Annotated in this window: 107 protein-coding genes and 1 other RNA gene (2 of these 108 running past the window's edge); 55 read left to right on the top strand and 53 right to left on the bottom strand. The window is 63.5% G+C overall.

Features of this window, described 5'->3' with window-relative positions:
• The 3 genes in view from ABIE49_RS10600 to ligA are tightly spaced (at most 15 nt apart) and all read left to right on the top strand, a layout consistent with a single transcriptional unit that may run on beyond the window.
• On the top strand, positions 1-805 hold the 3' portion of the coding sequence (locus ABIE49_RS10600; RefSeq protein WP_192738059.1) for an outer membrane protein assembly factor BamD. The gene continues 104 nt to the left of window position 1, outside the view; 805 of the gene's 909 nt are visible here — the last part of the coding sequence; its start codon lies beyond the left edge, outside the window; it ends in the stop codon at positions 803-805.
• Positions 806-818: 13 nt separating this feature from the next.
• On the top strand, positions 819-2,492 hold the full coding sequence (gene recN, locus ABIE49_RS10595) for a DNA repair protein RecN (RefSeq protein WP_192738058.1): 1,674 nt from the start codon (positions 819-821) through the stop codon (positions 2,490-2,492).
• A gap of 15 nt (positions 2,493-2,507) precedes the next feature.
• Entirely contained in the window at positions 2,508-4,661 is a 2,154-nt protein-coding gene (gene ligA, locus ABIE49_RS10590) for an NAD-dependent DNA ligase LigA (RefSeq protein WP_192738057.1), read from the top strand.
• Between the two features lie 823 nt (positions 4,662-5,484).
• On the opposite strand, the gene ABIE49_RS10585 is transcribed toward ligA, so the two are convergent.
• Positions 5,485-6,768, bottom strand: a complete 1,284-nt coding sequence (locus ABIE49_RS10585; protein ID WP_192738056.1) for a multidrug effflux MFS transporter — start codon at positions 6,766-6,768, stop codon at positions 5,485-5,487.
• 256 nt (positions 6,769-7,024) lie between these two features.
• Positions 7,025-8,860 (bottom strand): aminopeptidase P family protein, encoded by a 1,836-nt coding sequence (locus ABIE49_RS10580; RefSeq protein ID WP_192738055.1) that lies wholly within the window; start codon positions 8,858-8,860, stop codon positions 7,025-7,027.
• A 296-nt stretch (positions 8,861-9,156) separates the two neighbouring features.
• On the opposite strand from ABIE49_RS10580, the gene ABIE49_RS10575 reads away from it, so the two are divergent.
• Positions 9,157-9,339 carry a hypothetical protein gene (locus tag ABIE49_RS10575; protein ID WP_502915881.1) on the top strand — a complete coding sequence of 61 codons (183 nt, stop codon included), beginning with the start codon at positions 9,157-9,159 and terminating at the stop codon, positions 9,337-9,339.
• 4 nt (positions 9,340-9,343) lie between these two features.
• On the opposite strand, the gene ABIE49_RS10570 is transcribed toward ABIE49_RS10575, so the two are convergent.
• Complete coding sequence (locus ABIE49_RS10570; RefSeq protein WP_192738053.1) at positions 9,344-10,234, bottom strand: 50S ribosomal protein L11 methyltransferase; 891 nt, start codon at positions 10,232-10,234, stop codon at positions 9,344-9,346.
• Positions 10,235-10,408: 174 nt separating this feature from the next.
• Between ABIE49_RS10570 and ABIE49_RS10565 the strand changes: the two genes are divergently transcribed.
• Both ABIE49_RS10565 and ABIE49_RS10560 read left to right on the top strand, forming a co-directional pair.
• Complete coding sequence (locus ABIE49_RS10565) at positions 10,409-10,573, top strand: Flp family type IVb pilin (RefSeq protein ID WP_192738052.1); 165 nt, start codon at positions 10,409-10,411, stop codon at positions 10,571-10,573.
• A gap of 399 nt (positions 10,574-10,972) precedes the next feature.
• Positions 10,973-11,137, top strand: a complete 165-nt coding sequence (locus ABIE49_RS10560) for a hypothetical protein (RefSeq protein ID WP_192738051.1) — start codon at positions 10,973-10,975, stop codon at positions 11,135-11,137.
• A 41-nt stretch (positions 11,138-11,178) separates the two neighbouring features.
• Here ABIE49_RS10560 and ABIE49_RS10555 read toward each other — a convergent pair whose 3' ends face one another.
• On the bottom strand, positions 11,179-12,780 hold the full coding sequence (locus tag ABIE49_RS10555; RefSeq protein WP_192738050.1) for a phytoene desaturase family protein: 1,602 nt from the start codon (positions 12,778-12,780) through the stop codon (positions 11,179-11,181).
• Between the two features lie 175 nt (positions 12,781-12,955).
• Here ABIE49_RS10555 and ABIE49_RS10550 point away from each other — a divergent pair, with 175 nt between their 5' ends.
• The 3 genes from ABIE49_RS10550 to ABIE49_RS10540 all read left to right on the top strand — a co-directional run bounded on the left by ABIE49_RS10550 (position 12,956) and on the right by ABIE49_RS10540 (position 16,200).
• A complete protein-coding gene (locus ABIE49_RS10550; RefSeq protein WP_502915880.1) occupies positions 12,956-15,241 on the top strand; it encodes a spermidine synthase in 2,286 nt (761 codons plus the stop codon).
• Between the two features lie 65 nt (positions 15,242-15,306).
• Positions 15,307-15,732: a YeeE/YedE family protein gene (locus ABIE49_RS10545; RefSeq protein WP_192738049.1), complete on the top strand. Its 426-nt coding sequence runs from the start codon at positions 15,307-15,309 to the stop codon at positions 15,730-15,732.
• Between the two features lie 3 nt (positions 15,733-15,735).
• Complete coding sequence (locus tag ABIE49_RS10540; protein WP_192738048.1) at positions 15,736-16,200, top strand: DUF6691 family protein; 465 nt, start codon at positions 15,736-15,738, stop codon at positions 16,198-16,200.
• Here ABIE49_RS10540 and ABIE49_RS10535 read toward each other — a convergent pair.
• The 4 genes from ABIE49_RS10535 to ABIE49_RS10520 form a co-directional block, all read right to left on the bottom strand.
• Positions 16,184-16,987, bottom strand: coding sequence for a L,D-transpeptidase (locus ABIE49_RS10535; RefSeq protein WP_354067452.1), 804 nt, complete (start codon positions 16,985-16,987; stop codon positions 16,184-16,186). The genes ABIE49_RS10540 and ABIE49_RS10535 overlap by 17 nt on opposite strands.
• Positions 16,988-17,198: 211 nt before the next feature.
• Positions 17,199-17,960, bottom strand: a complete 762-nt coding sequence (locus tag ABIE49_RS10530) for an ABC transporter permease (RefSeq protein ID WP_192738047.1) — start codon at positions 17,958-17,960, stop codon at positions 17,199-17,201.
• Entirely contained in the window at positions 17,957-18,880 is a 924-nt protein-coding gene (locus ABIE49_RS10525; RefSeq protein ID WP_192738151.1) for an ABC transporter ATP-binding protein, read from the bottom strand. Before ABIE49_RS10525 ends, ABIE49_RS10530 begins: the two co-directional genes overlap by 4 nt.
• A 137-nt stretch (positions 18,881-19,017) precedes the next feature.
• Positions 19,018-19,647: an OmpA family protein gene (locus ABIE49_RS10520; protein WP_354067449.1), complete on the bottom strand. Its 630-nt coding sequence runs from the start codon at positions 19,645-19,647 to the stop codon at positions 19,018-19,020.
• Between the two features lie 1,307 nt (positions 19,648-20,954).
• On the opposite strand from ABIE49_RS10520, the gene ABIE49_RS10515 reads away from it, so the two are divergent.
• Complete coding sequence (locus tag ABIE49_RS10515) at positions 20,955-22,169, top strand: NAD(P)/FAD-dependent oxidoreductase (RefSeq protein ID WP_192738046.1); 1,215 nt, start codon at positions 20,955-20,957, stop codon at positions 22,167-22,169.
• A gap of 180 nt (positions 22,170-22,349) precedes the next feature.
• Here the strand turns inward: ABIE49_RS10515 and ABIE49_RS10510 are convergent, their stop codons facing one another.
• Entirely contained in the window at positions 22,350-24,014 is a 1,665-nt protein-coding gene (locus ABIE49_RS10510; protein ID WP_192738045.1) for a thiamine pyrophosphate-binding protein, read from the bottom strand.
• A 149-nt stretch (positions 24,015-24,163) separates the two neighbouring features.
• Between ABIE49_RS10510 and ABIE49_RS10505 the strand changes: the two genes are divergently transcribed.
• Positions 24,164-24,418 carry a hypothetical protein gene (locus ABIE49_RS10505; protein ID WP_192738044.1) on the top strand — a complete coding sequence of 85 codons (255 nt, stop codon included), beginning with the start codon at positions 24,164-24,166 and terminating at the stop codon, positions 24,416-24,418.
• 197 nt (positions 24,419-24,615) lie between these two features.
• On the opposite strand, the gene ABIE49_RS10500 is transcribed toward ABIE49_RS10505, so the two are convergent.
• The 9 genes from ABIE49_RS10500 to ABIE49_RS10460 form a co-directional block, all read right to left on the bottom strand.
• Positions 24,616-24,951 carry a nuclear transport factor 2 family protein gene (locus ABIE49_RS10500; protein ID WP_354066748.1) on the bottom strand — a complete coding sequence of 112 codons (336 nt, stop codon included), beginning with the start codon at positions 24,949-24,951 and terminating at the stop codon, positions 24,616-24,618.
• 42 nt (positions 24,952-24,993) lie between these two features.
• Positions 24,994-25,551 (bottom strand): hypothetical protein, encoded by a 558-nt coding sequence (locus ABIE49_RS10495; protein ID WP_192738043.1) that lies wholly within the window; start codon positions 25,549-25,551, stop codon positions 24,994-24,996.
• 19 nt (positions 25,552-25,570) lie between these two features.
• Positions 25,571-27,160 carry a tetratricopeptide repeat protein gene (locus ABIE49_RS10490; RefSeq protein WP_192738042.1) on the bottom strand — a complete coding sequence of 530 codons (1,590 nt, stop codon included), beginning with the start codon at positions 27,158-27,160 and terminating at the stop codon, positions 25,571-25,573.
• Positions 27,161-27,312: 152 nt separating this feature from the next.
• Entirely contained in the window at positions 27,313-28,299 is a 987-nt protein-coding gene (locus tag ABIE49_RS10485) for an ABC transporter substrate-binding protein (protein ID WP_192738041.1), read from the bottom strand.
• A gap of 171 nt (positions 28,300-28,470) precedes the next feature.
• Entirely contained in the window at positions 28,471-28,944 is a 474-nt protein-coding gene (locus tag ABIE49_RS10480; RefSeq protein WP_354066747.1) for a lytic transglycosylase domain-containing protein, read from the bottom strand.
• Between the two features lie 272 nt (positions 28,945-29,216).
• Positions 29,217-29,702: a hypothetical protein gene (locus ABIE49_RS10475; RefSeq protein WP_192738039.1), complete on the bottom strand. Its 486-nt coding sequence runs from the start codon at positions 29,700-29,702 to the stop codon at positions 29,217-29,219.
• Between the two features lie 204 nt (positions 29,703-29,906).
• Positions 29,907-30,494, bottom strand: coding sequence for a hypothetical protein (locus ABIE49_RS10470; RefSeq protein WP_210337409.1), 588 nt, complete (start codon positions 30,492-30,494; stop codon positions 29,907-29,909).
• A 367-nt stretch (positions 30,495-30,861) separates the two neighbouring features.
• Positions 30,862-31,281, bottom strand: a complete 420-nt coding sequence (locus ABIE49_RS10465; RefSeq protein ID WP_249133168.1) for a hypothetical protein — start codon at positions 31,279-31,281, stop codon at positions 30,862-30,864.
• Positions 31,282-31,287: 6 nt separating this feature from the next.
• Positions 31,288-31,509, bottom strand: a complete 222-nt coding sequence (locus ABIE49_RS10460) for a hypothetical protein (protein WP_192738037.1) — start codon at positions 31,507-31,509, stop codon at positions 31,288-31,290.
• Positions 31,510-31,880: 371 nt separating this feature from the next.
• On the opposite strand from ABIE49_RS10460, the gene ABIE49_RS10455 reads away from it, so the two are divergent.
• Complete coding sequence (locus ABIE49_RS10455; RefSeq protein ID WP_192738036.1) at positions 31,881-32,513, top strand: LysE family translocator; 633 nt, start codon at positions 31,881-31,883, stop codon at positions 32,511-32,513.
• Positions 32,514-32,604: 91 nt separating this feature from the next.
• Here ABIE49_RS10455 and ABIE49_RS10450 read toward each other — a convergent pair whose 3' ends face one another.
• Positions 32,605-33,204: an NADPH-dependent F420 reductase gene (locus ABIE49_RS10450; RefSeq protein WP_192738035.1), complete on the bottom strand. Its 600-nt coding sequence runs from the start codon at positions 33,202-33,204 to the stop codon at positions 32,605-32,607.
• A 55-nt stretch (positions 33,205-33,259) separates the two neighbouring features.
• Positions 33,260-33,706, bottom strand: coding sequence for an ester cyclase (locus ABIE49_RS10445; RefSeq protein WP_192738034.1), 447 nt, complete (start codon positions 33,704-33,706; stop codon positions 33,260-33,262).
• 105 nt (positions 33,707-33,811) lie between these two features.
• Between ABIE49_RS10445 and ABIE49_RS10440 the strand changes: the two genes are divergently transcribed.
• A complete protein-coding gene (locus tag ABIE49_RS10440; protein ID WP_192738033.1) occupies positions 33,812-34,762 on the top strand; it encodes a LysR family transcriptional regulator in 951 nt (316 codons plus the stop codon).
• A 31-nt stretch (positions 34,763-34,793) separates the two neighbouring features.
• Here ABIE49_RS10440 and ABIE49_RS10435 read toward each other — a convergent pair whose 3' ends face one another.
• From ABIE49_RS10435 to ABIE49_RS10420, 4 genes are all read right to left on the bottom strand, one after another.
• Entirely contained in the window at positions 34,794-35,270 is a 477-nt protein-coding gene (locus ABIE49_RS10435) for a VOC family protein (protein WP_192738148.1), read from the bottom strand.
• 205 nt (positions 35,271-35,475) lie between these two features.
• Positions 35,476-36,969 (bottom strand): UbiA family prenyltransferase, encoded by a 1,494-nt coding sequence (locus ABIE49_RS10430; RefSeq protein WP_192738032.1) that lies wholly within the window; start codon positions 36,967-36,969, stop codon positions 35,476-35,478.
• 10 nt (positions 36,970-36,979) lie between these two features.
• The gene (locus ABIE49_RS10425; RefSeq protein WP_192738031.1) at positions 36,980-38,659 is read right to left on the bottom strand and encodes a hypothetical protein; all 1,680 of its coding nucleotides are present in this window, start codon (positions 38,657-38,659) and stop codon (positions 36,980-36,982) included.
• Between the two features lie 189 nt (positions 38,660-38,848).
• The gene (locus ABIE49_RS10420; RefSeq protein WP_354066746.1) at positions 38,849-40,603 is read right to left on the bottom strand and encodes a Spy/CpxP family protein refolding chaperone; all 1,755 of its coding nucleotides are present in this window, start codon (positions 40,601-40,603) and stop codon (positions 38,849-38,851) included.
• Between the two features lie 431 nt (positions 40,604-41,034).
• On the opposite strand from ABIE49_RS10420, the gene ABIE49_RS10415 reads away from it, so the two are divergent.
• Positions 41,035-41,262, top strand: a complete 228-nt coding sequence (locus ABIE49_RS10415) for a cysteine rich repeat-containing protein (protein ID WP_192738030.1) — start codon at positions 41,035-41,037, stop codon at positions 41,260-41,262.
• A gap of 71 nt (positions 41,263-41,333) precedes the next feature.
• Here ABIE49_RS10415 and ABIE49_RS10410 read toward each other — a convergent pair whose 3' ends face one another.
• Positions 41,334-41,753, bottom strand: coding sequence for a hypothetical protein (locus ABIE49_RS10410; RefSeq protein ID WP_192738029.1), 420 nt, complete (start codon positions 41,751-41,753; stop codon positions 41,334-41,336).
• Positions 41,754-42,353: 600 nt separating this feature from the next.
• On the opposite strand from ABIE49_RS10410, the gene ABIE49_RS10405 reads away from it, so the two are divergent.
• Positions 42,354-43,259: a transglutaminase family protein gene (locus ABIE49_RS10405; protein ID WP_192738028.1), complete on the top strand. Its 906-nt coding sequence runs from the start codon at positions 42,354-42,356 to the stop codon at positions 43,257-43,259.
• A gap of 6 nt (positions 43,260-43,265) precedes the next feature.
• Here the strand turns inward: ABIE49_RS10405 and ABIE49_RS10400 are convergent, their stop codons facing one another.
• The 6 genes from ABIE49_RS10400 to ABIE49_RS10375 all read right to left on the bottom strand — a co-directional run bounded on the left by ABIE49_RS10400 (position 43,266) and on the right by ABIE49_RS10375 (position 51,708).
• Entirely contained in the window at positions 43,266-44,294 is a 1,029-nt protein-coding gene (locus ABIE49_RS10400) for an ABC transporter ATP-binding protein (RefSeq protein WP_192738027.1), read from the bottom strand.
• On the bottom strand, positions 44,287-45,267 hold the full coding sequence (locus tag ABIE49_RS10395; RefSeq protein ID WP_192738026.1) for an ABC transporter ATP-binding protein: 981 nt from the start codon (positions 45,265-45,267) through the stop codon (positions 44,287-44,289). Before ABIE49_RS10395 ends, ABIE49_RS10400 begins: the two co-directional genes overlap by 8 nt.
• The gene (locus ABIE49_RS10390) at positions 45,264-46,085 is read right to left on the bottom strand and encodes an ABC transporter permease (protein ID WP_192738025.1); all 822 of its coding nucleotides are present in this window, start codon (positions 46,083-46,085) and stop codon (positions 45,264-45,266) included. Before ABIE49_RS10390 ends, ABIE49_RS10395 begins: the two co-directional genes overlap by 4 nt.
• Entirely contained in the window at positions 46,082-47,017 is a 936-nt protein-coding gene (locus ABIE49_RS10385; protein ID WP_192738024.1) for an ABC transporter permease, read from the bottom strand. The genes ABIE49_RS10390 and ABIE49_RS10385 overlap by 4 nt, the downstream gene beginning before the upstream one ends.
• Before the next feature lie 79 nt (positions 47,018-47,096).
• Positions 47,097-48,686: an ABC transporter substrate-binding protein gene (locus tag ABIE49_RS10380; RefSeq protein WP_192738023.1), complete on the bottom strand. Its 1,590-nt coding sequence runs from the start codon at positions 48,684-48,686 to the stop codon at positions 47,097-47,099.
• Between the two features lie 385 nt (positions 48,687-49,071).
• Positions 49,072-51,708, bottom strand: coding sequence for an ATP-dependent helicase (locus ABIE49_RS10375; RefSeq protein WP_192738022.1), 2,637 nt, complete (start codon positions 51,706-51,708; stop codon positions 49,072-49,074).
• Positions 51,709-51,988: 280 nt separating this feature from the next.
• On the opposite strand from ABIE49_RS10375, the gene ABIE49_RS10370 reads away from it, so the two are divergent.
• A complete protein-coding gene (locus ABIE49_RS10370; RefSeq protein WP_192738021.1) occupies positions 51,989-52,162 on the top strand; it encodes a DUF1328 domain-containing protein in 174 nt (57 codons plus the stop codon).
• A 44-nt stretch (positions 52,163-52,206) separates the two neighbouring features.
• Here the strand turns inward: ABIE49_RS10370 and ABIE49_RS10365 are convergent, their stop codons facing one another.
• Positions 52,207-52,692, bottom strand: a complete 486-nt coding sequence (locus ABIE49_RS10365; protein ID WP_192738146.1) for a thioesterase family protein — start codon at positions 52,690-52,692, stop codon at positions 52,207-52,209.
• A gap of 127 nt (positions 52,693-52,819) precedes the next feature.
• Between ABIE49_RS10365 and ABIE49_RS10360 the strand changes: the two genes are divergently transcribed.
• Positions 52,820-54,232, top strand: coding sequence for an FAD-linked oxidase C-terminal domain-containing protein (locus ABIE49_RS10360; RefSeq protein ID WP_210337417.1), 1,413 nt, complete (start codon positions 52,820-52,822; stop codon positions 54,230-54,232).
• A 105-nt stretch (positions 54,233-54,337) separates the two neighbouring features.
• Here the strand turns inward: ABIE49_RS10360 and ABIE49_RS10355 are convergent, their stop codons facing one another.
• On the bottom strand, positions 54,338-54,700 hold the full coding sequence (locus ABIE49_RS10355; RefSeq protein WP_354066745.1) for a hypothetical protein: 363 nt from the start codon (positions 54,698-54,700) through the stop codon (positions 54,338-54,340).
• Between the two features lie 3 nt (positions 54,701-54,703).
• Between ABIE49_RS10355 and ABIE49_RS10350 the strand changes: the two genes are divergently transcribed.
• Positions 54,704-55,765, top strand: coding sequence for a Spy/CpxP family protein refolding chaperone (locus ABIE49_RS10350; RefSeq protein ID WP_354066744.1), 1,062 nt, complete (start codon positions 54,704-54,706; stop codon positions 55,763-55,765).
• A gap of 107 nt (positions 55,766-55,872) precedes the next feature.
• Entirely contained in the window at positions 55,873-56,313 is a 441-nt protein-coding gene (locus ABIE49_RS10345; protein ID WP_354066743.1) for a hypothetical protein, read from the top strand.
• Between the two features lie 8 nt (positions 56,314-56,321).
• On the opposite strand, the gene ABIE49_RS10340 is transcribed toward ABIE49_RS10345, so the two are convergent.
• The 10 genes from ABIE49_RS10340 to ABIE49_RS10295 all read right to left on the bottom strand — a co-directional run bounded on the left by ABIE49_RS10340 (position 56,322) and on the right by ABIE49_RS10295 (position 65,888).
• On the bottom strand, positions 56,322-57,311 hold the full coding sequence (locus ABIE49_RS10340) for a gluzincin family metallopeptidase (protein ID WP_354066742.1): 990 nt from the start codon (positions 57,309-57,311) through the stop codon (positions 56,322-56,324).
• A gap of 64 nt (positions 57,312-57,375) precedes the next feature.
• Complete coding sequence (locus tag ABIE49_RS10335) at positions 57,376-58,155, bottom strand: HvfC/BufC family peptide modification chaperone (RefSeq protein WP_192738018.1); 780 nt, start codon at positions 58,153-58,155, stop codon at positions 57,376-57,378.
• Positions 58,152-59,057, bottom strand: coding sequence for an MNIO family bufferin maturase (gene bufB / locus ABIE49_RS10330; protein ID WP_192738017.1), 906 nt, complete (start codon positions 59,055-59,057; stop codon positions 58,152-58,154). The genes ABIE49_RS10335 and bufB overlap by 4 nt, the downstream gene beginning before the upstream one ends.
• 141 nt (positions 59,058-59,198) lie before the next feature.
• Complete coding sequence (gene bufA2, locus ABIE49_RS10325) at positions 59,199-59,456, bottom strand: BufA2 family periplasmic bufferin-type metallophore (RefSeq protein ID WP_192738016.1); 258 nt, start codon at positions 59,454-59,456, stop codon at positions 59,199-59,201.
• Between the two features lie 205 nt (positions 59,457-59,661).
• On the bottom strand, positions 59,662-59,925 hold the full coding sequence (bufA2, locus tag ABIE49_RS10320; RefSeq protein ID WP_192738015.1) for a BufA2 family periplasmic bufferin-type metallophore: 264 nt from the start codon (positions 59,923-59,925) through the stop codon (positions 59,662-59,664).
• 426 nt (positions 59,926-60,351) lie between these two features.
• Positions 60,352-61,230, bottom strand: coding sequence for a tetratricopeptide repeat protein (locus ABIE49_RS10315; RefSeq protein WP_192738014.1), 879 nt, complete (start codon positions 61,228-61,230; stop codon positions 60,352-60,354).
• A gap of 61 nt (positions 61,231-61,291) precedes the next feature.
• Positions 61,292-62,353: a hypothetical protein gene (locus ABIE49_RS10310; protein WP_354066741.1), complete on the bottom strand. Its 1,062-nt coding sequence runs from the start codon at positions 62,351-62,353 to the stop codon at positions 61,292-61,294.
• A gap of 290 nt (positions 62,354-62,643) precedes the next feature.
• Positions 62,644-64,437, bottom strand: a complete 1,794-nt coding sequence (locus tag ABIE49_RS10305) for a thioredoxin domain-containing protein (protein ID WP_192738012.1) — start codon at positions 64,435-64,437, stop codon at positions 62,644-62,646.
• Positions 64,438-64,545: 108 nt separating this feature from the next.
• The gene (locus tag ABIE49_RS10300) at positions 64,546-65,010 is read right to left on the bottom strand and encodes a DoxX family protein (RefSeq protein ID WP_192738011.1); all 465 of its coding nucleotides are present in this window, start codon (positions 65,008-65,010) and stop codon (positions 64,546-64,548) included.
• Between the two features lie 146 nt (positions 65,011-65,156).
• Positions 65,157-65,888, bottom strand: coding sequence for a cytochrome c biogenesis CcdA family protein (locus ABIE49_RS10295; protein ID WP_192738010.1), 732 nt, complete (start codon positions 65,886-65,888; stop codon positions 65,157-65,159).
• A 207-nt stretch (positions 65,889-66,095) separates the two neighbouring features.
• Between ABIE49_RS10295 and ABIE49_RS10290 the strand changes: the two genes are divergently transcribed.
• The 3 genes from ABIE49_RS10290 (at position 66,096) to ABIE49_RS10280 (ending at position 70,506) form a co-directional block, all read left to right on the top strand.
• Positions 66,096-68,138 (top strand): adenylate/guanylate cyclase domain-containing protein, encoded by a 2,043-nt coding sequence (locus ABIE49_RS10290; RefSeq protein ID WP_192738009.1) that lies wholly within the window; start codon positions 66,096-66,098, stop codon positions 68,136-68,138.
• Between the two features lie 24 nt (positions 68,139-68,162).
• Entirely contained in the window at positions 68,163-69,140 is a 978-nt protein-coding gene (locus ABIE49_RS10285; RefSeq protein ID WP_192738008.1) for an NAD(P)-dependent oxidoreductase, read from the top strand.
• A gap of 73 nt (positions 69,141-69,213) precedes the next feature.
• Positions 69,214-70,506: an MFS transporter gene (locus ABIE49_RS10280; RefSeq protein WP_192738007.1), complete on the top strand. Its 1,293-nt coding sequence runs from the start codon at positions 69,214-69,216 to the stop codon at positions 70,504-70,506.
• Positions 70,507-70,510: 4 nt separating this feature from the next.
• On the opposite strand, the gene ABIE49_RS10275 is transcribed toward ABIE49_RS10280, so the two are convergent.
• Positions 70,511-71,122, bottom strand: coding sequence for a TetR/AcrR family transcriptional regulator (locus ABIE49_RS10275; protein WP_192738006.1), 612 nt, complete (start codon positions 71,120-71,122; stop codon positions 70,511-70,513).
• A 141-nt stretch (positions 71,123-71,263) separates the two neighbouring features.
• Between ABIE49_RS10275 and ABIE49_RS10270 the strand changes: the two genes are divergently transcribed.
• Both ABIE49_RS10270 and ABIE49_RS10265 read left to right on the top strand, forming a co-directional pair.
• On the top strand, positions 71,264-72,496 hold the full coding sequence (locus tag ABIE49_RS10270; protein ID WP_192738005.1) for a cytochrome P450: 1,233 nt from the start codon (positions 71,264-71,266) through the stop codon (positions 72,494-72,496).
• A 170-nt stretch (positions 72,497-72,666) separates the two neighbouring features.
• A complete protein-coding gene (locus tag ABIE49_RS10265) occupies positions 72,667-76,389 on the top strand; it encodes an AsmA family protein (protein ID WP_192738004.1) in 3,723 nt (1,240 codons plus the stop codon).
• Here ABIE49_RS10265 and ABIE49_RS10260 read toward each other — a convergent pair.
• On the bottom strand, positions 76,386-77,960 hold the full coding sequence (locus ABIE49_RS10260) for an ABC-F family ATP-binding cassette domain-containing protein (protein ID WP_192738003.1): 1,575 nt from the start codon (positions 77,958-77,960) through the stop codon (positions 76,386-76,388). The two genes, ABIE49_RS10265 and ABIE49_RS10260, sit on opposite strands and share 4 nt — an antisense overlap.
• Before the next feature lie 245 nt (positions 77,961-78,205).
• Here ABIE49_RS10260 and ABIE49_RS10255 point away from each other — a divergent pair, with 245 nt between their 5' ends.
• Positions 78,206-78,799, top strand: coding sequence for a tetratricopeptide repeat protein (locus ABIE49_RS10255; protein ID WP_354066740.1), 594 nt, complete (start codon positions 78,206-78,208; stop codon positions 78,797-78,799).
• Positions 78,800-78,877: 78 nt separating this feature from the next.
• Here the strand turns inward: ABIE49_RS10255 and ABIE49_RS10250 are convergent, their stop codons facing one another.
• The 5 genes from ABIE49_RS10250 to ssrA form a co-directional block, all read right to left on the bottom strand.
• A complete protein-coding gene (locus tag ABIE49_RS10250; RefSeq protein ID WP_192738002.1) occupies positions 78,878-79,138 on the bottom strand; it encodes a ribbon-helix-helix domain-containing protein in 261 nt (86 codons plus the stop codon).
• Positions 79,135-79,323 (bottom strand): DUF4169 family protein, encoded by a 189-nt coding sequence (locus ABIE49_RS10245; protein ID WP_192738001.1) that lies wholly within the window; start codon positions 79,321-79,323, stop codon positions 79,135-79,137. The genes ABIE49_RS10250 and ABIE49_RS10245 overlap by 4 nt, the downstream gene beginning before the upstream one ends.
• A gap of 275 nt (positions 79,324-79,598) precedes the next feature.
• Positions 79,599-81,017 carry a class II fumarate hydratase gene (gene fumC, locus ABIE49_RS10240; protein ID WP_192738000.1) on the bottom strand — a complete coding sequence of 473 codons (1,419 nt, stop codon included), beginning with the start codon at positions 81,015-81,017 and terminating at the stop codon, positions 79,599-79,601.
• 79 nt (positions 81,018-81,096) lie between these two features.
• Positions 81,097-81,624, bottom strand: a complete 528-nt coding sequence (locus tag ABIE49_RS10235; RefSeq protein WP_192737999.1) for an SspB family protein — start codon at positions 81,622-81,624, stop codon at positions 81,097-81,099.
• A gap of 224 nt (positions 81,625-81,848) precedes the next feature.
• Positions 81,849-82,206, bottom strand: a transfer-messenger RNA (tmRNA) gene (gene ssrA, locus ABIE49_RS10230).
• 78 nt (positions 82,207-82,284) lie between these two features.
• On the opposite strand from ssrA, the gene ABIE49_RS10225 reads away from it, so the two are divergent.
• From ABIE49_RS10225 to ABIE49_RS10120, 22 genes are all read left to right on the top strand, one after another.
• Positions 82,285-82,905, top strand: coding sequence for a chromate transporter (locus tag ABIE49_RS10225; protein WP_192737998.1), 621 nt, complete (start codon positions 82,285-82,287; stop codon positions 82,903-82,905).
• Positions 82,902-83,435: a chromate transporter gene (locus tag ABIE49_RS10220; protein WP_192737997.1), complete on the top strand. Its 534-nt coding sequence runs from the start codon at positions 82,902-82,904 to the stop codon at positions 83,433-83,435. Before ABIE49_RS10225 ends, ABIE49_RS10220 begins: the two co-directional genes overlap by 4 nt.
• Positions 83,436-83,540: 105 nt before the next feature.
• The gene (locus ABIE49_RS10215) at positions 83,541-84,041 is read left to right on the top strand and encodes a tripartite tricarboxylate transporter TctB family protein (protein ID WP_192737996.1); all 501 of its coding nucleotides are present in this window, start codon (positions 83,541-83,543) and stop codon (positions 84,039-84,041) included.
• Positions 84,042-84,048: 7 nt separating this feature from the next.
• Positions 84,049-85,614 (top strand): tripartite tricarboxylate transporter permease, encoded by a 1,566-nt coding sequence (locus tag ABIE49_RS10210; RefSeq protein WP_192737995.1) that lies wholly within the window; start codon positions 84,049-84,051, stop codon positions 85,612-85,614.
• A 128-nt stretch (positions 85,615-85,742) separates the two neighbouring features.
• Positions 85,743-86,729, top strand: coding sequence for a tripartite tricarboxylate transporter substrate binding protein BugD (locus ABIE49_RS10205; protein ID WP_192737994.1), 987 nt, complete (start codon positions 85,743-85,745; stop codon positions 86,727-86,729).
• Positions 86,730-86,930: 201 nt separating this feature from the next.
• Positions 86,931-87,725: a thymidylate synthase gene (locus ABIE49_RS10200; RefSeq protein WP_192737993.1), complete on the top strand. Its 795-nt coding sequence runs from the start codon at positions 86,931-86,933 to the stop codon at positions 87,723-87,725.
• Positions 87,726-87,733: 8 nt separating this feature from the next.
• Complete coding sequence (locus ABIE49_RS10195; RefSeq protein WP_192737992.1) at positions 87,734-88,219, top strand: GNAT family N-acetyltransferase; 486 nt, start codon at positions 87,734-87,736, stop codon at positions 88,217-88,219.
• Positions 88,219-88,746 carry a dihydrofolate reductase gene (locus ABIE49_RS10190; RefSeq protein ID WP_192737991.1) on the top strand — a complete coding sequence of 176 codons (528 nt, stop codon included), beginning with the start codon at positions 88,219-88,221 and terminating at the stop codon, positions 88,744-88,746. Before ABIE49_RS10195 ends, ABIE49_RS10190 begins: the two co-directional genes overlap by 1 nt.
• 169 nt (positions 88,747-88,915) lie before the next feature.
• Entirely contained in the window at positions 88,916-90,067 is a 1,152-nt protein-coding gene (gene hflK / locus ABIE49_RS10185; RefSeq protein ID WP_192737990.1) for an FtsH protease activity modulator HflK, read from the top strand.
• A complete protein-coding gene (gene hflC / locus ABIE49_RS10180; protein ID WP_192737989.1) occupies positions 90,064-90,963 on the top strand; it encodes a protease modulator HflC in 900 nt (299 codons plus the stop codon). Before hflK ends, hflC begins: the two co-directional genes overlap by 4 nt.
• 91 nt (positions 90,964-91,054) lie before the next feature.
• Complete coding sequence (locus tag ABIE49_RS10175; RefSeq protein WP_192737988.1) at positions 91,055-91,255, top strand: DUF2065 domain-containing protein; 201 nt, start codon at positions 91,055-91,057, stop codon at positions 91,253-91,255.
• A gap of 229 nt (positions 91,256-91,484) precedes the next feature.
• Positions 91,485-92,993 carry a Do family serine endopeptidase gene (locus ABIE49_RS10170; RefSeq protein ID WP_192737987.1) on the top strand — a complete coding sequence of 503 codons (1,509 nt, stop codon included), beginning with the start codon at positions 91,485-91,487 and terminating at the stop codon, positions 92,991-92,993.
• Positions 92,994-93,392: 399 nt separating this feature from the next.
• A complete protein-coding gene (locus tag ABIE49_RS10165) occupies positions 93,393-94,394 on the top strand; it encodes an NrtA/SsuA/CpmA family ABC transporter substrate-binding protein (protein ID WP_192737986.1) in 1,002 nt (333 codons plus the stop codon).
• Between the two features lie 3 nt (positions 94,395-94,397).
• Positions 94,398-95,144 carry an ABC transporter permease gene (locus ABIE49_RS10160; protein ID WP_192737985.1) on the top strand — a complete coding sequence of 249 codons (747 nt, stop codon included), beginning with the start codon at positions 94,398-94,400 and terminating at the stop codon, positions 95,142-95,144.
• A complete protein-coding gene (locus ABIE49_RS10155; protein WP_354066739.1) occupies positions 95,141-96,007 on the top strand; it encodes an ABC transporter ATP-binding protein in 867 nt (288 codons plus the stop codon). The genes ABIE49_RS10160 and ABIE49_RS10155 overlap by 4 nt, the downstream gene beginning before the upstream one ends.
• Positions 96,008-96,176: 169 nt before the next feature.
• A complete protein-coding gene (locus ABIE49_RS10150; protein WP_192737984.1) occupies positions 96,177-96,902 on the top strand; it encodes a Crp/Fnr family transcriptional regulator in 726 nt (241 codons plus the stop codon).
• Positions 96,903-96,938: 36 nt separating this feature from the next.
• The gene (locus ABIE49_RS10145) at positions 96,939-97,250 is read left to right on the top strand and encodes a hypothetical protein (RefSeq protein ID WP_192737983.1); all 312 of its coding nucleotides are present in this window, start codon (positions 96,939-96,941) and stop codon (positions 97,248-97,250) included.
• Between the two features lie 301 nt (positions 97,251-97,551).
• Entirely contained in the window at positions 97,552-98,364 is an 813-nt protein-coding gene (locus ABIE49_RS10140; protein WP_210337408.1) for an efflux RND transporter periplasmic adaptor subunit, read from the top strand.
• 34 nt (positions 98,365-98,398) lie between these two features.
• The gene (locus tag ABIE49_RS10135) at positions 98,399-98,611 is read left to right on the top strand and encodes a hypothetical protein (protein WP_502915877.1); all 213 of its coding nucleotides are present in this window, start codon (positions 98,399-98,401) and stop codon (positions 98,609-98,611) included.
• A 50-nt stretch (positions 98,612-98,661) separates the two neighbouring features.
• Positions 98,662-99,342: an ABC transporter ATP-binding protein gene (locus tag ABIE49_RS10130; protein ID WP_192738141.1), complete on the top strand. Its 681-nt coding sequence runs from the start codon at positions 98,662-98,664 to the stop codon at positions 99,340-99,342.
• Positions 99,339-100,499 carry an ABC transporter permease gene (locus ABIE49_RS10125; RefSeq protein WP_192737982.1) on the top strand — a complete coding sequence of 387 codons (1,161 nt, stop codon included), beginning with the start codon at positions 99,339-99,341 and terminating at the stop codon, positions 100,497-100,499. Before ABIE49_RS10130 ends, ABIE49_RS10125 begins: the two co-directional genes overlap by 4 nt.
• 2 nt (positions 100,500-100,501) lie before the next feature.
• Positions 100,502-101,692, top strand: coding sequence for an ABC transporter permease (locus tag ABIE49_RS10120; RefSeq protein WP_192737981.1), 1,191 nt, complete (start codon positions 100,502-100,504; stop codon positions 101,690-101,692).
• Between the two features lie 116 nt (positions 101,693-101,808).
• Here ABIE49_RS10120 and atzF read toward each other — a convergent pair whose 3' ends face one another.
• On the bottom strand, positions 101,809-103,167 hold the full coding sequence (atzF, locus tag ABIE49_RS10115; protein WP_192737980.1) for an allophanate hydrolase: 1,359 nt from the start codon (positions 103,165-103,167) through the stop codon (positions 101,809-101,811).
• Between the two features lie 97 nt (positions 103,168-103,264).
• Complete coding sequence (gene serB / locus ABIE49_RS10110; RefSeq protein ID WP_192737979.1) at positions 103,265-104,158, bottom strand: phosphoserine phosphatase SerB; 894 nt, start codon at positions 104,156-104,158, stop codon at positions 103,265-103,267.
• Here serB and miaA point away from each other — a divergent pair.
• From miaA to ilvC, 7 genes are all read left to right on the top strand, one after another.
• Positions 104,157-105,086, top strand: a complete 930-nt coding sequence (gene miaA / locus ABIE49_RS10105; protein ID WP_192738140.1) for a tRNA (adenosine(37)-N6)-dimethylallyltransferase MiaA — start codon at positions 104,157-104,159, stop codon at positions 105,084-105,086. The two genes, serB and miaA, sit on opposite strands and share 2 nt — an antisense overlap.
• Before the next feature lie 417 nt (positions 105,087-105,503).
• Complete coding sequence (locus ABIE49_RS10100; protein WP_192737978.1) at positions 105,504-107,279, top strand: acetolactate synthase 3 large subunit; 1,776 nt, start codon at positions 105,504-105,506, stop codon at positions 107,277-107,279.
• A gap of 5 nt (positions 107,280-107,284) precedes the next feature.
• Positions 107,285-108,271 (top strand): threonine dehydratase, encoded by a 987-nt coding sequence (locus ABIE49_RS10095; protein WP_192738139.1) that lies wholly within the window; start codon positions 107,285-107,287, stop codon positions 108,269-108,271.
• A 19-nt stretch (positions 108,272-108,290) separates the two neighbouring features.
• Positions 108,291-108,833, top strand: a complete 543-nt coding sequence (ilvN, locus tag ABIE49_RS10090) for an acetolactate synthase small subunit (protein ID WP_192737977.1) — start codon at positions 108,291-108,293, stop codon at positions 108,831-108,833.
• Between the two features lie 3 nt (positions 108,834-108,836).
• Complete coding sequence (locus tag ABIE49_RS10085) at positions 108,837-109,535, top strand: class I SAM-dependent methyltransferase (protein WP_192737976.1); 699 nt, start codon at positions 108,837-108,839, stop codon at positions 109,533-109,535.
• Positions 109,536-109,638: 103 nt separating this feature from the next.
• Complete coding sequence (locus ABIE49_RS10080) at positions 109,639-110,241, top strand: LysE family translocator (RefSeq protein ID WP_192737975.1); 603 nt, start codon at positions 109,639-109,641, stop codon at positions 110,239-110,241.
• 146 nt (positions 110,242-110,387) lie between these two features.
• Positions 110,388-111,407: a ketol-acid reductoisomerase gene (ilvC, locus tag ABIE49_RS10075; protein ID WP_192737974.1), complete on the top strand. Its 1,020-nt coding sequence runs from the start codon at positions 110,388-110,390 to the stop codon at positions 111,405-111,407.
• Between the two features lie 109 nt (positions 111,408-111,516).
• Here ilvC and ABIE49_RS10070 read toward each other — a convergent pair whose 3' ends face one another.
• Positions 111,517-112,602 (bottom strand): DUF2336 domain-containing protein, encoded by a 1,086-nt coding sequence (locus ABIE49_RS10070; RefSeq protein ID WP_192737973.1) that lies wholly within the window; start codon positions 112,600-112,602, stop codon positions 111,517-111,519.
• Between the two features lie 584 nt (positions 112,603-113,186).
• Between ABIE49_RS10070 and ABIE49_RS10065 the strand changes: the two genes are divergently transcribed.
• On the top strand, positions 113,187-113,779 hold the 5' portion of the coding sequence (locus ABIE49_RS10065) for an SDR family oxidoreductase (RefSeq protein WP_192737972.1). 259 nt of this gene lie beyond the right edge of the window; 593 of the gene's 852 nt are visible here — the first part of the coding sequence; the start codon lies at positions 113,187-113,189; its stop codon lies off the right edge, out of view.

The following is a 113,779-nucleotide window of genomic DNA, read 5'->3' as shown; positions in this document are numbered from 1 at the left end:
GGCCGTCCCCTTGAGCGGATGCGGCACCGGTTCGCTGTGGGACAAGTTCACCGCCAAGGACGACACCTTCATCGAGGAGCCCGCGGACAAGCTCTACAATGAGGGCTTGTACCTGATGAACCAGCGCAAGGATGCGAAGGCGGCGACGAAGAAATTCGAAGAGGTCGACCGGCAGCATCCTTATTCCGACTATGCGCGCAAATCGCTGCTGATGTCGGCGTACTCGTTCTACTCGGCCGGCGATTATGACGGCTGCATTGGCGCGGCGACCCGTTACGTCACGCTGCATCCGGGCAGCCCCGACGCCGCCTACGCGCAATACCTGATCGCGGCTTCGCATTATGACCAGATCCCGGATATTTCGCGCGATCAGGGGCGGACCGAAAAGGCGATCGCCGCGCTCGAAGAGGTGATTCGCAAATATCCGACCTCGGAATACGCCACCAGCGCCAAGGCCAAGCTCGAAGGCGGGCGTGACCAGCTTGCCGGCAAGGAAATGGATGTCGGCCGCTATTACATGAAAAAGCGCGACTACACCGCGGCGATCAACCGCTTCAAGACCGTGGTCACCCGCTATCAGACGACCCGCCATGTCGAGGAGGCGCTGTTTCGCCTCACCGAGGGCTACATCGCGATCGGCATCGTCGGCGAGGCGCAAACCGCCGCCGCCGTCCTTGGGCACAATTTTCCTGACAGCCGCTGGTACAAGGACGCCTATAATCTAGTAAAGTCCGGCGGTCTCGAGCCGAGCGAGAATCAGGGTTCCTATATTTCCAGGGCCTTCAAGAAGATGGGTCTCGGTTAGGAATTTACCTGGCATGCTGGCCCGTCTGTCGATCCGTGACATCGTCCTGATCGAACGGCTCGATATCGAGTTTTCCCGTGGCCTCGCGGTGCTGACCGGGGAGACCGGCGCGGGCAAATCCATCCTGCTCGATGCTTTCGCGCTGGCGCTCGGCGGCCGCGGCGACGCCGGGTTGGTCCGCCATGGCGTGGAGCAGGGACAGGTCACCGCCACCTTCGATGTGCCCAAGGGCCATCCGGCCGCAAAGATCCTTTCCGAAAACGGCCTCGACGATACCGGGGAAATGATTCTGCGCCGCGTGCAGCTCGCCGACGGGCGCACCCGCGCCTTCATCAACGACCAGTCGATCAGCGTGCAGACGCTCAAGGCCGTTGGTGCTGCATTGGTCGAGATCCACGGCCAGCACGACGAACGTGCGCTGGTGGATGCCTCGACCCACCGGCAACTGCTCGACGCCTTCGCCGGGCTCGAAAAAGACGTGACCGCGCTGGAAACGTTGTGGGATATCAGGCGCACCACCAACACGGCGCTCGACGCCCATCGCGCCGGCATGGAGCGCGCCGCCCGCGAAGCCGACTACCTCCGCCACGCCTCCGACGAATTGAAAGCGCTGCGGCCCAGGGAAGGCGAGGAAACCGAGCTCGCCGAACGCCGCACCACGATGATGCAGGGCGAAAAGATCGCCAGCGATCTGCGCGAGGCGCAGGAGGCCGTCGGCGGCAACCATTCGCCGGTCCCGGCGCTGGCGGCCGCGGTGCGGCGGCTGGAGCGCCGCGCCGCCAATTCGCCGGCGCTGGTCGAGCCCGCGGTCAAAGCGATCGATATTGCGATCAACGCGCTGGAGGAGGCCGATCAGCATCTCAGCGCCGCACTGATTGCCGCCGATTTCGATCCCGCCGAGCTGGAGCGGATCGAGGAGCGGCTGTTCGCGCTCCGCGCCGCCTCGCGCAAATATTCGACGCCGGTCGAGGGGCTGGCGGCGCTGGCCGCGAAATATGCCTCCGACGTGGCGCTGATCGATGCCGGCGCGGACCAATTGAAGAAGCTGGAAGCCGCCGCTGATGAAGCCGACAAGCGCTATGCCGCGGCAGCAACCAAACTCTCCGCCGCCCGCACCAAATCGTCGGAAAAGCTCAACAAGGCCGTCAACGCCGAACTGGCGCCGCTAAAACTCGAACGTGCAAAATTCATGGCGCAGGTCGAGACCGACGCCGCATCGCCGGGCCCGCAGGGCATCGATCGTATCGAGTTCTGGGTCCAGACCAATCCCGGCACCAAGCCCGGGCCGATGATGAAGGTCGCCTCCGGCGGCGAGCTGTCGCGCTTCTTGCTGGCGCTCAAGGTGGTGCTGTCCGACCGCGGCTCGGCGCCCACGCTGGTGTTCGACGAAATCGATACCGGCGTCGGCGGCGCGGTGGCGGACGCCATCGGCGCCCGGCTGGCGCGGCTTGCCGGCAAGGTCCAGGTGATGGCGGTGACGCACGCGCCGCAGGTCGCCGCGAGAGCCAACCATCACCTGCTGATTTCCAAGGACGCGATGGACAAGGGCAAACGCGTCGCCACCCGCGTCAACGCGCTCGCCGCCGACCACCGCCGCGAGGAAATCGCCCGCATGCTGGCAGGCGCGGAAATTACGGCGGAGGCGAGGGCCGCGGCGGACCGGCTGCTCCGCGCGGCGACGGCGTGAAGGCGGCGTGGTGCGATGGCTGTGAAAGCAAAGAAGCCGCTCGTTGACGTCGCCAAGCTGACCAAGGCCCAGGCCAAGGTCGAGCTGATGCGGCTGGCACTGGAAATCGAGGCGCATAACGAGCGCTACTATCAGAAGGATGCGCCGACCGTTTCGGATGCCGCTTATGACGCGCTGCGTCAGCGGCTGGAGGCGATCGAGGCGAAGTATCCCGATCTGGTCACGACGGATTCGCCGTCGCAAAAAGTCGGCGCCGCGCCGGCGCGCGGCTTTGCAAAAGTGCAGCACGCCGTTCCCATGCTGTCGCTCGGCAACGCCTTCAGCGACGAGGACGTCACCGAATTCGTCGATCGCGTCAGGCGCTTTCTCAAGCTCGATGCCGACCACATTCCGGCGCTGGTTGCCGAGCCGAAGATCGACGGCCTGTCGCTGTCGCTGCGCTACGAGAACGGCGAACTGGTCCGCGCCGCGACCCGTGGCGACGGTTTTACCGGCGAGGACGTCACCGCCAATGTTCGCACCATCAAGGATATTCCGCACACGTTGAAGGGCCGCAACATTCCGGCGGCCTGCGAAATGCGCGGCGAAGTCTACATGCTCAAGAAGGATTTTCTCGAGCTGAACAAGAAGCAGGCGGAAGCTGACGATACGGTGTTCGCCAATCCGCGCAATTCGGCGGCGGGCTCGCTGCGCCAGAAGGATGTTTCGATCACCGCGTCGCGGCCGCTGAAATTCTTTGCCTATACCTGGGGTGAGATGAGCGAGCGGCCGGCCGATACGCAGCACGGCATGCTGGAGTGGATGGACAAAGCCGGCTTTGTCGTCAACCCGCGGACCGAGCTTTGCAAGAACGTCGATGACGTTCTCAAATTCTACAGCAAGATCGGCGAGGAGCGCGCCACGCTCGGATATGACATCGACGGCGTGGTCTACAAGGTCGACCGGCTCGACTGGCAGGAGCGCCTCGGCTTCGTGTCGCGCAACCCGCGCTGGGCGATCGCGCACAAATTCGCGGCCGAGCAGGCCACCACGATCCTCAACGGCATCGACATCCAGGTCGGCCGCACCGGCGCGCTGACGCCGGTGGCGCGGCTCGAACCGGTCACGGTCGGCGGTGTCGTCGTTTCCAACGCGACGCTGCACAATGAGGATTACATCAAGGGCATCGGCAACGACGGCAATCCGATCCGCGACGGCGTCGACCTGCGCATTGGCGACACCGTCGTCGTTCAGCGCGCCGGCGATGTGATCCCGCAGGTCGTCAGCGTCGTCATGGACAAGCGGCCGAAGAACGCAAAGTCGTACAAATTTCCGGAGGTTTGTCCGGTGTGCGGCAGCCATGCGGTACGCGAGGAAGACGAGGCGGTGCGGCGCTGCACCGGCGCCCTGATCTGCCCGGCGCAGGCGACAGAGCGGCTGAAGCATTTCGTCTCACGGCTCGCGTTCGACATCGACGGCCTCGGCGACAAGCAGATCCAGGAATTTTACGAAGACGGCCTCGTGATGTCGCCGGTCGACATCTTCACGCTGCAGAAGCGCGATGCCCGCTCCACCAGCAAGCTGATGCAACGCGAGGGCTATGGCGAGACCTCGGTGCGCAATCTGTTCAACGCGATCGACGCCCGCCGCAGCATCGACCTGCATCGCCTGATCTTTGCGCTCGGTATCCGCCATGTCGGCGAAGGCAACGCCAAATTGCTGGCGCGGCACTATCACACGATCGATAATTTTCGCGAGGCGATGCTGGCGGCCGCCAAGGGAACGATGGATGACGAGAACACCACCGAGGCCTATCAGGACCTCAACAATATCGGCGGTATCGGCGAGATCGTGGCTGACGCCGTGGTCGAGTTCTTTGCCGAACCGCGCAATGTGAAGGCGCTCGGCGAGCTCCTGCGCGAGATCGAGGTGAAGGCGGCCGAACGGCCGCGAAAGAGCTCGCCGGTGTCAGACAAGACCGTGGTGTTCACGGGCTCGCTGACCAAGTTCACCCGCGACGAAGCCAAGGCAGTGGCGGAACGGCTCGGCGCCAAGGTCGCGGGCTCGGTGTCGAAGAAGACGGACTATGTCGTCGCCGGCGAGGATGCGGGGTCGAAGCTGACAAAGGCGCGCGAGCTTGGCGTGGCCGTGCTGACGGAAGACGAGTGGCTGACGTTGATCGGGGAGTGACAGCTTGATTTGGATGTCGTCCTCTCCGCGTCATTGCGAGCGGAGCGAAGCAATTCACATTGCCCCAAGCCGCGCTATGGATTGCTTCGCGGAGCCTGTCATCGGGGTGCGCATTCGCGCGACCCGTTGGCTCGCAATGACGGTTAAGTGCGTCAAAACGACCCGACGGGCAAATCAGTTCTGAATTACGGAAATCGCGTCAAGTAGAAAAATTCTGTAAATCAAAAATATTTCTGTTGTCGGCCAGCCCAAATCAGTGCGCATCTATCGCCATCCCGTCCTACTCAGAAGGGCGTCGGCCGTCGTCACGGACGTTGGACGGGTTGCGGCGGACGCTTGTTTACGCTGAGACGACCGCGTGGATAAGCGTACGGCAAAACCGTGTGGTCCTGGCGCCCGTTGCAGGCGTCAAGCTGTCGGAGAAGCGCAAGCGGAACCGGCAGCGACGGAGTCAACCAAGAACTCGTCTCCGGGGAGATCACGGCATAAGCCGTAAAGCCATTGCGCAGGGAAGGCCGGGTGTTCTCCGCTGCCCTGTATGCTCGTGTGCAGCCTTTTTAGTGCAAACCGCACACGGGACCGCGGGTGCAGCGCGCACCCGGTCTTCCCTGCGCCCTCATTTTCGGGGCAAGGAAATTTCTGGCAAAGCTCGGACGCAATGCGCCGCGAGAACGCTAACTCATATTCGGTGTCATCGCCCGGCTTGACCGGGCGACCCAGTATTCCAGAGACGTCAATGATAGAACCGAGAAGCCGCGGCGTACTGGGTCCCCCGCTTTCGCGGAGGACGACAGTAGCGTTCGTCGAGTCATCCCGCATCACCTCACAACATCCCCTGATCTTTCTCCTCCGCCTTCTCGATCAGTTTCTCGCTCACGATCACCTTCCTTCGCGGCACGATGAAGATCATCGTCGAGGCACAGGCGATCGAGATCGCAAAAATCGCAGCCGTCAGCGGCAGCGTCGTGGCGGAATGGCCGCCGAGATAGGCGCCGAATTGCGACACCAGCGAGCCGATCCCCATCTGCAAAAATCCCATGGCGCCGGATGCGGTGCCGGCGGCTTCGGGGCGGACGCTGAGCGCGCCGGCGGCCGAGTTCGACATCACGAAGGCGTTGGCGAACATCACGATCATCTGGGTGCCGAACAGGATGGCAGGCGCCTGGTTGGTCCCCGCAAGACTCCATGCCAGATTGAGCAGGCTGCCGCCGAGCTGCAGCGCCAGCCCGAACCAGATCAGCTTCTCCAGCTGATAGCGCGGCGCGAAGCGTACGCAGAAGAGATTGCCGACCAGATAGGCGAAGCCGGTCGTCGCAAACCAGGCGCCATATTCGGCGCTGGTGCGGCCCATTTGGGTGACCACGACATAGGGCCCGCCGCCGGCGAAGGCAAAAATGATCTGCGAGGCCAGCACCTGGCACAGGGCGTAGCCGATGAACGCCCGCGACGTGATCAGGCCGCCGACATCGCGGCGAAAGCTGCTGCCGGCGGCGCGCTCGCGGCGGGTTTCCGGCAACATGAACGCGATGCCCACCGTGATCGTCAGCGATGCTGCCGTGATCAGATAGAAGATCGCGCGCCAGCCGAACGCGGTTTCCAGCAGGCCGCCGGTCAGCGGGCTCAGCATCTGCGCGATCATCATGACCGCGATGACGAGGCTGATCATGGAGCTGATGCGCTCGCGGCTGTAGAGATCGCGGATGATGGCGCGGCTGACCACCATGCCGGTGGCGCCGCCAAGCGCCTGCAAAAAGCGCGCGGCGATCAGTTGCGGCAGGGTTTCGGCGAAGATGCAGCCCACGCTGGCTGTGACCATCAAAGCGAGCCCGCACAGCAGCACCGGGCGGCGCCCGAAGCGGTCCGACAGAGGCCCCATGATGATCTGCGAGCAGGCGATGCCGACCATGAACAGCGACACCGTCATCTGCGCGATCGAAATGTCGCGCCCGAACGTCGTCGCCAGCACGGGCAGCGCCGGCACCAGCAAGTACAGCGAGATCGGCGCGACGCCCGTCATCGCGACGAGCATCAGCAGCATGATCTTCGACGTCGCGATGCCGCCGGTGTCGCCAGCAGCGCCGGGCGGCTTGCCCATCACGCCATGCATTCAGGTCCGATCCGTTGTGTGAATTGGACTGTAGCGGGATCGCTCACGGCGAATACGGCCGTTTCGGCATGCGGCTATGCCGGGATCGGGAGGCGGTGCGTTGATGTTTCGTCTCGCGCAACAAACTCAGCTGTCATCATCCGCGAAAGCGGATGATCCAGTATTCCAGAGGCCGGAGTCATATGCGGATGAGCCGCGGCGTACTGGGTCCCCCGCTTTCGCGGAGGACGACAGTCGGAGGGCTCGGGGGCGACTATTAAAGCGGCAGCAGCGCTGCCGTCGCGTCGTCCAGCCACAGCTTGGTCGCGTTGTCATCGAGGTGCGGGCGTACCTCGCGGTTGACGCGCTCGTGGTAGTCGTTCAGCCATTTCAGTTCGGTCGGGCTCAGCATGTGCACGTCGATCAGGCGGCGGTCGATCGGGGCCAGCGTCAGCGTCTCGAACGCGTTGATCGGCTTTTCGGCGCCGGCAACGTCGGTGCCGACGACCAGTTCGAGATTTTCGATCCGGATGCCGTAAGCGTCCGTCTTGTAGTAGCCGGGTTCATTGGACAGGATCATGCCGCGCTTCAGCGGCGTGGTGCCGAGTTTGGAAATCCGCGCCGGGCCCTCATGCACCGACAGATAGCTGCCAACGCCGTGGCCGGTGCCGTGCTCGAAATCGAGACCGGCGGCCCAAAGATATTGCCGCGCGAAGCTGTCGAGCTGGGCGCCGGTGGTGCCGTCGGGGAAGACCGCGCGCGCGATCGCGATATGGCCGCGCAGCACGCGGGTGAAGCGATCGCGCATTTCGTCCGTCGGCTCGCCGATCGCGATGGTGCGGGTGACGTCGGTGGTGCCGTCTTCATATTGCGCGCCGGAATCGATCAGCAGGAGATCGCCGGACGAAATCCGCCGGTTGGTCTTGCGGGTGACGCGGTAGTGCACGATGGCGCCGTTCGGCCCGGTGCCGGCAATGGTCGGAAACGACACGTCCTTCAGGGCGCAGGTCTGGCGGCGGAAGGTCTCCAGCGCCTCCACGGTGTCGATCTCGGTCAGCGCGCCCGACGGCGCCTCGCGGTCGATCCAGGCCAGAAACCGCGTCAGCGCCACCGCGTCGCGCTGATGCGCGGTACGGGTGCCTTCGATCTCGGTGATGTTCTTCACCGCCTTGAGCAGCGCCACGGGATCGCTGCCGCGCACCGGCTTGCCGCCGGCGGAAGCGATCAGGCGGCTCAACGCATCGGCCGCGGTGGCGTTGTCGAGCGCGATCGCGGCGCCCTTGTGCGCGAGTTCGGTCAGCATCGGAGTCAGCGCGGCAGACTCCCGGACATCGGCGGATTGTTCCAGATGGTCGCGCGACAAATTCGAGAGCTTGCGGTGGTCGATGAAGATGGTGGGACGACCGTCCTTCGGCACCAGCGCGTAGGACAACGGCAGCGGCGTATGCGAGACGTCGGCGCCGCGGATGTTGAAGGTCCAGGCCACCGCGTGCGAATCCGACAGCACCAGCGCGTCGACGCCGAGTTTTGCGATCTCCAGCCGGATGCGCTTGAGCTTCTCGGCTTCGATCTCGCCGGAAAACTGCGTGCCGTGAATCGCGACCGGACCGAGCGGCGGGGCGGGGCGTTCGGTCCACACCGCGTCGAGCGGGTTGTTGTCCACCGCGACCAGCTCCGCGCCGGCCTTGGCGCAGGCCGCTGCCAGCCGCTCGGCTGCCGCCGAAGTATGCAGCCATGGGTCAAAACCGAGGCGGTCGCCGGGGCTAAGATGCTTCGCCAGCCAGTGCTCCGGCGGCGGATCGGCCAGCGGCTCGATATGCCAGGCCTTGCGGTCGACCTGCTTGGCGGCCTGCAGCGTGTAGCGGCCGTCGACGAAAACAACGGCTTCCTTGGTCAGGACGGCCGCCATGCCGGCCGACCCGGTGAAGCCGGTAAGCCAGGCCAGCCGCTCTTCCGATGCCGGCACATATTCGTTTTGCTGCTGGTCGGCACGGGGAATCACGAATCCCGTCAGCTTGCGCCGCGCCAGTTCCTCGCGGAAGGCGGCCAGCCGTGCCGTCAGGGCTATGCCGCTTTCGGGCTCTTCGAATGTCTGGAAATGGGCTTCGAACATCGCCGGCTCACTAAGGGGTTGGGTGCAGGTCCGCACAACATAGAGCGTTTTCCAGCGAAGTGGACACCGGTTCGCGTCAAGAAAACGCGTCAAACCAAGAATCTAGAGCCCCGTTCCGATTCAATCGGAACGGAGAAGGCTCTAGCCATAATTTGGCATAATCTGTGCTTCAATATCCATGTCCGCGTTAGATCGGGCGGAACGGTTTGCCAGGCAAGCCGTTCACGTGAGGCTACCAGGGGAAATTCCAGGAGTGTTTCATCTCAACGAAGAGGGGATACACGATGCCTGCTTTTATGTTTGAGAAGATCTCGCCGCCCGCCCGCCGCGGCCCGGCCCCTCCGATCGCCAACAAGAAGCAACGCGGCGTCATCGTCCAGATGCTGGACCGGTTCGTGGAGGCGCGCGTCAAACGTACCAAGCAGGAAGAAGAAAAGGGCGTCATTGCCCGCTACAAGCCCCCTGAGCCTCCTGAATGAGTTTCTAGCCCGCGTTGCGCAGCAGCAGGCTGCTCCAGCCTTCTATGCGCAGATGACGCACCGGGACCAGGCCGCGCGCACGATAGGCTGCTATCACCGAAGCCGCCTGGGGCGTCAGCAGTCCCGACAGGATAACCAGCGCCGATGGTGCCAGATGCCGCGCCATCGGCGTTGCCAATTGCCGCAACGGATTGGCCAGGATATTCGCCAGCACCAGATCGAACGGGCCGGCCTGCGCGAATTGCGGCGCCGAGAAGCCGGTGGCAGGGATCGCCTGCACCAGGTGCCCGGCTTCGTTCAGCCGGGCGTTTTCCTGCGCCACCCGCACCGAGAGCGGATCGATGTCGCTGGCCAGCACGTTCTCCTGCAGCGCCTTGGCCGCGGCGATCGCCAGCACGCCGGTGCCGGTGCCGAGGTCGAGCACGCGCCGCGGCCGGTACGCTTTGAGGACATGATCGAGCAGCAGCAGGCAGCCGCGCGTGGTGCCGTGGTGGCCGGTGCCGAACGCCAGCGCCGCCTCGATCTCGATGCCGATCTTGTTGGACGGCACGCGCGCGCGGTCGTGGTGGCCGTGCACGACGAAACGCCCGGCGGGGACCGGGACGAGGTCCTCGAGCGTGGCCTTGACCCAGTCCTTGGCCTCGACCGTGTCGAACACGATCGTTTTCGCGGCTTCCTCGCCGGCGGCGTTGGTCACGAGCTGGCGCACCAGCGCCTGATCCGGCGCGACGGCAAAATGCACGCTGACATCCCAGCGGCCGCCCGGACCCTCAAACGCGGCGATGGCGGCCTGCCCCTCAAAAAAGACTTCGGTAAGTATATCGACGACAAGTTTGGCGGCGGTCTCAGTGCCGACCGCGAAGGCCGCACGGGAGGTAGCAGGGGTGGAGGTCATTGGGGAACCACGAGAAAACAGCGGAAAGCTCAAACTTGAGCAAATTTCGGTACATAATATCGCGAAAAATTACGCCTAGGCGATTAGATCAATTTAGATTTTTACCCGTAGTTCCAAAGGCAGGAACCCGGGGGGCCCTGGTTCCGTGTTTACGACAACCGAGGTTGAACCGCCATGAAGTCTCTCATTTTGTCGTTTTTCAAGGACGAAACAGGTGCCACGGCGATCGAATACGGCCTGATCGCCGCCGGAATTGCGATTGCGATCATCACGGCTGTGCAGGGCGTTGGCACCAAGCTCAGCGGCAACTTTGATAGCATCAGCACATCGTTGAAGTAACCCGACGCAACTGCCGGCACAATCGGCAGCACGTCTACCAACTTTTCCGGACCGGGCGCTTGGCGGCGTCCGGTCTTTTTCATTCAATTCAATTGCAAGCTAGCGCAGCCCGAACTTGTCGCGCTTCGAGACGCGGCGGGCATTGGCCGTGCCTGCGCACAGCCTATCGGCCCTTAACGCAACGCCCATCCACAAGGTCATGCACCGGAACATTCACCGGTCATCCACACCTTGTCCACCGCGAGGCGATCGCAATTTTCAAGGCTTGTTAGCCAATTCACCGCCGATTCACAGCGTTTGCTGATCGACGCTGCGTCGGGGGATGCGGGAACCGGGCGTTAAATGGCGCATGCCAGGATCGCTGCCGTAAATAAGAATATTAACAAGGGAGGAATTGAAATGGCCAGGATTACGGCAGTTATTGCAGTCATGTGCGCCGTGTGCGCGTTCGTCAGCTATCCGTCGGCTGAAGAGCGACGTCAGTCCGCGATGGAGACGATCTCGCCGCTGGCGATGGCGCAGACCGCGCGGGTGCTTCCGACCGAAGCCTACGACGCCATCTAACCACCGAGCAGGGCGCGGCACCGCTAACGGAGTTGCGCCCCTCAACCAAACAGCGCGCGGTGATCGCCGAGGATCGTCTTGGCGGCGTTGTGGCCGGGGGCGCCGGTGACGCCGCCGCCGGGATGGGCGCCCGAGCCGCAATGGTAGAGGCCCTTCAGCGGCCCGCGGTAATCGGCATGGCCCAGCATCGGCCGCGCCGAGAACAGCTGGTTCAGCGTCAGCGCGCCGTGAAAGATGTCGCCGCCGAGCAGGCCGAACTGGCGCTCCAGATCGAGCGGCGACAGCACCTGTCGGCCGACGACGCTTCCCGCAAAGCCCGGCGCATATTTGTCCACCGTCGCGATCATCAGGTCGGCCACTTCCTCAGCGTAGTCATCCCACGATTTTCCGTCCGGCAATTGCGGCGCGACGTGCTGGCAGAACAGGCTCGCGACATGCTGGCCGGGCGGGCAGAGCGAATCATCGAGCGTCGAGGGGATCAGCAGCTCGACCACCGGCTCGCGGCTCCAGCCACGCTCGCGGGCGTCCTGCCAGGCGCGGTCCATGTAATCGAGACTGGGGGCGAGGATGATACCGGCCGTGAGATGATCGCCTTCGCCCGGCAGCGCCGTGAACGAGGGCAGGGCGCTCAGCGCCACATTCATCCGGAAGGTGCCGGAGCCGTTGCGCCAGTGGGTGATGCGATCGAGGAATTCCGGCGCCAGCGCTTCTCGTGGCACGAGGCGCGTGTAGAGCAATTTCGGATTGACGCCGGAGACGACGTATTTCGCGCGCACGGTTTCGCCATTGTCGAGGATGACACCAACCGCGCGGCCGCCTTCGACAATCACCTCGCGCACGCCGGCATCGAGTTCGATGTCGGCGCCATGGCCGCGCGCCGCGTGCGCCATCGCCTGCGTGATCGCGCCCATGCCGCCGATGGCGTGGCCCCACACGCCCTTTTTGCCGTTCACCTCGCCGAACGCATGGTGCAGCATCACGTAAGCGGAGCCCGCCGCGTAGGGGCTGGCGTAATTGCCGACGATGGCGTCGAAGCCGAACAGCGCTTTTACGAGGTCGCTCTCGAAGCGTTCGTCCAGCATTTCGCCGGCCGAGCGCGTGAACAGATCGAGCAGGCTGCGCTGCTGTTCCAGCGACAGCTTTTTCAGGATACTGGCGGTGCCGAGCGCGTTAAAAGTCTCGCGGATCGCGCCGATGCTGAAGCCTTCGACGATGTTCGGCGGGGCGCGTAGCACCAGTTGCCGCAATACATCCGCAATTCCCTCCAGCTCGTGCGCGAACGCATCGAAGCGATCGGCGTCGCGCGGGCTCAACCTGGTGACTGAATCCCGGGTGCGGCCTTCGCCGGTGAGGAGATAGCTGCCATCGGGCGCGGGCAGGAAATTCTGCGCGCGGCGTTCAACGATGCGCAGGCCGTGCTCGGCCAGCTTCAAATCGGCTGATATCTGCGGGTTGAGCAGGCTGACGGTGTAGGCGGCCACCGAATTGCGGAATCCCGGGTGGAATTCCTCGGTCACCGCGGCGCCGCCAACCACCTTGCGGCGCTCCACCAGCTTCACGCGCAGGCCGGCCATCGCGAGATAGGCCGCGCAGGTGAGGCCGTTATGCCCCGCACCGATGATGACGACGTCCGTTTCGTTCATGTGCGCTTCAAGAAGGTTTGATTAAGCCGTGCCGTTGCGCCGCCCCGGCGTCCCCTCAATCCACCATTTTGCGGTTCCTTGCTAGCCTTGTTGCCATATGCTCCATTACCGTCTCTGGCGCTTCCATGCCGGAATTCCGCCCTCCGGCGCCCGCCGGGTCCCTGCCGGAGCTCTGATGAGCCTTTCTGAACCGTCCGCCGCCACGGACCTGTCGTCCGATTCCCGGAACCGGATGGTTCTGGTGGTCTACACCGCGGCGATCTTCGTCAGCGCGCTGCTGCTGTTCTCGGTGCAGCCGCTGTTCACCAAGATGGTGCTGCCGCGGCTCGGCGGCTCGCCGGCGGTGTGGTCGGTGGCGATGGTGTTCTTTCAGTCGCTGCTGCTGGGCGGCTATGCCTATGCGCATTTTCTGATGCAGCTCCGCAACCGCGCCGTCCCTGTGGCCGTGCATCTGGTGCTGCTCGTCGTTGCCATGCTGACGCTGCCGCTGTCGATCTCGAGCGGCTGGGGCGAGCCGCCGAATTCGGGCTATGCGATCTGGCTACTGGGTCTGTTTGCGGTATCGATCGGGCTGCCGTTCTTTGCGCTCGCCGCCAACAACCCGCTGCTGCAGGCCTGGTTCGTCCGCACCGGCCATCCCAGCGGGCCCGATCCTTACTTTCTCTATGCGTCCTCCAACATCGGCAGTTTCCTGGCGCTGTTGTCCTATCCGGTGCTGCTGGAGCCGATGTTTACGCTCCGCGCGCAAAACCTGCTCTGGACCGGCGGCTATGGCCTGCTGATCGTGCTGATCGCAAGCTGCGCAATATTGCTGCTGCGTTCGCCGGCCAATGCGGCTGACCTGAACATGCCGGCCGACGATGCGGATGCGCCGGCGCCGTCATGGACGACGCGCGCGCGCTGGATTTTCCTCGCGGCGGTGCCGTCGGGTCTGCTGATCGCGGTGACCGCGCATATCTCCACCGACGTCGCCGCGGCTCCTCTGTTATGGGTGCTGCCGCTGTCGCTGTATCTGTTGACCTGGGTGCTGGTGTTCCAGTCGCGGCCGCTGCTGCCGCACAAATGGATGTTGCTGGCGCAGCCGCTGGCGATCGCCGGCGTCGTCGTGCTGCTTGCCTTCGGCGGCGAGCAGAATTTGCTGCTCACGCTCGGCGGGCATCAACTGTGCTTCTTCGTCATCGCGATGGCCTGCCATGGCGAACTGGCCCGGACGCGGCCGGCCGCCAAGTATCTCACCGGCTTCTATGTCGCGCTGTCGTTCGGCGGCATGGTCGGCGGCCTCTTCGCAGGCCTGATCGCCCCCTTCACCTTTTCCTGGATCGCCGAATACCCGATCCTGCTGGCACTGGCGGCGTTGTGCCGGCCGACGGGAAACGAACGGTTGCCACGCTGGAGCGCCTGGTACTGGCCGTTCCTCGCCGTACTGGCCGTGGCGTTGATCGCGCCGTCCTGGTCACCTGGCACGGTCATGCACTGGCTCGACGAGCGCCGGGTCTGGATGATCGGCGCGGTCGGCGTGCTGTCGGCATTGCTGGCGCTTGGGCTGAACGCCAGCCGCTGGAAGATCTTCGCGACCGTGGTGGTGGCGCTGGTGCTGCTGCGCGCTTATCCCTCCGACGACGGCCGGGTGGAAACCGTGCGCAGCTTCTTCGGCGTCCACAAGATCGTGGTGACGTCGAACGGCCAGTATCATGTGCTGATGCACGGCACCACGATCCACGGCGCCGAAAAATTCAAGAACGATGACGGCACGCCAGTGACCGGTCGGCCCGAGCCGATCACCTACTACCACAAGGACGGCGGCATCGGTCAGGCGATCACGGCGGTGCGCGAGCGGAAAGGGGCCGCGCTGCGGGTTGCTGTGATCGGGCTTGGCTCCGGCACGCTGACCTGCGCCTCGTTGCCGGGCGAGGACTGGAAGTTCTTCGAGATCGACCAGACGATGGTCGATACCGCGCGCGATCCGAAATATTTCACCTATATCAGCAAGTGCGAGCCGGACCTGAAGCCGGTGATCGGCGATGCGCGGCTGACCTTCGCGCGCGAGCCGAACGGTGTCTACGACCTGATCATCGTCGACGCTTATTCGTCGGATGCGATACCGATTCATCTGGCGACCGAAGAGGCGATGGAGATCTACAAGGAAAAGCTGGCGCCGCAGGGCGTGGTCGCGATGCACGTCTCCAACCGGCATCTCGAACTCTCCAGCGTCGTGGTCGGCATTGCGGATGCCAACGACCTGAAGAGCTGGGTCTACAGCGAGGATTCCGGCCGCGACGCTGAATACATCTTCTCCACCTCGGTGGTGGTGTCGGCGCGGCACGAGGCCGATGTCGGCGCGCTCGCGTCATCGGACAAATGGGCCGAGACCGAAGCCGAAGACCACCAGCGGGTCTGGACCGACGACTATTCCAACGTGCTGGGCGCCGTTTGGCGCCGGATGCGTGACGGCGACCAATAGGCCCATTGCGATAATTCGTTGCGGGTTTATGGTTCGGCGCGCTCGCAAGACCAATGGAATTCGTCATGGCCAATTTCACCCCTGTGTCGGCTGCGATCGGCGGCGCGCTGATCGGCCTTTCCGCCGTGCTGTTGATGTTGCTGACCGGCCGGATCGCCGGCATCAGCGGCATCTTCGCGGGGCTCCTGAATATCAGGAGCGAGGACAAGGCCTGGCGCATCGCCTTCATCGCGGGGCTGATGCTGGTTCCCGTTGTCGCCGGATGGATCGGCTACGGCATGGCGCCGCCCAAGCTGCCGGCCAGCTGGGCCGTCATCGTTGCGGCGGGGCTATTGGTTGGTTTCGGCACGCGGCTCGGCGGCGGCTGTACCTCAGGCCACGGCATTTGCGGGATTGGACGGCTGTCGCCGCGCTCGATCGTGGCGACCATCGTCTTCATGGTGACGGCGGTGATCACCGTGGCCGTCACCCGTCACCTGCTGGGAGGCTGAGTCATGGAAATCATATCGCGGATCATCGCGCCGTTGTTGTGTGGCCTGATCTTCGGAACCGGCTTGCTCGTCTCGGGAATGGTGCAGCCGACCAAGGTGCTCGCATTCCTCGATATCTTTGGCGGGTGGGATCCAAGCCTCGCCGTGGTGATGGCGGCGGCATTGGCTGTCGCCACTCCCGGCTTCATGCTGGCAAGACAGCGCGCGCGGCCGGTGCTGGCCGCGCAGTATTTCTGGCCGGGCAAATCCGACATCGATGCGCCGCTGGTGCTGGGCGCAGGAATGTTCGGAGCAGGATGGGGTCTCGTCGGATTGTGCCCGGGGCCGGCGCTGGAGAGCCTGGCGACGCTGTCGCCGGGCGTGGTTGTGTTCGTCGTGGCGATGGCAAGCGGGATGCTGCTTCACGACACATGGCAGGCGTCACGACCACCCTTGCAAGGACATGTCTCGGTCAATCCTGATAGGTGAACAGTCCGCGCCGCTGGTAATATGGCTGCGGCTGCGGCTGGTAATAGCCCTGCGGCGTCGGCGCGTAGCCGCGGTTGTCATAATATTGTTGCTGCGGCTGCGGATAGGCCTGTGCGCCGTAGAGCCGGCGGTCGCGCGGCGCCGGATAACGCGCCTCGCTGGAACTGCCGTCGGCCGGATAGATGTAGCCGTCGTCGGTTCGCCCCTGCTGCGCCATACCAGCCTGCGGCGCCATGCCGGGCTGCGGCGTGATCACGACTGGATCACCAGCGGCGTTGGATTGCTGCTCATATTGCTGCGGCGGAGCACGGCGCGCGACGGCGTTGGTGCGCGGCCGCGGATTGCGCGCCAAGGCGACCTGGGATGAGCCGGTCAGCGTCACCGTGGTGTTGAGCACGCCCTGCTCCTGCACCAGCGCATAGAGCTTCGCGGCGTTGTCGCGCGACAGCCGCACGCAGCCATGCGAAGCCGGAGAGCCGAGCCGGTTGACGGAATCGGTGCCGTGAATGGCGTGGCCGACCTTCGTGAAGAAGATCGAGTGCGGCATCGGCGCTTCGTCGAATTCCTTGGAATAATGATCCGCTTCCATGCGGAAGGCGCGGAAGCTGCCGTTCGGCGTTTCATAGGAGGGAAGTCCGCTCGACACCGGCCAGCGATAGCGCTCGACGCCATCGACGGCGACGGTCATCTGCTGGCTATCCTTGTCGACGGTGATGGCGACTTTGGCCTGCGCGGCGCTGGTCATGAACAGCATCAGGCCGGTGACGGCAACGAGGAAGGAACGCAATTTCACTTTGGCCTCCAGGCCGTTTTACCGCAGCGCCATGAATGCAAGCGAAGCGGCTCTCCGTCCCCCGGCATCCAATATGCCCGGAATCCGGTCGCCGTTCCAGCGGCCTGCGGACCCATCGTTAATGCGCCCCACGGCGCAAACAAGGCGGAGAGGGGGCTGAATCACGCTGATAGTGCTGACTTTTTCGCGAGCGGACGGGGGTCCGTCAATTCTTGAGCCGGTACCCCGTCCTGAAGATCCACCACACCATCACCATGCACACCGCCAGGAAGCCCAGCGTCATGCCGAGGCTCAGGGCGACGCTGACGTCGGCGATTTCGTAAAAACTCCAGCGGAAACCCGAGATCAGATAGACCACCGGATTGAGCAGCGTGATGGTGCGCCAGCCTGATGGCAGCATGCTCACCGAATAGAAGCTGCCGCCGAGGAAGGTCAGCGGCGTCACCACCAGCATCGGGATCATCTGCAGCTTTTCGAAACCGTCGGCCCAGATGCCGATGATGAAGCCGAACAGGCTGAAGGTCACCGCCGTCAGCACCAGGAAGGTCAGCATCCACCAGGGATGCATGATGTGCAGCGGCACGAACAGCGCGGCGGTGGCGAGGATGATCAGGCCGAGGATGATCGATTTGGTGGCGGCGGCGCCGACATAGCCCAGCACGATCTCGAAATACGACACCGGCGCCGACAGCAGTTCATAGATCGTGCCGACGAATTTCGGGAAGTAGATGCCGAACGAGGCGTTGGCGATGCTTTGCGTCAGGACCGACAGCATCACCAGCCCCGGCACGATGAAGGTGCCGTAGCTGACGCCGTCGACCTCGGTGATGCGTGAGCCGATCGCGGCGCCGAACACCACGAAATACAGCGAGGTGGAAACGACCGGCGAGACGATGCTCTGCAGCAGCGTGCGCCAGGTGCGCGCCATTTCGAACAGGTAGATGGCCTGAACCGCGCGCCAGTTCATGGTGCCCTCACCAGGCTGACGAAGATGTCTTCGAGCGACGATTGCGTGGTGTCGAGGTCGGAGATGCGGATGCCGGCGTTGCGGAGGTCGCTCAAGAGACTGGTGATGCCGGTGCGATCGCCCTTGGTGTCGTAATTATAGGTGATCTCGCGGCCGTCCTCGGACAGTTCGAGATGGTAGGCGGCCAGCGCCTCAGGGATCGCCTCGACCTTGCTCTGCAGATACAGCTTGAGATGCTTCTTGCCGAGTTTTTGCATCAGCCCGGCCTTGTCCTCGACCAGGATGATCTCGCCCTTGTTGATGACGCCGATGCGGTCGGCCATCTCTTCGGCCTCTTCGATGTAATGCGTGGTCAGGATGATGGTGACGCCGGCGACCTGGAGTGCGCGCACCACTTCCCACATGCCCTTGCGCAGTTCGACGTCGACACCCGCGGTCGGCTCGTCCAGGAACAGGATCTGCGGCTCGTGCGACAGCGCCTTCGCAATCATCACACGGCGCTTCATGCCGCCGGACAGCGTGATGATCTTTGAGTCCTTCTTGTCCCACAGCGACAGGTCCTTCAGCACCTTTTCGATATGGGCCGGATTCTTCGGCTTGCCGAACAGGCCTCGGCTGAAGCTGACGGTCGCCCACACGGTTTCAAAGGAGTCGGTGTGCAGTTCCTGCGGCACCAGCCCGATCAGCGAGCGCGCGGCGCGGTAATCCCTGTTGATGTCGTGGCCGTCGACGGTGACGCGGCCTTCGCTTAAGTTCGCGATGCCGCAGATGATTGATATCAGCGTGGTCTTGCCGGCGCCGTTCGGTCCCAGCAGCGCGAAAATCTCGCCGCGACGGATATCCAGGTTGATGCCGTTCAGCGCCTTGAAGCCTGAACCATAGGTCTTGGACAGGTTGGCGACGGAAATGATCGGGGACATGGAGAGCATGGTCGCAGTCTGATCTGAAATTGTGGCACGGCGCTGCGGCCGCGCTAGCGCGGGCGGGGGCAGCGGGAACTTTCAGATAGGAATGCGCTGATCGTTTCGCAATCGGCGAATAGAATTATTATCTCTTGCTACTGCTTTTTCTTGGCCGGCTTTTTCGCGGCCGCGCCTTTTGCCGCCGTGGCTGGCTCGCTTTGCTCGGGCACTTTCGCCAGCGTCATGATCTGCGTCTGCGCATTGACGGGTCCGTTGGGACGGGCGGGATCGAGCAGCTGTTCCTCGCCGAGGCCGACCGACTGCAGCCGCTTTGCCGAGATCTTGAAGGTGTTGACCAGGATGTCGCGGATCGCGTCGGCGCGGCGCTGGCTGAGGAAGACGTTGTGGTCGCGTCGGCCGGTCGATTCGACATGGCCGACGATCAGGAACGTGTAGTTCAGCAGTGCGGAATTGACCAGCGTATCGGCCAGCCGTCCGATGGTCTGATAGGATTCCGGCTTCACGATCGGGGTGTCGGTGTCGAACTGGATGTCGACATTGAAGCTCGGCAGCTTGTTCAGTTCGGGCGCAATCGGCGGCCGCTTGTTCGGCGGCGGCTCGTTCTTGCCCCGTTGTTTCGAGCGCTCGAGGACCTGCTGGCGCAGCGCGGGGATATCCAGCTCCAGCGGCGTTTCCAGCCCGCTGAGCTTGGTTGCGACGTCGTCCTGCGCCCGGTAGCCGACATCGGCGATGGACTTGGTGCATCGCGCGCTCACGGTCGGCAACGCCAGCAGGCAAGCCAGGGATTTGAAGACCTCGCGTCCCTTGCCGCCGCACTTCTTGACGACTTCGAACTCGCATTCCCGCCCGACGGTGGCGCGCGCCGCGATGCGTTTCTGGATCGCATCGAACGCCCGGGGATAATCGGTCTTGCACGCCGCCGACATCACGTCCTGGTTGCGGTAGAGGCACTCCTTCAGGCGGGTGGAGTCGATATTAACGCCGCGGCAATTGGCGGTGATGTCGGGGGCGCAGCTCTTGCCGAGGATGGCGGCCCCTTCGCCAAAGCTGATGGTCTGCGCCGACGCAAGCGACGGCGCCGTGAGCGCAAGGATCAGCAGGATGGATTTGCCCCGGAACATGGTTGCATCTCAACCGATGAATCGACCATTGGTCAAGGGCTTGGGCGACACAATGCTGTTCTGTCATATTGTTCGGTGTCGTCCCGGCCTTGACCTCAGATGCGCAATTGCGCATCGGGGGACCCATACTCCGCGGCGGTCGTTGTTTGCAGATGGTCACTAACGCCGGCGATCTCACCGATGGGCCGCGGCGTGTGGGTCCCGGCGTTCGCCGGGACGACGCGGATATAGTTTCGCGTTCTCGCGGCACATTGCGCCCGAGGTTTGCTATCAAATTCTTCACCCTCAAAAACCAGAGGGCGCAGGGAATGCCGGATGCGCGCTGCACCCGCGGTCTCATGTGCGGTTAGCACAAAGAATGCTGCACATGAGCATACAGGGCAGCGGAGAACATCCGACATTCCCTGCGCAATGGCTTTACGGCTTATGCCGTGCTCTCCCCGGAGACGAGTTCTTGGTTGACTCCGTCACTGCCGTTTCCGCTCACGCTTCTCCGACAGCTTGACGCCTGCAACGGGCGCCAGGACCACACGGTTTTGCCGTACGCTGATCCACGCCGTCGTCAGACGTGAATCAGGCGTCCACCGCGACCCGCCCCTCGTTGTGACGATGGCCAACGCCCCTCTGAGTGGGACGGGATGGCGAGAATGTGCCGGTGATTTGGGTCGAAGGAAAGGGAAATATTTTTGATTATCGGAAATTTTGTGCTTGACACGATTTCCGCAAATCAGAACTGATTTGCCCGTCGGGTTAATTTGTCGCAGTCCGTCGTCATTGCCAGCCGCCAGGCGCGCAAATGCGCGTCCGATGATAAACTCGACGTACGTACCGCCTGGTGAGCGAAGATGGTGGGTTACGCTACGCTAACCCACCCTACGCGATCTGCCTCAACACACTTGATTCCGCTTCTCTCACACGATTAGCTCCCGTTGGCCGTTCGGGAAAATCAGATGCCGCGCATTGTTGTCCTTGGTGCTGGATTTGCGGGGCTGTGGGCCGCCCTGGGTGCTGCGCGCAAGCGTGACGAGATCGGCGCGGCGGCGGCGGATGTTGAGATACTCGTCGTCGACCGCAACCCCTACCACAACATCAGGGTTCGCAATTACGAGGTCGACATCAGCGAGGCGGCGATACCGCTTGCCGAACTGCTCGACCCGGTTGGCGTCGATCACAGGGTTGCCGAGGTGAGGGCGGTCGATCCCGCCCGGCAGCAGGTGAGCGTCACCACGAATAGCGGCAGCGAGGTCATTGCATACGATCGGCTGGTGCTGACGCTCGGCAGCCAGCTCGCGCGCCCGGCGATACCGGGGCTGGCGGCCTGCGGTTTTGACGTGGATAGCTATGCGGCGGCCGTCCGGCTCGAGGCGCACCTCGCCGCATTGGGCGGGCAGGCGGATGCCGAAGGCCGCGCCACGGTGGTCATCGTCGGCGCCGGCTTTACCGGCATCGAAGTCGCGACGGAGATGCCGGGCAAGCTTGAAAAGGCAGGCCTCACCGGCGAGCGACGGATTATTCTCGTCGATCCCAACCCCGTTGTGGGCGTGACGCTCGGAGAACAAGCGCGCCCGATCGTCGGTGAAGCGCTGGCGGCGCTCGGTGTGGAAACGCGGCTCAATGCGAGGGGCACGGCGATCGATGCGAATACCGTCACGCTGAACTCCGGCGAAGTCATCCCGGCGCGGACGGTGGTGTGGTGCGGAGGGATGAGGGCAAGCCCGGTGGCGCAAACGATTGATGTCGAGCGCGATCGGCTTGGTCGCCTCCACGTGGATCAGTTCATGCGTCTCACCGGTGCGACAAACATCTTTGCCGCCGGCGATGTGGCTTCCTGCGTCGTGGACGGCGAACATGCCACCGTGATGTCCTGCCAGTTCGCACGGCCGATGGGCCGCTTTGCCGGAAACAACGTTGTCGCTGACTTGCTCGGGCAACCGATGCTTGCCCTTGACATCGATTGGTATGTCACCGTGCTCGATCTCGGCGCCTGGGGCGCGCTGCACACCGTCGGATGGGATCGCCAGCTGCATGCTTCCGGCGCCGCCGCCAAGGCGACCAAGCAAATTATCAACCGGCAGCGGATCTATCCGCCGCGGACAGGTGTGCGCGCGGATATTCTCGCTGCTGCCGCGCCGACGGTGCAGAAGCCGCCGGCCGCGCAGCGATAAGAGCTTGCCGGCCCCCTAAGTCTGACAAGGCGCTCAAGGAAATAGCGGCATATTCCGAACGTCGTCATGCCCGGCCTTGTGCCGGGCATCCACGTCTTGCTTTCCATCAAACAAGGAAGACGTGGATGGCCGGGACAAGCCCGGCCATGACGTGAATCATTTGCAGGCAGTTATGCCCCGTCACCGCTTTCCTTCGATCGCGATCTCGACGAGATAAGGCCGATTTCCCGCAATGGCACGCTCCATGACCGCGGCGATGTCGCCGGCCATTTCGACCCTGATGCCTTCGACGCCCATGCCGGCCGCCAGATGCACAAAATCGAGGTCCGGTCCCGTCAGGTCCATCTGCTGATAGGGATGCTGCGTTCCCGCCTCGAAATTCTGTCGCCAGACGTCGACGTTGTGCTTGAGGATGCGATATTGCCGGTTTGAAAGAATGACGAACACGATCGCGAGCTTGTGGTGGGCCGCGGTCCATAGCGCCTGAATGCTGTACATCGCCGAGCCGTCGCCGGAGACGGCGACCACCGGGCGATCCGGCATCGCGACCTTTACCCCGATCGCGCCGGAAAATCCCTGACCGATGCCGCCGCCGCGCCCGCCGAAATAATCACCGAAGCCGCGATAATCGAACGACCGCGCCAGGTCGAGACTGGCGGTGATGCTTTCGTCCACGATGACGACATTGTCAGGCAGCCCCCGCCGGAGCTCGGCCGTCACCCGCGCCATCGAGCTCGGCTCGCGGTTCCAGGCCTTCTCCAGCCGCGCCCGGTGCGCCTCCCGATCGCGGGCGCTCAACTCGGCGAGCGCCTGGTTGCGGCGCTCTGCGGCGAGCTTGAATTCGGCGCTTTGCCGCGCGCTCATAATCTTCGCCAGTGAGGCGATGCTGGCCGCCATGTCGCCGACGATGCCGCCATCGAGGCGGTGATTGAACGCCAGACGTTCGGGCGATTCCTCGATCTGGACGACGACGGCGGCGCCCGGGAAATGGCTGCCTTCCGCATACCAGATGTCCTCGAAAAACGGACCTCCCAGCAGCAGGACGAGATCGGTATCCGACAGGGCTTTGCGAACCTGCGCGGCGTCGGCCGGGAGCGATTGGCGATAGTTCGGATGGCTGGTGGGAAACGGCGCATGGGCGCGCAGCCCCTCGAACCAAACCGGCGCGCCGATCGCCTCCGCCAGCGCGACCAGCGCTTGAGAGGCCCCTGATCGGGCCACGTCATCGCCGGCAACGATGGTGGGCCGCTCTGATTTCAGGAGAAGCGAGGCCAGTTCCTCGATCCCTGCGGGGTCCGCTTGTGGCGAGCGCCACAATTTATCTGGTGCAATCGCCTCGATATTGGTTTCCTGCTCCAGCACGTTGATCGGAAGCGAGACGAAGACGGGTCCCCTGGGCGCATCGGTCGCGACCTTGAAGGCGCGGCGCAGCACGGGCGCGAGCTCATCGGCGCGCTCGACCTGCACGCTCCATTTGGTGACCGGTGCCGCCATGGCGACGAGGTCGTGGCCCAGCACCGGGTTGGCCAGCCGCATGCGCGTGTCCTGCTGGCCGGCGGTCACGACGAGGGGCGAATTGGCCTTGAGCGCGCCGTAGATCGCGCCGATGGCATTGCCGAGCCCGGGAGCTACGTGGAGATTGGCCACAGCCGCGCGGCCGGTGGCCTGCGCATGGAAACTCGCCGCGCCGACCGCCACGCCCTCATGGAGGGTCATGATATATTCGATCTGCGGATAGCTCACCAGACTGTCCAGCAACGGCGTTTCTGTCGTTCCGGGATTGCCGAAGATGTGGCTCACGCCGTTCGACACCAGCGAATCCATCACTACACGCCGTCCGCGCATTATCTGCTCCCTCGTTTTTTTGGACGATAACACGCAGGCAGCATCGTGAGCGAGCTCCCGGGCGCGCATGTGGGTTCCTCCTGGCGCGCTTGTTTTTGGAACTAACCTGGGTCAGGCTGGTTTCGTTTTCTCAACTGGAGAACGCACCGATGAAGCTGTTCGTGACGGCGTTCGCTGCTGCGCTTGTCAGCAGCACCTTTGCGCTTGCCGACACCCCCGTGACACCGGCCGAGGCCGAGAAGATCAAGGCTGTCCTGGAAGGCCTTGGCTGCACGGGCGGCAAGATGGAAAAGGAAACCGAGGCCAGCAGCTATTTTGAAGTCGATGACGCCAAATGCAGGGATGGGCAGTACGACATCAAGCTCGACAAGGACTTCAAGCTGATCGCAATGATCCGCGACTGAGCCAGGGCCTGTTCCGCAGCGCGTCGGATGGGTGGAGCCAACGGGTCGCGCGAACGCGCGCCCGATGACAGGCTCCGCGATACCCATCAATAGCAGCCCGCGGGTAAGTGATGGGTTTCGCTTCGCTCTACCCATCCTACGTACTGTTCGTCGCGCGTCAGCTCACTCCACGATTTTCCAGTACGAGTCCTTGCGGATCACCTTGCCATCGCGGAACGTATAGAAGTCACAACCGTGGACTTCCTTTCGCGCGCCCTCGCGGGTGGTGCCGTGAGGGTCCATTTCGAGATGCCGGTGTCGGCAGCCGCATCCACAAAATGGGCATCGTTGCCGTAATGGACATCGGGCAAGCCTTCAAAGCGCGTCGCCAGCGCTGCCCGTACATTCCGCTTGCCCTCGAAACGGGAGCCCCAGGGGCTGCTTCCCCTCGGCATCTCCAGCACGCAATCGTCAGAAAAACATGCCATGATGCGATCGAGATCGTGCGCGTTGAAGGCTTCACACAGCTCCTTCAGTGCGGCGCGAATGTCCATTTACCGTCTCCATCCCGTTTGACAGTCCTGCCTGCACACGCATCAGAGGCCAAGCGTGACCTCGGCCCAGCGCATCACCCTCTCGCCGTTGAGGAATTCGATCACGCTGGGCTCGGTCGCCGCCGGCCGGTCGTGGCCGAGCACGGCGGTTGCGGCGATCATGTCGCAGCGTTCGTTGAAGACGACCGATATCGCCGTTTTGCCGGGCGGATTGCGCGCGTTGAGCGCGTAGGCGCGGCTGCGGCCCTTCATCCACGCAATGTTGACCGGACGGCCCGCGCCGAGCGGCGCAACGTCGCCGACGAGGACAAGATCTCCCATGCGGTCCAGATCTTCGTCGTCGGCGACGCCGGTCGTGCAATTGCAGAACCCGATCTTGGCACGCAGATAGAGGCTCACCTCGGCGCCGCAGTCGGCCGCCTTGCAGCGGAACGCCTTGCCCTTTCCCCACTGATCGATCGGGAAGGGCCAGGCCACCTCGGTCCAAACAGGCGCGGTCGCAGTCGCGGCGGCGTGCCGTGGCAGACCGAACCACGCCAACGCCGCCGCGAGTACGCACCCCAGCGAGGCTGCTGCGACGGCGATAGCTACCCTTCTCATTGCACCACCGTTCTGATCGCTAGTTGCTGGCGAGATAGGTCTTTGCCGCCGCTACCTCGCGCCGCTCCGTGTCGGCGCTCGCCGCGAGCGCCATGAGTTGCTGATAGTTCTGTCGCGCCGCCGCCTTGTCACCGAGCGTGTCGGCGGCCTTGGCTGCACCGGCGTAGCCATGGAAGCGGTTCGGCTCCTTGGCCTTGGTGGCCTCGAACGCCGCAAGCGCCTCCTTGGTCATGCCGCGATCGAGCAGCATGAAGCCGTAGAGTTCGCGCGCCGGCGCCAGCGGACCCGGCGTGACCACATGCTTCTCGGTCAGGTCCTCGGCGTCCGCTGCCGCACTCATGGCCTTGAGAGCCTCGTCGTACTTGCCCTCCGCGTGCAGCACCCAGGCAACGGCGACCTGATGCTGGATGTCGACGATCTGCGACCAGTAATTATCCTTGGCGTCGCGCAATTTGTCGCGCAGTTCCGCGAGCTTCTGGACATCGGCCTTGGCCGCTTCCGGCTTGCCGGAGCGCGCCGCGCCGAGCGCGCGTGCGAAATGCGAGATCGCCATCGCGTAGTTCAGGCCGCTCGGCCTGACCGATAGTTGCGAGGCCGCGTCCCAGTCGCCGCGGTCGATCGCATAACGGGCCGGCGAGGCCGCCAGCGCGTAGTCGGCTGCCGCGACCGTCACCTTGAAGTCGGTCTCCTTGACCATGTCGTCTATGACGGCGCGCGCCTGCTGGTCCTGGGCGAGCTGAAGATGGGCATAAACCATGTAATCCTGCGCGTGCAGGTAATTGCCCACTGACTTCTCGGACTTCGCGGCTTTCACGGAGGCGGCGTTGGAGGCGATCGATTCCTTCCAATAGCCGACGCGGGTGTAGATGTGCGACGGCATGTGCTGCGCGTGCGGCGCGGCCGGCGCGATCTTGGCGTAGCGGTTGGCGGCGTCGAGGCCTTTTTGCGCAGTCGCCGGATAGTCGTAGAGGTGGATCAGGTAGTGCGTCACGCCCGGATGCTGCGGCAGCCGGACCGACATCGGCTCCAGGATCGCGGCGCCCTTGGTCTGCTGGGCGTAGGTCTTGTCCTTCAAGTCCGCCGACGTGTTGAGCGTGATGGCGTAGGCAATCTGGGCCTCGTCATCTTCAGGATATTTCGCTGCGATGTCGGCCTGTTTGTCGCGCAGCGCGCGCATGCGCTGGGCGTGGGGGATCGTTTCGTGGTCCGCGTACATCACCATCATCGCATCGATGTAGTCGCGTTCGCGCTCGGTCTTGGCTCCGATCTCCCTGGCTTTGGTGATCGCGGCGAGGCCGGGCGCAAGATTCGGCCGCGGAATTGCGGCGTGCGGATTGTCCATCATCGTGAGCGCGATGCCCCAATAGGCCATGGCGCATGACGGATCAGCCTTGATGGCCTCCTCGAAGATCTCCTTGGCATTGGTGTACCAGAACGAGTGCTGATAGCGCATCGCGCGATCGAAGCGACGCTGCGCAACATCGTTGCAGGAGGTTTTGAAGTTCACGTTACCGAGCTGCTGATCGACGTCGTCTTGCGCGGCGACCAGCGGCTGAGACGTAGAAAGCATAAGAGCCGCGACGGCGACACCGAATGGAGACTTCCGCATGGATTTCCTCCCTCTGGCTCATCTATGGATGGCATTATACGACTTTCGCTCCTTTGCCGTAACCACTTTGCCGTAACCACCGCATCATGGCAGTGCAATTGACCTTTCGGGCAATTAGCTTGGATGCGGTCTCGGAAAGACGCTTCTGGAGTTCACTCGATCAGCTGATCCGCGAGCACAAGGATTGTGGACGGGAACGCCAGCCCGAGCGTCCGCGCAACCCTGACATTGGCGATCAGCTCGAACCTCGTCGGCAACTGGATCGGCATCTCCGCCGGTTTCTGGCCCTTGAGAATGTTGTCGACATAGCCCGCCGCGCGACGGAACAGGTCGGCGAGATCGGCGCCATAGCTGAAAAGCGCGCCGGCCCGCGCGATTTCGGCATGTTCGCCGATCACGGCAATGCGCAGGTCTGCCGCGATCCGGCAGATGTCCGCCATCATGGCCACCGTCAGGAAATCGCGGATGACGATCATGGCCGTGCCGCCATCGTCGGCGAGCTTCCTGATCTGCTCGGTGAGTTGCACGGCGGACGGCGCACTGAGCCCGAGGCGTACCGGCTCGATACCGGCGCTCCTCGCATCCGCCATGGTCTGCGAGCCCCAGGCGCTGAAGGTGGGATCGGTGGCGTTGTGCATCACTCCGAGTTTCTTCAGGCCGGGCAGGATCTCCTTCAGCATTTCGATGCGCTTGGCCGAAATCTCCTCGCCGAACGCCGAGAAGCCGGTCACGGTGCCGCCGGGCCGGGCCAGACTCTGGAACAGTTCGGGATCGCTCTGCACCGCCGGCAACGCCACCGCGACCACGGGAATATTCGTCTTGCGCACGATGGCCCGCGCCGCGGCCTGGCCCGGCGAAAGAAATACGTTCACCGGCAGAGCCACCAGCTCGTCGATCATGGCGTGGCCTCGCGCGACGTCGCCGTTGGCGCTGCGCGCATTGACGATGATGGTGCGTCCTTCGACGTGGCCGAGCCCGACCAGCGCCTTGCGAAAAGCGCCGACCGTCACGTCGTCGACGTCGGCATTGGCAAATCCGACAAAGCCCACGATCGGAATGCGCTGCTGCTGTGCGCGCGCTGCCAGCGGCCAAGAGGCCGCCACGCCGCCGACCAGCCGGATGAACTCGCGTCGCTTCATGGCCGGCCCCGCGCTCGACACTATCACCCGATGGTAAGCGCTTTTCGGCAGAGGTCCAAGTGCGGCGGCCGGAGCTCCGCGTTGGCTCACAAGCTGATTTGGAGGCGAGGTCCGCACTGCGAGGCGGTCGTTCCATGACGGCGAATGGCCGGATCTCGGCAATAGGGTGATTTAGATGCCGCGCATCTTGTGATCGGCCCAGTTCTTGAGATCGCGTACCGTCAGTACCTCAAGGAACGGGTTTGCCTTGACAAGTTTTTGGCGGGTGGTTCGGCCGGTCGAGTCAGCGGCGGCCATGACGGATGCGGCGTCGGCATGTTCGGCGCCGGACAGCAGAGCGACGGCGCCGGCCGGTCCGGCAAAATAGGCCAGATAAAGCGAACCTGATGTGAGGGGCAGACCGCGTTTATTCAGTGTCCGGGCATATTGCTCCAGCAGCCGCGCAATGATCTCTCGCGTAAGTTCGGCGTCCTGCCGCAGCTCCAGCAGTTCCTTGTCGCCGCGGCCCTTGATCAGATCGCGGCGATGTTTTCGGATGGCTTCGAGCCAGGTGTCATCGAGAAATTGACCGGCGCCTGTGGCGCTGGACAGCTTGTTCTTCTTATTCGCAACTCCCGCCGATTCGACTTTGATGATGCGCTCCACCAGAGCCTTGACGTCGATTGAATCGATTGTCTGCCGGTTTGAATGAGCACTGCGATAGATGTAGGGACCTGCGATTGCGGCCAACGCAATCGCCACCGTTAACACGATGGCGACGATTGCCATGTTGAACGAATCTCGCGAACTGTCAGGCGCGCCCCGCTCGTCGGGGCGAGGCGGCCTGATTTCGGCCGCGCGCGCAACGCCCGGAGATCTACCAGCGATGTCGGCCGGTTCGGCACCGGCCAACGCGACATTGCACGAGGGCCATTGCGCTAGGTCTGGCATCGGGAGGGCAAGTTCAATGCTTGAAGCAGGCCATCGAAAGCATTCGGACGACACGGCCTGGCCTCGCCCATTGGCTTCGGCCGGGCCATCCTTGCAGCCTTGTTGGGATTTGTGGATTGCTGCCTGGGTTTGTCAGGCTCCGCGTATTTGGGTCCAGGTCGCAACTTCCCGGCAACCTGCTTGTTGCCGCCTGTACTCCCAACAGTGCCCGGATTGTTTTCTGGAGTTAAGGCCGCGGTCGCATCCTGCGGCGGTGTTGGTTCGACGGATGAGATCGGCTGAACCGGTGCTTCATGTTGCAAACGGTGGACTTCGCGCCGATCAGCCGTCTCCAGGGTGTCGCCTGATACACTGATGCCGATAGTCAATTGCTCGAACCGATCTGGCGCACTTGTCTTCGTGCGTCGCGGTGTCCCCAGCTCCATGATGGTCAGTGCGCTGAGGCCAACAACGATGAGACCTGCCCTCATCATGATCTACTCTTCTAGGACGAAGATGCTTGCCCCGAGCCGGGGGAAATAATCTGCCCAACGTCGCAGAACGATTTCTAGGATCCAATGCGGCGGGTTAGCGGCAGAACTGACTTGCGCGCAGCAGCGGTGAAGTAAGTATGACAACAGGGTTAATGCACCGCGCGCTTAACCACTCCGTCTCACTGACTGCAGACCCGCTGAGGCTCAATGAAGGTTGAACAGCTCTCTCACCAGCTGCCCGGAAATGAGGTTCGCGAACGACAATTTGGTAGGCGGTGCGACCGGCGCCGGGCTGCTACTCGCGGCCACCGGCGTGTTGGTTTGCGTATGGGGCGATGACGGATGTTTGGCTGCAGCCTCCTTCACCAGCCTCTTCGTGGCCTTTGGTTTGCTTTTTTCCGCGGCAGTAACCAACGCGTGAGAAGTTATCGGCGCGTATGATTGTGCTTGCGGGGGCGGCTCGTCCGGCATGGCATCGACGGGCGCGGGCGGCGGAACGATCGTCGGAAGGTTGGTGTCGATGACGATCCGTTCCGGCGGCTGCTGCAGAGAAGCGATCCGGATGACCGGCCTGTTAACCTCGTCACCGGCCGGCTCGGCCAAAGGTTGCGGAAAGAACCAGTTGGCCACGAACAGCAACACGAGCAACGATGCGCCGACCCAGGCTATGTATCGTCCGAGAGGCATAACCATCTCCGCCACAGAACCTGACGGAGAGCAAACGCCGTAATTCCTGACAGTCCGTAACTGAACGTGGTTACTGCCGGAATTGCTGTTGCTGAGTTCGATCACGAACTTCCGTGATCTACTCGGTGTAGATTTGATGGGAGTTCGGCAGGTCCGGGAATTGACTGCCTGCTACCGATGAACCGGCATACGCGCATACCGCGATGACGAGCGCCCTGATGATCGTGAACATTTGCTGCCTCTTGCTGTTGGAGGCAGCCTAGATCGGATTCGTTTCGGACGGCTTAGGGAAGGTGGTTTTCACGTCCTTGACCGAGTTGGTAAACAGTCTGCTTGTATCATTTTCCGTAGAGACGCCGCCGGCGCAGCCCGTGCTGCACCGCATCAGGACCGCCAGCGCTTCACCTGCCAGTTGCAGCGCAGCGGACCTCGGCCCCTTAGACGCGCCAAGTCTGTTCAATGCCAGATCTTTTTAATGCCAAGTCGGCCTGAACGATTTAGCCACCGCCAGCGCTGCCCACTCGTCGGTCTCCAAAGCAATTTTCTGTGCGAGCATGACGTCGCCGGGCACCAGCGGCTGGTTTGGCACAAAACACCAACCGGCTTTCGGGCGCCCATATTGGTCAAGTTCATGAATATTTGTCGCGGTGCCATAGCAGATCCGGTATCGCTTGCCGGTCTGGCAGCCCGTGACTTCGAAATACCCGTATTTGTTGAACTGAACCAATTGTTCAGGCGATAGCCACGCTTGCAGCAACCTTATGCCGCGCACCTCCCTTTGAGGGCAGCCCAATTCCCGATATTGAGCCCGCAGCAATTGCCAGCGGTTGGCGCTATCCGCCAGCAATTGCCTGATGTTACGGACCGCATTCCGTAGCGTTGTCTGCAACATGAGACGCTAACCGCCGACCAGCCTTGGATAAAACAGGGTTTCTTCGGCTTTCGGATCGAACCTGCGGGTTATCGTCGGATCGCCAGAGGAAGTTCTGATTGCCGCTGTGAAGCCGGCGCCTGTGAGCTGTTCGAAGCGCTTTTCCGCTTCGAGCAATGCCTTCGCGTCGTTCGCATCAAACTCATGGCGGGTATCGCCGGTGTGGTCCATCACGATTTGGGTTGCCATTGCAAACACTCCTTGGGGTTCGCACCATCAGCAAATCTGCAATGGCAGAAGTTCCGAAAAGTTCCAAAGGCTCGCCAAAATACAATTGTCGCCCGCCCGTGGCCCAAAAAAGGGCGATTCATTTTCGAAATGCGGGCAGGATGCAATTTTCCGCCACGCTGGCCGAAATTGCACACATTCCGAACGGGGGCAGGGCCGCTCAGGGTAATTCGCGTCGCTTTTGGTACAATTAAGGTCTGGGTGGGCGGCTACCCAACTGCTAATGAAATGGGCCTGCCACCATCATAGCCATCACCGGCCGGCACACCCGACAGGGTGTCGCCTAACCTCACTACGCACGATCAATCTCACCACGCATATGGATGCGAACAATGACCTTGACGACCTACTTGCTGTACCTGGCCGCCGTGGCCGTGTTGGTGCTGTCACCCGGCCCAACCATGCTCACCTGCATGACGACGGCGCTGAACGAAGGCAAGTCGGGCGCGATGGCAGCTGCGGTTGGCAGCATCAGCGCGGTTCTCGGCGTCATGGCGCTTTCGGCGCTGGGCCTCGGTGCATTGCTCGCGGCATCGGAGCTTGCCTTCACCGTGGTCAAGGTGATCGGGGCGATCTATCTCATCTGGCTCGGCATCAAGACGTTCGGCAACAACGCTGAAGCCGTCGATATCAAGAGCGCTCCAGCGGACAGCGGCCGGCGCTTGCGCACGCATTATGTCAGGGGCCTCCTGGTCGGGTCCAGCAATCCCAAGGCCATCCTGTTCTTTACCGCGTTCTTCCCGCAGTTCCTCAATCCGGCCGAACCGTTCGCGCCGCAATATGCCATCCTCGCCCTCACATTCATCGCATGCGAATTCACTGTGCTGGCGATGTGCGCCTTCGGCGTTTCCGCGATCGCCCCCGTCCTGCGCTCCAGCTGGCACATGCGCTGGATCAACAGGGTGACCGGGGGACTGTTCGCAACGATGGGCGGCCTGTTGTTGTTCAGCCGCCGTCACGCCTGACAACGGACCGGAAGGATTGCCCGCCTGGGGGCCGCCAGTTCGGCGTCGATCACCATTGGCCCGCGTTGGGGCGCTTGCGAATAGCGGACCTTCAGGCGAGCTTGATGAGATTTTGATTTGGCAATGGACCGCCTGGAAATTGCGCAAGCTTGCCACCGACGGCGAGCGAACCAAGATCGATGCCGACGAAGCCGATTCTCTCGATAAGCGCCGCCACCTCCGCCTTCGCGGCGCTGTCGTTGCCGGAATAAAACAGCACGCGCCGTCCTCCGCCCGATCGCGGATCCGCAGCAAGCATTTCAGCACGGAGATGATTGAACGCCTTGACGACGCGTGCTCCGGGTACGAGATCGGCGACGAGCTCGCTCGATACCTGGCCCTTCAGGTCTACGGGCTTGAACAACGGCGCCTCGATCGGATTGTTGGCGTCGATGAGAATGCGCCCGGACCATTCAGGCAGGCCCGTCAGCGCCGCCGACAGCTTCGTCCAGTTGACAGCGACGAAGACGATATCGGCGCGTGCGGCTTCCTCGCGCGATCCGGCCTTGATCGATGGTCCAACTTCCCGGACGAGTTCACTCAGCGACTCCGCGCCACGGCTGTTGGAGATTGTCGCCTCGATGCCTGTGCGAGCCAGCACCCGCGCAAAGGCTGCGCCGATGGCGCCTGAACCGATGATGCCAATTGACATGGAATGTTCCTTTCAGGGTCGTATGTGCAGGGTCGTATTTGATTGACGAACGGGATCAGGACCGGGCCGCCGTTGCGGGCGGCCACGCGCCGAGTTGCTGCATGAGCGAGAAGAGATTGGCTACGCCCCAGTGATCGGTGATTTTTCCGTCACGCACACGCATGACGTCTACGGTCTCGAATTGAATCTTGCGGCCCGTCGGCGCCAGGCCAAAGAATTCTCCCTGATGCGTCCCGTGATAGGTTTTGTAGGTCGTCACACGATCTCCATCGGCAATCTGCCAATGGACGTCGGCGTGAAAGTCGGGAAACGCAGCCCGGAGGATTTTGTAGAGCTGCCGCGCACCACCTTTATCGGGCGTGCGTCCCGGCTGCGGCGTGTGATCAAGGAAGTTGTCGGCGAAGAGTTCTTCGAACACTTCGAAATTCCCGCCGCCCTGTACCTCTTCGGTGTTGCGGCGGATGACGGCCTTGGCGGCTTCGCTGATGTCGTTGGTGGTCATGACTTGCTCCAATAGTTTGCGTGGAAGCCCATACCGCCACTTTTATTGGTGCGCGATTAGCTGGTAATTGCTATATTTACTTTCAATGATTACTTGAAGGTATCTATGGAAACGCTGGCAAACCTCGAATCCTTCGTCCGAAGCGCCGAAACGGGCGGGTTTTCCGCTGCCGCGCGGCGCCTGTCGCTCACCCCGGCCGCGGTAAGCCGCAACGTTGCAATGCTGGAACGGAATCTCGGAATTCGCCTTTTTCAACGCAGCACGCGCAAACTCACGCTGACCGAGGCCGGCGAGCGCTTTCTCCACGCCATCAGAAATAATCTCGACGAGCTGCAGGCGTCGATTGCGAGCGTCGCAACGGACCGCGGCGAACCGGCCGGCGTGCTCAAGGTCAGCATGGGAATAACGTTCGGCGTCGAATACATCCTGCCTTTGCTGCCGGAGTTCCTGAAACGCTATCCGCGCGTTCGCCCCGACTGGCAGTTCGAGAACCGGCAAGTCGATTTGATTGCTGAAGGCTTCGATGCTGCGATCGGCGGCGGGATCGATCTTGCGCCTGGCCTGGTATCGCGGGTCCTTGCGCCCGCTCACATCATCGCGGTGGCCTCGCCGTCATACATGAAGGGAAGAACCCAGCCCGCCGACCCGTCGGGGCTCGCCGCGTTTGATGGCATTGTCATGCGCTCTTCAAAAACCCGGCGTGTTCGTGAGCGTCCGATGCGCAACGCAGCGGGCGACGAGATGACGGTCCCTCTCAAGCCCACCATCGCGTTCGACGATCCGGAGGCGATGTGCCAGGCTGCGGTGCTCGGCATGGGCGTCACGCAGATCGTGGTGGCGCACGCGCTGCGGCATCTGGAGAGCGGCGCGCTCGTGCGGGTGGTGCCGCAATGGTATGCCGACGCGGGCGCAATCTCGATCTACTATGTCAGCCGCACCTTGATGCCGGCCAAGACGCGCCTGTTCGTCGATTTCGTAGCGGAAGCATTTCGACGTCAGCGGTTTGCCGAGCGGTTTGCTGGCAGCATTGGTCAGGTTGGCAGGCGCGACGACTGAGCCGCGCCTAGCCACTTCTATCCGGCGAACATCAGCCGCGCCGGGCGGCCTCGATCGCGGCGACGTCGATTTTCTGCATGGTCATCATGGCATCGAAGGCGCGCTTTGCTTCGGCGCCGCCGGCCGCCATCGCGTCCGTCAGCGTGCGCGGCGTGATCTGCCAGGAGACGCCCCATTTGTCCTTGCACCAGCCGCATGCACTCTCCTGGCCGCCATTGCCGACGATGGCATTCCAGTAGCGGTCGGTCTCTTCCTGGTCGTCGGTGGCGATCTGAAACGAAAACGCTTCGGTTTGCTTGAACATGGGGCCACCGTTGAGGCCGATGCAGGGAATGCCGGCGACCGTGAAGTCGACGGTCAGCACGTCGCCCTTCTTGCCCGAGGGGTAGTCACTCGGTGCGCGGTAGACGGCGTGCACGGCGCTGTCGGGAAAGACTTCGGCGTAAAAACGGGCAGCCGCCTCGGCGTCCTTGTCGTACCATACGCAAATCGTGTTCTTGGCAGTCATCTTGACCATTTCTCATCCTTTCGCTTCGCTTGGGGCCGCTTGCGGTGTCCAGGCCGGCCCGATCGGCGTGGCGAAACGACGAACGGGGTCGGCCGAATCCGACATCGTCCTGCGGTTTTTTTGGGTTGATTTACAGGGCGCCAACCTGTGTCTTCCACGTTCGACGCCGCGGAACCTCCGCGCGTCGTCGCGCAAGTGGGGCATATCAGCCAAACACGCCCGACCAAGCCAGCCCGAAGCACACCATCAGGGCGCCGCCGAGCGCCAGGCTCGGCCGATCGGTGACGGCAAAAGCCACGGGATCGTCGTGCAACTCGCTGCGTCCGCATTTCAGCCAGATCCGGCACACGAACAGGAACAGGATGGCCGGAAAAGCCCAGAGCCAGGCGGTGTTGCCATAAAAGCTCTGCCGGAAGGCGTCGTTGATGATGTAGAGCACCATGATGAGCACGGCGGCCACCCCGGTCGCCATGCCGATGCCCATGATGAGCGGCAGGTCGATGGACTTGTAGCCGCGACCACGGACTTCGGTCCCGCCGCGCTCGATGACGCGGGCGACCTCGGTGTGGCGTTTTGCGAAGCTGAGCGAGGCGAACAGGAACATCGCGAACACCAGCAGCCAGGGCGACGGCGGCGCGCCTGACGCCACGATGCCGGCGCCGAGGCGCAGCGTGAACAACCCGGCCAGCACGAAGCCGTCGAGAATGGGGATGCGCTTGAGCGCAAACGAATAGAGCAGGGTGACGGCCAGATACAGCAGCACGACGCCAACGGTCGCCGGTCCGGCCAGCGCCGCAACGGCGATGCCTGCGAACAATCCGATCGGAACGGCTGCGATCGCCGTTGCAAGCGGCAGGCGTCCGCTCGCCAGCGGCCGGTTTCGCTTCGACCAGTGGCTACGGTCGTCGGTCAGGTCCCAGATATCGTTGACGAGATAGGTGGATGAGGCAACCAGGCCGAGGGCAAGGAACGCGCATGTCGTCGCGTAGACGGCGTCGACATGAGAGACCAGTCCGGCGAGGATGAGCGGCACGAAAACCAGCGCGTTCTTCGCCCATTGGTGCGGGCGCATGCTGCGCACCAGCGCACGAATCCGGGACGTTCGCGGAAACACCTTGGCGACGGTCGCGACGCTGGCGGCGGCGTGCTCTACCGAACTCGCCGCTTCAACAACGATGGCATTGGTGGCGCGGCGCCAGATCGGAATGTCGGCGCGCGCGTCGCCGGCATAGTCGAAGCCGTCAGGGAATCGTTCAGCGAGAACCTGGGCCTTCGCTTCGCCCTTCAGGTTGCGCAAGCCGTCGCTGCCAATGACGCCGCGAATGAACGCAATTCGCCGGACGACCTTTTCCGCGACCTTGGCGTCGGCGGCGGTGGCGACATAGACCGGCCGTCCGCTCGCCGCGATATCGGCCGCGTAGGCGAGCAGTTCTTCATTGAACGGCAGAACGTCCGGCTCGATGTTGGTTTCCTCGGCGAGACGGCGCTTGAGATAGGCGCGGCCACGCAGCATCCACAGGCCGATCTCGAACATCCGCCACGGCGCGGCTCGAAGCAGTGCGAGCACGGTTTCAAGCAGCATGTCCGCGCGCACCAGCGTGCCGTCGAGATCGAGGATCAGCGGCCGCGGTTTCGGCGCCTCGCGCGGATCGGAGAGTGGCGAATCGGAGAGTGCAAGCGGCAGGGGTAAGGTGGACATGCGGGCCCTTTCAGCGGGTACGGCTGTAGAAATCCCAGCAGGGATGCAGCTTGTGGCGCGTGAACTCCCGTTCCAGCACTGTACGGAAGGTTGCGGGATTGGTGTCGGTCGCGCCGGGGAGAACACAGGTGCGGAAGAACACGCCGTCCGCGTCCGCCAGATAGGCCGAGGCTTCGGTTACGGAGAAGGCCGGCACCGTGCGGCGGAAATCCATTGCCAGCGTTGTGCCGCGCGCGGGCGTCAGGCCGAGAAGCCGCGGAAAGGATTCGGCGAAATCGATGGTCGTATAGCGCTGCGCCTCGGTCGCGTAGCCAAGCCGCTGAAAGTTCGCGCCGGCCTCGGCAACGCTGACAGCCCACGCCGCGCGCGTCGCCGGGCTGGTGCTGCCGGGATCGCCGTCGAGATCGAAGCCGTTGTTGGCGGTCTCGTCGAGGAAGGGCAGCCATTCGGATTGCAGGCGCGTCATCAGCCGGGAGCCGGCGAGGGTGGCTGGCGGCACGCGCATGCCCGGAAGGAATTTTGAAAAGCTGTGGTCGGTCGTGCCCTGCTTTTCCCTTACAAAGGTCGAAACGACTCGCTTTTCAACGACATCGGCAAGCGGCAGCACCAGCGTCGCGCCGAGTACCGCTGCAGCGATCAGGCGCCAGCCACGGGTCGTGCGCAGGCTCGGGTGGAAAAGGACGGCCGCGGCGGCAATCAATCCGACGCCGCCGGTGTTCTGGCTCTCCGCGGCCAGCGCGACCGCGACCAGCAGCGCTGCGTCCACGACGAAGGCTTCCCGCGCGATGGTATCGCGCACGAAATTGATCGGACGCCTGACCGCCGCGGTGAAATCGAGTTCGCGGGCCGCGAGCACGACGATCGTGAGCGTCACCACAAGCGGCAGCCAATTGCGCGCCGAGGAGGCGGCGAGCCGGAAAGCAGCGCCGCCCCGGTTCAACTCACTCATCGAGACGATGTCGTGCAGGTAGCCGGAGACGAGGCCTCCGGTCGCCAGTTCGACCAGTCCCGCCAACGCTGCGGCAACGAACAGCATGGCGAACAGCGCGGCGGGTCGCGCGCGTCCGAGCAGCACGGCCGCGACGACGAGGCCGAGCATTGCGATAGCGGCGGTGATCTTGATGAAGATCAGGGCGGTGAGCAGGTAACCCAGCAACACGCCGTCGCCACGCGCCTTCGGCAGCACATACCACAATGCTGCCAGGAACAGGATCGCGGTGGCGAAGCGGTTGTAGGTAGCAAAATAGCTGATTTCGGAGAGCATGGTGGAGTCGAGCGTGTAGGGCACCAGAACCACCACCGCGAGAATCGCAAAGCTTGCGGCGAAACCCCAGGGCGATTGAATGCGCGACGCGATGACGGCGAACGGCGGCACCACCATGAGCCACGCCAGCGCGTGCAGCCCGATGAACGGTTGCCCGCCGGGAAACAGGCGTTCGGCAAAATGGGTCAGGTAAAGCGTGAGCGCGCCGATCGGCGAAGAAAAGTCGACGTGCGGAACTTGGCCGTGGCCGATGCGATAGGCGCCATCGAGGATGAAGACGAAATCCCACACCGCGCGGCCGTAGGGAACGACGTGGACCAGGGCCGCAACTGCCACCACCAGGATCGTGAAGGCTGCAATCGCGGCGATCCGCCAATTGAAAGGTGCTGCCCGGGACCTGATGAGGTCATAACTTGCTTCCGACATATCGAACCCTCAGCTATCGCGCTTGGGTCGATATGGTCTTTTGGAGCGAGCGCAAACTCGTTTTAAGAAACACGGTAACTATTTAAGATGAACGTTCATCGCACTGCTTTTCGGCGTCTCAGAGTGACGCTGTTGGCACAACAATGTCGATCATTGGCACACAATTTTTCGGCGATCGGTCGCTTGCAATCAGCGGCCCGCGAACCGTCCCAGCGTGTTGAAGCGCGCCTTCTGCTCGCTGGCCAGCGTGGAATAGAACTCATCCAGCGCCGGCTGTACCAGTTTGGCCGACTGCATCATGGCCTCTAACCGCTTCTCCATCGCCTCCAGCCGCCCGACCGGCGTAAGCGGTACGTCCACCGGACAGGCAGCCTGCAGCGTCTGAACGGCCTTCTCCGTGGCCTCGCGCAGGCGGTCGAGCGCTTCCTTTTGCTTGCCCGCCGGACGTATCACCGTCTCGATCCGTTCGATCGGCAGGTTGGTCAGGCTGGGCTTTGGATCGCCGCAGCTGTCCGGCTGCGTGCTCGCTTCCTGCTGCGGCTGCGCTTGCGAACGTTCGCCGATGTCGGGGCCGAGCGCGTTGAAGCGAGCCTGTTGCTCGTCGCTGAGTGAGCTGTAGAATTTCTCCAGGGCCGGCCGCACGATCCGCACGGACTCGAGCGTGGCGCTGAGGCGGTTCATCATTGCCCGCAAGCGGCCGGGCGGCGTCATCGCAAACGAGTCGACGCAAGATTCCTTGAACGCATCGGCGGCCATTGCCGCCGCGTTCTTCAAATCGTCAAGCACTGCGCGCTGCTCGGGCGTCGGCCGCACCGCCTCCTCGATCGAAGCGATCGGCCAGGCCGTGATCCCCTTTTCAGGCTCCTTGCACAGTTGCTTGAGCGCCTGTGGGCTCATGCCCGCGCTTTCGCGCGGCCGGGCGCCGCCGATCACGCCGTCGCTCTCCGGGCGCCCGGTCGAGCCGAGCCTGGCATAGGCGGAGTACGGACTGTCCGCGCCCCAGAACACGGTATCGACGAAGTCATCGTAGGCGTAAGCCCAATAACCGACGTCGTACCCGGAGGGCCAGAAGGTGTATTCGAAAATGTCGGAATAGGCATAGGGCCAGAACACGTGGCCGGCCCATGGCACAAACGCCGCGCGCAGGCCACGCTTCCAGGCGTGGCGGGGAGCCCAGCCGTGCCGCCCGCCCTCGAGCGCCGCCTGGACCTGCGGATCGGGATTGCTGCGGAAGCGCTCGGCAAACCGCCCGCGGGCGGCCGCCTGCACCGCGGCAGCGGCGGTCTCGGCCTGCCTGCCGGAAGGCGGCAGTCCCAATTCCTGCCGGCGCGCCAGGTCGCGTTGCTGCAGGCGCTGCTCATGCTGGAGCTGTCGCTGCTCGGTTTGCAGCAATCGTTGCTGCGCGCGTTGCGCCCGCACGCCATCCGGCTGTCGCGACTGCAGCTCCTGCACGCGCCGCTGCAGCCGATCGATACGCTGCTCGCGTTGCGCGCTTTCCCGCACAAGCGTGTCGCGCTGCCGTTCCTGCGCGGTTTGCTGAAGCCGCTGCAGACGCTCTTCACGCTGGAGCTGCCGCTGTTCGGTTTGCAGCAACCGTTGCTGCGCTCGTTGTGCGTGCTGGCCTTGCGGCTGTTGCGCCTTCAAATCCTGCACGCGCTGCTGCAACCGGTCGATGCGCTCCTGGCGCTGCGCGTTTTGAGGCGAAAGCCTGTCGCGCTGCCGCTCCTGCACCGCTTGCTGCGGCGGCTGAATGCGCTCGCGCTGGCCGATCCGATCCTGCCGGGATGGGCTCGCGGCGGCCGGTGCGCTCGGGTGCGACGGTGCTGCTACTCTCGGAGCGGCAGGGCGCGGTGGTGCGGCGATCTGCGGCGCCGGACGGGGCGCCATGGCCGGGCGCTGCTGCGGCGCAGCCGGACGGAACGCCGGCGCGGCGGGCCGCGCCATAGCGGGCGGCGGTGCAGGCCGCGCCATCGCGGGAGGTGGCGCAGGCCGCGCCATGGCGGGAGGCGCTGCAGGGCGGGCCATGGCAGGAGGCGGTGCGGGATGAGCCATGCCGGGCGGCGGTCCCGCAGGCCGGCCCGCGCCCGCAGGCGGTCCGTGCCTTTTTTCCTGGGCGTCGGAGGAGCCCACGCTCGCCGCTACCATCGAAACGCCGAGAAGAATTGCTGAAAGGCGAAGGCTGGGTGCAAACATGATCGTCGCTACCTGGCAGCTCGTTAGTCGCCCGTCTCTGTCAACGCGCAAGCGCGGCAATCGATCTGCGATGGTCATTGCGGCTTTGCGACGCAGGAGGGCCAGCAGTGCATCCCAGGTGAGATCGAGGAACCGCAGACCGGGAGCAACGTTTTATTCCGGTCAACACAGGGAGCATCGTTATGCGTTCAATCGTCCTGGCTCTGGTCATTTTGCTGACCGAGACTTCGTTGTCTTTTGCACAGGGTCAGAAGGGTACACCGCAAGAACAGCAGGCCTGCACACGAGATGCGCAGCGCTTTTGCCGGCAGCAATTGGGCGATGATGGAGCGGTTCAAACGTGCCTGCAACAGAACAAGGCCAAGCTGAGCTCGAGCTGCCAGAAGGTATTTGCCAGCCGCGGCATGTGAGGCGCTGTGTTGTCGCCAAGTCGGGTTTGGACCCGTAGCGGACTTGCGGGCGCTATTGTTTGCTCAGTGGATCACCCACCCGGTCCCGGAATGAAGCAGCGCCACATAGGGGTCATACTTCCGCGGCTGTCGTAGCGCGGCCACCACCAAACCATCGCGACGCCGCTGAGGTTCGGCTGGTCGATCACGACGGAGTATGGCACGTCGAACCATTGCCCGGGTTCAGTTGGCCGATGCGGATGCTTCAGCAGGACCCTGTAGCCACCTTTCGCCATATCCCACTCGGCCTCCACGTGCTGGCCGTCTCCGGAGTCACAACATCCCACGCCCGCCTTGTTCTTGAGACTCTTGAACCACGTGTTGAGTTCTGGACGCATCGCGTCATGCGGATAGGCTGTGCTGATCCCGAGAAAAGCGGCCGCGCTCAATCCTGCCATGCGAGCTAGGATCAACCCATAGAGGCGCGTCGGTCGTCCATTCGAGTTGGTCATGGAAACCTCCGTTTCCCCCGAACCCGCTCCTGTAAGTCATCGAGCCTACGCGACCTTTCAACAGGGAGGCGCCGCCACCTGGGGGTACTCCGTATGGCTGACCTGAACGGGAAGAAGTGGCAATTGGGCTGTGCTGCGGGACAAGGCTACGAACTTTCGCAGTGGGCACCATGGTCGCGTCGTTGAATCCGATAAGGGCGCGTTAGTTCGGTCAGGCCCTCTGTCATATTTGATCCTAACAAGGGCCAGGGCCACAACGCGATCTGCCTTTTTATGCGCAGGGATTGGTTTGCGTTTGGCAATGTCTGAATTTGGCGCAGGCAGCGGACAGGCTCTCAAGTCAGGTTGTGACCCGCCGGGCGCCGGCCAAAAGCAGTCCTGAGCTTGCGCTCCAGGATGTCGAGTGTTCCACTCGCTGCATCTGTTGCACAGATGGAGTGCCACTGTTGCGGATTCAGGCGCTGCTGCTGCGGATCAAGACGCTGGTGTTCAGCAGACAGTAGGTCCTTGCTTAGCTGAGCGAGCGTCACCTTCTAAACTGGAGAATCAGGAGATCGAGATGATGCAGGGCGACTAACCACATCACCACGGGAGGGAATAGTGGCGATTCTTTTCGAGATAAAACACGTCACCGGTTACAAGTATGCGAACCCGGTTACGTTTGGCACACACCGCGCCATGTTCTTGCCGAGGCCTGCCGCACGCGGGCGCCTCGTCAGTTGGTCCGCAAAAACCAGCCTTGCGTCCAGGATTCGCTGGGTCAGTGACAGCCTCTCCAATAACGTAACGGAGATGGAATTCAGTGAACCCGGCAAGGAACTGACGTTTACGTTTCAGTTTCGGGGAATCCATTTTGGTACAAAAGAAGTTGAGGAATTTGCTCTGGAAAAACGGGCGGAGCAAGTGCCGGTGCAATATACCCCGGACGAGTGGACTGACCTTTCCGTCTGTATGCGCCCCCATGCCGAGGACCCCGATGCCAGTGTTGCCGCCTGGGCCAAGAGTTTCGTTGCTGATAACCAGGATCGCACGACTGACGTTCTACGACGGATGCTGGACACGTTCCACGGCAGCTTCCGCTACAATGCCAGGGACGCCGAAGGCACCCAGTCTCCCGGTGAAACTTTGCGCTCGAAGTCAGGAACCTGTCGCGATTATGCCTGGCTAATGATTGAGACATTGCGCCGACTCGGCTTCGCCTCGCGCTTCGTCAGCGGTTATATCTACGATGCCGCGCTGGATGGTGGCGAGGTGGGCATGACCGGCTCCGGCGCAACTCACGCATGGCTACAGGTGTTTCTCCCCGGTGCCGGATGGATGCATTATGACCCGACCAACCGCATCAGCGCCGGCTTTGACTTAATCCCGGTGGCGGTTGGCCGCCATCCAGGTCAAGCAGTCCCTCTGGCAGGCTCGTGGGCTGGTAAAACACAGGATTACCTGGGCATGTCAGTCAATGTCACGGTCCGAAAGCTCGGTGACGTCTCCGACTCGTCCGAAGGATAGAGTGCGTCAGCTTTCGGTCGAGGCCAGCGCCGCCTCACCGGCAATCTCGTCGGCTCGCCAGCAGCGGACCGCGTGTCCGTCGGGGCGCGTTTCAAGCGATGGCCGGGGCTCGCGACGACACACGGCTTCGGCGTAACGACAGCGCGGACTGAACGCACAGCCGTCCGGCGGATTGAGCGGATTGGGAAGCTCGCCCGGTATCGTAGCAAGCGGCGCGCGGCGCAGCGGATCGGGAATCGCGGATATCAGGGTCTGTGTATACGGGTGCGCCGGCCGTTCGAAGATCTCGCGCCAGTGGCCGCTCTCCACAATGCGGCCGAGATACATGACGGCGACCCGGTCGCTCATGTGCTCGACGACGCCGAGGTCGTGGCTAATCATGATGTAGGAGAGGCCGAGCGTCTCCTTCAGTTCCAGCAGCAGATTGATGATCTGAGCGCGGATCGAGACATCCAGCGCCGAGACAGGTTCGTCACAGATGACGATCCTGGGATTGAGGATCAGCGCGCGGGCGATGCCGATGCGCTGACGCTGGCCGCCCGAGAATTCATGCGGGTAGCGGCCGGCCTGTTCGGGCCGCAGGCCGACATGCCGAAGCATCGCCGCGACACGGTCGTCGACCTCGCTCCTGGCCGTCACGCCGTGCAGGCGCAGCGGATCTTCCAGCGTGCGGCGAACGGTCTGGCGTGGATTGAGCGAGGCGTAGGGATCCTGAAACACGATTTGCACGCTGCGGGCCAACGCCTTTCGATCGCCCGATTGCCGATCCGTCACGACCTGGCCGTCGAGCACGATACGGCCCCGCGTCGGTGCCTGCAGGCCCAGTATCGAAAGCGCCAATGTCGACTTGCCGCATCCGGATTCGCCGACCAGACCGAGGCATTCACCGCGCTTCAGTTCGAGATCGACGCCGTCGACCGCACGGAGCAGCCGCCGGCCGCCGCCCAGCAGGCCGCCACCGATCGGAAAATGGACCGCGATATCCTCTACGCTGAGGATGACATCGTCGCCGGGTCTTGCCGCAGGTTCATGCATGGTGATGGCACCTGACCAGCCCGCCCGCACCCAGCAAGGTCGTCTCCGGCTCGGTGGTCCGGCAAATGTCGGTCGCCCGCGCGCAGCGCGGATTGAACCGGCAGCCGTCCGGGAAATCCGCGATCGCCGGCACGACGCCCGCGATCTCCGTCAGCCGTGTCCGGCCAAGGGCCGCGCGGCTCCCAAGCCGCGGCAGCGAGTCGACCAGGCCTTGCGTATAGGGATGCGCGCTGGTGCGGAAGATGTCGTCCGAGCCGCGCTCCTCGACGATGCGGCCGGCATACATGACGGCGACGCGGCGGCAGACATTGGCGACCAGGCCGAGATCGTGGCTGATCATCAAAATGGCCGTGCCTCGCTCGGCGCATAGATTGCGCATCAGCTCGATGATCTCCGCCTGCACGGTGACGTCGAGCGCGGTTGTCGGCTCGTCGGCGATCAGAAGATCCGGCCCGCAGGCGAGGGCGATGGCGATCATCACGCGCTGGCGCATGCCGCCCGAAAGCTGGTGCGGGTAATCCTTCACCCGTCGTTCGGGTGCGGGGACGCGGACGCTGGCCAGCGCCTCGACCGCGAGCCGGTTGGCTTCCCGCCAGTCCTTGCCCTGGTGCAGCACGAACATCTCGGCGATCTGCCGGCCGACGGGCGAGACCGGATTGAGCGCCGTCATCGGCTCCTGGAAGATCATGGCGATGCGATTGCCGCGCAGCGCGCGTTGCTCGGCCGCCGAAAGTCTCTGGATCTCCCGGCCGTCGAATCGTATGGCGCCTGCGCCGATCGAAAGCGGCTGACGCAACAGGCCGATCAAAGCGAGCGCCGTAATACTCTTGCCGCAGCCGGATTCTCCGACGAGTCCAAAAGTCTCGCCGCGGTCGATGCGGAATGAAACGCCCTCGACCGCCGCGACATGGCTGGATCGATAGTTGAGATCGATGCGCAGATCCTCGACTTCGAGCAGCGGAGGGCTCGTCATGTGCGCCGGCTCCGCGACTGTGGATCGAGAACGTCACGCAAGCCATCGCCGAGCAGATTGAGGCCGAGCACCGTCAGGAAGATGGCGAGGCCGGGGAAAATCGACAGCCACGGCGCCGTCGTGATCTGGTCGCGGGCCTCCGACAGCATGCTGCCCCAGCTTGGGTAGGGCGGGCGGACCCCGAGACCAAGGAACGAGAGCGCGGCTTCGGCCAATATCGCGCCGCCCATGCCCAGCGTGCCGATGACGATGATCGGGCCGACCATGTTTGGCAGCAGCTGCGTGATCATGATGCGCAAATCGCCGTAGCCGAGCACTTTTGCGGCCTGCACATAGCCCTGGCTCTTGAGCGACAGCGTCGAGGCCCGCGCGATCCGGCAGGTGAAGGACCAGTTGGTCAAGCCGAGCGCGATGAGCAGGCTGCTCAGGCCGGGTCCAAGCACCGCCATGATGGCAAGCGCGAAGATCAGCGACGGGATCGCGAGCATGAGATTGGTCAGCCCGTTGACGAAATCGTCCCACCAGCCGCCCCAATAGCCCGCGGTCAGGCCGAGTGTCACGCCGATGACGCTGTTGACGAGTTGCGAGACGATACCGACCGTCAGCGAGATGCGCGCGCCATGCACGACGCGGGAATAGATGTCGCGGCCCTGCGCGTCGGTGCCGAACCACCAGATCCAGCTCGGCGGTTCCTCGGCATTCAAGAGGTTGGCATCCATGACGGGATCGGTATGCGCCAACCAGGGCGCGAGCAGGCCGACGAAGACCGCCAGCGCGAACAATGCCCCGCCGATGATGAGATTGGCCCCTAACCTCATGCGTATCGGATCCTCGGATCGATCACGCCATAGAGCAGGTCGATCAACACATTGATGGTCAGGAAGAACAGCACCACCACGAGGATAGAGCCCTGGACGGCAGGAAGGTCGCGCTGCAGCACACTGTCGACGAGCAGCGAACCGATGCCCGGCCAGGAGAACAGTTTCTCGACCACGACCGCCTGGCCCATCAACGCGCCGAACTGCAGGCCGATCGTGGTGAGGATGAGGACGAGCGCGTTGCGCATCACATGCCACTTCACGACCCGGGTTTCGCTCATGCCCTTGGAGCGCGCGGTGCGGACAAAATCCGCGGTCATGATCTCGAGGACGGCGGCGCGCGTCGTCCGCGCCAGCAGCGCCATCGGCGAGACCCCGAGGGTCACGGCCGGCAGGATCAGATATCTGAGCCCGCCGTCGCCATAGCCGAAACTCGGCAGCCAGCCGAGTTTCAACGCAAACAGGTACATCAGCAGCAGCCCGAGCCAGAATTTGGCCATTGAAAGCCCCGACACCGCCAGGACCATCGAGAGCGTGTCGACGAAGCTGCCCGGTCGCAGCGCTGCGATGAAGCCGAGCGGTACGCCGATCACGATCGCAAACATCATGGACGCGAATATCAGTTGCAGCGTCGGCCACATTCGCTTGGCGAGCATGGTCGTGACCGGCTCGCGCGTGCGGAACGACGTCCCGAAATCGCCGGTCGCGAGCTTGGCGACGTAGGAGCCGAAGCGGATGTAGACGGGATCGTCGAGGCCGAGCTGTTTTTTCATGCGCTCCACCACCGCCGGGTCCGTCGGGCCGCGGCCGTCATCATTCATGCTCGATATGATGCTGCCCGGCACGACGCTGAACAGCACGAAGATCACCAGCACGACAGCCAGCACGGTCGGAACGGTTTGCAGGATTCGACGGATCGCGAACGAGAGCATCAGACCTGTTCCTGCCTCCCTCTATCGTTTTTTGCGTTTTTGCGATGGAGGGAGGGCGAGAGCGCGTGTCACTTCTAGGTCATTTGGCGGGCGAGGTCGCGTCGACCCAGAGGTCTTCGACATTCTGATGCGTCAGTTCGGTCGCGTTCAACTGAACCCCCTTGAGCCACGGCTGCACCGCCATGACCGCCTTGTTGTAGTTGAAGAACCACACCGGCGCTTCGTCATAGAGCAGGGCATTGGCCTTTTGCAGCAGCTGGACGCGCTTTGCGGCGTCGTCGGTCTTCCCCGCCTCATCGAGCAGCTTGTCGAAATCCGCGTTCTTGAAAGCCGTGTAGTTGCAGGCCGATTGCGGCGTCGCCGAGTGGAAGCATTTCAGCGCGGCCTGAGGGTCCGGGCCAGTGGCCTGGGAATAGATGAAAGCCTGGAATTCGCCCTTGCGAGCGACCTCCGCCAGCACCGCGGTCTCGACCTGCTTGACCTTCACCTTGATGCCCACCCGGTCCAGCATCGGGATGATGGCCTCGACGATCGGCAGGCCCCAGCTTTCATTCTGGCTCGCCGTCCATTCGAACTCAAAGCCGGTGGGATAGCCCGCGTCCGCGAGCAGCTGTTTTGCTTTCGCGGGATCGAAGGCGTAGGGCTTCATGGTCTTGTCGTAGGCGGGGGAGGTCAAAGGCAGCCAGCTCGTGGCGCGATAGGCCTTGTTCTTGACCAGCTTGCTGATGATCAGATCGGCATCGATCGCATGGTTGATGGCCTGCCGCACCCGCTTGTCGGAGAACGGTTTGAATGAAGGATTGATGCCCATGTAGCGCGTGAAGACCTCGGCGACTTCGACGATGGTGCCCTTGAGGGCGGGGTCGGCCTGATAGGCGACGTACTGCGCGGGCCCGAGCACCGAGGTGTCGATTTCCTTGTTGCGGAAGGCGACATCGCGCGCCGCGGCTTCGCCCATGATCGACACGATCATTTTGTCGGCGTACGGCTTGCCGGGCTTGTAGAACTTGTCAAACCGCTCCAGCACGACGCGCGATCCCGGCACGTGCTCGACGAACTTGAACGGCCCAAGGCCGATCGGCTTCTGGATGAAGCTGTCCTTGGCACCCTCGTCGGCCGGATAGATCGAAGTCAGCGCGGTGAAGAAGTAGAAACCCGGATCGACCTTCTCGGTCAGCTTCATTTCGAGCGTGAAATCGTCGATTTTCTTCAGGCCGGAGATTTCCTTGGCTTTGCCCTTCTCGACCTCGGAGGCGCCCTCGATCATTCGGACAAAACGCGCGCCGGGATAGGCCTTGGCGCCGTCCATGATGCGGTTGTAGCTCCAGATGACGTCGTCGGCCGTCATCTTGCGACCATGGTGGAAATAGGCGTCGTCGCGCAGCTTGAAGGTATAAACAAGACCGCCGCCCGAGACGATGGCCTCCTTGGCAAGCTCCGGAACCGGCTTACCCTCGGCCGAGTCCCAAATGTAGAGCGACCGATGCAGGCCCTTGGCGACGATCTCGTCCTGGGCGCGCTGCGTCGTATGAATGTCCATGCTGGTGAAACTCGAGCCATAGGGCGCCGTCATCCGAATGGTGCCGCCCTTGCGCGGCGTCTGGGCCTCCGCCGTGACTGATAGCGCCAGTCCCAAACCAGCCACGATCGCAATCTTCTTGAACATCATGCTTTTCTCCAACCGTGCGGGAGCATTCCGGTTCGAGAGTTGATCACTCGCGGCCTATCGAGCGCAAGGTCTTCGTTTCGTGTTGATGGGCGGTCGGGGACCAATACTTGTGCGGTGCGCTATCTGGTCCGAGTGTCGTCGGGGATAACCAGGATGCGCGTCGAACGAAGTGGGCAGGAGCGCGGAATCTGAAAGCTCTACTCGCAGTTGCGGGCTGGTAAGCGATTGCATTTGAACGGATTTCAGCGGAGTCGTAGCCCGGATGAGCGAAGCGATGTCCGCGATCTTTCTGCTGGTTCCCCGCATATCGCTTTCGCTCATGCGGGCTACCGGCGGCAATCCTTCCCTCGCCCTTTTGTGGGAGACGGTGGCGACCGTCTTTACTTCACACCCGCTCCACAAAACTATCGACCACCTTTTTCTCGCCGGCCTTTTCGAAGGCGATGGTGAGCTTGTTGCCGTCGATCTTCACGACGTTGCCGTAGCCGAATTTCTGGTGGAAGACGCGGTCGTCCAGCGAGAATTCCGAAACGGTGCCGGTGGATTTGGCGACCAGTTCACCCTCGATCACCATCGGCCCGCGCTTGGTGCGGGAGAAGGTATCGCTGCGCGAACCTGAGAATGACGATTGGCTTTCCTCAAACCCGTCGCGGGTCTGGCCGTGACGGCCGCCTTGATTGTTTCGTGCGCGATTGGCCTGCGCGCGCTGCCAGCCCGGCGTGGTGTAGCTGGAGCCAAAGGATTCGACGTTGTCGAAGCGGGAGGCGCCGTAGCCACCGCTGCCGCCCCAGCCCGATCCGCCCTTGGATTCCGTGATCTCGACATTGTCAGCCGGCAATTCGTCGAGGAAGCGCGACGGGATTGTGGTCGACCAGGTGCCGTGAATGCGGCGGTTGGTGGCGAAGTATAATTTGGCGCGGCGGCGGGCGCGGGTCAGTCCGACATGGGCGAGGCGACGCTCTTCTTCGAGGCCGGCGCGGCCCTGTTCGTCGAGCGTGCGCTGGCTCGGAAACAGGCCTTCCTCCCAGCCGGGCAGGAACACATTGTCGAATTCGAGACCCTTGGCCGAATGCAGCGTCATCAGCGACACGGCCTCGTCCTCGGCGCCGCCGTCGCGGTCCATCACCAGCGAGATGTGTTCGAGGAAACCTTGCAGGTTCTCGAACTCCTCCATCGAGCGCACCAGCTCCTTGAGGTTATCGAGGCGACCGGCGGCATCCGCGGAGCGGTCCTTCTGCCACATCTCGGTATAGCCGCTCTCGTCGAGCACGATTTCGGCGAGCTCCGTATGCGCGGTCACCTCGCGCTGGGCGCGCCAGCGGTCGAAATTTAGGATGAGATCGCGCAAGGATCCGCGCGCCTTCGGCTTCAACTCGTCGGTCTCGACCACGGCGCGGGCGGCCTCGAACAAGGGAATGCGGCGCTTGCGGGCGTGGTCGTGCAGCATCTGCACGGTGGCGTCGCCAAGCCCGCGCTTGGGTACGTTGACGATGCGCTCGAAGGCGAGATCATCCGCCGGCGAATTGATCACGCGCAAATACGCCAGCGCGTCGCGGATTTCGGCGCGCTCGTAAAACCTTGGGCCACCGATCACGCGATAGGGCAGGCCGAGCGTGACAAAACGATCTTCGAATTCGCGCATCTGGAACGAGGCCCGCACCAGGATCGCGACCTCGTTGAGGTTGTCGCCGGCGCGCTGCAATTCTTCGATCTCCTCGCCGATGGCGCGGGCTTCCTCTTCCGAATCCCAGGAGCCGGTCACGGTGACCTTCTCGCCGTCGACATCTTCGGTGCGCAGCGTCTTGCCGAGCCGGCCTTCATTATGCGCGATCAGATGCGAGGCGGCGGCGAGGATATGACCGGTGGAACGGTAATTGCGTTCGAGACGAATGACCTTTGCGCCGGGAAAATCATGGTCGAAGCGCAGGATGTTGTCGACCTCGGCGCCGCGCCAGCCATAGATCGACTGGTCGTCGTCGCCGACGCAGCAGATGTTTTTGAGGGGCGAGGAGGGAGCGACGTTTCTCTCGTCATTCCGGGGCGCGCCGATAGGCGCGAGCCCGGAATCTAGAGGTGAGTCCTCTTCACTTCTAGATTCCGGGTTCGCGTCTTCGACGCGCCCCGGAATGACAGAGGAGGTGGCCCCCGGAACGACGGCTGGATCGATCGCACCCGGAATGACGGCGGACAACGGCATACCCGGCTTGCTCGGCGCCTGCGACAGCAGCCGCAGCCACAGATATTGCGCGACGTTGGTGTCCTGATATTCGTCGACCAGAATGAATTTGAACCGGCTCTGGTATTGCCGGAGCACGTCAGGGTGCTCGCGGAACAGGCGGATGTTCTCCAGCAGCAGATCGCCGAAATCGGCGGCGTTGAGGATCTTCAGCCGCTCCTGATAGCTGGCGTAGAGCTTGCCGCCCTTGCCGTTGCCGAACACGGCGGCTTCGCCCGCCGGCACCTGCGGCGGCGTCAGGCCGCGGTTCTTCCAGCCGTCGATCAGTCCGGCCAGCATCCGCGCCGGCCAGCGCTTGTCGTCGATGTTCTCGGCCTGCAGCAATTGCTTCAGCAGGCGGACCTGGTCGTCGACGTCGAGCACGGTGAAATTGGATTTCAGCTGCACCAGTTCGGCGTGGTAGCGCAGGATGCGCCCGCCGATCGAGTGGAAGGTGCCGAGCCACGGCATGCCCTCGACGGCCTGGCCGAGCATCTGGCCGAGCCGCAGCTTCATCTCGCGCGCGGCCTTGTTGGTGAAGGTCACGGAGAGGATTTCGTGCGGGCGCGCCCGTCCCTGGCTCAGGATATGGGCGATGCGGGTGGTCAACACGCGTGTTTTGCCGGTGCCGGCGCCGGCCAATACCAGCACCGGGCCGTCCAGCGTCACGACGGCGTCGCGTTGCTCCGGATTGAGCCCGCTGAGATATTGCGGGGCCGCCGTGGCGCGCGCACGCGCGGCGATGCCGCCAGCTGCGGGCTGGTGCTCGGGAACGCCGTGATGGGGCAGCTTGCTCGGCTCTGTCATGCGAATCGTCTTGTCCCCACGATGGCACCGTGAGGCGGTGAAGGGGAGCCTTCTTAGCAGGGATTAAGGGCCATATAGGGCCTGTCCGGCCGTTTTGACAGGTTTAATCCGGCGTTATCCCGGGACCGTTTTTCGCAGGCGCCCGCGATTTTGTTCCGCCTTGCCAGCAAATATTCCCGGTTTCGCACCCAGGAACCAACGCTTCCGGGCCGGATTGTTTTGGCATGAGCTGGCGCGATCCTCTTCGCCGCGCCGATCGCAACCAAACAGAGGTGGTGTCATGCTGAGCTGGGTCGTTACGTTTCTGGTCGTCGCATTGATCGCAGGTATTTTGGGCTTCGGCGGGATCGCCGGCGCCTCGGTCGAAATCGCCAAGGCGATCTTCTTCATCGCCATCATCCTGTTCCTGGTCTCGGCGGTGGTTGGCCTCGTGCGCGGACGGGGACAGGTTTAGCGCCGCGTCGTCCTGACAGGATGACGCCTGTACTCTAGCGAAAGCTATTTCGAGGGCATCGCCACCTTTCGGCCGGTGCCCTCGGGACGTGGAACAGCCGCATGGCTATCCACCACCGCCTGGATACGGGCGCGGATATCGGGCGGAAACGGCGCGGCCTTGCGCGCGTTCATGTCGATGTGAATGGTCATGTTCTCCGAAGTCGCGGAGATCCAGCCCTCGGTGGCGTGGCGCAGCTCTTCAAACGTATGAATGCGCTTCTCGTCGGCCGCGAGCAGATAGACTGTGACCTGCACAGGATCGCCGAGGTGAATCTCGCGCAAATACCGCACATGGCATTCGGCGGTGAAGGTCGAGCCGTGGCGCTCCTTCATGTACGCAGGGCCGATCCCGAGATGCAGCCACATCTGGTCGATCGCGCGGTCCATCATCACGTTGTAATAGGCCATGTTGAGATGGCCGTTATAATCGATCCATTGCGGCTCGATCTGCATCACCGACGACAGAAACGGTGCTGAAGGCAGGGGCATTTCGGATAGGTTGTCTTTGGCGGCTGAAGCTGAAGTCATCATCCATCCCTGTTTGGCCGATCTCTCTTGACCCCTCATATATCCTTTGCCACGGTCCGCTCAAAGCCGGGAGGAATTCTGCGTGGCGATGACGATATCGGGCAATGAGAAGCGGCCGGAGCCGCAGGCGCTGGCAAGCGCCGTTGAGGCGCTGGCGGCGCGGTTCGGCAACCGGCTGATCACCTCGCAGTCGGTGCGCGAACAGCACGGACATACCACCACCTGGCTGCCGAACCAGCCGCCCGATGCCGTGGTGATGGCGCAGGAAACCGCCGATATCCAGGACGTGGTCCGGATCTGCGCCAAGCATACCGTACCCGTGATTGCGTTCGGCACCGGCACCTCGCTGGAGGGGCAGGTCAACGCGCCGGCCGGCGGCGTCTGCATCGATCTGCACGACATGAACAGGGTTCTGGAGGTCCATGCCGACGACCTCGACTGCGTGATCCAGCCCGGCGTCACCCGCAAGGCGCTGAACGAGCATCTGCGCGACCAGGGCGTGTTCTTTCCGATCGATCCCGGTGCCGACGCCTCGCTCGGCGGCATGGCCTCGACCCGCGCTTCCGGCACCAACGCGGTGCGCTACGGCACCATGCGCGATAATGTGCTGGCGCTGAAGGTCGTGCGCGGCGACGGCGAGATCATCACCACGGGCACGCGGGCCAAGAAATCCTCCGCCGGTTACGATCTGACGCATCTGTTTGTCGGCGCCGAGGGCACGCTCGGCATCATCTCTGAACTCACCATCAAGCTGCGCGGCATTCCGGAGACGATCGCGGCCGCCGCCTGTTCGTTCGAGACGGTGCGCGGCGCCTGCCAGGCGACGATCCTTGCAATTCAAACCGGCATTCCCGTTGCGCGCATCGAACTGCTCAACGCCGAGCAGGTGCGCGCCTGCAATTCCTATTCGAAACTGACGCTGCCGGAGACGCCGCTGCTGCTGCTGGAATTCCACGGCAGCGCCAATGAGGTCGCGGAGCAGTCGAAGAACTTCAAGGAAATCGCCGGTGAATGCGGCGGCGGTGATTTCACCTGGACCACCAAGCCGGAGGATCGCACCAAACTCTGGCAGGCGCGGCACGACGCCTATTGGTCGGTGAAGGCGCTGCGTCCCGGCGCCGGCGTGGTCGCGACCGACGTCTGCGTGCCGATCTCGCGGCTGGCCGATTGCGTCACCGAGACCGAGGAGGATCTGAAGCGGCTCAACCTGCTGTCGCCGATCGTCGGCCATGTCGGCGACGGCAATTTCCACTGCTCGCTGGTCTGCGACGTCGACAACGCCGACGAGATGGCCCGCGGCGAGGATTTCATGCACCGCCTGGTCGAACGCGCGCAGGCGATGGGCGGCACCTGCACCGGCGAACACGGCATCGGGCAGGGCAAGCAGAAATACCTGAAAGCCGAACTCGGTGATGAGGCGATCGACGCCATGCGCGCGCTGAAGAAAGCGCTCGATCCGCAAAACATCTTCAATCCCGGGAAGATCGTGCCGGCGGTTTAGGGCCGGGCGCAAATTTTCCCGCGAATTCCCCGAAGGCTCGTCCACTTGCCGCCTCGCAAGTGGAACTTTTGCTCCCTGTCGGCGTCAGTCTGTTGCCGCAAAACGTCAGCGATTGGCGCAAGGGAGCGTGCCATGTTCAAACCGGCAATCGGGATTGTGGTCTTTGTTCTGGCGGCCCTGCTTTCGAGCGTGGCGATCGGCAAAGGTGGAGGTCACGGTGGGGGCCACGGCGGTGGTCATGGCCACGGGCATGGCGGGGGTCACCATGGCCGGGCCCACGGTGGCGGGCACGGGCATTTCGGCGGGCATCACCGTCATTTTCGTGGTCACCACGGCGGCGGCAAGTTCGCGATATCCCGTTCGCATTCGCGCGGCAGTTTTCGGGGCCATCGCGACTTCGCCCGGCGCGGAGGCCCAAATCTCAGCCAGATCCGCAACGCCTCGGTACGATCCGGAAACTTCCGCCATGCGATGAATTCGCTGTCGCGCGCCGGCGGGTTGCGTGGCGGGCGTCTGCTCAGCAATCCCATGGCGCGGGCACAGATCGCCGCCGGCCTCGCCGTCGCGGGCTGGCATCAGGGCCGCGGCGGAGGCGGGTGGTGGCAACACGGCAATGGCGGCTATGGGTGGGTTGGTCCGCTGTTCTGGCCGTTCGCCTATCACGACATCTACGATTACACGATCTGGGGAGACCGCATCGGCTTCTGGGACTACGGCTACACCGACATCTACGCCGGAATATTCGCGCCCTACGGCTACGATGCTTTGACGGGCTATCTGGAACAGCGTCCGTCCGGCCGCAGACATCGTGGGCTCGCTCCGCTCGCGCAAATGTGCGGTGACGACAGGCGCGCCATCGCCGGCCTGCCCATCGATCAAATCCAGCTCACCGTTCTGCCGACCGAAACGCAATTTGGCGCGCTCGACGAACTCGGCAACGCATCGATCACGGCTGCGCAGACCATTCGTGCGGCATGCCCGTCGCATGTCGTATTGACGGCGCCGGGCCGGCTCAGCGCCATGCAGCAACGGATCGAGGCGATGATTTCGGCGGTCGCTACGGTGCGGCCACCGCTGGACAAATTCTATGGAATGCTGGACGACGAGCAGAAGGCCCGCTTCAACGCGCTCGCGCAGGACCAGCGCAGGATATCCGTGGCCAACAATGCGAGGAGCCAATCTGTCGAGGTGCCTGCGCTAGGGACTGCACAGGGCTGCGGCGTGGCGCAGTCTGCCGCCATGGCATGGCCAGCCGGCGAGATCGAAACCAGGTTGCGTCCGAACGAGACCCAGCGCTCCGCCCTGCAAGTGCTTCAGGATACCAGCGCCGAGGCTGCCGAGACATTGAAGGCGGCCTGTCAGCCGGGCGACGTGATGACGCCGCCGGCGCGGTTCGCCGCCATCGCCAAGCGGCTCGATACCATGCTGCAAGCCGTCAAGCAGGTGCGCGCCGCGCTTGAGGATTTTTACGCCACGCTGGACGATGAACAGAAGGCGCAGTTCGAGGCGATCGGACCAAGGCGACCGTCGTAGATAGCCGCCCGAGATCATGGAGGCCGGCTGCACGCCACGAGCAATGATCCGGATTTGCAAAACTCTGTTGCCGGAATGTCACCACCGATTGATTTTCCCGGATGAGAATGCCGCCACCGATCGCACCTGTTTGTCCTGCAAACGCGCTGGCTGCTGATTCCATGCAATGGTTCAAAAAGGACGCACCCGCACCCAAAGAGATCTGGGACGAGCCCATCGAGGGGCCGATCGGCGATCTCCAGGCTGCGAACAAGATACGGGCAATCTGCCGTTCTGCGGCCAGCAGTGCGGAAAAGATCAGCGGTGCTGCCGACCGTTCGAAAATCAAATCCGAAGTCGAACGTTATGAGCGCGCGGCGAAAGCCGCTATGCAAATTGCCATGAAGATTTCCGATGGTCTGTTGCGTGACACCGCCGTGCGCCAGATCCTCGAACTCTGCCTCCAGGCCAATCACACCACGACCGCGCGAACGCTGTTTCGCGCCATCCAGTCCAAATCGATCAGTGATGACGTGCTGAAGCAGCATCCTTCGCTGGGCACGGCGTAGCAGCCCCGCTATTTCGCGCGCGGCGAAGTGATCGCTTTGCGGATCGCCGCCAGCGGCGTAGCGTCGTCGAATTCCAGGCTTTCGCCCTGCGGCTTGAGGCCGAGGTCGCGCCACAGGCCCGCGAGATCGGGCGTCACGGGCTTTGAACCCATCTCGCCATGAAGCCTCGTCAGTACGTCGACGCCGACGGCCTTGTCGGCGGTGGAGAGAAGGCGATCGAGCGGCCAATCCTTTTCATGATTGCCGCCCGCGGCGAGGACGCCGCGCATGGCGTCCTGCAGGCCGAGCCGATTATTCGTTCGCTTGCGGATTTCGATGTCCGCGAGCAGGCAGAACAGCGCGCCGCCCCAATATCTCCGGCCCCAGGTGTCGGTGTTGTCGAGGCCCTGATCGTCGGCCTGCGGCAAGCCCTTCGGCATGTCGCGCATCATCGCCTGCCAGATCTCCGCTGCCGTGAGGTCTCCGGCCTGCACCCGCGCCACCGGCTCGATATAGACGGCAAGACCTTCCGACAGCCACGTGTGGCGATGGTTCAGATCGGGCAGGGCGGTGTGCACCATCTCGTGCACCATCACCCAGTCGCGCCGCAAAACCTCTTCGGTGGAATCGCGGCCGAGCGGAATGCGGATCGCGGCGCCGCGATAGCCCCACGTCGTGCCGCCGCGAATGCGGGCGCCGTCGACCGGCACCAGCAACAGCCGCAGCTGTTCGACGGGGAACCGGCCGTAGTAAGTCGCGACCGCTTTCGCCGACATCCGGACCCAGTCGAGCACCTTTTCCCTCGGCAGCGCCAACTCGCCGGGCGCGAAGCCGACATGGATGGTGCTGCCTTCGATTTCGAGATCGGTCTTGGGCAGGCGGTCGAACGCGTCATACGGCATCCGGTCGCCGCGCATATATTCCGATTGCGCATCGGCGCGGGACGAAATCAGGCTTGCCGGCATGGCGGTGAGGATGGTGGTCAACACGATCCAGCTGATGCCCACGAGGGTTCTCATCGCGACACGCTTCTAGTCTTGCCGGGTCGCTCGGTGTCGGTGCCCATGTCTCGGGCCTCTGTGATCAGGTGGAAACCGCCGTCAGGGTTGCTGATGTAATCCAGCCGTGCAGATAGCCTGCGCCCCGCGCCGCCGCGCCATCGGGATCGTCATAGGTCGCCAGCATCTCGCAGAGCACGCCGAATGGAATGCCGCTCGCGGCCTCGTCCCACATCATCGCCTCTTCAGCGGGGAGTTCGCGGAACATCGGCGTGGTGTCCTGGCGGCAGACCAGGATGCGCGACGGTTCTTCCAGCGTGGCCGCGTCCGGTGGTGTTTCATCGTTCTTCAGCGCCAGCCAGACCGCGGAGGCGTTGGTGGAAAGATCAAGTCTCGCGGCACTGGGGTGCGGCTGGAACTTGAGATCGTTCCATTGCTCCGGCGCGAACGCGGCCATGGCGGCGAGGTCAAGTACGTCACCTTCCGCGGCGTCGAAGGCGTCGTTGAGCGCTTTCTCCAGCGCGGCAAGGTCGGCAAGTATCGGGTGTTTGCAATAGGGCTCGGCCGATCTCAAAAACTCCGGCAGGCCTTGCGAGAACCAGCGCAGGTTCGGATGCTCTGAGGGGCGCGCCTTGACATAGGCATGGCCCATCTCGTCGAACGCCTCGTCGCCGAGATACGAATGCAGCAGCTCATGGTCGTTACGAAGCGCCTCGACCAGCCGCGAGCCATAGGCATAGCGATAGACGCCGTACAGCGTCTCGCGCTTCTCCCTGGGGCTGTCGAGGATTTCGGCGAGCACCGTGTCGTCGCCGGTCAGGATGCCGCGCTGGAAATCAGCTTGTTGCCGCGCGAAGTCGCTCATCCCGCCGGCTTGCCCAAGGGCGGCAAGACTCTTTCGGCGATCTCGCGGGTGCGGTTTACTTCCACGAGCAGTTCGTCGAGCGGCGGGATGTTGTCGTCGCGCTCGATCATGGTCGAGACCCGGCCGAAGCGCCTGATGGCCGCGACATAGAGATCCCAGACGTCCTCGCAGACGGGATGGTCGTGGGTGTCGATGATGTGGGTGCCCATGTGGCTGTGGCCGGCCATGTGGAATTGCACGACGCGGTCCGCAGGAATCCCGTTAAGGAAGGTCATGGGGTCATAGCCATGGTTGAAGGCGCTGACATAGACGTTGTTGATATCGAACAGCAGCCAGCAGCCGGAGCGGCGCGACAATTCGGAAAGGAATTCCCATTCCGTCATTTCGGAATTGTTGAACTGGACATAGGTCGAGACGTTTTCGAGCACGATGGCGCGGCCGAGGAAATCCTGCACCAGCTGCACGCGGCTGACGACGTGGTCGAGCGCCTCATTGGTGTAGGGGATCGGCAACAGATCGTGCAGGTTCTTGCCGTGCACGCCGGTCCAGCACAGATGGTCGGAGATCCATTTTGGTTCGACTCGCCTGGCGAGATCTTTCAGGCCCTGCAGGTATTCGAGATTCGGCGGCGCGGTCGATGCGATCGACAGCGACACGCCGTGCATCACGACGGGATAGCGCTCGCAAATCCGGTCAAGTACGCGCAGCGGCTGGCCGCCGGGCAGCATGTAGTTTTCGCTGATGACTTCGAACCAGTCGATCGGCGGGTTTCCGCCCAGGATCTCGTCGTAATGTTGCGCGCGCAGGCCGAGCCCGAAGCCAAGGAAGGGAGGCTTATCCGACCGCGGCGGGCGCTCTGCAAGCGCCGCCGGAGAGCTGGGCAATCTGCTTGCGACGTTCATGTCGTCTCCGCTTCGCGCATCGCGATCAGGCGATGGATATTGCCTCAAATTATCATGGAAAGGGGACCCGGCATACACCGGGCCCCGTTCCCGGAACGGAGCCCCGTTCCCGGAACGGAGCCCCGTTCCGGATGGCCTCGATCAGGCGGGCGAATACTTGCCCTTGGCGGCGTCGCACTTTTCCTTGGTCATGGCGGAGAAGCCCTGACCCTTGCAGGCGTTCTGACCCTTGCAGGCGCTCGCGCCGCTCTTGCAGGCGCTCTGGCCCTTGCAGGCGTTCGCGCCGACGCATTTGCCTTCGCCGGCGGCGTAGGTGACGGTCGACATCGTCGCGCCGGCCAGGAACAGGGTGGCCGCAGCCGCGGCAATCGTGGCGCCGGATTTGGAAGTCATCTTCATGGGCGTCTCCTCGAGAAAGAAGTGTGAAGGTGCACCACTCGCAAGCCACTGACATCAGGACCGACAGATGGTACCCGGGGATAAATACGCGGCGGGTTTGGCTTGGTTACACGGCCGGATAAAATTATTTTAATAATCGGCCATCCTTTGGGTCAAACGATGAGGGCCCGGCATCGATGCCAGGGCCCTTGTCGCGTCGGTAAGATCAGCTCTTGACGAACTTTGCGCCCATGGCGGCGCAGGCCTTTTCGGAGGTCTGCGAGAAGCCGGTGCCTTTGCAGGCATTCTGACCCTTGCAGGCATTGGACCCGCCCTTGGAGGCGCTCTGGCCCTTGCAGGCGTTGCCGGCCATGCACTTGCCGGCCGCGGCATTTGCGGAGGTCGACCCGGTCGACACAACCGCGCCGGCGAGGAACAAAGTCGCAGCGGCGGCTGCGAGCGTCGCACCGGATTTTGTATTCAACTTCATGACGTTCTCCTCGGTGATTGTTTGACGACAATAGGGCGCCGTGAGCGTTCGATGACCAGGGATCATCGACCCGCACAACGCTAAGGAACAACGGATGCCAATCAGATCGCGGCGGCTCGCGAAGGCCGTTAGCCTCCGTGATTTGAGTGCTCATCCGAACCCAGCTACGGGGCATCGGGCGATTTGGTTACAGAGTTTCGAAAGAAATTTTTCTTTTTTGGATTTGGATGACCCGTCCATGTCCAGGCCCGGTGCATGGGAGTATTTCGTTGCGCGGCAGAGTGGCGACAGTAGCCGTCCGCGCGGGGAAACCGGACAGCTTCAATGAATTGGACCGGTGGCGGCAAATCTCGCTGCGTTGCACAACGGGGTTGTCGGCAGCTGCGCGAGCGTGTGCTCGATAAGAGGCCAGCGTGCAGCCAGACCTCAGACGGTGGCGCCGAGCTGAGCGAGCAACTCTCCGATCAGCTTGCGCCCGTCGGCATCCTGCGTCATCGCCAACGCGTTGCGATAGTCCGCGATCGCAAGGTCGAACCGCCGCATCATCCGGTAGGTCAGCGCGCGGTTGCGCAGAAAGGCGGGATTTGCGGGATTGATCTCGATCGCTTGCGTGAAGTCGGCGATGGCAAGGTCGTATCTGCGCAAGGTATGATGGAGCAGGCCGCGGTTGCTGAGGGCGCCGGCGTGTCGCGGCGCGATCTGCAGCACCTTGCCGTATTCCGCGATGGCCAGCTCTTCGAAGCGGCCCTCATTGACGAAGGCGTCGAAATCGGAGCCGGCCTTCTGCTGCAACGCCGCTGCCCGGCCGAAGTAAGCATTGACCCACTTTGGATTGATCACAATCGCGGCGTCGTAATCCTGCATCGCGCGGTCGATGCGGCCCTTGTCCCGATAGGCGTCGCCGCGGTTGGTTAAGGCAAGGGGATCGTTCGGATTGAGCCGGATCGCAGAATCAAACTCCGTGATGGCGCGGTCGAGCTGCTTCTGGCGCAGGAACGCGACGCCGCGGCTGTTGAACGGGCCATGGGCGGTCGGATGGGCCCTCGTCGCCGCGTCGAAATCCGCCACCGCCCGGTCGTAGACGCCGAGGGCCAGATTGGCATTGCCGCGGATGAGGTAGACACGGGCAAGTTCCCTGGCCTCGGCGGGCGGCGCATTCGCGAGGACGAATGAGCAGGCCGCAGCCCTCGGGGCGGGCGGGGTGGCATTGTCGAGGCACGTACGCTGCTGCGCTTCGGCCTGCGCGCCTGCCGGCGCCAGGATGATTGTGACGGCGGTGAGAAGCACACTGGCAAGGACTCGCATCGCGCGCTCCATGTTTCCTGACTGTCCCGTTACTGATCCGGGCCGCTGCGTCGCTTTCATGTCACGAGCGTCCGGGCTGGCGCGCGATCGTGTCGGAAGCCGTCTGCGGCGGGGACTTGGCACGCGCTTCGTCCTGCAGACGCCGGTTGGTCTCGGCGTTGCGGCGTATGAGCGTTCCGATCGCCCGTGCGATTTCGTCGTCGTGCCGGCCGAGCACGCAGCCGCCCATCGCGATCGCGCCATAGTCGAGCACCGCGTGACGCTTCGGGTCGGTGGCTTCGACGAGGAGGTGGGGGACCACGTGGCCGGCCTGTCGCAGGGTGTGCACCATGGGGGTCTGCTGAACAGCGGTCGGCACCTGTTGGTCATTGGGGTCGCTGATGACCATCATGCGCAAGGCGCGGTTCTGCGCGAGCCATTGCACCTTGCCCGTGATTTCGAAATAAGTCCTTGCGGGATCGCCGGGCCTTGGGGGACCCCGGGTCACGATCTGTCCCGAGCCGGAAATCAGGCAGGCGACGTCGCGCCGCATCTGGGCCAGGCCGAACACCAGCCGGCCTCCGCCGGACTCCCCGAACAGATGGAAGCCTTCGAACTGGTAGCGCTGCCGCAGCGCCTCGAGCGCCACGTCCATCAGGTGCAGCTCGACGAGGGTCTTGCGTGACAGATGGGTGCCGGAGGTGCCTTCGACGCCGATGCGTCCAAGATAGATCGCCGTGGTCTTCGCCAATTTCGAAAAATGGTCGGCGATAGCGACGAGTTTGTCGGTGTTGACGTCACTGGCCTTGGACGGGTCTGCCCAGGTCCAGCGGGTCGGATCAACCGGACCGTTGTGATCGCCGTTCAGAATGATGACCGGGCGCGAGCCCTGGCCTCCGGCGGTGGAAAGATAATAGCGGACGCAGAAATCCTGGCTGTAGACGTTGAGCCAGAAGGTCTGCGGTTTCGCGGCGCACTCCTCGCGCGTCATCGTGATCCCGCGCAGCGTGTCTTCTTTCCTGATAATCTCCGCGCCGGCAGGGTCGGCCGCAAACACCGAGATGGCCAGCAGCATCGCTGCGAGCGAGCCGCGCGCCACATTCGACCAGCAAGCATATTTTGAGCAAGCCATGACGACCAACACCGGTTCATTCCTGTTGGCCGTTTGTCGCTTGAAGCGGGTGGAGGCGCTGTGATGCGGGTCACACAGAATGGAGGTGGAGGCGGGTGGGCGAGTTGGTCAAACTGCAACCGCGAAGAAAGCACGCCCCCTCTCCCGCTTGCGGGGGAGGGTTGGGGTGGGGGGCTCTCTCCGCGAGTCGTCGAGTGGACAGAGCCCCCACCCGGATCACATCTGCGATGTGATCCGACCTCCCCCGCAAGCGGGAGAGGTGCGGCGAGGTCGCCGCTCGACTGATTTAACTGACCTTCACCCTAGTTCATCGCGGCGCGCGAAGGCTTCAGCTTTGCCATCTGTTTCACCGTGGCCTGAAGTTCCTCGGCATTGAACGAGGGGAACGAGCAGATCCGGTTGCTGCAGGCGAACGCAGCGGGCTCGCCGAGATCGGGATACTCGACGTCGGGATTGGGCAGCTTGCCCTCGCGCGAGTCCAGCCACTCCAGGCGCTTGTAGCGGGCCGGCAGGGCGCGCGCGAGCGTATGCAGGGCCTGCGCGCGGGGCGCATCCTTGTGGCCGACGATTGTCATATGGGTCGGCTCGATCGCCAGTTCTTCGTCGGCGAGGAGCACGCCGGGCAGCGGGCGCATCATCCCGGCCGATGCGCTGCTCGCATAGCGCATCGCATGCGAGGCGTGCTCGCGATAGGTTTCGTCACCGTAATAGCGGTTGAGCAGGTTCATGAAGCGCGCGACCTGCACCTGGTCATCAAGCAGTTTTGCCGGTTTTGCCAATACGCCGGTTTTGCCTTCCGCTGTCCTCGACGTTACGAAGCCACCGGCCGCGTCGCGAAACGTCGCGACGAAATCCCCGGCTTTGGCCGCTGATGTGAGCCAGTCGCGGTTGCCGGTGGCGGCGTAGAGATCGAGGAAGGCCTGGCCCATCGCCAGCGTGTCGCCGAGGAAGGGTCCGCCGCGATCTCTTTCGCCATGGCGAAATCCGCCGTTCGCCAGTGCGCGGTTGGCGTTGACCCATTTGCCCGCGCGCTCGGCCATCGCCAGCACTTTTGCGTCGTTGGTGACGTTGTACCAGGCGGCGAGACCCGAGATCGCCCAGCCGTTCTCCCGCGCATACAGATTCTTGTCGATACGGGGCATGCCGAGTTTGCGGCGCCCGGCATCATCAAGCGCATAATATTTGTGGCCGTCGGTGTCGTGATCGAGATCGGCATCCTGGCTGACATAGAACGCGCCCTCGGGACCCGAGAGAAAGGCCGCGAGATAGCGCTCGATGTCGCGGGCGGCCTTGAGATATTTCGGGTCCTTCCACAGCGCATAGGCCTGGCTGTACTGCCGCAGATATTGCGCCTGGAACGACATGATCTTTTCGAAGTGCTGTTTGCGCCAGGAGCCGGCTTCGGAATATTGATACACGCCGCCCCACACCGGATCGATCAGCGCGATCGCAGCATCCAGCGTCTGCCGCGCGCGCTTGATCGCAATGGCATCGCCGGCCTCGGCGCGGGTGATCGCAAGATCCAGGCTGTCGGCGTCGATGAATTTCTGGTTCTCGCCCCAGCCACCGAGCTTTTCGTCGTAGGACTCGTCGAAATTTTTCGTCAGGTCCGCGCGCTGCTGCTTGCTGAGGAAGGCCGAGGCTGAAGGTTTCACTTCAAAGGCCTCGCCGACCGAAGGCCCGGGTGAGGGATCGTCGATGATGGCCTTGAGCAGCGCCCGCATCCGCTCCGGCTCGATGTATCCTCGGAGCTTGGCGATCTCGGTGCCATCGGGTCCGAACACGATCGTCGCCGGCCAGCCCCAATCGCCATAGCGGCTCGACAGGTCCGGATTGGCGTCCTGGTCGACACGAACCGGCAGATAGTTCGACGCCAGCAGATCCCTGACCTGCGGATCGGCATAGGTGGTCTTTTCCATGACGTGGCACCAGTGGCACCACACCGCCTCAAGATCGAGAATGACAAAACGCTTTTCGGCCGCGGCGCGGGTGAACAGGTCGTCGCTCCATTCGCTCCATTTGACGCCATCGGAGGCACGGGCCGAGCCCGCCGCGAGCACGGCAATGGCGAGGGCGGCGATGCGGACGAGTTTCATGGCGCGGCTCCCGGAGTTGGTGTCCCGATAGGTACGCGCGCGCCAAAATCCGGGCTCAGACTTATCCGCGATGTCACGGCATTGTGAGCGCGCGGGGGCTGCGGATCCTCAGGCCGGCACCTCGTCGTACCCGGCGGATTTCATCAGCAACCGGTCGAGGGAGGCGGCACCAGGGCCTGCGATCGCGAGCCATGTGAAGGCGGCGAAGTAGGTCATTTCCTCGAAGCCGAGCAGCGTTTGCAGCGAATCCACGTCGCCCCATTTGGCCGACTTGATCGCGACCAGCATGACCACCGCCAGCATCGCGGCGGGAATCCGGGTGAACAGGCCGAGGATCAGCATGGCGCCGCCAAAGCACTCCACGCCCGACACGAAGGGGGTGAGGATTTTGGGAAACGGGATGCCCCAGCCGATAAAATTCTCGGTGACCTGCGGCAAATTGGTGAGCTTGCCCCAGCCGGCCAGCATGAAGGTGTAACCGACGACCAGCCGCATGATCAGCGGGCCGGCCCAGGAGAAACATGAGGCGATTTGCGCCGGCAACAGGATCAGAAGATTGACGATGAAATTCATGCGGGCCCCCTCCAATTATTATCGTGACGCGAGGCCGCACCGGCGGCCTCTCAAATCAAGTGCGCGCGAAAACGCTGCGGCCGCGCAGGGCGGCAATCTGGTCATGGCAGGAATTTCGCAACGGATGGCCCGCTTGTTACGGGGCGCTAGCCGAAATTTTGCAGTGCGGGAAACGTTTCCAGCAGCCAGATGCTGACGCTGGTAACGGCGCCGGTCAGGAAACCGATGCCGGTAATGACCATCAATACACCCATGGCGCGCTCGACGGTGGTGAGATGCCGCTTCATCCGCGCGAACAGCTCGGAGAATTGTTCGATCATGAAGGCGGCCAGCAGGAACGGAATTCCAAGCCCGAGGGAATAGACCGCGAGCAGGCCCGCGCCCTTCGTCACCGTGGCTTCGGCGGCCGCGATCGACAGGATCGCTGCGAGTATCGGCCCGATGCAGGGGGTCCAGCCGAACGCAAACGCAAGCCCCATGACATAGGCGCCCCACAGCCCGACCGGCTTCGGCGCGGTCAGCCGTCCCTCGCGCATCAACAGCCCGATGCGGGTCAGCCCCAGGAAGTGCAGGCCCATGATGATGATGACGATGCCGGCGAGAATCGACAGTTCCGCCGACCAGGCCCGGATCAGGCCGCCGATGATGGAAGCGCTGGCGCCGAGCGCCACGAACACGGTGGTAAAGCCGAGCACGAACATCAGCGCAGCAGTCATCACCGCGCGTTTCGAGGCCTTCGTCGCCCCGTCATTGTTGACCTGCTCGATGGTCGCGCCGGTCAGGTAGATCAGATACGGAGGCACCAGCGGCAGCACGCAGGGCGACAGGAAGCTGACAAGACCGGCAATCAGGGCCGCCGGGATGGAAACATCGTGCATTGCATGACCTTCGAGAACTGCCGCAAGGCATAGCGCCGTCTTGGCTTCTACGGAACAGGCAATCGGTAAGTTTCGTCGGCTTCCGGCTCAACTCTGGTCACAGAGCCGTGTCCAAGGCATATGAAAGGCGCCGGATAGCCTCGCCGGTGAAACAGACGTTAGTATCGTTCCGTATTGCGGTAACCGACCCCGCGAACCAGGACCCGCATGCGCATCGGCATTCGCAACGCCATCTCGGCCCTCGTGCTGACGTCGATCGTCGTCAGCGCCGTCGGCGTGCATTTGCTGTGGTGGCGGACCGCCCAGCAGGTCAGCCAGACCCTTGCCGACACCATCAACGACCAGATCGTGTCGGCAGTCGGCGACGAACTGCAATCGATCACCTCGGAAGCGCGATCGTCCATGTCGGCGGTGCGCACCTTGTTGCTCGGCAAAGTGTTCGAGGCCCGCGACGCCGAGATGCGCGAGGTGGTGATCCGCTCGCAGTTGCGGTCGCAGCCGACCATTTCCTGGGTAGCGTTCGGATGGCCGGACGGGACGTTCTTTGCCGGGCACAAGCTTGGCAATGGCGTCATCGAAATGATCGAGATCGCAGGCGATCGAAAGGCGAAGATCAACCGTTATGAGTTTGGAGGTGGCGACACGCTGCTCAAGTCCAGCCGCGTCGAGGACACCAATTACTCCTTCACCGACCAGGAATGGTTCCGCGAAGTGGTCGCCTCCAACGACGAAAACTGGTCGACGCTAACGAAGCATCCCAACGGCGAACGCCTGGCGGCCGCGTTCTCGGCGCCGATCCAGATCGATCAAAAACCCGCCGGCGTCATCGCCATCATTATCGAACTGACGCGGGTCTCGAATTTTCTGTCGCAGCTCACGGTCGGCAAATCCGCCGGCGCTTTCATCCTCGATCGCGAGGGCGGCGTGGTCGCGGCGCCTGATCCCGACGCCAGCGAAGTGACGCCGCTGAAGACCGATCATCCGCTGTTTGCGGTTGCGGTCGATGCGATGAAGAATGCCGGCACCGCCTACAATCCCGGCGAAGGCGAGCCGCTGAAGCGCCAGGTGACGCGGGACGGCAAGGTCTATCAGGCGGTGCTGACGCCGATCTCGTTTCCGGGCTGGTCGCTGGTCACAGTGGTGCCGGAGTCGGAATTTTTGGGGCCGGTACAGATGACGATCCGGAACCTGCTGATCGGACTGGCGGTCCTGATCGTGATCGCCGGGCTGCTGTCGGCATGGCTCGCGCAGCGCCTGATCGCGGCACCGCTGATCAAGGTGGTGGGGGAGATCAGGCATGTCGAGCGTTTCGATCTGGACAAGGTCGAGCGCCATCCGTCGCGGCTGACCGAGATCGAGAACCTCTCCGGCGCCATCGGCGACATGGCGCAGGGGCTGGCCGCGTTCCGCAAATACATTCCCGCTGATCTGGTGAAGCGGTTGATCAGCGACGGCAATGGCGCGCGTCTCGGCGGCGCGGTGCGGCCGATGAGCGTGATGTTCATCGATCTCGCCGGCTTCACCGGGATCTCGGAGCGGCTCGGCGACCGCATCATCCCGCTGCTGTCGCGTTATTTCGATTCCGTCTCGGTGCAGATCCAGGCGCAGGGCGGCACCATCGACAAATTCATCGGCGATGCCGTGATGGCGTTCTGGGGCGCGCCGGCGCCCAATCCTGACCACGCCGTCGATTGCTGCCGCGCCGCGCTGGCCTGCCAGCGCGCGATGGCGGAGGTCGGTCTGGTCGACGATCATGGCCAGCCGGTGAAGATCCGCATCGGCATCAATTCCGGCGACATGCTGGTCGGCAATATCGGGTCCGAAGTGCGGCTGAACTACACCGTGATCGGCGACGCCGTGAACATCGCGAGCCGGCTGGAGAGCACCAACAAGGTCTACGGCTCCACCATCATCATCGGCCCGGAAACGCGGCGTCTCGCCGGCGACCGCATCGTGGTGCGCGAACTCGATCGCCTGGCGGTCTACGGCCGCGCCGGGGGCTTGCAAATCTACGAATTGCTTGCGATGGCGGATGAGGCCGGCGGCGCGATCGACTGGGTGAAGGCCTATGAAGCCGGCCTCGCATCCTGGCGGGCGCGCGAATTCACCGCCGCGATCACGGCGTTCGAACAGGTGAAGAAGATCAAGGATGATGCGGCGGCATCGGTCATGATCGCGCGCTGCAGGGAGCAGCTTGAGAACCCGAGCGACCAGGATTGGGACGGCACGACCGTCGCCAAATCCAAGTAAGCGCCAACAGGCGGAGATGTTGATTTGAAAGTCCTGCTCACCCATACGCCGCAAGCGCGAGCGCAGTATTACGGCGAGCGCAGCCTGAGCGGATTGCAGGCCATCGCGCAGGTGCAACTGCACGAGGGCGACGATGCGCTGGATGCGTTCGGCCTGATCAACGCCGCGCGTGACGTCGAAATTATCGTAGCCGACCGGCTCACCGCCGGACCCGGCGAGATATTTGCGCGGCTGCCAAAACTGCGCGCCTTCGTTCGCTGCGCCGTCGACATTCGCAACATCGACGTCGAGCAGGCTTCGCGCGCGGGCGTGCTGGTCACCCAGGCCGGACCCGGTTTCATCCAGTCGGTGGCCGAACTCGCTGTGGGATTCATGGTCGACCTGTCGCGTGGCGTCTCGCGTGCCAGCGCCGACTATCATGCCGGGCGGAAGCCTGAAGTGATCATGGGCCGGCAACTGGCCGGGAGCCGCATCGGCATCATCGGATATGGCAGCATCGGCCGCTACCTTGCCGGGATTGCCAAAGTGCTGGGCATGGAAGTTTTGGTCGCCGATCCCCTTGCGAATGTGAGCGAGCCTGACATCCGGCATCTGCCGCTCGACGATCTGCTCGCGCGTTCGGACTTTGTCGTTTGTCTCGCGGTCGCCAATGACAAGACAGAGAATTTGATCGGGCAGGCGGCGCTGGCGCGGATGCAGCCGCATGCGTTCTTCATCAATCTGTCGCGCGGCAATCTCGTCGACGAGGCGGCGCTGACCGCAGCCCTGCGCGAGAGGCGGATTGCGGGCGCCGCAATGGATGTCGGCCGCGCCCTGGACCAGATGCCGACGCCGGAACTGGCACAACTGCCTGACGTGATTGCAACGCCGCATATCGGCGGGCTGACGCCGCCCGCGATCGAAAGCCAGTCGCTGGAAACGGTCCGGCAGGTCGAGAAGATCATCGCCGGCGAGATTCCGGTTGGCGCCGTCAATGCCATCAGCTGGACGCGACGTCCTTGATGCTCTGCACCATTCATGGCTGACCAGACGCCTCGGCGCTTGAACAGTTGCGAATGAAACGATACGCAGGCTAATGCGTCTTCCCTTCTTTTACGGCTGGTTGATCGTCGCGGTGACGTTCGTCACCATGGCGATCGGCGTCAATGCGCGGACCGCGTTCTCCCTGTTCTTTCCGCCGATCGTCTCGGAGTTCGGCTGGGAGCGCGGCATCACCGCGGGCGCCTTCTCTTTCGGCTTCATCGTATCCGGCGGCGTCAGCCCGCTGATCGGCCGGTTGATGGACCGTTACGGCCCGCGCGCGGTGATGGAACTCGGTGTCGCGCTGATGGGCGCAGGGCTGCTGCTGGCGCCGCTGACGACGCAGCCATGGCATCTCTATCTTACCATCGGCGTGCTGGTCGGCGCAGGCAGTGTGTGTCTCGGCTATTCCGGCCAATCGCTGTTCGTGCCGAACTGGTTCATCCGCCGTCGCGGCCTGGCGATGGGTCTGGCATTTGCCGGCGTCGGCATCGGTTCGGTGACCTTGCTGCCCTGGGTGCAGTTGATGATCGACCAAACCGGCTGGCGCACTGCTTGCACCGCGATGGGGATCGTGGTGCTCGTGGTGCTGGCGCCGATCAATCTGTTGCTGCGGATGCGGCCTGAGGATATCGGGCTGCTGCCGGATGGCGACGCCGCACCGACGGCGACTTCAGCGAAACCGGTCTCGAACATCGTCGATCCCGTCTGGGCCGCTACCGACTGGACGCTAGGTCGCGCGCTGCGCACCGCGCGGTTCTGGTGGATATGCCTCAGTTATTTCTGCGGACTGTACATCTGGTACGCAGTGCAGGTGCACCAGACCAAATTCCTGCTTGATATCGGCTTCTCCGCCAATGTCGCGGTCTGGGCGCTCGGCGTGGTCAGCCTGCTCGGCATTCCCGGCCAGATCTGGCTTGGGCATCTGTCCGACCGCATCGGGCGCGAATGGATCTGGGCGATCAGCTGCCTGGGCTTTGCGATCTGCTTTGCGGCGTTGATCGCGCTGAAATTCGCCCCGGTGTTGCCGTTGGTCTATCTGATGATCGTGACCCAGGGCGTGCTCGGCTACGGGCTGACCTCGGTGCTGGGCGCGGTGGTGCTCGAAATCTTCCAGGGCAAGCACTATGGCAGCATTTTCGGCACCATCATGCTGGCGGCCTTGGCCGGCGGCGCGGCCGGCCCGTGGGCGACCGGGTTTCTGTTCGACCGCTACGGCAGCTACACGCTGGCGTTTGCGATCGGCATCGCCGTGAGCGCCTTGTCGGCGTTCGCGATCTGGCGGGCCTCGCCGCGCAAGATCCGCGCCGTGGCGGGGCAACTGCATAAGGTGCGAGGCGGCGGCTAGATCTTTACTTGGACGCCACGCCGATCACGCGTTCCAGGTCGCCGATGGCGCGCAGAAAACTGTCTGATGGCGTGGTCTCCGGATCGATCAGGCGATGCAGGCGGAAGCCGTCTTCCATCGCCAGAACGATAGCTCCCCACCAGGCCGGATCGAGCACCGAATCCTTGCCGCTGTTCTTCGCCGTGGTCTCGATGATGTCGGCGATCAATTTTCGGCGAGCGCGCAGCCGCTTGGCGAGTTCGGGGCGGCGCTTTTCGGCGCGCGCCACGAACAGGATCATCTCCATGTGCAGCAGGGGCGAGCGGCCGAGCGGGTCCTGCTGGCTGCGGTCCATGGTCTTCAGCGCATCGATGAAATCCGGCAGGCTTTTGTGCTTCGCGAGCAGATCGTGAAGGCGCAGAATCGATAGCTCGACGTGATTCTCGAGCATGGCGATGATCAACTCATCCTTGCTCGTGAAGTTCGAATAGAATGCGCCGCGCGAGAAGCCGGCCGCGGCGGCAATGGTTTCGATGCTGGCGCCGCCGATGCCTTGTTCCTCGAACACCCGCGCCGCCGCCTCGAACAGCTTGTCGCGGGTATCGTCCCTTGTCGGTCTCGTTCGAACTCTTGACATCGGCCCATTTTAGGTGAGAATGCAACTCAATACAATAGTGTATCGAGTTGCAGAGGCCCGGATGGCAGATCCGGCATCGGCGGACGCGATGCGCTGATAGACTAATAAAAACTGCGGCGTGGAAACCAATCGAGGTCAATCATGAACGAGCACGTTCAGGCTGCGACGAGCGAACCGCTTTTCAATCCGTTGTCACCGGAATTCATCCGCAATCCCTATCCGCATTACGCGCGGATGCGCGCCACCGATCCCGTGCACCTGACGCCCCTCGGCCTCTATGTCGCCAGCCGGCACGCCGAGGCCAGTCTGGTGATCCGCGACAAGCGCTTTGGCAAGCAGCATGTCGAACGCACCATCCGGCGCTACGGGCCCAACATCATGGAGGAGCCGGCCTTTCGCAGCCTGGGCCTCATGATGCTGCAGCAGGATCCGCCCGACCACACCCGCCTGCGCGGGCTGGTGGTGCAGGCGTTCACCGCGCGCCGGGTCGAGGACATGCGTCCGCGCATCCAGCAGATCGTCGACGAGACGCTCGACCGGATCATCCCGCAAGGGAAGATGGACCTGATCGAGGATTTCGCCTTCCGCCTGCCGGTGACCGTCATCTGCGACATGCTCGGCATCCCCGAAGAGCATCGCGAGGCGTTCTACACCAGGGCGCGTGCGGGTGGCCGCATTCTCGATCCCGTGCCGTTGTCGCCGGAGGAGATCAAGCAAGCCAACGAAGGCACAATGATTTCCGAGATGTATTTCCAGCAATTGTTCGAGTTGCGGCGAAAGAACCCCGGTAACGACCTGACCACTCAGCTGGTGCAGGCCGAGGAAGACGGTCACAAGCTCTCCAATGAGGAACTGACGGCCAACATCATCCTGCTGTTCGGCGCCGGCCATGAGACGACCGTCAACCTGATCGGCAACGGCCTGCTGGCGCTGCATCGCAATCCGGACCAATTGGCGCTGCTCAAGGCCAGGCCCGAACTCATGACCAACGCGGTCGAGGAGTTCCTGCGCTACGATTCCTCCGTGCAGCTGACGGGCCGGGTGGCGCTGGAAGACATCGACGACCTCGGCGGCAAGCGGATTCCAAAAGGCGAGACCGTGCTTTGCCTGCTGGGATCGGCCAATCATGATCCGGCGGTCTATCCTGATCACCCCGAGCGTCTCGATATTACAAGGCCCAATGTGAGGCCGCTGTCCTTTGGCGGCGGCATCCACTTCTGTCTCGGCGCCCAGTTGGCGCGCATCGAGGCCGAGATCGCGCTTTCCACCCTGCTGCGCCGGATTCCCAACCTGCGGCTGGATGACGCGGTGAACCCGGAATGGCGGCCGACCTTCGTGCTCCGCGGCCTGAAGCATCTGCCGGCGAGCTGGTAACCATATCGCACGACATCGACGAGCCCTCAGGTTCTGAATAAATCGGAACCGGAGGGGCTATGGCGCTGATGCCGCTGTGACTTCGCCATACTTCTCTCTATATATTGGGCTGCTCCGGCCCTGAGTTCGCGTGGCGCGGTCTGTGCCGGAGCGGTTCATGGGGAGACACCGTGCAGACGACGCTGCTCGGCCTGGCAATCGCCTTTATCATTGCGCTGGTGGCCGCGCTTGTCGGGCCGTATTTCATCGACTGGAATCAATTTCGGCCGCAATTCGAGGCCGAGGCGAGCCGGATCGTCGGCGCGCCGGTGCGCGTCGGCGGCAAGCTCGACGCGCGGCTGCTGCCGGCGCCGTCGTTGCAACTGCGCGCCGTGACGGTCGGCGGCGCCAACGATCTCGGCAAGGTGCGCGCCGACAAGCTCGACGTCGAATTCAGCCTGGGTTCGCTGATGCGCGGCGAAGTGCGCGCCACCGAGCTCTCCATCAACGGCATGTCGCTCGATCTCGGGCTCGATCCAAAGGGCCGGATCGACTGGCCGGCCTCGACCGGAACGCTCAATCCGGGCTCGCTGGCGATCGATCGGCTCAATCTCACCGGCCGGATCGCGCTGCACGACTCCGCCGGCCGCAGCACCCTCGAACTGAACGACATCGCCTTTTCCGGCGATGTGCGTTCACTGGCGGGCTCGATCCGTGGCGACGGCAATTTCGTGCTGTCGGGCACGCGCTATCCGTTTCGGGTTTCTTCCGGCCAGACCGCCGACGGCAACGGCACCCGTGTCCATCTGAACATCGATCCCGGCCCGAACACGCTCTCGGCCGATCTCGACGGCATATTGTCTTTCGAGACGCGGGCGCCGCGTTTCGACGGCACGATGGTATTGGCGAGTCCGCCCCGCCCCAAGGCCGGCGACTTCGATACGTCGCCGCCATCCTGGCGTGTCAGCTCCCGGGTCAAGGCCGATTATTCAACCGCGCGGCTCGATGCGCTCGAAGTGACGTATGGCGCGGACGAACGCGCGCTGAAACTGGCGGGCAATGGCGACATGCGCTTCGGCGGCTCGCCGCTGCTGCGGGCTTCGCTCGTCGCGCGCCAGCTTGATGCCGACAGATTCTTCGCCAAGGACAGCAAGGGCGCCGGCGCCACCGAGCCGGTCAGCGTGCTGCCTGCGGTGCGCGCGCTGATGTCGGGCCTTCCGCAAGTCCCGATCGCGGCGCAGATCGGATTAGCCTCCGAGCAGGTGATGCTGGGCGGCCGTCCGTTGCAGGACATCGCTGCCGAACTGCATGGCGATGCGAAATCCTGGAGCGTACGCAAGCTGGAGTTTCGCGCGCCGGGCACGACGCGGGTCTCGCTGAGCGAGGCGATCGCAAAAGGCGCGTCGCCGGATCAGTTCAAGGCCGCGCTCAACGTCGAATCGTCGGATCCCGACGCGTTGATGACCTGGCTGCAGGGCCGCGGCGACATCGGCTTTCGCAGCCAGAAGCCGTTGCGGCTGCGCGGCGACGTCACCATCGCGCCGGATGGATTTGCCATCGATGCGATGAAGGCCGAGATCGATGGCGGCGCCGTTGAAGGCCGTATCGCGGTGTCACACCGGCAGCCAGGCAGCGGCTCGAAGATCACGGCGGAGTTGAAGGCCGAGCGCCTCGACCTCGATGCGGCCACGGCATTGGCGCGTTCGCTGGCCGGCCCGCAGGCCGAATGGCCGGACGAAGGGCGGCTGTCTCTGGATATCGGCCGCGCCATTTCAGCCGGCCAGGAGTTGCGGCCGCTGGTGGCCAGGCTTGGTTATGGACCGAAGGCGTTTTCGCTCGACCAGTTGAACATTGGTCAGCCTGACAAGGTCGCGCTGGAAGGCATCGGCCGTTTCGATCGCTTCGCTTCGATAGGGAAGCTGGAACTTCATTCGACGGCGTCGTCGTTTGGCCAGATCACCGCGCTGGTGGCGCCGTTTGCGCCGTCGCTGGCTGCGCGGCTTAACGCGATGGGGGCGAGCCCAGGGCCAGCGCGCGTCAAATTTGCGCTCGAACTCAACAAGAGCGCCGGGCAGGCCGATCTTGCCAACGCACGCGCGGTGGTCGACATCGATTCGCCGCAGCTCAAGGGGATCACCACCATCACCGCAAAGCCGGCAGTGACGGCGATCCAGGGCATCGACTTGCAGGCGCTCGGGCGCAGCGAGGTCGGCATCGAGTCGAAGATGTCGTCGGGGCAGGGCCGTGCCTTGCTGGCGCTGTTCGGGCTGGATCGCGCGATGACCGCCGCCGACGGCCCGGCGCAATTCGAAGGTTCGGCGACGGGGGCATGGGGTGGATCGCTGCGGCTCAAGGCGAAGATCTCCGGAAAGGGGTTGGACGCCGTTGCCGACGGTACGGCGGAGCCATGGGCGCAGGAGGCGAAGGGCAGTTTCTCCCTGAAAGTTCGCAGTGCCGATTTCGGGCCGCTGCTCGACCTCAAGCCGACGGACACGCTGGCACAGAATATCGGGCTATCCTCGCGCGTGTCGCTCGCAGGCAACAAGCTCACGTTCGACGATCTCGACAGCAGCATTGCCGGTTCACGGCTGCGCGGACACGTCGCGATTACCCTGGGCGATGAAAAAAATATCGAAGGTGAAATCGGCCTCGACCAAATTGCGCTGGCGCCGGCCTTTTCGTTGGCGATGGGGGCTGCCGGACACGATGCGGCGGAGCCGCTGACCGCGGGGCTGGTCAAGGGTTGGAGCGGCAAGGTCGCATTCCAGGCATTGCGTGGCTTGCTGCCGGGCGGCAGCGAATTGCAGCCGGTGAGCGGGATTGTGAAGGGCGACGGCCAGTCGCTGACCTTCGATTCCATCAAGGGCAAGATCGGCGGCGGCGAGGCCACGGCCACGATCGACGCCAGGCAGGGTCCAAATGGCATTGCGCTGAACGCGAGCGTGCAGCTCGTTAGCGTCGATGGCACGGCGCTGCGCTATCGCAATCTCGCGATGCCCGCGGGCCGCGCGTCGCTGCAGATGGCGTTGGCAAGCCAGGGCCGCAGCGCGGCGGCGCTGACCGGCGCACTCTCCGGCAGCGGAACCGTGACACTGGAATCCGCAAGGATTGCCGGGCTCGATCCGCGCGCCTTTGAGGTGGCGGTTCGCGCCAGCGATGGCGGCCAGGCCAAGGACGATGCGCGGCTGAAGCAAATCGTCGAACCGGCGCTGCTGGCCGGCGCATTGTCGGTCGGCTCGGCGCAAATCCCGTTCAACATCCGGGATGGCCGGCTGCGCGTCGGCGCCACCACGCTCGACGCCAATGGCGTGCGCGCCACCGTCTCCGGCGGCTATGACATTCCGGCCGACCAGGCCGACATCCGCGCCGCGCTGGCGCTGACCATGGTGGGACCCGCGACCGGCCGCCCCGAAATTCAATTGTTCGCCGTGGGCACGCCCGATGCGCTCAACCGCAGCGTCGACGTGACGGCGTTGTCGTCCTGGCTGGCGGTGCGGACGATCGATCACGAAACACGAAGGCTGGATGCGATCGAGCGTGGCGAACCGCCGCCGCCGATGCCGGCGCCGATATCGTTGCCGCCGGATGCGGTGGTGCCGTTAGCGCCGGAAGCGGCGTCGCCGAGCGAGGCGCTGTCGCCAGTGCCGGTGCCCGGCCGCGATCCGCGCCGGCCGCCAGCAGCGAAGCCAAAGGCCGCCGCACCGCCGCGCCCGCCGGCGCCGATTGCGACGGCACCTGCGCCCGCGCCCGCACCGGTCACGACCCAGCAACAGGTTGCACCGCTGCCGCCGCCGATCGAAGTCAGGCCAGCGCCCGGTGCTGCGCCTGTAGCAAGGCCAAAGCCGAAGCCGCCGCTGTCGCTGACGCCGCAGGTCGCCAATCCACCGCCGCGGCCGGCCCTGCAGAATAACTAGAGCACTATCTCGCGCTGGATTCCGATCGACTGCAGGAACGCCTGATCGTGGCTGATCACGATCAGCGCGCCGTCGAAACCCTTCAACGCAGCTTCCAGTTCCTCGATCGAGGCGAGATCGAGGTGATTGGTCGGCTCATCCAGCAGCAGCATGAAGGGCGGTTGAGGTCTTGCGAACACGCAGGCCATTCCCGCGCGCAGCCGCTCGCCGCCGGACAGCGTGCCGGCGATTTGCAGCGCCGCGCGGTTGCGGAAGGCAAAGCGGGCGAGGGCGGCGTGCGTCTCGTTGCCGGTCAGCTCCGGATTGAGGCGGCGGAGATTGTCGAGGATCGATGAAGCCGGATCGAGCAGCCCGACATGCTGGTCGAGCACGGCGATGCGATCGGTCAGGCGGGTTATGTCGCCGCTCACCGCGGTCAGTTCGCCCGTGATCAGGCGGAACAGCGTGGTCTTGCCGGAGCCGTTGGCGCCACGGATCGCGATCCGCTCGGGCCCGCGCGCTTCGAACGACAGCGGGCCGAACAAAGCGCGGCCTTCAAAGGACATCATCACGTCCCTGAAGGCGATGAGCTCACGCCCGCCGGGCAGGTTGGTTTCGGGCAGGTCGATCGCGAGCGGCGTCAGGACTTCCACTTTGGCGCGGGCCTCTTCAAGCGCGTCGGTGCGGTCGCCGAGCAGGCGATCGGCAAGACGACCCTCGCGGGTGCTGCTCGCTTCCGCGATCTGCTTTTGGGCACCCAACAATATCCTTGCCTGGCTGCCCGAGCGTGCGTAGGCGCGGCCGACGCTGTCGCGGCGTGCCTTCTTCTCGCGTGCCTTCTGGATCGAGCGTTCGGTGTCGCGCAGCGCGTCCGACGCGCGCTCGAGCTCGGCTCCCGCGCGTGCCCGGGCGGCATCGCGCGCCTCGGCGAAGCTGGACCACGCGCCGCCAAACACGGCAATGCCAACCGGCGTCAGTTCGACGATGCGGTCGACGCGCTCCAGCAGCGCGCGGTCATGGCTGGCGACGAGCGCGCCGCCCTGCCAGCGTTCGAGCAGTTGCGCCACCGCTTGCCGTCCATCGGCGTCGAGATTGTTGGTGGGCTCATCGAGCAACAGCAAGTCCGGCGCCTCGATCAAGAGGCGCGCCAGCGCGACGCGCGTTCGTTCGCCGCCGCTCAGCGAGGCGACCGCGCGATCGAGCGGCATCGCGGGCAGGCCGGTTTCGACCAGTGCGGTATGCAATCTCGCTTCCAGCGTCCAGTCGGCATCCGCGGCATCGTCGAGCGAGCCCTCGCCGCGTTCGAGACGGCGCAGGCGGGCGAGGGCGCCGGCAACACCGAGCGCTTGCGCGACCGTCTGCCGGTCATCCGCCAGCTGCGCGAGCATGCCGATCGTGCCGATGCGTTGCACGGATCCGCCGGCAGGTTCGCTCTCGCCTGCGATCAGGCGCAGCAGTGTGGATTTGCCGGAGCCGTTGCGGCCGACGAGCCCCGTCCGCTCGCGCCCGAGCGCAAGCGTCAGTCCGTCGAACAGTGGCCGTCCGTCAGGTGTATTGAGGGAAATCGAATCCAGAATGAGAAAGGCGGGCATGAAGAGCTTCCGAAATGGACAGGGATCGCGGCGCGGTGTGCATTGCGATGTCCATTGCTCTCTCCATGGGTCCGTGTGGCTGGATCGGCATTTCCTAGAAACTTGCCGGCCCCAAGGCAAGGGCGTCCACGCCGGTCTCTCCGATTTGTGAGGACGCCCCCGACGAAGCCGGGGAATGGACGGTGCAAAGCGGTGTTGAAGGTTACGGCTGGAGGAATTCCCACCCCCGAGAGCAGGAGGCGCGCGTGATCAAATCCGTGATCAGGTTAGCAACACTGGCAATGTCCTTGATGGCGCTGGCCGTCGCGTCACCGCCGGTTCCAGCCTTTGCCGCCGGAGGTGGCGGCGGCGCTGACTCCCCGATGGCAACGCCCCCGCCGCCGGAAACCAGGTCGGCGCCGCGGCCCGCCAGAAGCAGCACCCAAAAGGCCAAGAAGAAAGCCAAGGAAACCAGCCTCGGCGACCCCGCCTTTATCCAGGGCTATCGCGCAGCCTATGCGACGATCTATGACCGCAACGAGTATGCCGGCGCCATCGAGCAGCTGAAGGCGCTCGGCCACGACGATCATCCCAACGTGGCCAATCTGATCGGCTACTCCTATCGCAAGCTCGGCGACTACAAACTGTCGCAAGCCTGGTATGAGCGCGCGCTCAAGGCGGATCCGAACCACGTGCTGACCTGGCAGTATTACGGCCTCTGGCAGATCGAGCAGGGCAACCGTGATTCTGCGCAATATCATTTGAGCCGGATCGCTGCGATCTGCGGCACCGACTGCACGGAGTATCGTTCGCTCGCGGCCGCGCTTGAGAAGCCGCCCGGTTCGAGCCTCGTCTATTGAGGTGTGCGAGATGATCGCCGCGGGCGTATTCCCTTGCGAGAAGCGCCTGCGGCTAGTTCGAGCCCGACGTAATGCGTTCTAGCTTTGCGGTCTGGCCTCAGGAGCAACTGCGGCTGCCGGCATCGCGCGGGTGCGGAAATAGTCCAGCACGAACAGACGTATCGCCGAGGACAAATTGCCCTGCTGGCGGTTGCTGTCGATCTCGCCGACCAGTTCGGACAGCGTCATGTTCCGCAGGCCCGAGATTTCCTTCATGCCGTTCCAGAACGCCTCTTCGAGGCTGACGCTGGTCTTGTGGCCGGCGACTACGATCGAGCGCTTGACGACCGGCGACTTCATGATGCGTCTCCGCCGTCGATGCGATGTTGATCCAGCAAGTTCCCGGCGCGATCCTTCGCCTGCTCATCGAGCGCGCGTTCGGATTTGGTCCGGCCGAACCGCGCGCGGTTGGCGTCGGCCTGCTTGGCCGAGGCTTCGCGCTCGTTGCGCTTCTTGAAGCGCTTCAGGTTGACCACGTCCCCCATGCTCGCCTCCATCATCCGGCGACTTGAAGGTGTGAGAATCCGTTCCGTATGCAAACGTGATCACGCCGCGCGCGTGCAAAATCGATAGTCATCAGAATCCCCGTGTAGCGCTCTCTGATAGCATCAATAAATAAGTTTCGCTCTGCGAAAACCAAATAATTTGTGCTCGTACCATGTGTCCGCGAGATGGCGATAGATGAGCAAACTCATTCTTTGGGAGTTATGATCTATATCAAGTCATGCACGTCCGTAGTTTACCGGGGGGCGCGAGACCATTAGCCCGGGTGTGTCATCTTGTCAGGCTGAACCAGGCGATCGAACTCGGCCGCCGTTACGAACCCAAGCCGCACAGCCTCTTCTTTCAACGTGGTTCCGCGCGCATGCGCCGATTTGGCGACCTTGGCGGCGTTGTCGTAACCGATCTTGGGCGCGAGCGCCGTCACCAGCATCAGTGAACGCTCCATCAGATCGCGGATGCGCTTTTCGTCGGCGCGTATTCCCACCACGCAATGCTCGGTGAAGGAGCGAACCACGTCCGACAACAGTTGGATGGAATTCAACATACAATATGCCAGCACGGGCTTGTACACGTTCAGCTCGAAATGGCCCTGGCTGCCGGCGACGGTCACGGCGGTCTGGTTGCCGAACACCTGGCAGCAAACCATCGTCAGCGCTTCGCATTGGGTCGGGTTGACCTTGCCCGGCATGATCGACGACCCCGGTTCGTTTTCGGGCAGGATCAATTCGCCGAGGCCGGAGCGCGGGCCCGATCCCAAAAGGCGTATGTCGTTGGCGATCTTGAACAGGCCGGTCGCCACCGAGTTGATCGCGCCATGCACCAGCACATAGGCGTCGTTGGAAGCCAGCGCCTCGAACTTGTTGGCGGCACTCGTGAACGGCAGTTTTGTAATCTTGGCGACGTGCCTTGCGAATGTCCTCGCGAATTTCGGTTTCGAGTTGAGGCCGGTGCCCACCGCGGTGCCACCTTGCGCCAGCGGGAACAGATCCTTCACCGCCGCGCGCAGCCGTGCGATGCCGCTTTCCACCTGTGCGGCGTAGCCGGAAAATTCCTGACCCAGCGTCAGCGGCGTCGCATCCTGGGTATGGGTGCGGCCGATCTTGACGATCCTGGCGAACGCCTTTTCCTTCTTGCGCAGTTCGCGATGCAGTTCGCTCAGGGCCGGGATCAGATCGTCAATAATGCGTCCGGCAGCGGCGATATGCATTGCGGTCGGGAATGAATCATTCGACGACTGGCTCATATTAACGTGATCGTTGGGATGAACCGGCTTCTTGGCGCCGAGTTCGCCGCCGAGCATCTGGTTGGCGCGGTTGCCGATCACCTCGTTGAGATTCATGTTGGTCTGGGTGCCCGAACCGGTTTGCCAGACCACCAGCGGAAAATGATCGTCGAGCTTGCCTTCGATCACCTCGCGCGCGGCGCGGGTGATGGCGGTGGCGCGGCGCGCGTCGAGCAGGCCGAGATCACGGTTGGTCTGCGCGGCGGCGAGCTTGACGATGCCGAGCGCATGGACCAGCGCGGTCGGCATGCGGTCATGGCCAATGCGGAAATTCTGCCGCGAGCGCTCGGTCTGCGCGCCCCAATAGCGATCGGCGGGGACGTCAATGGGCCCGAAACTGTCGGTTTCGCTGCGGGTGGATTTGGATCGCTTGGGTGTCGCTGGTCGGGCCATCAATGAATTCCGTTGCGCGTGGATGCGGAACGGTCATTCTAGCGCGCCGCGGGTTTTCCCGCGCGTAGATTGTCTCCAGTTATTTCTTGCGGAAACGATCCAGCCGCACCACTTCCGCGCCCTCGCTCGGCTTGGCCGGCTCATCCTTGCTCTCGTCCTTGCTTTCGGCGGCTGTAGCCGGTGCAGGAACGGACAGGCTGGGGGCCGCGGGAACGGCGGGCAGGTTGGCGGTGGGCGTTTCGGCAGCCTCGTCGGATGGCTCGAATTGCAGCCCGAACTTCACCGAGGGATCGAGGAAGCTCTTGATCGCCGCGAACGGAACGACCAGCCGCTCGGGGATGCCGCCGAACGACAGGCCGACCTCGAAGCGATCCTCGCTCACCACCAGATCCCAGAACTGGTGCTGCAGGATGATGGTCATCTCTTCCGGATATTGCGCCAGCAGCCGCGGCGACAGTTTGACGCCGTCGGCGGTGGACAGGAAGGTGATGAAGAAATGATGCTCGCCGGGCAGGCCGTGTTCGGCAGCGTCGGTCAGCACGCGGCGCAGCACCCCGCGCAGCGCGTCGCGCGCCAGCACGTCATAACGGATGTGGTCGGTCGCCATGGTGGTCCTGTCAGGTTGAGATGGGTGGCACTGCCGGTCGCCCGACTCGCCATTTTGACCCATGCTACCCCGGCGGGGGCCGCAGGTCAGCAGGCGTCATGGATCGAATTTCCGGCAGTAGCGTTCCGCCGAGCGGCAAATCGCAAGAAAACGGCAAGAAAACCGGCAAGAAAACTTAGAAGAAAACTTAGAAGAAAACTCACAGGAAAAGCACGAGCAAATAAAGTGGAGGCTTCTGTTGCCAGGTGCCTCCGAACCCCGCCTAGCGGAGCTTAACCCACTAGGACTTCAGACTTGGTTTTTCAAACTGCGTTACGCAGCCTGAGCAACCGGAGCATAGTTGTCGTTTGCAACTATTGCATAGCCCGATAACGGCGGAACCATACCGAGAAAAAACACGCCCTTTACGCCCTCGTCGATCCTGTTTCGCCCCCGCCGAAACCCGCCTTCAGGGGGTGGGCTTGGGTGGAGGCGCCGGGTACTGCCCCCGGGTCCGAATGGTTTATTGCGACGGCAATTTATTTCCATAGCCGGCGAACCGGCACCCCTAATATAGGGGGCAAAAGCTGAGAAAAATAGTGCCGGGATAGGCGTGGAAAGCGCGGGAACCGGCCGAATTGGGATTGGCCCTGGCGGCGCCGCCGTTCTAGGTTTTGGATCATGAAATCCCCGGCTTCGGAATCCCCGCCGGCCGCCGTTCCGGCGCCGGACCTTCCTGCATCGCACCCGCCAAACCAGCCCGGTCTGCTCGAGCTGTTCGTGGCGTTCGCCAAAATGTCGCTGGCCGGCTTCGGCGGGGTGCTGGTCTGGGCCCGGCGCGGCATCGTCGACCAGCACCGGTGGATGACGGCGGAAGAATTCAACGAGACCTTCGCGCTGTGCCATTTTCTGCCAGGGCCCAATATCGTCAACCTGTCGGTCGTGTTCGGCTCGCGCTTTCGTGGCGTTGCCGGCGGCATCGCGGCCTTTGCCGGGCTGGTCGGCCCGCCCATGGTGATCGCCACGATCCTCGCGGCGCTGTACGCGCGCTACGGCGAGATCGACGCGCTGCGGCGGATCCTGGCCGGCGTCTCCTGCGCGGCGGTCGGGCTTCTGATAGCCGTCGTCTTCAAGATGATGATGCCGCTGATCAAAAAGCGCGACCTGGTCGGGCTCGTGATCCTGCTCGCGGTTTTCATTGCCATCGGCCTGCTGCGGCTGCCGCTGCAGACGGTGCTGCTGGTGGCGGTCCCGCTCAGCCTCGGCATCACCTATTTTCTGCGCCAGCGGGTGGCCGCATGAATTCGGACGGCAATCCGATTTCAACGCTCGTTTGGACTTTCGGTTTGATGTCGCTGTTTGCGGTTGGTGGCGCGAATTCGGCCATACCCGAGATGCACCGGCTCGCGGTCGACGTTCACCACTGGATGAATGACAAGCAATTCGCCGACATCTTCGCCATCTCCCAGCTCTCGCCGGGGCCGAACGTGCTGATCGTGACCCTGATCGGCTATTCCGTCGCCGGGGTGGCCGGTGCGCTGGCGGCGACCCTGGCGATGTGCGGCCCGACCGCCGTCCTTGCCTATTATGTGAGCCGCCTTTTGCAGCGGTCGAGCCAATCCCGCTGGCCCGCCATTATCCAGGCGGCCCTTGTTCCGCTTTCGATCGGCCTGATGGGCGCCAGTGGCCTGATTTTGGCGCTGACATCGGACCTTAGCTGGGTGGCCAGCTTGATTACGGCGGCCGCCGCGGTCCTGGCCTTTGCGACGCGGCTCAATCCGGTCTGGATATTGCTGGCCGGAGGTGCTTTGGGTTTTGCTGGCGTTATCTGAGGAAAATCGCTAGGCAAGACCTTGGGACTGTGCACAAACGCCATCCAATCAGAAACGCCATCCAATCAGAACGGGCGGGAAGCCCTGTCGGGGGGAGAGATATCGATGAGTGATACGCCGAGCCACGGGCCGGTCAAATCGATCATGCCGAAATGGGTTCGCGGCCCGCAGGACTTCGTCGGCGGTGTCGCGCTGATCGCGATCGCGCTGTTCGCCCTGTGGGCGTCGAGCGATTTGCAGGGCATGCGGGGGTTCTCGTTCGGGGCCGGAACTGCGCCGCGCATGTTCGCCTATCTGTTGCTTGGCCTCGGCGTTGCGGTGATGGTCGTCGGCCTCCTCACCGAGGGCGTGCACCTGGCGAAATACCACTGGCGCGGCCCGCTGTTCGTATCGCTGGCGATCCTGTCCTTTGCGCTCATGATCCGCCCGATGGGCCTGATCGTCACGGCGTTCTCGAGCTTCCTGATCGCGGCATTGGGCACTCCGGAAACGAAATGGACGGAAACCATCATCGTCGCCGTGTGCCTGACGGCGTTCTGCAGCCTGTTGTTTCCCTACGCGCTGGGTCTGCCCTTGCAGATGCTGCCCAAATTTATGATCCGGTGAGGGTGTGATGGGTGACGTTTTTTCAAACCTTGGCCTCGGCTTCGGCGTCGTATTCCAGCTGGTGCAGTGGACCCCCGCTTTTCTCGGCGGCGTGTCCATTCCCATTCCCGTCAACATTCTGCTCTGCCTGATTGGTGCACTGGTCGGAACGCTGGTCGGCGTGCTGCCGGGCATCGGCACCATCGCCACGGTCGCCATGCTGCTGCCGATCACCTTCGGCCTGCCGCCGGTCGGCGCGCTGATCATGCTCGCCGGCATCTACTACGGTGCGCAATATGGCGGTTCGACCACCTCGATCCTGGTCAACATTCCGGGCGAGGCGGGCTCCGTGGTGACCGCGCTCGACGGTTTTCAGATGGCCAAGAAGGGACGCGCAGGTCCGGCACTGGCGATCGCGGCGATCGGCTCGTTCTTTGCCGGCTGCGTCGCGACCGTCCTGATCGCCGTGTTGGGTGCGCCACTCACAAAACTCGCGCTGGCGTTCGGGCCGGCCGAATATTTCTCGCTGATGGTGCTCGGCCTGATCTTCGCGGTGGTGCTCGCCAAGGGCTCGGTGCTGAAGGCGATCGCGATGATCGTGTTCGGCCTGCTGCTGTCGATGGTCGGGTCCGACATCGAGACCGGCGCATCGCGGATGGCCTTCAACATCCCCGAACTCGCCGACGGCCTCGGCTTTGCCACCGTCGCGATGGGCCTGTTCGGCTTCGCAGAGATCATCCGCAATCTCGATTCCGGCGGTGAACAAGACCGCCAGCTGGTGCAGCAGAAGGTCACCGGCCTGATGCCGACCAAGAAAGACCTGCTGGATTCCACGCCGGCGATCCTGCGTGGCACGGTCCTGGGATCGATCCTCGGCATTCTGCCGGGCGGCGGCGCGGTTATCGCATCCTTCGCCGCCTATACGCTGGAAAAGAAGGTATCGAAGCATCCGCAGAAATTCGGTCACGGCGTGATCGAGGGTGTCGCGGCGCCTGAAAGCGCCAACAACGCGGCGGCCCAGACCTCGTTCATCCCGCTATTGACGCTCGGCATCCCGCCGAACGCCGTCATGGCCTTGATGGTCGGCGCGATGACCATTCACGGCATCGTGCCGGGACCGCAGGTGATGCAGAAGCAGCCCGAACTCGTCTGGGGCATGATCGCTTCGATGTGGGTCGGCAATTTGATGCTGCTGATCATCAACCTGCCGTTGGTCGGAATCTGGGTGCGGCTGTTGCGCGTGCCCTATCGGCTGATGTTCCCCTCGATCGTGGTGTTCTGCGCGATCGGCATCTATTCGGTGAACAACGCGCCGACGGACGTGGTGCTGGCCGGCGTGTTCGGGCTGGTCGGATACTGGCTGATCAAGCATGATTTCGAGCCGGCGCCGCTGCTGCTCGGAATGGTGCTCGGACCGCTGATGGAGGAGAACCTGCGCCGGGCGCTTCTGATCTCGCGCGGTGACTGGTCAGTATTCCTGACGCGTCCGTTGTCGGCGGTGTTGATGGCTATCGCTGCAGGCCTGCTGGTGCTGGCGGTGCTGCCATCGCTGCGCAAGAAGCGCGATCAGGTGTTCGTGGAGTCCGAGAACTGACCTGGAACTGACCTGCGTCGGCTCGCCACAGCCCGAAGTCTACTCGACTTCGTTTGTTCTTTCGTGAAATGGAAGTGCCGGCCGATCGGGCCGGCATTTGCTTCAATGGCTTTAGCTGGGAGAATTAGATGAAACTATATGGTCGTCGCTCTGTGGCGGGTGGTTGCCTGGCCATCCTTGCCGGGCTGGTCGCGCTTGCCGCGCCGGCCCAGGCGCAAAGCTATCCGACGCGCAGCATCACCATGATCGTGCCGTTTGCGGCGGGTGGTCCGACCGACGTGATCGCGCGCATCGTCACCGGCCATATGGCGCAGACGCTCGGCCAGGCCATCATCATCGAAAACGTGGTCGGCGCCGGCGGCACCACCGCCACGACCCGCGCGTCGAAGGCCGCCAATGACGGCTATACGCTGATCACCGGGCACATGGGCACGCATGCGGCGTCGGTGCCGCTCTATCCCAAACTCGCCTATCATCCCGAGAAGGATTTCGAGCCGGTCGGGCTGCTCGCCGGCACGCCGATCCTGATCCTGGCGCGCAAGGATTTCGCGCCCAAGGACCTCAAGGAATTCATCGCCTACGTCAAGGCGAACGAAACCAAGGTCAACGCGGCGCATGCCGGCGTCGGGTCGGTCTCGAACGTGTCGTGCGAACTGCTGAACTCGGTGCTGGGGGTCAAGCCGGTCGGCGTGCCCTTCAACGGTACCGGACCTGCGATGAACGCGCTGGTGGCCGGGCAGGTCGATTACATGTGCGACCAGATCGTCAACGCCGTGCCGCAGATCAATGGCGGCACCATCAAGGCCTATGCGATTGCGACTGCCGAGCGCAATCCGTCGCTGCCCGATGTTCCGACCACCGCGGAGGCCGGCCTGCCGGCCTTCCAGGCCCAGGCGTGGAATGCGATTTTCGCGCCCAAGGGAACGCCGGCCCCGATCATCGCCAAGCTGAACGAGGCGATCGTCAAGGCGCTCAACGACGACAACGTCAAAAAGCGCCTGCTCGAACTCGGCAGCGTGATCCCGGGCCCCGCGGACCGCACGCCGGAAGCGCTGGCCGCACTGGTGAAGAGCGAGATCGCGAAGTGGACGCCGGTTCTCAAGCCGGCAGGTTGATCAATCGGATCAAGTAGATAGGTGAGGGGCGGAACGCAGGTTCCGCCCCTTGTTGTTTCACGGAAGGCGCATCATTTTTCCGGGTATAATCGGGGTGTCGCCGAATCGGTGCTGTCGATTGCCGCCTCCGGCCGCTAAATTCGCCTTCCCGAAAGGCTTGCGAAACCGACGCCAAGAAGGCTCCTTGATCAAGAAGACTCCATGAATCAGTACCACGACCTGCTCGAACGGATCCTCAGCGACGGCGCGGAGAAGCACGACCGCACCGGCACCGGCACGCTGTCGATCTTCGGTCACCAGATGCGCTTCAACTTGAGCGCCGGGTTTCCGATGCTGACCACCAAGCGGCTGCCGCTGAAGGCGATCGTGCACGAATTGCTGTGGTTTCTGGCCGGCGACACCAACATCAAATATCTCAGGGATAACGGCGTTTCGATCTGGGACGAATGGGCCGACGCCAATGGCGATCTCGGCCCGGTCTATGGCTCGCAATGGCGATCCTGGCCGGCGCCCGACGGCCGCCGCATCGACCAGATTTCCAATCTCATCGACATGATCAAGCGCAACCCGGATTCACGGCGCCTGATCGTGAGCGCGTGGAATCCGGCCGACGTCGACAAGATGGCGCTGCCGCCCTGTCACTGCCTGTTCCAGTTCTATGTCGCCAATGGCAAGCTGTCGTGCCAGCTCTACCAGCGCTCTGCCGACGTGTTCCTCGGCGTGCCCTTCAACATCGCGTCCTACGCGTTGCTGACGATGATGGTGGCGCAAGTGACGGGATTGAAGGCGGGCGATTTCGTACACTCGCTCGGCGATGCGCATCTGTATTCCAACCATCTCGAACAGGCCCGGCTGCAACTGACGCGACCGACGCGGCCGCTGCCGGTCATGAAGATCAATCCTGACGTCAAGGACATCTTCGCTTTCCGTTACGAGGACTTCGTGCTCGAAGGCTACGATCCGCACCCGCATATCAAAGCTGCGGTCGCGGTGTGAGCGATTGAATGGCCCTTGCTATCCGCCGCGCGCGCCCCGATGAAGCCGGGCTTGTCTTGTCCCTGGTGCGCGAACTCGCCGAGTACGAAAAGCTGCTCCACGAGGTCGAGGCCACCGAATCTGACATCGACGCGGCGCTGTTCGGCAGCCATCCGCGGCTGTTTTGCGAGATTGCGGAGTGGGAGGGTGAGCCGGTCGGCTTCGCGGTCTGGTTCGTCAATTTCTCAACGTTCAGCGGCCGGTCCGGTATCTATCTTGAGGATCTGTTCGTCCGTCCGGCGCAGCGCGGCAAAGGCATCGGCAAGGCGTTGCTGTCGCAGCTTGCGAAGCAATGTGTGGCCAACGGCTGGTCGCGCTTGCAATGGTCGGTACTGGACTGGAATACGCCGTCGATCGAATTCTACAAATCGCTGGGTGCAGTCATGATGGACGAGTGGACGGTATGCCGGGTCAACGGTCCGGCGCTGACGGCGCTGGCGCGGGGCGCGCGCTGATGGAGATCGTTCTCATTGTCGCGGTCGCCGAGAACGGCGTGATCGGCGCCGGCGGAGCCATCCCATGGCGGCTGAAATCCGACATGCTGCGGTTAAAGGCGATGACGATGGGAAAGCCGATCGTGATGGGCCGCAAGACCTTCCAGTCGTTTCCGCGCCGGCCGCTCCCAGGGCGGACCAACATCGTGGTGACGCGCGATGCCGCCTATCGCGCGGAAGGCGCCGTGGTCACCACTTCCCTTGCCGACGCCGAGGCGATCGCCACCGGCGATGCGCTGCGACGTTTCGCCACTGAGATCGCGATCATCGGCGGCGCGGAAATCTACGCGCATTGGATCGATCGTGCCGATCGGCTGGAAATCACCGAGGTGCATGCCCGGCCCGACGGCGATACGCGTTTCGCCGCAATTGTGGCTTCCGACTGGGAAGAGGTCGCGCGCGTGCGGAATCCGGCCGGACCCGACGACAGCGCCGAGTTCTCCTATGTGACATTTCGTCGGCGCGGCACGCGTCAATTGTCGCATTAACCTCGCTAGTCAATGTTTGCATTGACAATTATGGCCCCAAGCATAGCTGCTTCAGACCATAAGCTTGCGTTGTAAGGGCCCGGGCGGTCCCCTATAAAGCCGGTCGGACATGCGAGGCCGGGCATTTTGCCCAATCAGGCGGACCCGGGCCCGCGGAGGAGACTTTTATATGCCGTGGAAGAATCAAGGCGGGGGCCCGTGGGGCTCGGGTCCGAAGGGACCGTGGGGCAACGGACCTCAATCGGTTGGGCCGCGCCCACCCGATCTTGAGGACCTTCTGCGTCGCGGCCAGGACAAGCTGCAGAATCTCCTGCCGGGCGGCCATTTCAGCGGCATGGGCATCGCGCTGGTTCTGATCGGCGCGCTGGCGATCTGGTTCCTGTCGGGCTTCTTCCGCGTCCAGTCGGAAGAACTCGGCGTGATCCTGCGCTTCGGCAAGCACATCAAGACCGTGCAGCCCGGCCTGAACTACCATCTGCCGTATCCGATCGAGACCGTGCTGCTGCCGAAGGCGCTGCGCGTTTCCACCATCTCGATCGGCATGACGCTGATCAGCGATCCGAGCGGGCGCGGCCGCACCATGCGCGACGTGCCGGAAGAAAGCCTGATGCTGACCGGCGACGAGAACATCGTCGACGTCGATTTCACGGTGCTGTGGCGGATCAAGCCCGACGGCGTCGGCAATTACCTGTTCAACATCCAGAACCCCGAAGGCACCGTGAAGGCGGTGGCCGAAAGCGCCATGCGCGAAGTGATCGGCCGCTCCAACATCCAGCCGATCCTGACCGGCGCCCGCACCCTCAACGAGGCGGGCGTGCAGGAGCTGATGCAGAAGACGCTCGACAGCTATGGTTCGGGGGTTCAGATCACACAGGTGCAGATGCAGAAGGTCGATCCGCCGGCGCAGGTGATCGACGCGTTCCGCGACGTGCAGGCCGCCCGCGCCGACCTCGAGCGTCTGCAGAACGAAGCGCAGACCTACGCCAACCGGGTCATTCCGGACGCGCGCGGCCGTGCCGCGCAGATCCTGCAGGTCGCCGAAGGTTACAAGGAACAGGCGGTCGCCGAGGCCAAGGGCCAGAGCGCGCGCTTCCTCAAAGTCTATGACGAATACAACAAGGCGAAAGACGTGACGCGGCAGCGAATTTATCTCGAGACGATGGAGCGTATCCTCGCCAACGCCGAGAAGCTCGTCTATGACGGCGGTCCGAATGCGCAGAACATGGTGCCGTATCTGCCGCTCAACGAGTTGTCGCCGCGGCGAACGCCGGCGCCGCCCGCCACCGGTCAGCAGCAGCAGCAGCAGGGAGGCAACCGATGAGGTCTCCCGTCACAGGCATTGTCCTCCTGATCACGCTGTTTGTCGTCGTCATCTTCGGCTACAGCTCCATCTTCACCGTCGACCAGACCCAGCAAGTGCTGGTGGTGCGGCTCGGTGAACCCATCCGCGTCGTCACCGAACCGGGCCTGAACTTCAAGGCGCCGTTCATCGACACTGTCATCTCGATCGACAAGCGCATCCTCGATCTGGAAAATCCGTCGCAGGAAGTGATCGCCTCGGATCAGAAGCGGCTGGTGGTCGACGCCTTCGCCCGCTACCGCATCAAGAACGCGCTGCGCTTCTATCAGAGCATCGGTTCGATCCAGGCGGCCAACGTCCAGCTCACCACGCTGTTGAACGCGTCGCTGCGCCGCGTGCTCGGCGAGGTCTCCTTCATCACGGTGGTGCGCGACGAGCGCGAAGCCCTGATGCTGCGTATTCGCGAACAGCTCGACAAGGAAGCCGACGGTTACGGCATCCAGGTGGTCGACGTGCGAATCCGCCGCGCCGATCTGCCGGAGCAGAATAGCCAGGCGGTCTATCAGCGCATGCAGACCGAACGCGCGCGCGAGGCGGCCGAGTTCCGCGCCCAGGGCGGACAGAAGGCCCAGGAGATCAGGTCGAAGGCCGATCGTGAGGCGACCGTCATCATCGCGGAAGCCAATTCGACGGCCGAACAGACGCGTGGTGCCGGCGACGCCGAGCGCAACCGGCTGTTCGCCGAGGCCTATGGCAAGGATCCCGACTTCTTCGCCTTCTACCGCTCGATGTCGGCCTATGAGACCGGGCTTCGCAGCAACGACACCCGCTTCCTGCTGCGGCCGGATTCGGAGTTCTTCCGCTTCTTCGCCAATTCGGCCGGCCACCCGCCGGCCGCAGCCGCGCCGAAGCAATAGCTCTCGGCCGGCCACAACAAATCAGGCGAAGCGGACCCCGCTTCGCCTGCGATAAAAGCAAGAACTGCGTTCAGCGGGAGGTTGCCATCCGATGAGGTCCATAGCGTTTGCCGACTTCCTCATCGGCCTGGGAATCCTGTTTGTGCTGGAAGGCCTGATGTTCGCGGCAAGCCCGGCCTGGATGCGCCGGGCGATGAAGAGCGCGATGACAACGCCGGACAACATTCTGCGCGCGGTGGGCATCGGATCGGCGGTCGTGGGCCTGCTCCTGATCTGGCTGGTCCGCCGGTAGTTAATTGTCATTCCGGGGCGATGCGAAGCATCGAACCCGGAATCTCGGGATTTCGGGTTCGCATCTTCGATGCGCCTCGGAATGACCAACAAAATCGCCTGCGGAATCAACGAAATCGTGAGCCGCCGATGGTCGGTTTTTCGCCGGAATGCCCGGTTCAAATGCTTGCGCCTCAGACCCGTTCGGGCGCACTGTGGACCCCAAATCGACCCGCTGGAGAGAAGCTGACATGACCGGAGCCAGACCCGCTTTGAGCCGTCGCCTGCGCATGATGGGGGCTGCGATTTCACTCGGCGCCGCCGGCGCTCTGGCTTCAGCGCCGGCTTTTGCGCGGGGCCCGGACGGCATCGCGGACATCGCCGAAAAGGTGATCGACGCCGTCGTCAATATCTCGACCTCGCAGAACGTCGAGGCCAAGGGTGGTGGCGGCGAGCGGCAGGCCACGCCGCAATTGCCGCCGGGTTCGCCGTTCGAGGAATTCTTCGACGACTTCTTCAAGAATCGGCGCGGCGGCGCTCCCAAGGGGGGCGAGCGAAGCGAGATGCAGCCGCGCAAGACCAATTCGCTCGGCTCCGGTTTCATCATCGATACCGCTGGCGTCGTCGTCACCAATAATCACGTCATCGCGGATGCCGACGAGATCAACATCATCATGAACGACGGCACCAAGATCAGGGCCGAACTGGTCGGCGTCGACAAGAAGACCGATATCGCGGTGTTGAAATTCAAGCCGGTGAAGCCGCTGGTCGCGGTCAAGTTCGGCGAGTCCGACAAGCTGCGTCTCGGCGAATGGGTGATCGCGATCGGCAATCCCTTCAGCCTCGGCGGCTCGGTGACGGCCGGCATCGTCTCGGCGCGCAACCGCGATATCAGCCAGGGGCCCTACGACAGCTACATCCAGACCGACGCCTCCATCAACCGCGGCAATTCCGGCGGTCCGCTGTTCAACCTTGAGGGTGAAGTGGTCGGCGTCAACACGCTGATCATCTCGCCGACCGGCGGCTCGATCGGCCTCGGCTTCGCGGTGCCTTCGAAGACCGTGATCGGCGTGGTCAATCAGCTCCGGGAATTCGGCGAGCTGCGCCGCGGCTGGCTCGGCGTCCGCATCCAGCAGGTCACCGACGAGATCGCCGAAAGCCTCAACATCAAGCCGGCGCGCGGCGCGCTGGTCGCCGGCATCGACGACAAGGGCCCGGCCAAGCCCGCCGGGATCGAGCCCGGTGACGTCGTGGTCAAGTTCGACGGCAAGGACGTCAAGGATCCGAAGGACCTGTCGCGCGTGGTCGCCGACACCGCGGTCGGCAAGGAAGTCGAAGTCGTCGTCATTCGCAAGGGTGCGGAGGAAACCAAGAAGGTGACGCTCGGCCGGCTCGAGGATAACGAGAAGGTGCAGCAGGCCGCCGCCAAGAAGGACGAGCCCGCCGCCGAGAAGCCGGTGACGCAGAAGGTGCTCGGTCTCGATCTGGCCGCGCTGAGCAAGGATCTGCGCGGCAAGTACAAGATCAAGGACAGCGTCAAGGGCGTCGTCATCACCGGCGTCGACAATGCATCCGATGCCGCCGAGAAGCGGCTGTCCGCCGGCGACGTCATCGTCGAGGTGGCGCAGGAGGCGGTGACGAACACCGCCGACGTCAAGAAGCGGGTCGATCAGATCAAGAAGGACGGGCGCAAGTCGGTCCTGCTGATGGTTGCCAACGGCGAAGGCGAACTGCGCTTCGTGCCGCTGCTCGTGCAGTAAGAAGCCTGGAAGCGGCGGCGCTTTTCGCCGCCTTTCCCGCCGCCTTTCCTGGGCCGGCTGTGTTGGCGGGCGGCGTTTCGAACGGCCGCCTGACCGCAAATCCAATCTAACCAAATCCAATCAAGCGATGACCCGACCTCGTGACCGGGGTGCGCAAGCACCCCTGCGTCACGTCGCGCCTGCCCGCGTCCAATGTCGATTAATTGCTTCCTTGGACGGGGGCCATGGCCGACGATCTGCATCTCGGAAAACAGCGGGATCACCTCAACGGTCCCAACAGGCTGACCGGGAGGTCCACAGGGAGGACGCGGGGTTTGCGGGTGGGACCGGTCAGGGGCCGGCGCCATCATTGTCACCAAGCATGCCGTCAGAACCCCTGGCGGCCCACGGAGATCACTCATGCCGCGCACCAGATCGATCCCCGCCGCCGCGTTTGCGGCATGTGCCGTGCTCTGCTGGTCGATCGTCGCGCCCACGATGGCGGCGGCACAGGATCTTGTGAAAGCGCGGCTAGCGCAGAATCTCGGTCCGATATCGGGCCTCGTCATCATCGCCAAGGCGAAGGGAATGTTCGAAAAGCAGGGGCTCGACATTACCGTCGCCAACTTCACCTCGGGCAAGCAATGCCTGGATACCGTGCTCGGCGGCGGTGCCGATTTTGCGACCACGGCCGAAGCGCCGGTGACCGCCGCGGCGATGGCCAACCAGCCGATCGCGTTCGTCGCCGGCATGGAATACTCCGATCTCAAGACCATGACGGCGGCAAAGGCCGGGATCAAGACCAAGGCCGATCTGCGCGGCAAGAAGATCGGCTTCACCGCAGGCACCGGCAGCGAGGTCTACACCGCGACGCTGCTGAAGGCCGCGGGCCTGACGCCGGGCGACGTGACACTGGTCAACCTGCGGCCGCAGGAAATGCTGCCGGCGATGGCGGCCGGCAGCATCGACGCGTTCGATACCTGGGAGCCGCATATCGCCAACGCCAGGAAGGCCCTCGGCGAGAACGCGGTGCTGCTGGACACCAAGGGTCTGTACTCCGAGACCTTCAACATCGTGGTGACGCGGCCCTATCTCGACGCCAACGGTCCGCTGGTGCAGAAATTCTTGCGGGCCTTGCTCGACGCCGAGGCCTGGCTGAAGGCGAACCCGGACGAGGCGATCACAACCATCGCCGACATCGTCGGCATGAAGCGCGACGAACTCGCGGCGATCTGGCAGGACTACGTCTACCGCGTCCGCATCGACGATCAGTTGCTCGGCATTCTCAAGCTGCATGCGGCGTGGCGGCTGGAGAGCGGCAACCACCCGCCGGGCGCGACGATGCCTGACTTCGCCAAGGTACTTGCGCTCGAGCCGCTACGCGGCATCGATGCCAGCCGCGTCACCGTCTCGGCCAAATAGCAGATGAAGCGGATCAATATCCTGGTCGGCGCGCTCTCGATCCCGCTCTTTGTCGTGGCGTGGGAAGTGGTCGCGCGGTCGGGGATCGTCAACGCCGTACTGTTTCCGCCGCCTTCCGTCGTCGCGGTCGCCGTGCTCGAATGGGTGCGAAGCGGGCAGTTCTTCCTCGATCTCGGGGCTAGCCTCTATCGCGTCGTGACCGGGTTCGTGGTGGGGGCGGCGCTGGGCACAGCGCTCGGCGTTCTCACCGGGCAGTTTGCGCTGGTATCAAGCCTGCTGTCGCCGCTGTTTCATATCCTGCGGCCGATACCGCCGATCGCGTTCGTTCCGATCGTGATCCTCTGGTTCGGCCTGTCTGAAACCGGCAAGCTGTTCCTGGTGGTCTGGGGCGTCTTCTTCACGGTGTGGCTGTCCACGCATATCGGCGTGCAGAAGGTCGACCGCGGCCTGATCCGGGCGGCGCAGATGCTCGGGACGCCGCGGCGCCAGATGCTGCAGGAGATCGTGCTGCTCGGCGCCTTGCCCTACATCGTGGTCGGGCTTCGAACCGCGATCAGCATTTCATTCTACACGCTGGTGGCGGCCGAACTGGCGGGCGCCTTTGCCGGCATCGTCTACCGGATCGAGATCGCGCAGCAGAATCTGCAGACCGGCCAGGTGATGGGCGGATTGGCAGCGCTCGGATTGATGTCCTTTGTCGCCGACCGCCTGTTCGCGGCGGTCGCGGAACGCACGGTGTGGTGGCGATGAAGCAGATGGTACATCGGTCCGAGCTGGCGCTTGCGCATCCGCAGCCGTCCCTTGCAGGAGAACGCGCGTCGGCCCGCACCATCATCAGCGTCGCCGATCTCAGCATCGTGTTCGACACGCCGCAGGGGCAGGTGATTGCCGTCGATCGGGTGACGTTCAGCGTGGCTCATGGCGATTTCGTCTGCATCGTGGGTCCATCCGGATGCGGCAAGTCGACGGTGCTCAACACCATCGCAGGCCTGGAGATGCCGTACAGCGGCGCGGTGATGGTGGACGGCAGGCCGATGCAGCGCCCGCGGCCCGACGTCGGCATGGTGTTCCAGCAGCCGCATCTGTTTCCCTGGAAATCCGTCCGCAAGAACATCGCGCATGGTCCGCGCATGCTGGGCAAGTCGCGGAGCGAGGCCCGGGCGATTGCTGACGGCCTGATCGAGATGATCGGTCTCAATCGTTTCGCCGACGCCTATCCGCACACGCTCTCCGGCGGCATGCAGCAGCGCGTTGCGATTGCACGCGCGCTTGCCAACCAGCCGCGCGTGCTTTTGATGGACGAGCCGTTCGGCGCGCTCGACGCCCAGACCCGCAGCGTGATGCAGGACAGCCTGCTCGAATTGCGCGAGCGCATCGATGCAACGGTCGTGTTCGTCACCCACGACATCGACGAGGCCATTCTGCTGGCGGACCGGGTCCTGATCATGAGCGCGGGCCCCGGACGCATCCTGCGCGATCTCGGCGTCGATCTGCCGCGGCCGCGTTCCAACGCCATCATGCTCGATCCCGCCTACCTCGCGCTGAAGAAGGATTGTCTCGACCTGATCCGGTCCGAAGGCCGTCGCGCCTTCGATCAGTCGAGCGCCGGCTAGAGCCTTTTCAAAGCGAAGTGGATACCGGTTCGCGTTAAAGAAGACGCGTCAAATCAAAAATCCAGAGTCCCGTTCCGATTCCATCGGAACGGAAAAGGCTCTTACGGCGCCAAACTGCGCCCTGTTGGCACGAGTCTTGAATTGATTAGCTCAATTCAAGGAGGCGACCATGACAGCAGCACAAGCGAGAGCCGCGGCCGGAATCATGCTGGCGGAATCGGACAGCCTCGTCCGCCCGCTGCCGGGTCTGCTGGACGAACTGTGCGAGGCGGATCGGCGGCGCTTGCGCGGTATAGGCCGCGACAAGCCACTCGAAACCGGCCAGTTCGTCTGGCAGCAGGGCGATGGTCAGACCGGAATCTATTTGATCCGATCCGGCCGCATTCGCAGCTACTACGTCGCGCCGTCAGGGCGCGAGGTGACGCTGGCCTACTGGTTTCCGGGCAACTTCGTCGGCGGCCCGGATTTGTTCGGCACCGGACCGCATATGTGGACATCGGCGGCGGTTGAGGCGAGCGAGCTGACATTTCTGCCGGGACCGGCGCTGAAGAAAGTCGCGCTGGAGTCCGCCCCACTGGCGGTGGCGCTGCTGGATGCGCTTGCGTTCAAGGCGCGGTGCTATTCGGCGATGGCGCAGATGCTGGGGACGCGCTCGGTCACCGAGCGGCTGCATCGCCTGCTGATCTTCCTGTCGCGGATACACGGCATCCGGAGCGGCCGCGAAACCACCATCGCGGTGCCGTTTACGCATGGCGACCTCGCCAACCTGATCGGCTCAACCCGGCAATGGGTCACCGTTCAACTCGCGCGCATGCAGCAGCGCGGCATCATCCGGTATCACCGGGGGCTGATCTCGATCCTGAACATGCCGGCGCTGGACCTCGAGGTGGTCTAAAGCACGTTGTCGTTTTCCCGGAATCGGGATTCCAGGTTGGGCGATTTTCTGATTCAAACTCCATGCTGGAGACGGGGGCCGGCATGGATGATGCGATCCTATTCGGAAGACATTCGCGAACGGGCTCTGGCGCGGGCTGCTGGCGAAGACCGGGAACCAATCATCACAGGCACGCCAAACGCCCAGACCGTGCCAAAGAAGACCCGGCGACTGATCGGTCGGGGACATCAAGGCATGACGGACGCCATCTCGGCCAATCGCATGGAACCGGTAATCGACAAGACCATTGCGTTCGCCCTTATGGAGAGCGGCGCGCATTTCGGCAAAGTGGCGATCGCCATTGGATGAATCAGCGCATACCAAAAAATGGCAGCATGTGGCCACATGCAACTCTTGGTGTTCCAGCAATTGCTTCCGCTGCCATTAAGCTTTAAATTCCGGCTATTCGCCTCGTCGAAAAAACGGGCGCCGCCTGGCGCTCGCGCGAGCTGAACGGGATTTACAACCGAGCTGGGGTTGCCGCCTCGCCGAAAGCGCAGGGCGCCCCGACGATGACGCGACGCGTAGACCGGCTGTGAGCGAGACCACTAGCGCGAGAACGATGCCGCCCGCGCAGGAACGGCAGCGAGCAGGTGGATGGAAATGAATAATGACCGAAGACAAGAGCAAACTCCTGAGATCGCTTACGATCGATCGCAGCGCCGGCAAGGCGGAGCGATCGGGCAGCCGTTGGTTGCCGATCTCAGCGGTGATTATCATCTGCGTCGTCGGATTGGCTGCCTTTGCCGCATTCGAGTTCCGCAGGCAGAACCCGACCAAAGAGACCGCATCGCACACCGCACAGCAGCCCGCCGCACAACCGCAGGCGCCACAGCAGCCGCCAACGAATAGCAAGGCGACCGGCAGCCTGGCGGCCTCCGGCTATGTGGTGGCGCGCCGCAAGGCAACCGTTGCCGCCGAGATCACCGGCAAGGTGGTCGAAGTGTTCATCGACGAAGGCATGACGGTGACCGAGGGGCAGGTCGTCGCGCGGCTCGACAGCGTGCTTGCTGAAAGGGACTATGAGCTGGCCCGCTCGCGCGCCGAGACGGCCAATGCGGCGATCGCCGCGATCGCCGCCGATCTGGAGGACGCGACCCGGATCATGACGCGCGTGCAAACACTCTCGCAGAAGAATTTTGCGACCGAGGCCGATCTGACCAAGGCGCAGGCCCGGGTCGGCGTGCTCAACGCGCAAATGCGCCAGGCGCAATCGCAATTCGAGACCGCCAAGATCGACGCCAAGCGCAGCGCCTCGATGCTCGACAAGCATCAGATCAGGGCGCCGTTCGCCGGTGTCGTCATCGACCGCAGCGCACAGCCCGGCGAGATGATTTCGCCGATGTCGGTGGGCGGCTACACGCGCACCGGCATCTGCACCAGTCGACATGGATTCAATCGAGATCGAAGTCGACGTCAATGAGGCCTTCATCGGCCGGGTCGTCGCCGGAGGCGCCGTGAACGCGATGCTGGATGCGTATCCGGACTGGACGATTCCTGCCTCGGTGATTGCCATCGTGCCGACGGCGAACCGCGAGAAGGCCACGGTGAAGGTGCGAATCCGCTTCGAAAAGAAGGATCCGCGCATCCTGCCCGACATGGCGGTGAAAGTGAATTTCATCGCCGATGCCAAAGTAAAGGACGCCGCCAAGACCACTGCCGCGAACTAGCTTCCGGCCGGAAACCTTGAGAGGAGAAAAGCGTGACAGCCGAGCATCCGATGGTTCGCCTTACCGGCGTAGCCAAGCGTTTCACCAAGGGCAAGGAAACAAACTCGATCTTCGATCATCTCGACCTTGCGATTCCGCGCGGTGACTTCATCGCCGTCATGGGACCGTCCGGTTCGGGCAAGACGACGCTGCTCAATCTGCTCGGGGGTATCGATCGCGTCGACGCCGGCGAAATTTCGGTTGCGGACCAGCGCATCGACGGTCTCTCCGAAGGTGAACTCGCCGCCTGGAGGGCCGCCAATGTCGGCTTCATCTTCCAATTCTACAATCTGATGCCGATGCTGACCGCGGCGCAGAACGTGGAGCTGCCGCTATTGCTCACCAGGTTGAATCGCAAGGATCGTGCCGCACGCGTTCACACCGCACTTTCCGTGGTTGGATTAGCCGACCGCGTCAAGCACCGTCCGCGCGAAATGTCGGGCGGCCAGCAGCAGCGCGTGGCGATTGCGCGCGCCATTGTCTCGGACCCAAACCTGTTGCTTTGCGACGAACCGACCGGCGACCTCGACCGACAATCCGCCGACGAGATCCTTTCAATCCTGCAATTGCTCAATGGCGAACTAGGCAAGACCATCGTGATGGTAACGCATGATCCGGCGGCGGCAAACTATGCCAAGCGCGTCCTGCATCTCGACAAGGGCCGCTTCGTCGAACGGGAGCTCGCCGCGTGAACGACTTCGACCTGGTCCGGAAAAACCTGTTCCGCCGCAAATTGCGCGCCGCCCTGATGATCGTGTCGATCCTGATCGCCTTCATGATCTTCGGCGTGCTCGCTGGATTCTACCGCGCCTTCACCGCCGGCGAAGATGCCGCCGCCGCGGACCGCATGATCACCGTCAACAAGATCAACTTCACCCAGCCGCTGCCGATCGCCTACTATAATCGCGTGCGGACGGTGGAAGGCGTGCGGCAGGTGACCTTCGCCAACTGGTTCGGCGGCTACTATCAGGACCCGAAGAATTTCCTGATGTCGCTGGCGATCGAGCCGAGCACCTATTTCGACGTCTACCGCAGCGAATTCGAAGTTCCGCCCGAACAGCTTCAAGCCTTCATGCGAGATCGCGGCAGCGCGGTGGTCGGCGAAAGCCTGGCGCAGAAGTGGGGCTGGAAGATCGGCGATCGCATCCCGGTTGCGAGCAATATTTTCAGCCAGAAGAGCGGCGGGCATACCTGGGATCTCACCATTGCCGGCATCGTCAAGGGCAAGGCCGAGCACGTCGACACCAACTTCCTGCTGTTTCAGTACGCCTACTTCGACGAGACCCGCTCGTTCGGCAAGGACACCATCGGCTGGATGATCCTTCAGACCACCTCTCCCGAAAGCAACCCCCGCGTCGCGAAGACGATCGACGCGATGTTCGCCAATTCCACCGCCGAGACCTCGACCGACACCGAAAAGGCGTTCGGCAAGGCGTTCGCGGCTCAGTTCGGCAACATCGCGCTGATTGTATTGCTGGTTGTCGGCGCCGCCTTCGTCACCATCCTGATGATCGTCGGCAACACCATGGCGCTGTCGATCCGGGAGCGCACCCGCGAGATCGGCGTGCTGAAGACGCTCGGCTTTTCCGGGCCGCGAATCCTTGGGATGGTGCTCGGCGAATCCGTATTGCTGGCGTTGCTCGGCGGAATTCCCGGGCTTGCGATTGCGGCGCTGATCGCCATGGCCCTGCGCACAAGCCTCTCCAACATCGCGCCCGCTTTTGCCGTGTCGCCGACCATCATCATGCAAGGCCTGGCGTTGATGATCGCGCTGGGGCTGATCACGGGGATCATTCCGGCGCTCAACGCCATGCGGCTCAAAATTGCAACCGCGCTTGGACGGGGATAGACATGCGTTCGCTCTGGCTTCAGGTGGCCGCCGTCACCGCCATCAATCTCAGGAGCATAGCGCAGCGGCGCTGGCTCTCGCTCTCGACGGTGATCGCGATCGCGCTGGTGGTGATCGTCCTGCTCGCGTTCCTGGCGATGGCCAACGGATTCCAGCGCACCATCGCGGGATCCGGTGCTGATGACATCGCGATCGTGCTGCGGGCCGGCTCGCAGGCCGAAATCAACAGTACCGTGAGCCGCGATCAGGTACGGCTGATCGAGGACGGTCCCGGCATCGCGCGTGGCAGCGACGGCAAGCCGCTGATCTCGCCGGAACTCTATCTGGTGGTCGACGGCATCAAACGCTCGACCGGGACCAAGGCCAATTTGCCGCTGCGCGGGATCGGGGAACAGGGCGCCGCGCTGCGCAACGGCATCACCATCACCGCAGGCCGCATGTTCAACCGGGGCAGCAACGAGGTGGTGGTCGGCAAGGCCCTGCTGCGGGAATTCGAGGGGTTCGACCTCGGCAGTACCGTGGCCTTCGGCGCCACGCGCTGGACCGTGGTCGGCGTGTTCGAGGCCGGCGGCAGCGTGTTCGAATCCGAGATTTGGGCCGATCTCAACGTGGTGCAGAGCCTGTTCAATCGCAACAATATCGTACAGATCGTGCGCGCGCGCCTCACCGGGCCGGCCGCCCTCAATGAACTCAAAAGCTATAGCGACAACGATCCGCGGCTGAAGCTCGATGTCAAATCCGAAGCAGCCTACTTCGCGGAACAGGCCTCGCAGACCTCCGATTTGATTCAGAAGCTTGGCTGGCCGCTGGCGATCGCGATGGCGCTGGGCGCGGTCGCCGGCGCGCTCAACACGATGTATTCGTCGGTTGCCAGCCGCGCGACGGAAATCGCAACGCTGCGCGCCATCGGCTTCGGCGGTTTTCCTGCGTTCGTCGGGACGCTCGCCGAATCGCTGGTGCTCGCCGTCATAGGCGGCTTGCTCGGCGCCGCCGCCACTTATCTGATTTTCGATGGCGTCACGGCGTCCACCCTTGGCGGGAACTTCACCCAGGTGGTGTTCGACTTCAAGCTCAGTCCCTGGCTGATCGCCGAGGGGGTTGGGCTGGCGCTGATTGTGGGCCTGATCGGTGGACTGTTTCCGGCCCTGCGGGCCGCGCGATTACCGATCGTCGAAGGCCTGTACGCGCATTAGAGCGTTTTCCAGCGAAGTGGAAACCGGTTCGCGTCAAGAAAACGCGTCAAATCAAGAATCTAGAGCCCGTTCCGATGCCATCGGAACGGAAAAGGCTCTTGGGCCCGGCCCTATTCTTACTTTGCATGGGGTTGTTTTCGCGATTTTGTGTCGAGCCGCCGCGCCAACGCGATCAACGCCCGGTCGGACCAGGCCGGCGCCAGCAGCGTCACCCCCATGGGGATGCCGTTTGGCAACACGCCGTTCGGGATCGCCACCGCGCACAGATCCAGCAGATTGGCGAAGTAGGAGTAGTGGCCGAGGCGGTTGTTCAGCGTAATCGGATCGCTGTGCATCTCGTCCAGCAGGAATGGGCGCGGCGCCGTGGGCACCACCAGCGCATCGACGCCAGCGAGAAGGCTTTGTGATTGCCGGCGCAGCCGCAACAGCCGGTGCATCGCGGTGAAGGTGTCGACCGCCGAATAGCCCGTCGCCGTCCGAAGCACGGTTTTTGTAACATCGAGCAGGCGATCGGTGTCGACCTCCATCAGCGACGATATCGACGCGCGCCGTTCCGCGACCCAGGGGCCGGCGAACATCATCGCGCCGGCCTCGGCGAACGGCGCAAAGTCGATCTCGACCGCGGTGCCGCCGAGAGCGGAAAATCGCTCGCAGGCCTGTTCATAGAGCGCGCCGCATTCGGGCATGCCGAAGCATTCGAGATCCTTGGCCATGAGGCGGCCGAACCTGAAGGTGCCGGTGGCGCGAGCGCTGACGGAAGCCGGCGCGGGCCGGCTGTACGGATCCTCGGGATCGAAGCCTTCCATGACGTCCAGGATCGCGACGCCTTCCTGTACCGAATTGCAGAAGATCGAGACGCAATCCAGCGTCGGGCAATTCGGCACCAGGCCGCGCGACGACACCAGCCCGACCGTCGGCTTGATGCCGACGATGTCGTTGAACCCGGCGGGAATGCGGCCCGAGCCGCCGGTATCGGTGCCAAGCGCGAATGTGACGTGGCCGGCGGCGACCGCGACCGCCGAGCCCGAACTGGAGCCGCCCGAGACATAGCGCGGGTCCGCGATGCTGGCGCAGGAGCCGTAGGGCGAGCGCGCGCCGGAGAGGCCGGTGGCGAGCTGGTCGAGATTGGTCTTGCCGATGCAGATCGCGCCGGCCGCAATCAAGCGTTCGACGCTTTCGGCTGATCGTGCCGGCATGTAGCTGAACGCCGGGACGGCGGCCGTCGTCGGCATGCCCGCAACGTCGATATTGTCTTTGACGCCGAACAGGACACCGAGCAGGGGGAAGGTTTCGCCGGAATCGGCGCGTGTCATCAGCGTGCGGCAATGGTCCCACGTCTCCGTGATCGGGCGGACATGGATCCAGCAGTTCCGGTCACGCTCGGCCTCGATCCGCCGATAGGCCGTCTCGATGGCCTGCAGCGGGTCGCTCCCGGCAGGGGAGGACGTTGCGAATCGTAGATTGATTTGGTTCACCTGAAAGAACTCCACCCGCGCTGCTTTCGGCAAAACTGGGCGAGCGGGTCGTCACGAACAAGCAATTAAATGCTTCGTGTTCAGGTGCGGCGGTGGTTTACGCCGTCACGAATTCATCGCGCCGATAGCCCTGCGCATACAGCAACGCAGTGAGATCGCCGTGGTCGATCCGGGCGGCGGCGGCCGCCGCCACCGCAGGCTTGGCGTGATAGGCGACGCCAAGGCCGGCGGCCTCGATCATGCCGAGATCGTTGGCGCCGTCGCCGGTCACCAGTGTGTCGATGTCGTCGAGATCGAAGGACTCGGTGAGTTCGATCAGCGTCGCGAGTTTGGTGGCGCGGCCGAGGATCGGCTCGGTGACCTCGCCCGTGAGCTTGCCGCCAGACACCTTCAATTCATTGGCGCGGTTTTCCTGGAACCCGATCATCGCGGCGACCGCATTGGTGAACAGCGTAAAGCCGCCCGAGATCAGGCAGGTGTAGGCGCCGTTGGCGCGCATGGTCATGACCAGTTCGCGGCCGCCCGGCGTTGCCGTGATGCGCTTTTTCAGCACTTCATCGACCACGCCGACCGGCATGTCCTTGAGCAGCGCGACGCGCTCGCGCAGCGCCGGCTCGAACTCGATTTCGCCGCGCATCGCGCGCTCGGTGATGGCGGCGACGTGCGCCTTCAGTCCGGCAAAATCGGCCAGTTCGTCGATGCATTCCTGGCCGATCATGGTGGAATCCATGTCGGCGAGAAAAAGCTTCTTGCGCCGGAAGGCGGCAGGCTGCACGACAATGTCGATCGGCAGGTCGCCGCGCGCCTGGCGCAGGCGGGCCTCGATCGCCTTGATATCCTCGCTGCCGGTGAAGGGGATATCGACCGCGACTTCGTCGAACAGCCATTGGGCCGTGCCGGGCGAGGGCAGGACGGCCAGCGCGCCGTCGACGATGGTGGAGTCGAGCGCGGGGTTGACGGGATTGCAGATGAGCGTGGCGACAAGGGACATGCAGGCGAATTCGCGTTTGGGGAATAAGGCCGTGCTTATCGCAGGGCCGACCGCCAGCGGCAAGTCGGCGCTGGCCCTTGAGCTGGCGCAAAAGACCGGCGGCGTCGTCATCAACACCGATTCCATGCAGGTCTATCGCGATCTGCGCGTCATCACGGCCCGCCCGACGCCCGCCGAAGAGGCGCAGGCGCCGCATTGGCTCTATGGCCATGTCGATGCCGCCGTGAACTTTTCCGCCGGCGCGTGGGTCGCGGACGCCGCCAAAATGCTGTCGGAAGCACAGGCCGAAAAACGCCTGCCGATCTTCGTCGGCGGTTCCGGCCTCTATTTCAAGGCGCTGACGCGCGGCCTGTCGGCGGTGCCGCCGATCCCGGCCGAAGTGCGTGAAAGCGTGCGCGCGCGGCTGGAGCGCGATGGCGTCGAAGCTCTGCACGCCGAACTGGCGCTGCGCGACCCGGCGACGGCGGACCGCCTGAAGCCGCGTGACCGCGCCCGCATCGCGCGGGCGCTCGAAGTGGTCGGGGCGACCGGCCGCGCGCTGGCCGACTGGCACCGCGAAGGTCTGCCGCCGCTGCTGCCGCAAGGCGAGTTTCACGCGCTGTTTCTGGCGCCGGAGCGCGACCAACTCTATGCCCGGATCGACGCGCGGTTCGACGCGATGCTGGCGGCAGGCGCATTGGAGGAGGTGGCCGCACTGGCCGCCCGACATCTCGACCCGCTGCTGCCGGCGATGAAGGCTCATGGCGTGCCGGCGCTGATCCGGCATTTGAGCGGCGAGATCAGCCAGGCGGAGGCCGCCGAGACTAGCCGCGCGGACACCCGTCACTACGCCAAGCGGCAGTTCACCTGGTTCCGGCACCAATTGCCGGAGTTTGAGTGGGTGCCACCGGAGGCGGCGCGGGGGTGGCTGGAGGCGAAGGTCTCCTAGCCCGGATGAGCGTAGCGACATCCGGGATCTCACCCCTGCCGCCCCGGATGTCGCTACGCTCATCCGGGCTACGGCTTCCCAGGGTCCCTGCATGGCAGGGAACAGCAAATTCGCACTCGCCGAACGGCCGGAACCCCGTTACACTGCCTTAATCGGGCTGAACGCGTCCTTCCCTTGACTTCCGGGGTTCGGTCGCTATAACCCGCGTAATCTTCGGGAAGTCTGGACCGTCCGATGCGTAATATTATTACCAAGCTCCTTATCGTAGTCGTACCCTGGCGCACCGCCCGGGATGGCTGAGGCCATCCAATTGCAGGCGGTGTGCATAGGGCCTCTGGGGCCCTTTTTTATTTCCCGAATCCAAACCGACGAAGCTGCGCAGACACAGCGCATCCGGAGCAAGCCAAGGAAAACGTCATGACCGACAAGAGCCACGATCCGAACCAGATGACCGGTGCCGCGATGATCGTGCGCGCGCTCATCGATCATGGCGTCCAGCATTTGTTCGGCTATCCCGGCGGTGCGGTGCTTCCGATCTATGACGAGATCTTCCAGCAGAGCGAGGTCGAGCACATCCTGGTGCGGCACGAGCAGGGCGCCGGCCACGCCGCCGAAGGCTATGCGCGCTCGACCGGCAAGCCGGGCGTCGTGCTGGTGACCTCCGGCCCCGGCGCCACCAACATGGTGACGCCGCTGACGGACGCGCTGATGGATTCGATTCCGCTGGTCTGCATTACCGGGCAGGTGCCGACGCATTTGATCGGCAATGACGCGTTCCAGGAATGCGACACCGTCGGGATCACGCGGCCCTGCACCAAGCACAATTGGCTGGTGCGCGACGTCAACGATCTCGCCAAGGTGCTGCACGAGGCGTTTTACGTCGCCACGACCGGCCGTCCCGGCCCCGTCGTGGTCGACGTGCCAAAGGACGTGCAGTTCGCGACCGGCACCTATCATCCGCCGCGCAAGTCCGACGTGCATGTTTCCTACACGCCGCGGGTCAAGGGCGACGCGACGCAGATCCGCAAAGCCGTGGCGTTGCTCGCCGGCGCAAAGCGCCCGGTGATCTATAGCGGCGGCGGCGTCATCAATTCCGGACGCGAAGCCTCGAAACTGCTGCGCGAACTGGTCGAAGTCACCGGCTTTCCGATCACTTCGACCCTGATGGGCCTCGGCGCCTATCCTGCGACCGGCAAGAACTGGCTCGGCATGCTCGGCATGCACGGTACGTATGAATCCAACATGGCGATGCATGATTGCGACGTCATGCTGTGCGTCGGCGCGCGCTTCGACGACCGCATCACCGGCCGCACCGACGCGTTCTCGCCGGGCTCCAAGAAGATCCACATCGACATCGATCCGTCCTCGATCAACAAGAACATCCACGTCGACGTGCCGATCATCGGCGACTGCGGCAACGTGCTCGGCGACCTGTTGCAGGTGTTCAAGGCGGAAGCGAAAAAGCCTGATATCAAGGCGTGGTGGCAGGAGATCGCCGTATGGCGGGCGCGCAATTCGCTCGCCTACCGGAAGAACAGCGAAGTCATCCTGCCGCAATACGCCATCGAGCGGCTGTTCGAGGCGACGCGCGGGCACGACACCTACATCACGACCGAAGTCGGTCAGCACCAGATGTGGGCGGCGCAGTTCTTCGGCTTCGAGGAGCCGCACCGCTGGATGACCTCCGGCGGCCTCGGCACCATGGGCTACGGGCTGCCGGCCGCGCTCGGCGTCCAGGTCGCGCACCGGGACAGCCTCGTGATCGATATCGCGGGCGATGCGTCGGTGCAGATGACGATGCAGGAGATGTCGACGGCGGTACAGTTTGAACTGCCGATCAAGATCTTCATCCTGAACAACCAGTATATGGGCATGGTGCGGCAGTGGCAGCAGCTGCTGCACGGCAACCGGCTGTCGCATTCCTATTCGGAGGCGCTGCCGGATTTCGTCAAGCTGGCGGACGCGTTCGGCTGTGTCGGCCTGCAGGCGATCAAGCCCGGCGATCTCGACGGCGCGCTCAAGGAAATGATCTCGATCAAGCGCCCGGTGCTGTTCGATTGCCGCGTCGCGGCGCTGGAAAATTGCTTCCCGATGATTCCGTCCGGCAAGGCGCACAATGAAATGCTGTTGCCGGCGGAAGCGACCGACGAGGCGACCGCGGCGGCCTTTGCCGGCGGCAAGGCGCTGGTGTGACGGCGATGTTTGACCTGGGGCAACTCGAGCACGCGCACAGGATCGTCGGGGCAGCGATGCCGCCGACGCCGGCGCATGCGTGGCCGCTGCTGGCGCTGCGGCTCGGGGCTGACGTGGTCGTCAAGCATGAGAACCACACCCCGATCGGTGCCTTCAAGGTGCGGGGCGGCCTGGTCTATGTCGAGCGGCTGCAGCGCGAGCGGGCGCAGACCTCAGGAATTATCTCGGCGACGCGCGGCAATCACGGCCAGAGTCTCGCTTTCGCCGCGCGCCGTTTCGGCGTGCCGGCAACGATCTATGTGCCGCATGGCAATTCGGTCGAGAAAAACCAGTCGATGCGCGCCTTGGGCGCCAACCTCATCGAGCATGGCGAGGATTTTCAGTCGGCCCGCGAGGAATGCGTGCGTCACGCCGAACGCGAGGGCCTCGAACTGGTGCCGTCGTTCCACCGCGATCTCGTGATGGGCGTTGCCACCTATGCGCTGGAATTGCTGCGGGCTGCTCATGATATCGATGTGCTCTATGTGCCGATCGGGCAGGGCTCCGGCATCTGCGGCTGCATCCTGGCGCGTGATCTGCTCGGGCTAAAGACTGAAATCGTCGGCGTGCAGTCGACGGAGGCGCCGTCCTATGCGCTGTCGTTTGCGGCCGGCACCGTGGTGAAAACCAACAGCAGCAACACGCTGGCCGATGGCATGGCGACCCGCGTCCCCGACGCCGAGGCGCTGGCGATCATTCGCAAGGGCGCCTCGCACATCGTGCAGGTGACCGACGACGAAATTGCCGACGCGGTGCGGGCCTACTGGACCGATACCCACAATCTCGCCGAGGGCGCCGGCGCCGCAGCGCTCGCCGCAGCCCTGCAGGAAAAGGCAAAGCTCCGCGGCAAGCGGGTCGGGCTGATCCTGTCCGGCGGCAATATCGATTTCGATCTGTTCTGGAAATGGATCGCTCGCAACGAAAATGTCACCGCCGCCAAGGCACTGGCGTAGCCAAGATTTGGGAACGACAATGAACCAGCCCGCATCCGCCTATTTCCTCGAAGAGCGCCACGATCCGACCGAGTCGCACACGCTCTCGGTGCTCGTGCAGAACGAGCCGGGCGTGCTCGCGCGCGTGATCGGGCTGTTCTCCGGCCGCGGCTACAACATCGAAAGCCTCACCGTCTCGGAGACCGAGAGCCAGAAACATCTCTCCCGTATCACCATCGTCACGACGGGCACGCCGATGGTGATCGAGCAGATCAAGCACCAGCTCGACCGCATGGTTCCGGTCTATCGCGTCGTCGATATGACGCTGACCGGCCGCTCGATCGAGCGCGAGCTCGCCATGGTGAAGGTGCGCGGCGGCGGCGACAACCGTGTCGAGGCGCTGCGGCTGGCTGACGCGTTCCGCGCCCGCGTGATCGACGCCACCACCGAAAGCTTCGTGTTCGAGATCACCGGCAATTCCGCCAAGGTCAGTCAATTCATCGACCTGATGCGACCGATCGGCCTTGTCGAAGTGTCGCGCACCGGCGTTGCCGCGATCGGACGCGGGCCTGAGGGGATGTGAACCATGCTGGCGCGCGACTGGTATTACAATCAACGGCGGCAACTCGGGCTCGATTCCGCGGTCGCCTCGATCTACGACCGGCATGACGACAGCGACATCCGCGCCCGCGCGGCGTTGACGATGCTTGGCGTCGAGCGCGGCTGGCGGGTGGCCGATATCGGCTGCGGCAACGGCGTATTGGCGGTCGAGGCGGCGCTGATGGGCGCCGAGGTCGACGCCATCGACATCTCGCCGGCGATGCTGGCGCTCGCCAACATCCAGGCGCGCGACCGCAAGGTCGCGGTCCGCACCCAGCCGGCGGGCATGCTGAGCTTCGCCTATCAGCCGAATTCCTACGACCTGATCGTCAGCGAGTTCACGCTGCATCATCTGCCGGATTTCTGGAAAGCAGTGGCGCTGGCGCGGATCCATGCCGCGCTGAAGCCCGGCGCGAATTTCTACCTGCGCGACATCGTCTTTGTCAGCATGCCCGACGGCGTCGATCGCGACGTCGAGGCGTGGGCGGATTTCTCGATCAAGAACCACGATTTCGAGCGCGAGAGCGTGGTCACCCATATGCGCGACGAGTACTCGACCTTTGGCTGGGTGATCGAACGCATGCTGACCGATGTCGGCTTCACGCTGGAATCGGTCGATTACCACGCGCCGCTGCACGGCACTTATCTTTTGCGCAAACCGAAGCCGGACCACCAACAGAGCTAGAAAAAAATGAAACCGGCCGATGTCTGCATCGCCGTGATGCTGCCGGCGACGCGTTCGCAAACCTCATCAAAAACAGTTCTGCCAAAGATCGCGTGAGGACACCATGTCACATTCGCTGCTGATCGCCTTCGTGCTGTTCGCCACCGTGATGTTCTTCACGCCGGGGCCGAACAACATCATGCTGCTGTCCTCGGGGCTGACTTACGGGTTCCGCCCGACCATCCCGCACATCGCCGGGATCACGGTCGGCTTTGCCTTCATGGTCGGCGCGGTCGGACTTGGCCTTGGCACCATCTTCATCGCCTATCCGGTGCTGCAGACGATCCTGAAATATGCCGGCGTCGTTTACCTGATCTATCTTGCCGCCGCGATCGCGATGTCCGGGCCGGTTTCGGCCGACCAGGACAACCGCCGCGGGCCGATGACCTTCTGGGGCGCGGCCATGTTCCAATGGGTCAACGCCAAGGGCTGGGTCATGGTGATCGGCACCATCACAGCCTATGCGGCGATCGCGGCCTATCCCTGGAACATCGCGATCCAGGTCGTCCTGAGCCTGTTGCTGGGGGTGCTTTCCTGCACCGCCTGGGCCCTGTTCGGCAGCGCGCTGCGGCCGGTCCTGACCTCGCCGAGGGCCGTGCGGGCCTTCAATATCGTGATGGCGGTGCTGCTGCTGGCCTCGCTCTACCCAGTCTTCATGGACGCATGATGCCGCACCGCGCCATGCAGAAACGGGTTTCCCCTGAAGCGGAAAATGCTCTAGACAACGCCGGAAATTCGCGGGCGACCGGCGCTCCATCTTAACCCAAATGCCTGATTAACCGGCCCATTCTGGCCACCGATGAGGAAACGACTATGCGAGTTTATTACGATCGTGATGCCGACCTGAACCTGATCAAGGGCAAGAAAGTCGTCATCGTCGGCTACGGCAGCCAGGGCCACGCCCACGCGCTGAACCTGAAGGATTCCGGCGTCAAGGAAGTGGCCATTGCGCTGCGCAAGGGCTCGGCTTCGGCCAAGAAGGCGGAGGCCGCCGGCTTCAAGGTGATGGAAGTCGCCGAAGCCGCCAAATGGGCCGACCTCGTCATGATGCTCACCCCCGACGAACTGCAGGGCGACATCTACCGCGAGCATCTGCACGACAACATGAAGAAGGGTGCGGCGCTGGTGTTCGCGCACGGCCTCAACGTGCATTTCAACCTGCTCGACCCGCGCGCCGATCTCGACGTGCTGATGATCGCGCCGAAGGGCCCCGGCCACACCGTGCGCTCGGAATATCAGCGCGGCGGCGGCGTGCCCTGCCTGATCGCGATTTCAAAGGACGTTTCCGGCAATGCCCATGACCTCGGCCTCAGCTACGCGTCGGCGATCGGCGGCGGCCGCGCCGGCATCATCGAGACCACGTTCAAGGAAGAGTGCGAGACCGATTTGTTCGGCGAGCAGGTGGTGCTCTGCGGCGGCCTGGTCGAACTGATCAAGGGCGGCTACGAGACGCTGGTGGAAGCCGGCTACGCGCCGGAGATGGCCTATTTCGAGTGCCTGCACGAAGTGAAGCTGATCGTCGACCTGATCTATGAAGGCGGCATCGCCAACATGAACTACTCGATCTCCAACACCGCCGAATACGGCGAATACGTCACCGGCCCGCGCATCGTGACTGCCGAGACCAAGGCCGAGATGAAGCGCGTGCTCGCCGACATCCAGGGCGGCAAGTTCGCCCGCGACTGGATGCTGGAGAACAAGGTCAACCAGACCTCGTTCAAGGCCACCCGCGCCAAGCTCGCCGAGCATCCGATCGAGGAAGTCGGCGCCAAGCTCCGCGACATGATGCCGTGGATCAAGAAGGGCGCGCTGGTCGACAAGACCAAGAACTAAGCGTCTCAAGGTCAAAATGGAAATCGGGGCCGCGCATCGCGCGGCCCTTTTTTATTTCTTCGCGCTTGAGCCATCAGGCGCAAGCAGCGCCCGCCTGCTCGTCATGCGCCTACTTCTCGATTCTGTTGTGAAGTTGCCAGAAGCGCACGGTGCGCTGGGCGGTCTCCATCGACAGTCGCTTGTAGTCCCGCTCGGCGACAGCCAGGGTCTGGTCGTCGATGCGGCGCTTCACCGGGCGGTTGCGCAGGATGCTCTCGACCGTCGGCCAGTTCAGCCGGGCCGACCGGCAGGGAATCAGGATGAGGTCGGAGCGAGGCCCTTCGATCAGGCGGGCCATCATTTCGGCCGGCACATCGTTGAGGACCGCGAGCGAGACCATGACCTCGTCGAACTTTTTGCTCTCGGCGAAACCATAGACCGCCGCGTCGTCCAGCTCTTTCAATTCCATCATCAGCCTGACCAGTTCTTCGGCCACGCGGAAGTCGCGTCCGGACGGAGGTCCCTCGCGCACGATGTCTTCGATCACTCGCCGGATCTCTTCCTGGAGTGCAGGGGGCGCAAGGGCCAACAGCCGGGCGCGAACGGCGTCCTTGGCGCGGCGCAGCAGGTCGCGCAGGAACTTGATGGGAAGATCGAGGCGCAGGCCGAGGATCTCGACCAGTTCGTCGTCAGCTTCGGAATGGGCCACCATGCCGGAATAGCCGGCTTCGGAGAACCGTGCGGTCGCGTTTTTCGCGAGCCTGCGAATGACCTTGGTTTGGCCGCGATCGACGATCACGTCGGTGACGGCCTCCGGCAAATTGTCGCGCGCCGAAATCGCGAGCAGATGGTCCTGGCCCTTGCTGCTGGCGATCTCGACCAGCGCTTCGGTGCTGATGCGGCTGGAATGGGTGAGCACCTCGCCGGCGACCGCGATTTCGTCGTCCCATGCGAGATATTGGATGACTTCGAACGGCGCATAGTCGAGCGGCGCCAGCCGCTTGCTGAGCTCGGTTCTCGCCCGCGTCTCGACGCGTGCGATCAAGAGGCAGAGCACGTCGTCAAACACCTTGACCTGGTCTTCGCTGAGGCGTTCGCCGTCATTGAGGAAAAGATCAGTGACCTGACGCAGGGTTTCGACGCGCCGGGCTGGCGATCCACCCCTTACGGCATCTTCGAGTTCGGCGATAATCGAGTGAGCCGGCTGTTGCGCCATTGTGGCGGCCTGTTTGTTGTTTCAACTTCAGCACGCACAATGGCGAACGCGGTCTTTCGCGAGCGTTAAGGCGAAAGCCCGTAGAAATGCGGAACGGCAGCACTGAAAACAGGCAATTGCGAAATTCGCAACCATTGTCGCGAATTCGCCGCAGAACATTGTCCGCTTTGCATTCCCGATTGCTTTACCACGCACGCGACGCTGCATGCCGTTATATTGCGCCGTGATCAGCGCCTAACCGCCGACATTCGCATAATTTGCGCCGTTTCCGATATTTTACGGCCAGCTACCCTCTCTGAACCGTTGCGGAAAAAACTTGAACGCGAAGCGCTCCGACTGCAGGCCATCAAGCCTGGTCCGCTGCCGAGGAGGTGGTCCATGACGCGCGGCGCTAAGGATTTTTTCACGATGAATCCTGTTAAGGCTGCCGGGCTGCGTTCTTCAGGCCTCTCCCGCAACAACGGGCGACGGAGCGCACCGTCGCGACTGGGATGTCGTGACGGGGATTTTGGCTGCCGCCGCCGCGCATTGCACTTCTCTCGATCCGGATTACATCAATCCCGCCTCAAGAGGGGAAGACAATCATGAGATCCGTCGTCATCACCGGTGCATCCACCGGCATCGGCTGGGCTGCCGCGAAACTGTTGCTCGATCGTGGCTTTCGCGTGTTCGGCAGCGTGCGCAAGCAGGCCGACGCGGACCGCCTCAGGGTTGAGTTCGGCGCCAATTTCACGCCGTTGCGGTTCGACGTCACCGACGAGGCCGCGGTGCTGGCCGCAGCGCGCGAAGTGCGCAGCCAGTTGAACGGCGAAACGCTCGCCGGCCTCGTCAACAATGCCGGCATCGCGGTGGCGGGTCCGGTGCTCGAACTCGCGGCGGACGAATTCCGCCGCCAGATGGAGGTCAATGTGATCGGGCCGGTTATCGCTACGCAGGCGTTCGGCCCGCTGCTCGGCGCCGATCCGTCACTGAAGGGAGCAAAGGGGCGCGTCGTCATGATCTCCTCGGTATCGGGCAAGAACGGCGTCCCGATGACGTCGGCCTATGCCGCCTCCAAGCACGCGATCGAGGGACTGTCGGAGAGCCTGCGCCGCGAATTGATGCTGTTCGGGATCGACGTCATCATTATCGCGCCTGGCGCGGTAAAAACGCCGATCTGGAGCAAGGCCGAGGAAGT

Origin of the sequence: Bradyrhizobium sp. OAE829, from assembly GCF_040546575.1 — a bacterium.
In the GTDB taxonomy this organism is placed as follows: Bacteria; Pseudomonadota; Alphaproteobacteria; order Rhizobiales; family Xanthobacteraceae; genus Bradyrhizobium.
This window is presented reverse-complemented; position numbering and strand designations above follow the sequence as displayed.

Bases quoted from the DNA above. Each gene is read 5' to 3' on its own strand.
- recN (WP_192738058.1), top strand. From the start codon at position 819: ATGCTGGCCCGTCTGTCGATCCGTGACATCGTCCTGATCGAACGGCTC.
- ligA (WP_192738057.1), top strand. From the start codon at position 2,508: ATGGCTGTGAAAGCAAAGAAGCCGCTCGTTGACGTCGCCAAGCTGACC.
- ABIE49_RS10585 (WP_192738056.1), bottom strand. From the start codon at position 6,768: ATGCATGGCGTGATGGGCAAGCCGCCCGGCGCTGCTGGCGACACCGGC.
- ABIE49_RS10580 (WP_192738055.1), bottom strand. From the start codon at position 8,860: ATGTTCGAAGCCCATTTCCAGACATTCGAAGAGCCCGAAAGCGGCATA.
- ABIE49_RS10575 (WP_502915881.1), top strand. From the start codon at position 9,157: ATGTTTGAGAAGATCTCGCCGCCCGCCCGCCGCGGCCCGGCCCCTCCG.
- ABIE49_RS10570 (WP_192738053.1), bottom strand. From the start codon at position 10,234: ATGACCTCCACCCCTGCTACCTCCCGTGCGGCCTTCGCGGTCGGCACT.
- ABIE49_RS10565 (WP_192738052.1), top strand. From the start codon at position 10,409: ATGAAGTCTCTCATTTTGTCGTTTTTCAAGGACGAAACAGGTGCCACG.
- ABIE49_RS10560 (WP_192738051.1), top strand. From the start codon at position 10,973: ATGGCCAGGATTACGGCAGTTATTGCAGTCATGTGCGCCGTGTGCGCG.
- ABIE49_RS10555 (WP_192738050.1), bottom strand. From the start codon at position 12,780: ATGAACGAAACGGACGTCGTCATCATCGGTGCGGGGCATAACGGCCTC.
- ABIE49_RS10550 (WP_502915880.1), top strand. From the start codon at position 12,956: ATGAGCCTTTCTGAACCGTCCGCCGCCACGGACCTGTCGTCCGATTCC.
- ABIE49_RS10545 (WP_192738049.1), top strand. From the start codon at position 15,307: ATGGCCAATTTCACCCCTGTGTCGGCTGCGATCGGCGGCGCGCTGATC.
- ABIE49_RS10540 (WP_192738048.1), top strand. From the start codon at position 15,736: ATGGAAATCATATCGCGGATCATCGCGCCGTTGTTGTGTGGCCTGATC.
- ABIE49_RS10530 (WP_192738047.1), bottom strand. From the start codon at position 17,960: ATGAACTGGCGCGCGGTTCAGGCCATCTACCTGTTCGAAATGGCGCGC.
- ABIE49_RS10525 (WP_192738151.1), bottom strand. From the start codon at position 18,880: ATGTCCCCGATCATTTCCGTCGCCAACCTGTCCAAGACCTATGGTTCA.
- ABIE49_RS10515 (WP_192738046.1), top strand. From the start codon at position 20,955: ATGCCGCGCATTGTTGTCCTTGGTGCTGGATTTGCGGGGCTGTGGGCC.
- ABIE49_RS10510 (WP_192738045.1), bottom strand. From the start codon at position 24,014: ATGCGCGGACGGCGTGTAGTGATGGATTCGCTGGTGTCGAACGGCGTG.
- ABIE49_RS10505 (WP_192738044.1), top strand. From the start codon at position 24,164: ATGAAGCTGTTCGTGACGGCGTTCGCTGCTGCGCTTGTCAGCAGCACC.
- ABIE49_RS10500 (WP_354066748.1), bottom strand. From the start codon at position 24,951: ATGGACATTCGCGCCGCACTGAAGGAGCTGTGTGAAGCCTTCAACGCG.
- ABIE49_RS10495 (WP_192738043.1), bottom strand. From the start codon at position 25,551: ATGAGAAGGGTAGCTATCGCCGTCGCAGCAGCCTCGCTGGGGTGCGTA.
- ABIE49_RS10490 (WP_192738042.1), bottom strand. From the start codon at position 27,160: ATGCGGAAGTCTCCATTCGGTGTCGCCGTCGCGGCTCTTATGCTTTCT.
- ABIE49_RS10485 (WP_192738041.1), bottom strand. From the start codon at position 28,299: ATGAAGCGACGCGAGTTCATCCGGCTGGTCGGCGGCGTGGCGGCCTCT.
- ABIE49_RS10475 (WP_192738039.1), bottom strand. From the start codon at position 29,702: ATGATGAGGGCAGGTCTCATCGTTGTTGGCCTCAGCGCACTGACCATC.
- ABIE49_RS10465 (WP_249133168.1), bottom strand. From the start codon at position 31,281: ATGTTGCAGACAACGCTACGGAATGCGGTCCGTAACATCAGGCAATTG.
- ABIE49_RS10460 (WP_192738037.1), bottom strand. From the start codon at position 31,509: ATGGCAACCCAAATCGTGATGGACCACACCGGCGATACCCGCCATGAG.
- ABIE49_RS10455 (WP_192738036.1), top strand. From the start codon at position 31,881: ATGACCTTGACGACCTACTTGCTGTACCTGGCCGCCGTGGCCGTGTTG.
- ABIE49_RS10450 (WP_192738035.1), bottom strand. From the start codon at position 33,204: ATGTCAATTGGCATCATCGGTTCAGGCGCCATCGGCGCAGCCTTTGCG.
- ABIE49_RS10445 (WP_192738034.1), bottom strand. From the start codon at position 33,706: ATGACCACCAACGACATCAGCGAAGCCGCCAAGGCCGTCATCCGCCGC.
- ABIE49_RS10440 (WP_192738033.1), top strand. From the start codon at position 33,812: ATGGAAACGCTGGCAAACCTCGAATCCTTCGTCCGAAGCGCCGAAACG.
- ABIE49_RS10435 (WP_192738148.1), bottom strand. From the start codon at position 35,270: ATGACTGCCAAGAACACGATTTGCGTATGGTACGACAAGGACGCCGAG.
- ABIE49_RS10430 (WP_192738032.1), bottom strand. From the start codon at position 36,969: ATGTCCACCTTACCCCTGCCGCTTGCACTCTCCGATTCGCCACTCTCC.
- ABIE49_RS10425 (WP_192738031.1), bottom strand. From the start codon at position 38,659: ATGTCGGAAGCAAGTTATGACCTCATCAGGTCCCGGGCAGCACCTTTC.
- ABIE49_RS10420 (WP_354066746.1), bottom strand. From the start codon at position 40,603: ATGGCGCGGCCCGCCGCGCCGGCGTTCCGTCCGGCTGCGCCGCAGCAG.
- ABIE49_RS10415 (WP_192738030.1), top strand. From the start codon at position 41,035: ATGCGTTCAATCGTCCTGGCTCTGGTCATTTTGCTGACCGAGACTTCG.
- ABIE49_RS10410 (WP_192738029.1), bottom strand. From the start codon at position 41,753: ATGACCAACTCGAATGGACGACCGACGCGCCTCTATGGGTTGATCCTA.
- ABIE49_RS10400 (WP_192738027.1), bottom strand. From the start codon at position 44,294: ATGCATGAACCTGCGGCAAGACCCGGCGACGATGTCATCCTCAGCGTA.
- ABIE49_RS10395 (WP_192738026.1), bottom strand. From the start codon at position 45,267: ATGACGAGCCCTCCGCTGCTCGAAGTCGAGGATCTGCGCATCGATCTC.
- ABIE49_RS10390 (WP_192738025.1), bottom strand. From the start codon at position 46,085: ATGAGGTTAGGGGCCAATCTCATCATCGGCGGGGCATTGTTCGCGCTG.
- ABIE49_RS10385 (WP_192738024.1), bottom strand. From the start codon at position 47,017: ATGCTCTCGTTCGCGATCCGTCGAATCCTGCAAACCGTTCCGACCGTG.
- ABIE49_RS10380 (WP_192738023.1), bottom strand. From the start codon at position 48,686: ATGATGTTCAAGAAGATTGCGATCGTGGCTGGTTTGGGACTGGCGCTA.
- ABIE49_RS10375 (WP_192738022.1), bottom strand. From the start codon at position 51,708: ATGACAGAGCCGAGCAAGCTGCCCCATCACGGCGTTCCCGAGCACCAG.
- ABIE49_RS10370 (WP_192738021.1), top strand. From the start codon at position 51,989: ATGCTGAGCTGGGTCGTTACGTTTCTGGTCGTCGCATTGATCGCAGGT.
- ABIE49_RS10365 (WP_192738146.1), bottom strand. From the start codon at position 52,692: ATGCCCCTGCCTTCAGCACCGTTTCTGTCGTCGGTGATGCAGATCGAG.
- ABIE49_RS10360 (WP_210337417.1), top strand. From the start codon at position 52,820: ATGACGATATCGGGCAATGAGAAGCGGCCGGAGCCGCAGGCGCTGGCA.
- ABIE49_RS10355 (WP_354066745.1), bottom strand. From the start codon at position 54,700: ATGGCGGAAGTTTCCGGATCGTACCGAGGCGTTGCGGATCTGGCTGAG.
- ABIE49_RS10350 (WP_354066744.1), top strand. From the start codon at position 54,704: ATGAATTCGCTGTCGCGCGCCGGCGGGTTGCGTGGCGGGCGTCTGCTC.
- ABIE49_RS10345 (WP_354066743.1), top strand. From the start codon at position 55,873: ATGCCGCCACCGATCGCACCTGTTTGTCCTGCAAACGCGCTGGCTGCT.
- ABIE49_RS10340 (WP_354066742.1), bottom strand. From the start codon at position 57,311: ATGAGAACCCTCGTGGGCATCAGCTGGATCGTGTTGACCACCATCCTC.
- ABIE49_RS10335 (WP_192738018.1), bottom strand. From the start codon at position 58,155: ATGAGCGACTTCGCGCGGCAACAAGCTGATTTCCAGCGCGGCATCCTG.
- bufB (WP_192738017.1), bottom strand. From the start codon at position 59,057: ATGAACGTCGCAAGCAGATTGCCCAGCTCTCCGGCGGCGCTTGCAGAG.
- bufA2 (WP_192738016.1), bottom strand. From the start codon at position 59,456: ATGAAGATGACTTCCAAATCCGGCGCCACGATTGCCGCGGCTGCGGCC.
- bufA2 (WP_192738015.1), bottom strand. From the start codon at position 59,925: ATGAAGTTGAATACAAAATCCGGTGCGACGCTCGCAGCCGCCGCTGCG.
- ABIE49_RS10315 (WP_192738014.1), bottom strand. From the start codon at position 61,230: ATGCGAGTCCTTGCCAGTGTGCTTCTCACCGCCGTCACAATCATCCTG.
- ABIE49_RS10305 (WP_192738012.1), bottom strand. From the start codon at position 64,437: ATGAAACTCGTCCGCATCGCCGCCCTCGCCATTGCCGTGCTCGCGGCG.
- ABIE49_RS10300 (WP_192738011.1), bottom strand. From the start codon at position 65,010: ATGAATTTCATCGTCAATCTTCTGATCCTGTTGCCGGCGCAAATCGCC.
- ABIE49_RS10295 (WP_192738010.1), bottom strand. From the start codon at position 65,888: ATGCACGATGTTTCCATCCCGGCGGCCCTGATTGCCGGTCTTGTCAGC.
- ABIE49_RS10290 (WP_192738009.1), top strand. From the start codon at position 66,096: ATGCGCATCGGCATTCGCAACGCCATCTCGGCCCTCGTGCTGACGTCG.
- ABIE49_RS10280 (WP_192738007.1), top strand. From the start codon at position 69,214: ATGCGTCTTCCCTTCTTTTACGGCTGGTTGATCGTCGCGGTGACGTTC.
- ABIE49_RS10275 (WP_192738006.1), bottom strand. From the start codon at position 71,122: ATGTCAAGAGTTCGAACGAGACCGACAAGGGACGATACCCGCGACAAG.
- ABIE49_RS10270 (WP_192738005.1), top strand. From the start codon at position 71,264: ATGAACGAGCACGTTCAGGCTGCGACGAGCGAACCGCTTTTCAATCCG.
- ABIE49_RS10260 (WP_192738003.1), bottom strand. From the start codon at position 77,960: ATGCCCGCCTTTCTCATTCTGGATTCGATTTCCCTCAATACACCTGAC.
- ABIE49_RS10250 (WP_192738002.1), bottom strand. From the start codon at position 79,138: ATGAAGTCGCCGGTCGTCAAGCGCTCGATCGTAGTCGCCGGCCACAAG.
- ABIE49_RS10245 (WP_192738001.1), bottom strand. From the start codon at position 79,323: ATGGGGGACGTGGTCAACCTGAAGCGCTTCAAGAAGCGCAACGAGCGC.
- fumC (WP_192738000.1), bottom strand. From the start codon at position 81,017: ATGGCCCGACCAGCGACACCCAAGCGATCCAAATCCACCCGCAGCGAA.
- ABIE49_RS10235 (WP_192737999.1), bottom strand. From the start codon at position 81,624: ATGGCGACCGACCACATCCGTTATGACGTGCTGGCGCGCGACGCGCTG.
- ABIE49_RS10225 (WP_192737998.1), top strand. From the start codon at position 82,285: ATGAAATCCCCGGCTTCGGAATCCCCGCCGGCCGCCGTTCCGGCGCCG.
- ABIE49_RS10220 (WP_192737997.1), top strand. From the start codon at position 82,902: ATGAATTCGGACGGCAATCCGATTTCAACGCTCGTTTGGACTTTCGGT.
- ABIE49_RS10215 (WP_192737996.1), top strand. From the start codon at position 83,541: ATGAGTGATACGCCGAGCCACGGGCCGGTCAAATCGATCATGCCGAAA.
- ABIE49_RS10210 (WP_192737995.1), top strand. From the start codon at position 84,049: ATGGGTGACGTTTTTTCAAACCTTGGCCTCGGCTTCGGCGTCGTATTC.
- ABIE49_RS10205 (WP_192737994.1), top strand. From the start codon at position 85,743: ATGAAACTATATGGTCGTCGCTCTGTGGCGGGTGGTTGCCTGGCCATC.
- ABIE49_RS10200 (WP_192737993.1), top strand. From the start codon at position 86,931: ATGAATCAGTACCACGACCTGCTCGAACGGATCCTCAGCGACGGCGCG.
- ABIE49_RS10195 (WP_192737992.1), top strand. From the start codon at position 87,734: ATGGCCCTTGCTATCCGCCGCGCGCGCCCCGATGAAGCCGGGCTTGTC.
- ABIE49_RS10190 (WP_192737991.1), top strand. From the start codon at position 88,219: ATGGAGATCGTTCTCATTGTCGCGGTCGCCGAGAACGGCGTGATCGGC.
- hflK (WP_192737990.1), top strand. From the start codon at position 88,916: ATGCCGTGGAAGAATCAAGGCGGGGGCCCGTGGGGCTCGGGTCCGAAG.
- hflC (WP_192737989.1), top strand. From the start codon at position 90,064: ATGAGGTCTCCCGTCACAGGCATTGTCCTCCTGATCACGCTGTTTGTC.
- ABIE49_RS10175 (WP_192737988.1), top strand. From the start codon at position 91,055: ATGAGGTCCATAGCGTTTGCCGACTTCCTCATCGGCCTGGGAATCCTG.
- ABIE49_RS10170 (WP_192737987.1), top strand. From the start codon at position 91,485: ATGACCGGAGCCAGACCCGCTTTGAGCCGTCGCCTGCGCATGATGGGG.
- ABIE49_RS10165 (WP_192737986.1), top strand. From the start codon at position 93,393: ATGCCGCGCACCAGATCGATCCCCGCCGCCGCGTTTGCGGCATGTGCC.
- ABIE49_RS10160 (WP_192737985.1), top strand. From the start codon at position 94,398: ATGAAGCGGATCAATATCCTGGTCGGCGCGCTCTCGATCCCGCTCTTT.
- ABIE49_RS10155 (WP_354066739.1), top strand. From the start codon at position 95,141: ATGAAGCAGATGGTACATCGGTCCGAGCTGGCGCTTGCGCATCCGCAG.
- ABIE49_RS10150 (WP_192737984.1), top strand. From the start codon at position 96,177: ATGACAGCAGCACAAGCGAGAGCCGCGGCCGGAATCATGCTGGCGGAA.
- ABIE49_RS10140 (WP_210337408.1), top strand. From the start codon at position 97,552: ATGACCGAAGACAAGAGCAAACTCCTGAGATCGCTTACGATCGATCGC.
- ABIE49_RS10130 (WP_192738141.1), top strand. From the start codon at position 98,662: ATGGTTCGCCTTACCGGCGTAGCCAAGCGTTTCACCAAGGGCAAGGAA.
- ABIE49_RS10120 (WP_192737981.1), top strand. From the start codon at position 100,502: ATGCGTTCGCTCTGGCTTCAGGTGGCCGCCGTCACCGCCATCAATCTC.
- miaA (WP_192738140.1), top strand. From the start codon at position 104,157: ATGCAGGCGAATTCGCGTTTGGGGAATAAGGCCGTGCTTATCGCAGGG.
- serB (WP_192737979.1), bottom strand. From the start codon at position 104,158: ATGTCCCTTGTCGCCACGCTCATCTGCAATCCCGTCAACCCCGCGCTC.
- ABIE49_RS10100 (WP_192737978.1), top strand. From the start codon at position 105,504: ATGACCGACAAGAGCCACGATCCGAACCAGATGACCGGTGCCGCGATG.
- ABIE49_RS10095 (WP_192738139.1), top strand. From the start codon at position 107,285: ATGTTTGACCTGGGGCAACTCGAGCACGCGCACAGGATCGTCGGGGCA.
- ilvN (WP_192737977.1), top strand. From the start codon at position 108,291: ATGAACCAGCCCGCATCCGCCTATTTCCTCGAAGAGCGCCACGATCCG.
- ABIE49_RS10085 (WP_192737976.1), top strand. From the start codon at position 108,837: ATGCTGGCGCGCGACTGGTATTACAATCAACGGCGGCAACTCGGGCTC.
- ABIE49_RS10080 (WP_192737975.1), top strand. From the start codon at position 109,639: ATGTCACATTCGCTGCTGATCGCCTTCGTGCTGTTCGCCACCGTGATG.
- ilvC (WP_192737974.1), top strand. From the start codon at position 110,388: ATGCGAGTTTATTACGATCGTGATGCCGACCTGAACCTGATCAAGGGC.
- ABIE49_RS10070 (WP_192737973.1), bottom strand. From the start codon at position 112,602: ATGGCGCAACAGCCGGCTCACTCGATTATCGCCGAACTCGAAGATGCC.